This window comes from Opitutaceae bacterium, from assembly GCA_041395105.1.
Classification (GTDB): Bacteria; Verrucomicrobiota; Verrucomicrobiia; order Opitutales; family Opitutaceae; genus B12-G4.
Window position 1 is genome coordinate 1 of sequence record JAWLBB010000008.1, and the last position, 115,343, is coordinate 115,343.

General features: G+C 62.0%; 92 protein-coding genes, 1 tRNA gene and 1 pseudogene (1 of these 94 running past the window's edge). 47 read left to right on the forward strand and 47 right to left on the reverse strand.

Translation table 11 applies throughout. The features are described from left to right. The first annotated feature begins 202 nt into the window (after positions 1–202). The gene (locus R3F07_17890; GenBank protein MEZ5278259.1) at positions 203–1,510 is read left to right on the forward strand and encodes an integron integrase; all 1,308 of its coding nucleotides are present in this window, start codon (positions 203–205) and stop codon (positions 1,508–1,510) included. Between the two features lie 631 nt (positions 1,511–2,141). Here R3F07_17890 and R3F07_17895 read toward each other — a convergent pair. The 7 genes from R3F07_17895 to R3F07_17925 form a co-directional block, all read right to left on the reverse strand. Next, the gene (locus R3F07_17895; protein MEZ5278260.1) at positions 2,142–4,703 is read right to left on the reverse strand and encodes a BatD family protein; all 2,562 of its coding nucleotides are present in this window, start codon (positions 4,701–4,703) and stop codon (positions 2,142–2,144) included. A gap of 2 nt (positions 4,704–4,705) precedes the next feature. Further along, positions 4,706–5,881, reverse strand: a complete 1,176-nt coding sequence (locus R3F07_17900; protein ID MEZ5278261.1) for a hypothetical protein — start codon at positions 5,879–5,881, stop codon at positions 4,706–4,708. Further along, positions 5,878–6,477 carry a VWA domain-containing protein gene (locus R3F07_17905; protein MEZ5278262.1) on the reverse strand — a complete coding sequence of 200 codons (600 nt, stop codon included), beginning with the start codon at positions 6,475–6,477 and terminating at the stop codon, positions 5,878–5,880. Before R3F07_17905 ends, R3F07_17900 begins: the two co-directional genes overlap by 4 nt. Positions 6,478–6,605: 128 nt before the next feature. Beyond that, on the reverse strand, positions 6,606–7,628 hold the full coding sequence (locus R3F07_17910; protein ID MEZ5278263.1) for a VWA domain-containing protein: 1,023 nt from the start codon (positions 7,626–7,628) through the stop codon (positions 6,606–6,608). 7 nt (positions 7,629–7,635) lie between these two features. Then, the gene (locus R3F07_17915; GenBank protein ID MEZ5278264.1) at positions 7,636–8,556 is read right to left on the reverse strand and encodes a DUF58 domain-containing protein; all 921 of its coding nucleotides are present in this window, start codon (positions 8,554–8,556) and stop codon (positions 7,636–7,638) included. Positions 8,557–8,579: 23 nt separating this feature from the next. Then, the gene (locus R3F07_17920; GenBank protein ID MEZ5278265.1) at positions 8,580–9,560 is read right to left on the reverse strand and encodes a MoxR family ATPase; all 981 of its coding nucleotides are present in this window, start codon (positions 9,558–9,560) and stop codon (positions 8,580–8,582) included. A 126-nt stretch (positions 9,561–9,686) separates the two neighbouring features. Continuing rightward, a complete protein-coding gene (locus R3F07_17925; protein MEZ5278266.1) occupies positions 9,687–10,964 on the reverse strand; it encodes an enolase C-terminal domain-like protein in 1,278 nt (425 codons plus the stop codon). Positions 10,965–11,135: 171 nt separating this feature from the next. Between R3F07_17925 and R3F07_17930 the strand changes: the two genes are divergently transcribed. Further along, positions 11,136–11,585 (forward strand): response regulator, encoded by a 450-nt coding sequence (locus R3F07_17930; GenBank protein MEZ5278267.1) that lies wholly within the window; start codon positions 11,136–11,138, stop codon positions 11,583–11,585. A gap of 1,129 nt (positions 11,586–12,714) precedes the next feature. Here R3F07_17930 and dxs read toward each other — a convergent pair. Further along, positions 12,715–14,667 carry a 1-deoxy-D-xylulose-5-phosphate synthase gene (gene dxs / locus R3F07_17935; GenBank protein MEZ5278268.1) on the reverse strand — a complete coding sequence of 651 codons (1,953 nt, stop codon included), beginning with the start codon at positions 14,665–14,667 and terminating at the stop codon, positions 12,715–12,717. Positions 14,668–14,691: 24 nt separating this feature from the next. After that, positions 14,692–14,934, reverse strand: a complete 243-nt coding sequence (gene xseB / locus R3F07_17940; protein ID MEZ5278269.1) for an exodeoxyribonuclease VII small subunit — start codon at positions 14,932–14,934, stop codon at positions 14,692–14,694. A 260-nt stretch (positions 14,935–15,194) separates the two neighbouring features. Between xseB and R3F07_17945 the strand changes: the two are divergent. The 4 genes and pseudogenes from R3F07_17945 (at position 15,195) to R3F07_17960 (ending at position 17,367) form a co-directional block, all read left to right on the forward strand. Further along, positions 15,195–15,818, forward strand: a pseudogene (locus R3F07_17945) (M48 family peptidase). A gap of 77 nt (positions 15,819–15,895) precedes the next feature. Continuing rightward, positions 15,896–16,126, forward strand: a complete 231-nt coding sequence (locus tag R3F07_17950) for a hypothetical protein (GenBank protein MEZ5278270.1) — start codon at positions 15,896–15,898, stop codon at positions 16,124–16,126. 15 nt (positions 16,127–16,141) lie between these two features. Beyond that, a complete protein-coding gene (locus tag R3F07_17955; protein MEZ5278271.1) occupies positions 16,142–16,294 on the forward strand; it encodes a hypothetical protein in 153 nt (50 codons plus the stop codon). 35 nt (positions 16,295–16,329) lie between these two features. Then, on the forward strand, positions 16,330–17,367 hold the full coding sequence (locus R3F07_17960) for an endonuclease/exonuclease/phosphatase family protein (protein MEZ5278272.1): 1,038 nt from the start codon (positions 16,330–16,332) through the stop codon (positions 17,365–17,367). Here R3F07_17960 and R3F07_17965 read toward each other — a convergent pair. Next, positions 17,313–17,861: an IPT/TIG domain-containing protein gene (locus R3F07_17965; GenBank protein ID MEZ5278273.1), complete on the reverse strand. Its 549-nt coding sequence runs from the start codon at positions 17,859–17,861 to the stop codon at positions 17,313–17,315. The two genes, R3F07_17960 and R3F07_17965, sit on opposite strands and share 55 nt — an antisense overlap. 67 nt (positions 17,862–17,928) lie before the next feature. On the opposite strand from R3F07_17965, the gene R3F07_17970 reads away from it, so the two are divergent. The 6 genes from R3F07_17970 to R3F07_17995 all read left to right on the forward strand — a co-directional run bounded on the left by R3F07_17970 (position 17,929) and on the right by R3F07_17995 (position 22,675). Beyond that, entirely contained in the window at positions 17,929–18,231 is a 303-nt protein-coding gene (locus R3F07_17970; GenBank protein MEZ5278274.1) for a hypothetical protein, read from the forward strand. A 248-nt stretch (positions 18,232–18,479) separates the two neighbouring features. Further along, the gene (locus tag R3F07_17975) at positions 18,480–19,433 is read left to right on the forward strand and encodes a coproporphyrinogen-III oxidase family protein (GenBank protein ID MEZ5278275.1); all 954 of its coding nucleotides are present in this window, start codon (positions 18,480–18,482) and stop codon (positions 19,431–19,433) included. A 28-nt stretch (positions 19,434–19,461) separates the two neighbouring features. Continuing rightward, complete coding sequence (locus tag R3F07_17980; protein MEZ5278276.1) at positions 19,462–19,956, forward strand: hypothetical protein; 495 nt, start codon at positions 19,462–19,464, stop codon at positions 19,954–19,956. A gap of 12 nt (positions 19,957–19,968) precedes the next feature. Beyond that, positions 19,969–20,979 carry a M23 family metallopeptidase gene (locus R3F07_17985; GenBank protein ID MEZ5278277.1) on the forward strand — a complete coding sequence of 337 codons (1,011 nt, stop codon included), beginning with the start codon at positions 19,969–19,971 and terminating at the stop codon, positions 20,977–20,979. 60 nt (positions 20,980–21,039) lie between these two features. Then, entirely contained in the window at positions 21,040–21,684 is a 645-nt protein-coding gene (locus R3F07_17990; GenBank protein ID MEZ5278278.1) for a riboflavin synthase, read from the forward strand. A gap of 16 nt (positions 21,685–21,700) precedes the next feature. After that, entirely contained in the window at positions 21,701–22,675 is a 975-nt protein-coding gene (locus tag R3F07_17995) for a uracil-DNA glycosylase (GenBank protein ID MEZ5278279.1), read from the forward strand. Positions 22,676–22,684: 9 nt separating this feature from the next. Here the strand turns inward: R3F07_17995 and R3F07_18000 are convergent, their stop codons facing one another. From R3F07_18000 to R3F07_18030, 7 genes are all read right to left on the reverse strand, one after another. Beyond that, positions 22,685–23,377: a hypothetical protein gene (locus R3F07_18000; protein ID MEZ5278280.1), complete on the reverse strand. Its 693-nt coding sequence runs from the start codon at positions 23,375–23,377 to the stop codon at positions 22,685–22,687. A gap of 123 nt (positions 23,378–23,500) precedes the next feature. Continuing rightward, positions 23,501–24,757: a heterodisulfide reductase-related iron-sulfur binding cluster gene (locus R3F07_18005; GenBank protein MEZ5278281.1), complete on the reverse strand. Its 1,257-nt coding sequence runs from the start codon at positions 24,755–24,757 to the stop codon at positions 23,501–23,503. A 15-nt stretch (positions 24,758–24,772) separates the two neighbouring features. Next, on the reverse strand, positions 24,773–25,876 hold the full coding sequence (locus tag R3F07_18010) for an FAD-binding protein (protein MEZ5278282.1): 1,104 nt from the start codon (positions 25,874–25,876) through the stop codon (positions 24,773–24,775). Beyond that, positions 25,869–27,326 carry an FAD-linked oxidase C-terminal domain-containing protein gene (locus R3F07_18015; protein ID MEZ5278283.1) on the reverse strand — a complete coding sequence of 486 codons (1,458 nt, stop codon included), beginning with the start codon at positions 27,324–27,326 and terminating at the stop codon, positions 25,869–25,871. The genes R3F07_18010 and R3F07_18015 overlap by 8 nt, the downstream gene beginning before the upstream one ends. A 147-nt stretch (positions 27,327–27,473) precedes the next feature. Beyond that, a complete protein-coding gene (locus R3F07_18020; protein MEZ5278284.1) occupies positions 27,474–28,307 on the reverse strand; it encodes a PepSY domain-containing protein in 834 nt (277 codons plus the stop codon). Continuing rightward, positions 28,304–28,873, reverse strand: coding sequence for an FMN-binding protein (locus R3F07_18025; GenBank protein ID MEZ5278285.1), 570 nt, complete (start codon positions 28,871–28,873; stop codon positions 28,304–28,306). Before R3F07_18025 ends, R3F07_18020 begins: the two co-directional genes overlap by 4 nt. 14 nt (positions 28,874–28,887) lie before the next feature. Then, positions 28,888–30,129 carry a hypothetical protein gene (locus tag R3F07_18030; GenBank protein ID MEZ5278286.1) on the reverse strand — a complete coding sequence of 414 codons (1,242 nt, stop codon included), beginning with the start codon at positions 30,127–30,129 and terminating at the stop codon, positions 28,888–28,890. A 186-nt stretch (positions 30,130–30,315) separates the two neighbouring features. Here R3F07_18030 and R3F07_18035 point away from each other — a divergent pair, with 186 nt between their 5' ends. Beyond that, positions 30,316–32,076 carry an L-lactate permease gene (locus R3F07_18035; protein ID MEZ5278287.1) on the forward strand — a complete coding sequence of 587 codons (1,761 nt, stop codon included), beginning with the start codon at positions 30,316–30,318 and terminating at the stop codon, positions 32,074–32,076. Positions 32,077–32,092: 16 nt separating this feature from the next. Here the strand turns inward: R3F07_18035 and R3F07_18040 are convergent, their stop codons facing one another. The 4 genes from R3F07_18040 to R3F07_18055 all read right to left on the reverse strand — a co-directional run bounded on the left by R3F07_18040 (position 32,093) and on the right by R3F07_18055 (position 36,325). Further along, entirely contained in the window at positions 32,093–32,449 is a 357-nt protein-coding gene (locus R3F07_18040; protein ID MEZ5278288.1) for a VOC family protein, read from the reverse strand. 206 nt (positions 32,450–32,655) lie between these two features. Further along, complete coding sequence (locus R3F07_18045; protein ID MEZ5278289.1) at positions 32,656–34,512, reverse strand: glycoside hydrolase family 2 TIM barrel-domain containing protein; 1,857 nt, start codon at positions 34,510–34,512, stop codon at positions 32,656–32,658. An 82-nt stretch (positions 34,513–34,594) separates the two neighbouring features. Beyond that, the gene (locus tag R3F07_18050) at positions 34,595–35,095 is read right to left on the reverse strand and encodes an ASCH domain-containing protein (GenBank protein MEZ5278290.1); all 501 of its coding nucleotides are present in this window, start codon (positions 35,093–35,095) and stop codon (positions 34,595–34,597) included. A gap of 198 nt (positions 35,096–35,293) precedes the next feature. Further along, positions 35,294–36,325, reverse strand: a complete 1,032-nt coding sequence (locus R3F07_18055; GenBank protein ID MEZ5278291.1) for a trifunctional transcriptional activator/DNA repair protein Ada/methylated-DNA--[protein]-cysteine S-methyltransferase — start codon at positions 36,323–36,325, stop codon at positions 35,294–35,296. A gap of 165 nt (positions 36,326–36,490) precedes the next feature. On the opposite strand from R3F07_18055, the gene R3F07_18060 reads away from it, so the two are divergent. From R3F07_18060 to R3F07_18070, 3 genes are read left to right on the forward strand one after another with little or no spacing between them, the layout of a single operon-like run. After that, positions 36,491–37,765: a sialidase family protein gene (locus R3F07_18060; protein MEZ5278292.1), complete on the forward strand. Its 1,275-nt coding sequence runs from the start codon at positions 36,491–36,493 to the stop codon at positions 37,763–37,765. Positions 37,766–37,805: 40 nt separating this feature from the next. After that, a complete protein-coding gene (locus tag R3F07_18065) occupies positions 37,806–38,198 on the forward strand; it encodes a VOC family protein (GenBank protein MEZ5278293.1) in 393 nt (130 codons plus the stop codon). A 22-nt stretch (positions 38,199–38,220) separates the two neighbouring features. Further along, on the forward strand, positions 38,221–39,822 hold the full coding sequence (locus R3F07_18070; GenBank protein ID MEZ5278294.1) for a DUF4091 domain-containing protein: 1,602 nt from the start codon (positions 38,221–38,223) through the stop codon (positions 39,820–39,822). A 125-nt stretch (positions 39,823–39,947) separates the two neighbouring features. Here R3F07_18070 and eno read toward each other — a convergent pair whose 3' ends face one another. Further along, a complete protein-coding gene (gene eno / locus R3F07_18075; GenBank protein ID MEZ5278295.1) occupies positions 39,948–41,267 on the reverse strand; it encodes a phosphopyruvate hydratase in 1,320 nt (439 codons plus the stop codon). A 253-nt stretch (positions 41,268–41,520) separates the two neighbouring features. Here eno and R3F07_18080 point away from each other — a divergent pair, with 253 nt between their 5' ends. The 3 genes from R3F07_18080 to R3F07_18090 all read left to right on the forward strand — a co-directional run bounded on the left by R3F07_18080 (position 41,521) and on the right by R3F07_18090 (position 45,250). Continuing rightward, a complete protein-coding gene (locus tag R3F07_18080; GenBank protein ID MEZ5278296.1) occupies positions 41,521–42,852 on the forward strand; it encodes a hypothetical protein in 1,332 nt (443 codons plus the stop codon). Between the two features lie 66 nt (positions 42,853–42,918). Then, positions 42,919–44,202: a Gfo/Idh/MocA family oxidoreductase gene (locus R3F07_18085; protein ID MEZ5278297.1), complete on the forward strand. Its 1,284-nt coding sequence runs from the start codon at positions 42,919–42,921 to the stop codon at positions 44,200–44,202. A gap of 49 nt (positions 44,203–44,251) precedes the next feature. After that, entirely contained in the window at positions 44,252–45,250 is a 999-nt protein-coding gene (locus R3F07_18090; protein MEZ5278298.1) for a uroporphyrinogen decarboxylase family protein, read from the forward strand. Between the two features lie 331 nt (positions 45,251–45,581). Here R3F07_18090 and uvrA read toward each other — a convergent pair whose 3' ends face one another. Both uvrA and R3F07_18100 read right to left on the reverse strand, forming a co-directional pair. Next, complete coding sequence (gene uvrA / locus R3F07_18095) at positions 45,582–51,281, reverse strand: excinuclease ABC subunit UvrA (GenBank protein MEZ5278299.1); 5,700 nt, start codon at positions 51,279–51,281, stop codon at positions 45,582–45,584. 89 nt (positions 51,282–51,370) lie between these two features. Beyond that, positions 51,371–52,462, reverse strand: coding sequence for a glycosyltransferase (locus R3F07_18100; GenBank protein ID MEZ5278300.1), 1,092 nt, complete (start codon positions 52,460–52,462; stop codon positions 51,371–51,373). Between the two features lie 51 nt (positions 52,463–52,513). Between R3F07_18100 and R3F07_18105 the strand changes: the two genes are divergently transcribed. The 4 genes from R3F07_18105 (at position 52,514) to R3F07_18120 (ending at position 55,526) form a co-directional block, all read left to right on the forward strand. Further along, positions 52,514–52,933 carry a phage holin family protein gene (locus R3F07_18105; GenBank protein MEZ5278301.1) on the forward strand — a complete coding sequence of 140 codons (420 nt, stop codon included), beginning with the start codon at positions 52,514–52,516 and terminating at the stop codon, positions 52,931–52,933. Positions 52,934–52,995: 62 nt separating this feature from the next. Further along, entirely contained in the window at positions 52,996–54,393 is a 1,398-nt protein-coding gene (lpdA, locus tag R3F07_18110; protein MEZ5278302.1) for a dihydrolipoyl dehydrogenase, read from the forward strand. Between the two features lie 100 nt (positions 54,394–54,493). Next, positions 54,494–54,568: transfer RNA gene (locus tag R3F07_18115), tRNA-Arg, on the forward strand. A 430-nt stretch (positions 54,569–54,998) separates the two neighbouring features. Continuing rightward, positions 54,999–55,526 (forward strand): hypothetical protein, encoded by a 528-nt coding sequence (locus tag R3F07_18120; protein MEZ5278303.1) that lies wholly within the window; start codon positions 54,999–55,001, stop codon positions 55,524–55,526. Positions 55,527–55,636: 110 nt separating this feature from the next. Here the strand turns inward: R3F07_18120 and R3F07_18125 are convergent, their stop codons facing one another. Further along, positions 55,637–56,854 carry a DUF1015 family protein gene (locus R3F07_18125; protein ID MEZ5278304.1) on the reverse strand — a complete coding sequence of 406 codons (1,218 nt, stop codon included), beginning with the start codon at positions 56,852–56,854 and terminating at the stop codon, positions 55,637–55,639. A gap of 46 nt (positions 56,855–56,900) precedes the next feature. After that, entirely contained in the window at positions 56,901–58,184 is a 1,284-nt protein-coding gene (locus R3F07_18130) for a Glu/Leu/Phe/Val dehydrogenase (GenBank protein MEZ5278305.1), read from the reverse strand. Between the two features lie 136 nt (positions 58,185–58,320). Here R3F07_18130 and R3F07_18135 point away from each other — a divergent pair, with 136 nt between their 5' ends. From R3F07_18135 to uvrB, 4 genes are all read left to right on the forward strand, one after another. Next, positions 58,321–59,730 (forward strand): hypothetical protein, encoded by a 1,410-nt coding sequence (locus R3F07_18135; GenBank protein ID MEZ5278306.1) that lies wholly within the window; start codon positions 58,321–58,323, stop codon positions 59,728–59,730. Between the two features lie 60 nt (positions 59,731–59,790). Beyond that, positions 59,791–60,456, forward strand: a complete 666-nt coding sequence (locus R3F07_18140) for an HAD family phosphatase (GenBank protein MEZ5278307.1) — start codon at positions 59,791–59,793, stop codon at positions 60,454–60,456. A gap of 104 nt (positions 60,457–60,560) precedes the next feature. Then, complete coding sequence (locus R3F07_18145) at positions 60,561–61,820, forward strand: dicarboxylate/amino acid:cation symporter (GenBank protein ID MEZ5278308.1); 1,260 nt, start codon at positions 60,561–60,563, stop codon at positions 61,818–61,820. A 187-nt stretch (positions 61,821–62,007) separates the two neighbouring features. Then, positions 62,008–64,032 carry an excinuclease ABC subunit UvrB gene (uvrB, locus tag R3F07_18150; protein ID MEZ5278309.1) on the forward strand — a complete coding sequence of 675 codons (2,025 nt, stop codon included), beginning with the start codon at positions 62,008–62,010 and terminating at the stop codon, positions 64,030–64,032. Positions 64,033–64,137: 105 nt separating this feature from the next. Here uvrB and R3F07_18155 read toward each other — a convergent pair whose 3' ends face one another. Continuing rightward, positions 64,138–65,640, reverse strand: a complete 1,503-nt coding sequence (locus R3F07_18155) for a hypothetical protein (GenBank protein ID MEZ5278310.1) — start codon at positions 65,638–65,640, stop codon at positions 64,138–64,140. Positions 65,641–65,779: 139 nt separating this feature from the next. On the opposite strand from R3F07_18155, the gene R3F07_18160 reads away from it, so the two are divergent. Continuing rightward, positions 65,780–67,351 carry a glycoside hydrolase family 32 protein gene (locus tag R3F07_18160; GenBank protein MEZ5278311.1) on the forward strand — a complete coding sequence of 524 codons (1,572 nt, stop codon included), beginning with the start codon at positions 65,780–65,782 and terminating at the stop codon, positions 67,349–67,351. Positions 67,352–67,358: 7 nt separating this feature from the next. On the opposite strand, the gene R3F07_18165 is transcribed toward R3F07_18160, so the two are convergent. The 5 genes from R3F07_18165 to R3F07_18185 all read right to left on the reverse strand — a co-directional run bounded on the left by R3F07_18165 (position 67,359) and on the right by R3F07_18185 (position 74,649). Continuing rightward, the gene (locus R3F07_18165) at positions 67,359–71,804 is read right to left on the reverse strand and encodes a DEAD/DEAH box helicase (GenBank protein MEZ5278312.1); all 4,446 of its coding nucleotides are present in this window, start codon (positions 71,802–71,804) and stop codon (positions 67,359–67,361) included. Between the two features lie 251 nt (positions 71,805–72,055). Further along, positions 72,056–73,330: a sialidase family protein gene (locus R3F07_18170; GenBank protein ID MEZ5278313.1), complete on the reverse strand. Its 1,275-nt coding sequence runs from the start codon at positions 73,328–73,330 to the stop codon at positions 72,056–72,058. Beyond that, a complete protein-coding gene (locus tag R3F07_18175) occupies positions 73,327–73,776 on the reverse strand; it encodes a GNAT family N-acetyltransferase (GenBank protein ID MEZ5278314.1) in 450 nt (149 codons plus the stop codon). The genes R3F07_18170 and R3F07_18175 overlap by 4 nt, the downstream gene beginning before the upstream one ends. A gap of 47 nt (positions 73,777–73,823) precedes the next feature. Beyond that, positions 73,824–74,138 (reverse strand): pyrimidine/purine nucleoside phosphorylase, encoded by a 315-nt coding sequence (locus tag R3F07_18180; protein MEZ5278315.1) that lies wholly within the window; start codon positions 74,136–74,138, stop codon positions 73,824–73,826. Positions 74,139–74,238: 100 nt separating this feature from the next. Next, the gene (locus R3F07_18185) at positions 74,239–74,649 is read right to left on the reverse strand and encodes a UPF0158 family protein (GenBank protein MEZ5278316.1); all 411 of its coding nucleotides are present in this window, start codon (positions 74,647–74,649) and stop codon (positions 74,239–74,241) included. Positions 74,650–74,917: 268 nt separating this feature from the next. On the opposite strand from R3F07_18185, the gene R3F07_18190 reads away from it, so the two are divergent. After that, positions 74,918–76,939 (forward strand): PQQ-dependent sugar dehydrogenase, encoded by a 2,022-nt coding sequence (locus tag R3F07_18190; GenBank protein MEZ5278317.1) that lies wholly within the window; start codon positions 74,918–74,920, stop codon positions 76,937–76,939. A 72-nt stretch (positions 76,940–77,011) separates the two neighbouring features. Here the strand turns inward: R3F07_18190 and R3F07_18195 are convergent, their stop codons facing one another. After that, a complete protein-coding gene (locus R3F07_18195; protein ID MEZ5278318.1) occupies positions 77,012–78,109 on the reverse strand; it encodes a site-2 protease family protein in 1,098 nt (365 codons plus the stop codon). Positions 78,110–78,435: 326 nt separating this feature from the next. Between R3F07_18195 and R3F07_18200 the strand changes: the two genes are divergently transcribed. From R3F07_18200 to R3F07_18225, 6 genes are all read left to right on the forward strand, one after another. Beyond that, the gene (locus R3F07_18200; GenBank protein MEZ5278319.1) at positions 78,436–80,235 is read left to right on the forward strand and encodes a hypothetical protein; all 1,800 of its coding nucleotides are present in this window, start codon (positions 78,436–78,438) and stop codon (positions 80,233–80,235) included. Positions 80,236–80,497: 262 nt separating this feature from the next. Further along, a complete protein-coding gene (locus R3F07_18205) occupies positions 80,498–81,493 on the forward strand; it encodes a cellulase family glycosylhydrolase (GenBank protein MEZ5278320.1) in 996 nt (331 codons plus the stop codon). A 172-nt stretch (positions 81,494–81,665) separates the two neighbouring features. Next, positions 81,666–83,237, forward strand: coding sequence for an extracellular solute-binding protein (locus R3F07_18210; protein ID MEZ5278321.1), 1,572 nt, complete (start codon positions 81,666–81,668; stop codon positions 83,235–83,237). After that, a complete protein-coding gene (locus R3F07_18215; protein ID MEZ5278322.1) occupies positions 83,234–83,677 on the forward strand; it encodes a hypothetical protein in 444 nt (147 codons plus the stop codon). The genes R3F07_18210 and R3F07_18215 overlap by 4 nt, the downstream gene beginning before the upstream one ends. An 11-nt stretch (positions 83,678–83,688) precedes the next feature. Then, entirely contained in the window at positions 83,689–84,132 is a 444-nt protein-coding gene (locus tag R3F07_18220; GenBank protein ID MEZ5278323.1) for a sugar ABC transporter permease, read from the forward strand. Beyond that, positions 84,132–85,082, forward strand: a complete 951-nt coding sequence (locus tag R3F07_18225) for a carbohydrate ABC transporter permease (GenBank protein MEZ5278324.1) — start codon at positions 84,132–84,134, stop codon at positions 85,080–85,082. The genes R3F07_18220 and R3F07_18225 overlap by 1 nt, the downstream gene beginning before the upstream one ends. A gap of 72 nt (positions 85,083–85,154) precedes the next feature. Here R3F07_18225 and R3F07_18230 read toward each other — a convergent pair whose 3' ends face one another. Both R3F07_18230 and R3F07_18235 read right to left on the reverse strand, forming a co-directional pair. Further along, entirely contained in the window at positions 85,155–85,460 is a 306-nt protein-coding gene (locus tag R3F07_18230) for a hypothetical protein (GenBank protein ID MEZ5278325.1), read from the reverse strand. Beyond that, positions 85,457–86,353 (reverse strand): VOC family protein, encoded by an 897-nt coding sequence (locus R3F07_18235; protein ID MEZ5278326.1) that lies wholly within the window; start codon positions 86,351–86,353, stop codon positions 85,457–85,459. Before R3F07_18235 ends, R3F07_18230 begins: the two co-directional genes overlap by 4 nt. A gap of 178 nt (positions 86,354–86,531) precedes the next feature. Between R3F07_18235 and R3F07_18240 the strand changes: the two genes are divergently transcribed. The 5 genes from R3F07_18240 (at position 86,532) to R3F07_18260 (ending at position 91,195) form a co-directional block, all read left to right on the forward strand. Continuing rightward, positions 86,532–87,308, forward strand: coding sequence for an SDR family oxidoreductase (locus tag R3F07_18240; protein ID MEZ5278327.1), 777 nt, complete (start codon positions 86,532–86,534; stop codon positions 87,306–87,308). Next, the gene (locus R3F07_18245; protein ID MEZ5278328.1) at positions 87,305–88,345 is read left to right on the forward strand and encodes a sugar phosphate isomerase/epimerase family protein; all 1,041 of its coding nucleotides are present in this window, start codon (positions 87,305–87,307) and stop codon (positions 88,343–88,345) included. Before R3F07_18240 ends, R3F07_18245 begins: the two co-directional genes overlap by 4 nt. A 6-nt stretch (positions 88,346–88,351) precedes the next feature. Continuing rightward, positions 88,352–89,152: an SDR family oxidoreductase gene (locus R3F07_18250; GenBank protein ID MEZ5278329.1), complete on the forward strand. Its 801-nt coding sequence runs from the start codon at positions 88,352–88,354 to the stop codon at positions 89,150–89,152. Beyond that, positions 89,149–89,949: an SDR family oxidoreductase gene (locus R3F07_18255; protein MEZ5278330.1), complete on the forward strand. Its 801-nt coding sequence runs from the start codon at positions 89,149–89,151 to the stop codon at positions 89,947–89,949. Before R3F07_18250 ends, R3F07_18255 begins: the two co-directional genes overlap by 4 nt. Before the next feature lie 79 nt (positions 89,950–90,028). Next, on the forward strand, positions 90,029–91,195 hold the full coding sequence (locus R3F07_18260) for a sialidase family protein (GenBank protein ID MEZ5278331.1): 1,167 nt from the start codon (positions 90,029–90,031) through the stop codon (positions 91,193–91,195). A gap of 316 nt (positions 91,196–91,511) precedes the next feature. Here R3F07_18260 and R3F07_18265 read toward each other — a convergent pair whose 3' ends face one another. The 3 genes from R3F07_18265 to R3F07_18275 all read right to left on the reverse strand — a co-directional run bounded on the left by R3F07_18265 (position 91,512) and on the right by R3F07_18275 (position 98,683). Further along, positions 91,512–93,131, reverse strand: a complete 1,620-nt coding sequence (locus R3F07_18265; GenBank protein MEZ5278332.1) for a peptide ABC transporter substrate-binding protein — start codon at positions 93,129–93,131, stop codon at positions 91,512–91,514. A gap of 279 nt (positions 93,132–93,410) precedes the next feature. Beyond that, positions 93,411–96,041, reverse strand: a complete 2,631-nt coding sequence (locus R3F07_18270; GenBank protein ID MEZ5278333.1) for a carbohydrate binding domain-containing protein — start codon at positions 96,039–96,041, stop codon at positions 93,411–93,413. 104 nt (positions 96,042–96,145) lie between these two features. Next, complete coding sequence (locus R3F07_18275; protein ID MEZ5278334.1) at positions 96,146–98,683, reverse strand: mechanosensitive ion channel; 2,538 nt, start codon at positions 98,681–98,683, stop codon at positions 96,146–96,148. Positions 98,684–99,005: 322 nt separating this feature from the next. Between R3F07_18275 and R3F07_18280 the strand changes: the two genes are divergently transcribed. Then, complete coding sequence (locus R3F07_18280; protein ID MEZ5278335.1) at positions 99,006–100,025, forward strand: nuclease-related domain-containing protein; 1,020 nt, start codon at positions 99,006–99,008, stop codon at positions 100,023–100,025. Positions 100,026–100,246: 221 nt separating this feature from the next. Here R3F07_18280 and hemH read toward each other — a convergent pair whose 3' ends face one another. Further along, positions 100,247–101,269, reverse strand: coding sequence for a ferrochelatase (gene hemH / locus R3F07_18285; protein MEZ5278336.1), 1,023 nt, complete (start codon positions 101,267–101,269; stop codon positions 100,247–100,249). 98 nt (positions 101,270–101,367) lie between these two features. On the opposite strand from hemH, the gene R3F07_18290 reads away from it, so the two are divergent. Continuing rightward, positions 101,368–102,099, forward strand: coding sequence for a hypothetical protein (locus R3F07_18290; GenBank protein MEZ5278337.1), 732 nt, complete (start codon positions 101,368–101,370; stop codon positions 102,097–102,099). Between the two features lie 30 nt (positions 102,100–102,129). Here the strand turns inward: R3F07_18290 and hemG are convergent, their stop codons facing one another. The 7 genes from hemG to R3F07_18325 form a co-directional block, all read right to left on the reverse strand. Continuing rightward, complete coding sequence (hemG, locus tag R3F07_18295; GenBank protein MEZ5278338.1) at positions 102,130–103,494, reverse strand: protoporphyrinogen oxidase; 1,365 nt, start codon at positions 103,492–103,494, stop codon at positions 102,130–102,132. Between the two features lie 16 nt (positions 103,495–103,510). After that, the gene (gene hemN / locus R3F07_18300; protein ID MEZ5278339.1) at positions 103,511–104,875 is read right to left on the reverse strand and encodes an oxygen-independent coproporphyrinogen III oxidase; all 1,365 of its coding nucleotides are present in this window, start codon (positions 104,873–104,875) and stop codon (positions 103,511–103,513) included. Then, positions 104,872–105,897 carry a uroporphyrinogen decarboxylase gene (gene hemE, locus R3F07_18305; GenBank protein MEZ5278340.1) on the reverse strand — a complete coding sequence of 342 codons (1,026 nt, stop codon included), beginning with the start codon at positions 105,895–105,897 and terminating at the stop codon, positions 104,872–104,874. Before hemE ends, hemN begins: the two co-directional genes overlap by 4 nt. Positions 105,898–105,966: 69 nt before the next feature. Next, positions 105,967–106,857, reverse strand: coding sequence for a metal ABC transporter permease (locus R3F07_18310; protein MEZ5278341.1), 891 nt, complete (start codon positions 106,855–106,857; stop codon positions 105,967–105,969). Beyond that, a complete protein-coding gene (locus tag R3F07_18315) occupies positions 106,854–107,588 on the reverse strand; it encodes a metal ABC transporter ATP-binding protein (protein ID MEZ5278342.1) in 735 nt (244 codons plus the stop codon). The genes R3F07_18310 and R3F07_18315 overlap by 4 nt, the downstream gene beginning before the upstream one ends. Continuing rightward, positions 107,585–108,058 (reverse strand): hypothetical protein, encoded by a 474-nt coding sequence (locus R3F07_18320; GenBank protein ID MEZ5278343.1) that lies wholly within the window; start codon positions 108,056–108,058, stop codon positions 107,585–107,587. The genes R3F07_18315 and R3F07_18320 overlap by 4 nt, the downstream gene beginning before the upstream one ends. Continuing rightward, the gene (locus R3F07_18325) at positions 108,055–109,023 is read right to left on the reverse strand and encodes a zinc ABC transporter substrate-binding protein (GenBank protein ID MEZ5278344.1); all 969 of its coding nucleotides are present in this window, start codon (positions 109,021–109,023) and stop codon (positions 108,055–108,057) included. Before R3F07_18325 ends, R3F07_18320 begins: the two co-directional genes overlap by 4 nt. A 185-nt stretch (positions 109,024–109,208) precedes the next feature. Here R3F07_18325 and R3F07_18330 point away from each other — a divergent pair, with 185 nt between their 5' ends. Then, on the forward strand, positions 109,209–110,627 hold the full coding sequence (locus R3F07_18330; protein MEZ5278345.1) for an ATP-dependent Clp protease proteolytic subunit: 1,419 nt from the start codon (positions 109,209–109,211) through the stop codon (positions 110,625–110,627). A gap of 165 nt (positions 110,628–110,792) precedes the next feature. On the opposite strand, the gene R3F07_18335 is transcribed toward R3F07_18330, so the two are convergent. Continuing rightward, positions 110,793–111,569, reverse strand: coding sequence for a response regulator transcription factor (locus R3F07_18335; GenBank protein MEZ5278346.1), 777 nt, complete (start codon positions 111,567–111,569; stop codon positions 110,793–110,795). 206 nt (positions 111,570–111,775) lie between these two features. Between R3F07_18335 and hisG the strand changes: the two genes are divergently transcribed. From hisG to rpsA, 4 genes are all read left to right on the forward strand, one after another. Next, positions 111,776–112,660 carry an ATP phosphoribosyltransferase gene (gene hisG / locus R3F07_18340; protein ID MEZ5278347.1) on the forward strand — a complete coding sequence of 295 codons (885 nt, stop codon included), beginning with the start codon at positions 111,776–111,778 and terminating at the stop codon, positions 112,658–112,660. Between the two features lies 1 nt (position 112,661). Continuing rightward, positions 112,662–113,522, forward strand: a complete 861-nt coding sequence (locus R3F07_18345) for a carbon-nitrogen hydrolase (GenBank protein ID MEZ5278348.1) — start codon at positions 112,662–112,664, stop codon at positions 113,520–113,522. Further along, on the forward strand, positions 113,522–114,586 hold the full coding sequence (locus R3F07_18350; GenBank protein ID MEZ5278349.1) for an agmatine deiminase family protein: 1,065 nt from the start codon (positions 113,522–113,524) through the stop codon (positions 114,584–114,586). Before R3F07_18345 ends, R3F07_18350 begins: the two co-directional genes overlap by 1 nt. A 251-nt stretch (positions 114,587–114,837) precedes the next feature. After that, positions 114,838–115,343: the 5' portion of a 30S ribosomal protein S1 gene (rpsA, locus tag R3F07_18355; protein MEZ5278350.1), read on the forward strand. It continues 1,153 nt past the right edge of the window; the window shows 506 of its 1,659 coding nt (coding positions 1–506); it begins with the start codon at positions 114,838–114,840; its stop codon lies off the right edge, out of view.

Sequence of the window (115,343 nt, forward strand, 5' to 3'; positions counted from 1 at the left end):
TTTCCTCGAACGTTGTTTAGGTTGAAAAAACTCGAGAATAACCGGGAAAAGAAGAAAAAACTCGACTTCTGCCGGAAAAAGGTGAACAAATGTGCACGTAATGGACGGTGTGACGAAAAGCGTGCGCACGCAGGGCCCGGAGGTGAAACCGTGGGTTCGGCGGCTTGTTGAGGGTCAGGGTCTTCGGCTGAACGAAAAGGCCATGGGTTGGTGGTCTGTCCACTTGGATGGGTTTCTCCGCTATGCGACCCAGAGAGGGGAGCCCCTGGACCTGATCGTCACCGGCAAGGGCTACTTGCGGATGTTGCAAGAGACGCTGCCGCCCTCGGCCAGTTTCCGCCTGGATCAGACCCGGCAGGCGTTGACCGCATTTTCTCGAGGGATTGAGAATTGGCATTGGGAGGAAACACCCGAAGGCCTCCTTCGTCCTCGATTCAGACTCAAGCAGGGATGTGAGTCAACGCAAAGCATTGGGGTCCAGAGCGAAAGCGCAGCGACCGGAGAGTCGGACCGGTTGGCTCCGAGGCAGGCGGATATCCCGGATCCGGGCGCGAGGGTCTGGCTCGGACAACTGCGAAAAGCGCTGCGGGTGAGGCATTATGCTCTCCGCACCGAGAAGACCTACATGGAATGGATGCAACGGTTTTTCGGGTTCTTTCCAGGGGAGGATCCGCGGTCGTGGTCGATCGATCAGGTGAAGCGGTTTCTGGAGGATCTGGCGGTTCGACGAAACGTGGTTGCGAGCACCCAGAATCAAGCGCTGTCGGCGATCCTCTTTTTCTTCACCCATGTCCTGGGGCGTGAGATGGGCGATCTGGGGCAGACAATCCGTGCCAAAAGGGGGAAGCGGCTTCCGGTCGTCCTGGGCCGGGATGAGGTCAGCCGTCTGCTGACTTCGGTGGAAGGAAACAGCGGTCTGATGTTGAAGCTGATGTATGGGGCGGGGATGCGGTTGATGGAAGTGGTTCGCCTGCGGGTGATGCATGTCGATTTTGAGCGGGAGACGATCCATGTGCGTGAGGCCAAGGGCAACAAGGACCGCTCGGTGCCATTGCCGACTTCGCTCAAGAATGAGCTGATGGCGCAGCGGGAACGTCTGGTTCTGCTTCATGCCGCGGACCGGAAGGAGGATTTGGCCGGAGTCTGGATGCCGCACGGTCTGAGTGTGAAGTATCCGAAGGCCGGGCTGGATTTCGGCTGGCAGTGGTTCTTTCCCGGGAAGACCCCGTCGCTTGATCCTCGGAGTGGATTGCGCCGCCGCCATCATGTCCACGACAGCACGCCGCACCTTGCGATCAAGAAAGCGGTCAGGATGGCCGGAATCGACAAGCATGTCAGTTGTCACACGCTGCGGCACTCCTATGCGACGCACCTGGTCGAGGATGGCGTGGATCTGCGGAGCATCCAGGAACTGCTTGGGCACAACAGTGTCGAGACAACCCAGATCTACACCCACGTCGCGGCTCCTGCGGTGCGGCGGGTCCACAGTCCGCTGGATCGGATGGGATGACACGATAGGGAAGAGGTCGGAGGTCGGGATAGGGAAGAGGTCAGAGGTCAGAGGTCGGAGGGCGGGATAGGTCAGAGGTCGGAGGTCACAGGACGGAGGGCGGATGACAGATGACGGGGGGCGGATAGGGAAGAGGTCGGAGGTCAGAGGTCAGGACGTGACTGTCGAGGTTTCCATGATGATGGTGAGTGGGAGCCTGAGAGACCTGGCAGACCTGAAGGCACATGGTGAACCCCTCGAAGGGGATCCTCCCTCATGCTAACCCGGATTTCGGAACGCGGGGTCCTGACATTGTTCCAAACAAACCGTAGGGCGCTACAGTTTGTTTGAAAACCTCAAACCATACGTAGGATAGTAGAATGGCGCTCGGTCAGCGAAAGAATCGGATCAGCCATCGAGGTGTTGACTGCTCTTCGACGGCGGGTCCGGAGGCCCCGCCCTACCAACTGAAATCGGAGCATCCGTGGTAGGGCTGGACGTCCCCGGCCAGCCGCAACGGTTGTCCGAGACAAAACAACGATCAACACTCTTAACCAAGCGCCATTCCAGGGCGCTACGGTTTGTTTGAAAACCGCAAACCAAACGTAGGATACTACGGTTGGTTTCGGATCGCAAAAGAATACGTAGCCGACTACGGTTGGTTTGGGTCCGGGGCGGCGTAGACGGGGACGAGGACGGATTTGCGGACCCAACCGGTTTCGCCGTTGTCGAGTCGCAACCGGCGCCAACTGAGGAAGGCGGCGTCGACCCGGCCGATCTCACCGGCGGGCAAGGCTCGGGACTGCTGTTCGTCGGCCACGTCGGTCGGGATGGAGCGGAGCACGGAATCGCCGCTCACGACGACGGCGTCGGGATGGGCGAGGACTCCGTATTGCAGGACGCCGACGGTGCCGAGGCCGAGGCCGAGCGTGCCTGCGAGCAGGGCGATCGGCGCGATGATGAGGGCGAGGCGGCGGCGTCGGAAGAGGCCGGATACGGTCAGGCTGAGTCCGAGGGCGGCGAGAACGGCACCCGCCCCCTGGACCCGGTTCCAGGCGCCGGGCGAAAGAAGAGTGGCGAGTCGGTCAAGGCCCCGGGAGTCGAGCAGCGCGGCCAGGCGGGGCGGCATCCCGGCGGCCCGGGAGAGGCCGGTGCGGAGGTTCCAGCGGATGTCCGGATCGGAAGGATCGAGGACAAAGGCGGTCGTCCACCAGGCATTGGCCTCGGACCAGCGTTTCTCCTGGGAACGGGCGAGGGCGAGATTGTTGCGCAGGGCGGGGCTCCGGGGGGTCGCCTCGAGCTGCTTTTGCCAGGCGGTGGCGGCTTCGGTGTAGTCTCCTTCCCGATAGTGATCGATAGGGGCGGTGGCGGCCTCGCCTCGGGGAAGCGGCAGGAGGGGAACGAAAAGGAGAAGGGGGATCCAGTAGCGGCGTCGGAAGAAGGCGGTCGGGGGCCGCCGGCGCATCCGGATACGGGATACGAGTCGGCGGGCCTTCGATGGCCAGTCTTCGCTGAGGGTCGTGTTGGGACCGTAGAGGGCTTCTTCGGCTTCAGTCCAGAGGGAGCGCCACTCACCCCGTTCGGATTCGGAGGCCCGTCCGGCGAGCAGGGCGTCGATGGCAGGGGCGGAGGGCGCGGCCAACGGGAGGCCTAGAGCGCGGGAGGCGAGTCCCATCCATTGCGGAAGAAGCGCGCGGCGCTCGGAAGGACCGGGGGCCTTCTCAAGGGTGATGGTAAGCGCGGTCAATTCCCCGAGGGCTTGCCTGGCCTGGAGATTGGGATTGTCGGCATTGAACCGCCGGAGCATCTGGCGGATCCAGGTCCCGAGGGCCGGGACGAAAATGAGGAAGGCCCACCAGAGATTTGGAATGACGAACGGGGCGGCGCTCGGGGAACGAACGGCGAGGGGATCGCGCGGCAGGGCGGGTCCGGTGGACTCGATCAGTGGAGGGCTGGCGGGCAGTTCGGCGGATGGGGTCGCTGTCTCCGGGGATGCCGGTGAAACCGGGGGCAGCGACGGACTGGTGCGCGCCATCGGTTGGATCGCGACGTTGACCGCGTCGCCGGAGAGGGTTTCGTAACGCCCGGAAGCGGTGTTGAAGAAGGTGAAGTCGACGGCACCCAGTTGGTAATTCCCCGGACGGGTGGGGACGAGGACGACGTCTTCGGACAGGGTCCCGGTGAAGATTTTGCCCTCGGCCAGTTCCTTGCGGCTTTGCGGCTGGATGACCTTGAAGTCGACGTTGGCCTTGCGTTCGGGGAGGCCGATGCCCTCGGGCCAGTTGCCGGTGCCTTCGAGTTTGAGGGTCCAGGTGACGGGATCGCCGACGTTGGTCTCGGTCGGGACCACGTTGGACTCCATCGTGAAGCTGCCGACGGCGCCCTTGAATCCTGCGGGAGCGGGCGAGGGCAGGGGCTGGACCTGAATGACGGGATCGTCGCTGGAAATGAGGAATTCCTCAACCTGGGGCCGGGAGAAGAAGAAGCCGGACCGGTCCCCGGTCTGGACATTGATGCGCTGCTGGACGGCGGCGATCTGGAGAGGACCGGATTTGCGGACAAGGGCCCGGGTGCGGTAGCGCAGGCCCACCCGTTCCTCGCCGGCCACGGTCGCCGAAACCTGTTCGGGCTCTCCAAACGGTTCGATGAGCAGGCCGTTGGGCGACCACTGGGGTTCGCTGGACAGGCTGACCTGGAAGCGTCGGGAGACCAGGAGCACATAGGTGATGTCGATCACCTGGCCCTCCCAGACCGGGCCGGCAGGGACCTGAAGAAGCGAGGTCACCAGCGAGTCGATGTTGAGATCGGTGCCGCCTACGGTGGCGTCGACCACCTCGAAGCGGACCTCGTCGACCCGCAAACGTCCTTCGTTGGTCAGGATATTGAGTGACGGGATGACGATCTCTCCTTTGCGGGTGGGTTGGACGGCATAGGAGAGCTCGACCCGGCGGCTGACCTTGAAGTTGATGATATTGGTCTGCTCGGAACGGGCGGGCTGGCCGACATTGAGGCCGTCGATGGGGGGCAGTTCGAAATTCTCGGCCGGCTGACAGCCGTCGAAGACAAGGGAAAGCCGGTTTGTCTTGCCGAAACCGAGCTGTCCGCCTGCCGGTTCCCAACTGACCGATTGGGCGAATCCGCAGCTGGCTGCGAAAAGGCCGGCCAGGACCGGGCAAAGGAGGAAATGGAAAAGGATTCTCACAAGGCGCGGCATCGCTACCAGTCTTTCTTCGTTTTGGATTCGGTGGGTGGTTCTCCTTCGAGCATCTGAAAGAGGCGGGCCGGGGAATCCTGATTGCGAACCTGTTCAAGTTCCTGAAGGGCGGCGGCCAGTTTCGGATCGTCGGGAAGCTCCGCCTGCGAGGAATCGCCCCCGATCGACTGCATCCGGCTATCGTCCTCTTTGTTGGGGTCGGACGGCTGTTCCTCCTCGCCCGTCCTGTCTTCTTCTTCGCCGGGTTTGGGTTGGTTCTCCGCCTGCTGTTCCTCGTTCTGGTCTTTTTCCTCAGGGGAGGGTTTGTTCTGATCCTGCTGATCCCTGTTCTGCTTTGAGTCTCCGGATTGGCCCTGATCGCCGCTTTCCTGATTCTGGTCGTTGTCCTGATTCTCCTGGTCGTTCTGAGACTGCTGGGAATCCTGGGACTGCTGCTTGTCCTGGTTTTCCTGATCCTGCTCCTGATCGTCCTTCTTCTGGTCGTCCTTGTCCTGCTGCTGGTCCTGGGGTGGAGGCTCTTCCAGCAATTTCAGCAGATCGCTGCGCAGTTGCTCCCAGTCGGCGGTTTCGGGGTCCATCGCCGCACCCCGGTCGACCGCCTCGATCGCGTCTTCAACCGCGCCTTTCGGGATGGGTTGCCCGGCCTGCTGCACCGCCTGACCAAAGGCGAGTGTTTCCCTGGCCAGGGTTGACCAATCGGCGGCGGTGGCGGCGGGTTGTTCGATCAGACGGGTGACCAGTTCCTTGATCGCATCCGGGCTCGGCGGTTCGGGCGCAACGAGGGATTGCGCCGGCAGACGGGGGGCGAGGGCCAGACCGGCTATGAGCAGCGGCGCGAGGAACGCGGCCGATGTGGCGGACGCCTGCCGTTTGCGTTGCCGGTCGCTGGCCCGCTGGAGGCGACGGAAGCGTGGCAGTGAGGGGAGTTCGCGCCAGAGCGACAGAAAGGCCAGGATGATGGCCGGGAGGAGAAACAGCTGGAATCGCTCGATGCGCCGGATGGTTCTCTCTTCGAGGAATTGTCCGGCCCGGCCCTTTTCGATCGTTGCGGAGATGAGGTCGGCCAGATCGATCCACCCGGAAGCGGGCCGGTAGACTCCCCGGGTCATCTCGGTGAGTTCGCGGAGGGTGGTGTCGTTGAGCCGGGAGAGCACGACGGCTCCTCCGGCATCCTTCATGAAGCCGCCCGTCCATCGGGCACGAGTCCGCCCTCAGCCGTGCCGATCCCGAGTCCGAGGACCTGGATGGAGCGCTCGCGAAGAATCTCGGCTTGGGGCTTCCAGTCGCCGTCGAGGCTCTCGCCATCGCTCAGGACGATGAGGAAACGGTCGGCGGGACCTTCTTCCTGCCCGAAGGAATTGAGCGCCGTCTTCAACATGGCTTCATAATCAGTGCCGCCCTGGGGCAGGTAATCGGGATCGAGCTCTGCCAGGAAGCCCCGCAACACCTGGTAATCGGAACTGAGGGGGCTCTGCAGAAATGCGGTCCCGGCAAAGACGATGAGCCCGACCCGCTCGCCTTCGAGTTGGTCGAGCAGGCTCTGGATCATGAGTTTGCTGCGTTCCAGCCGGGACGGGGCGACGTCGTCGACGAGCATGCTGCGGGAAAGGTCAAGGGCGATGAGAACCTCCCGGGCCCGCTCATAGACCTGCTCCTCGGTTTCACCCCACTGGGGCCGGGCCAGGGCGGTGATGACGAGCACGAGGGCCAGCCAGATGAGGACCGGCCCAACGCGGACGGCGGCGCGGACCGGTGCCGGCTTGAGTCCGCCCATACCGGATTTCAACCGTTGGATTTTGGGCCACCGGGCTTCTCCGGCGTTTCGTTCCGGTCGGAAAAGGATCCAGAGAAGACCGGCAACCGGTAGGATGAGGAACCAGAGCAAGGCGGGATGTTCCCAACTCACAGACGGCCTCCTTTCGGATTCGGGTTGCGGGTGCGGCCGAGTCCCGAGAAAGCGAGGAAACACGCCCCGGGTACGGCGAACCAGGCGAAGATCTCGGACGTGACGACGAAGGTCTGGGCGGAAAACTCGATCTTTTCGGTCCGGTCGATTTCGGCAAAGGCCGACTCGGTGGTCTCGGGCTTGTCGGCCCGGAAATAACGTCCCCCGGTTTCCGCTGCCATCTCGCGAAGTGTGGGCTCGTCGAGATCGGACACAACCTGCCGGTAGGCGATGGTGCGGCCGGATTCGTCACTGACCGGCATCCGGGTGATGCCGTCCTTGCCGGCCCCGATCGTGTAGATGGGGATCCCTCGATCCTTGGCCAGGCGGGCGGCGTCGAGAGGATCGAGCTTGCCCTGGTTGTTGGCGCCGTCGGTCATGAGGATGATGAAGGCGCCCTGGCGGGGGCCGGACCGCTCCTTGCGGCCCTGTTCGAGGCGGGTCAGGGCGACGCCGACGCCGTCTCCGATGGCGGTGCCCTCCTCGAGCAGGCCCACCTCCAGGCGATCGGTCTGGCGCTGGAGCCAGTCGTGATCGAAGGTAAGGGGGGAAAGGGTATAGGCCCGGCCGGCAAAGACGACGAGTCCGATCCGGTCGCTGGAGCGTTCCCGGATGAAGGCCTCGATGACCGGCTTGACCGCCTGCCAGCGGTTGATGTAGGTGCTGCCACGGCGGTAGTCCTCGGCCCTCATGCTGCCGGAAAGGTCCATCGCCAGGATGATGTCGTATCCACTTTGTTGAGACTCCCGCTTGTCGTCGATCTGCTGGGGACGGGCGAGGGCGACGATGAGAAGGATCGAGCCGAGGTAGGCCATGACGGCCGAGCCGAACGGTGCCCGCCCGATGCCGGGCCGGTGCCAGGCGGAGGCGAACGGAATCATCAGGAGGATCGGGGTGCGGCGGCTCCTAAGCCAGGCCACCAGAGGCAGGGCGAGCAGAAGCAGCAGCCAGAAGGGATCCTCAAGTGTCCAGCGGGTCATGACGGAATCAGCGGCGGGCCGGCTGTTTCAACCGGCGCTGGAAGAAGGAGATCATGGCATCGATCGGCTCGTCCCGGGTTGAAACGGTCAATCGGTTGGCGGGATCCGGGAAGAGGGCATGGAAGGCGTCGTCGCGTTGGGCCACCCACTCGGCATGGGCGGTGCGGTGGGAGGAGGTGCGCGTGTCGATGACGGCGAGAGAACCGGTGACCGGATCGAACACCGGCAGGGCGCCGGCTTTGGGCAGTTCGCGTTCCCAGGGGTCCTCGATGCGGAAGCCCATCGCCTCGTAGCGTCGGCGGATGACGGTCCAGCCCTCCGGTTCGCCGGCCGGCGGGAAATCTCCGAACCAGATGAAGATGCTGTGCCGCGGTGCCGCCTTGGCCAGAAAACGCCAGGGGATCCGGGCCTCATTGGGTCCGTCGGTCGACGGCACCGGCCTTCCGATCAGGGTCGAGGCGGAGTGGAGGATGGCCTGGCGTCCGGGAACGGGGCGCCGGAAGGCGTAGCCACCGGGCGAAGCGTAGACCAGGCCGACCCGGTCGCGGTTGACCGCGCCGAGGAGCATGACGAGGGCGGCCAGTTCGAGAAGACCTTCGCGCTTGCTCCGGTTTTCCGAACCGAACTGCAGGGAAGGGGTGTCGGCAAAGAGGAGGAAGAGGCAGACTTCGCGCTCCTCGACGAATTTCTTGCGGTAGGGTTCGCCGAGCCGGGCGGTCACATTCCAGTCGATGTCCCGGACGTCGTCGCCGAACTCATACTTGACCACCTGGTCGAACTCCATGCCCCGTCCGCGGAACGACGAACGGTATTCGCCGCTGAGGACATTCTCCACCGCGTGCCGGACCCGCCACTCCATGCGCCGGAGCAGGCCGAGGGGAGTGGATCCGTCGGGGCGAACGCCGATGAGGGGAGCCTGATTTGCCATGGGAACGGGCGGGCGGTGCAGTCTCAGGCGCGGGTGGACGTGCGGATTCCGGGAACGGGGGTCTCCTCAACGATGGTCTGAAGGATGGCATCGGGAGAGACTTCCTCGGCCTCGGCTTCGTAGGTCAGGCCGATCCGGTGGCGCATGGTGTCGAGAAAGATGTCCTGGATGATGCCGGGGGTCACGTGGTCTGAACCCCGGAGCCAGGCGAGGGCCCGCCCGGCCTGGAAGAGTCCGAGGGAGGCACGCGGCGACGCCCCGTAGGCGAGATACTTGTTCCGGTGGGCCGCGTTGTCTTTCTCGCCGCGGGTGGCACGGACGAGGTTCAGGATATACGCCTTGAGTTCCTCGGCGACGTGAACCCGGTCGACCTCGCTGCGCAGATCGAGAAGTTCCTCTCCGTTGGAAACGCCTTCGAGGGCGGGTTGGGCGGTGACCATGCCCCACCGGGCCATCATTTCGCTTTCCTCGGATTCGGAAGGATAATCGACGATGAGCTTGAAGAGGAAACGATCGCGCTGGGCCTCGGGGAGGGGATAGGTGCCTTCCTGCTCGACCGGATTCTGGGTGGCCATGACGAAGAAGGGCCTGGGCAGGAGGTGGGATTCTCCTCCGATGGTGACCTGGCGCTCCTGCATGGCCTCCAGCAGGGCGCTCTGGACCTTGGCCGGGGCGCGGTTGATCTCGTCGGCCAGGACGAGATTGGCGAAAACGGGACCCAGATGCGGGATGAACCGTCCATCCTTCGGCTGGAAGACCATGGTGCCGACGACATCGCTGGGCAAGAGATCCGGGGTGAACTGGATGCGCTCGAACTGCAGGCCGAGAGCGGTGCCGAGGCTCTTGATCAGGAGTGTCTTGGCCAGACCCGGCATGCCTTCGAGAAGAACGTGGCCATTGGCCAGGAGTGAGACGAGGAGTCGCTCGATGACTTTTTCCTGGCCGAGGACAGCCTTGCCGACCTCGGTTCGAATGGCCTGGGGCCAGGGATGTGTCTGGGTCATTTCAATTGATGGAATCGATTGGGAACACGTTTGTTGCGCAGCGGCAGCAGAGAATGGACCGGAACCTGGTGGTGAGGGTTCCGGAGAAACTGGAATCGGAAACCGGCGGGAACTCAAGCCGGTGGATCAAGGCGGGTTGAGGGTACCGTCGGGAAGGCGGGCCTGGGTCCAATCGGTGACGGCATCCACCTCGGGAAAGCGGGCGGCGGCGGTTTCGTCGAAGCCGACTCCGATGCCGGGGAGGTCGGAAGCGTAGAGAACCCCCCGATAGAGCTGCGGGCAACCGGGGAAAACCTCCCGGGTGTTGGCGCCGAAACCGCAAAACTCCTGAATGCCGAAGTTGGGGGCGACCAGATCCAGGTGGAGGGCGACGGCGTGTCCGATCGGAGATTGATCGGGGGGGCCATGCCAGGCCGTGCGGACCCCGAAGGTCTCTCCGAGAACAGCCGCCTTCCGGGCCGGGGTGAGACCGCCGATATCGCTGATGTGCATCCGCAGGTAGTTAATCTGGCGGTTGATCACGAGCGGGGTCCATTCGAGCGGATTGGTGAAGAGTTCACCCATGGCCAACGGAGTGGTCGAGGTGGCTCGCACATTTGCGAACCAGTCCCTGTCCTCGGGAGAGAGGAGGTCCTCGAGGAAAAAGAGTCGGAAGGGCTCGACCTCGCGGGCGAAGCGGACGGCTTCCGCCGGGCTGAGGCGTTCATGAACATCGTGAAGGAGATGGATCTCGTCGCCGAAAGTCTCCCGGACCGTCTCGAGGGCGGCGAGGGCGCTGCGCCGGTAGACGGCGGGATCGTAGTAATGGCCGGGCGGGAAGCCGGGGCCGGGCGGGACGGCCGATTTCGATCCGCCGTAGCCCTGCGATTGAATCCGGATATGAGTGACGCCCTCGTCGATAAACTTCCGGACGTTGTCCTTGAGCTCGGCGGGATCGCGTCCGTCGGCGTGCCGATAGACGGTGGCACCCACCCGGCAGCGCCCGCCGAGCAGCTGGTAGAGGGGCATGCCGGCTTCGCGGGCCTTGATATCCCAGAGGGCCATGTCGATGCCGGAGATGGCATTGTTGATGACCGGTCCGTTGCGCCAATAGGCATTGAGCCGCATGAGCTGGTGGAGATCCTCGATCTGGCGGGCATCCCGGCCGATGAGAAGTGGCTTGAGGTGCCCGTCGACCAGCGCACGCACGGCATGATGCCGGTAGCAGAAGGTGGCGCAGCCGAGTCCGAAAAGGTCCGGTTCGTCGGTCTCGACCTTGACCACGATGAGGTTGCAGCCTTCCGGCGCGGTCACGAAAGTCCGGATATTGCGGATCTTCAGCGGCTTCTCGCCTGTTGTTGGTCGCGAATCTGCTGCGGCCGAGGTCGGATTCAGGTAATCAGTGGGCTGGCTTTGCGATTTCATGGGCGTGCAATCAGTCGAATCGACCAGATACCGCGGCCGGACTCAAGGGCACTTTGAATAATTCGAGATGGGCAGCCCCGGCATACGGCAGCTGTAATCCAGTTGTAAATTCGCAAAGATGTCACCTGGGAGGTTTGACCGCAGGCGTCACGGTCGATTTCGATGAGACCCATGCCCCTACCGATTCTCATCGCGGCCCACGATCCCGAACTCAGGGAACTGCTCGCCTATGCGTTTGTCCGATCGGGTTGGACGACCGAGTCCGCCGGCAGTGGAGGTGAGGCGCTGGCCCGGATCTGCGGGTCGCGACCTGCGGGTGTGGTTCTGGATCTCGACCTGCCGGACATTCACGGAGTGGGTGTGATGGAGGTGATCCGGCATCTCTGGCCTGAGGAGCCGGTTCCGGTGATTGTCCTGTGTTCCGCGGAGTCGGAGGTCCACCGCGGCGAGGTGCTGCGGATGGGCGCCGATGCCGTCGTGAGCCGACCGTTCATCGTTGAGGAGATCGTCGAGGCCCTGGGTCGGTTGGTCGGGAAAGCACCGGGGGTCGCGGGGACAAAGCCCGCGCGGGCCCGCCGACCGCGACGACCACGGGGTCGAAAGCGGTTGATCGAGGCGTAAAGCCTCTCCTACCGATTCGGATGTTGTGGAAGCTCGAGGCATAAAGCCTCTCCTACTGATTTGGATGTCGTGGGAGCTCGAGGCATAAAGCCTCTCCTACTGACTTGGATGCCGTGGAGGTTCGAGGCATAAAGCCTCTCCTGCAAGTGAGGAGAACGCTGGATGAGATGTAGGAGAGGCTTTATGCCTCGATTTCAGAGCCACTCTGGTGGAGGAATGTCCTTATCGGACACCATCCATAGACGAGCCTCTGAGGAGCAATGCCAATAGGGCCAGACTTCATCGATCCTGAGCAGACTCTTGCGATACGGATTCATCTGCATGTATCGGAGAACTGCGGCAACCGAGTCGGATATTCTCAGTCTCCGGTCGAAAAAGGATCCTCTTTGCCACTGCAGATTCAGTGATCGGAGAGTTGGGCTCAGGCGTCCCTTGAACGACCTGACGATCTCTGCCAGAGTGCACGGTTCCAAGAGCCTGAAGAGAACGTGAAGATGATCCGGCATTATGACCAAGGCGAGGAATCCGACCGCACCCGAGGCTTCATACTGTTTCAAGATCGACAGGGCTTTTCCGTACACAACCGGATGGTCGAGGCCGGAGGACCCTTTCATCAGGCAGATTGTGACGAAGTAGAGGCTTCCGGATGAAGAAACGCGTCCAAGCCGAAGCGATTGGTGACCTTTTCTCGCATCGACCATGCAGGTCGACGATAGGAAGATGGATCGAGGCGTAAAGCCTCTCCTACCGATTCGGATGTCGTGGGAGTTCGAGGCGTAAAGCCTCTCCTACTGACTTGGATGTCGTGGGAGTTCGAGGCGTAAAGCCTCTCCTACTGACTTGGATGCCGTGGAGGTTCGAGGCGTAAAGCCTCTCCTACTGATTCGGATGCCGTGGAAGCTCGAGGCGTAAAGCCTCTCCTACTGATTCGGATGTTGTGGGAGTTCGAGGCGTAAAGCCTCTCCTACCGAATCGGATGTTGTGGGAGTTCGAGGCGTAAAGCCTCTCCTACTGACTTGGATGTGGTGGAAGTTCGAGGCGTAAAGCCTCTCCACCAAGTGAGGAGGACTATGGATGAGATGTAGGAGAGGCTTTATGCCTCGATTTCAGAGCCACCTATCCCGGGTTTTCAGACCATTGCTTCCACCGGGTCCTGATCGAGGCGGCGGAAATGGTCGGTGACCCGGCGGATGTGGTCTTCGAAAGAGAGGCCGTGGGCTGCGCGCAGGATCTCCGGACTGCTGCCATGGTCGACGAAAGTGTCGGGCCAGCCGATCCGTTCGACCGGGATCAACCGGTGGGCATCCTGGAGTGTCTCGAGAACCGCGCTGCCGAATCCCCCGGCGAGGGCATGATCTTCCATCGTGACGATCAGGCTGACCTCACCGGCGTGGGCGATCAGCCGTTCCCGGTCGATTGGTTTGGCAAAGCGGGCATTGACCACGCCGACCGAGAAACCTTCGTGCAGCAGGAGGTGGTCGCTGATGCGGACGGCATCGGCCACCATCGGGCCGAGGGCCCAGATCATGATGTCCGTCCCGGGTCGGATCAGTTCGGATTCGCCGATCGCAAGAGGGGCCGGCCTGGACTTCCTCTTCACCCCGACGGACGCCCCGCGCGGGTAGCGGATGAAGGTGGGTGACGGGGTCTTGATACCCGTATGCAGCATGTCGATCAGCTCGTCCTCGTCCTTCGGCTGCATGATGATGGTGTTCGGGCTGCCGCGAAGGTAGGCGATGTCGAACAGTCCGTGGTGAGTGGGTCCGTCGTTGGGACTCAGTCCGGCACGGTCCATGCAGAAGGTGACGGGCAGATTCTGCAGGCAGATATCGTGGATGATCGGATCGACGGCTCGCTGCAGGAAGGTTGAATAGATGGCACAGACCGGATGGAAACCCTTGGTGGCGAGGCCTGCGGCGAAGAGAACGGCGTGTTCCTCGGCGATGCCGACATCGAAGAACTGCTTGGGCAGAGCCTCCGCCAGATGGCTGAGACCGGTCCCGCTCGGCATCGCCGCGGTGATCCCGACAACCTTGGGGTCGTTCCGGGCGAAAGCGGTCAGGGTCTCACCGAAGACGTCCTGGTAGGTCGGAGGGGCGGCCGAGGTGCTGGCCTTGGGCTGTCCGTTGTCCGGATCGAAAGGGCTGGTCCCGTGGAAGCGCTCCGGCTGCTTGAGGGCGACCGGGTACCCCTTGCCCTTCTTGGTGATGAGGTGGATGACGATGGGCTGATCGGAGTGTTTGGCGAATTCCAGATTCCGGATGACCTGTTCGAGGTCATGGCCATCAATCGGGCCGAGGTAGCGCAGGCCGTATTTCTCGAAAAGCGACGAGGGAACCATCATGCTTTTGGCCCCGACCTTGGCCCGGCCTCCGATCCGGATGAGGGAATTGCCACCGGGGACCCGCTTGAGGAAAGATTCAAGATCGTCGTGCATCCGGTTGTAGACCGGATTGGTGATCATCTCGGTCAGGTACTTGGAAAGGGCGCCGACGTTGCGGGCGATCGACCATTCGTTGTCATTGAGAATGACAATGAGCCGCTTGGTCGAGGTGGCGATATTGTTGAGCGCCTCCATGGTGATCCCGCAGGTGAGGGCGGCGTCGCCGAGAACGGCGATGACGTGTTCATCGGTCCCACGGAGATCCCGGGCGGTCGCCATCCCGAGGGCGGCTGAAAGGGCGGTGCCGGCGTGTCCGGCCCCGTAGCAGTCGTGCTGGCTTTCGGTGCGGGTCAGAAATCCGCTGTAGCCGCCGGACCTGCGGATGGCGCTGAATTTCTCGTCATTCCGTCCGGTCAGCAATTTGTGGACATAGCCCTGATGGGCCACGTCGAAGATCAGATTGTCGCGGGGGGAATCGAATACCCGGTGCAGACCGATGGTCAGCTCGACCACTCCCAGATTGGGCCCGAGGTGGCCGCCGTTGACCGATGTGACCGCGATGAGGCGGTCGCGGATTTCCTGGGCGAGCCTCGGAAGGTCACTCTCGGGGAGTTTCCTCAGGTCGCCCGGGTTCCGGATCAGCCCGAGAACGGGAGTTTTGGCCGGGGCCGGGTCTGGGGAACGCTTCGAATCGCTCATGAGGGCGGGCAGAGTAGGTGAGGGTCAGGACTTGTCGGTTTCAAACGCGGTCAATCCAACACCTTCAGCCGAGGCGCGGAGTTGCTCAATCTTCAGTTCGGCTTCCTTGAGTCGGGTTTCACAGACACGCAGCAGTGCCGTGCCCGATTCGTACTTCTCCAGAAGGTCGGCGAGAGCGATGTCGCCGTCCTCCATCTGGGCAATCAGCTGCTCCAGCTTCTCAAGTGCTTGTTCGAAAGATAGTTTTGCGCGGTCGTTTGATGCCACGCCATGAGGATGACCCGGTGAACGACGATTTCAATCCATTCTTGAAATTCCCTCGGGAGGGGGGCTGAAGCCCCGCCCCTACAAAGGCTTGCCGCCCGGGCGGCTGGCGGTTCTGCTTTTGCGCAATCATGCCCGCCGTTCTTTCCGTGGTTCTTCTACTCCTTCTGGTTCGCCTCGTCGCCCAGATCTGGCTCGACCGACTCAACCTGTCGGAAGTGCGTCGGCACATCTCCGGGCCTCCGCCGGCGATCGCCGACGTCATGACCGAGGAGAATTACCGGAAGTCGGTGGAATACACGACAGCCAAGCTGAAGTTCAGCATGGTGGACTCCGCCTACGACGCGATCGTTCTGGGGGCGATCCTGCTCTCCGGTTTCCTGCCGGCTCTGCATGGGTGGGTGACCGGGGCGCTGGGACCGGCGGCCTGGGCAGAGGTGGTTTTCTTTTTCATCGCCATTTTCGCCGTCGGTCTGCCGGGATTGCCGATGGAGTGGTGGTCGCAGTTCCGCCTGGAGGAGCGGTTCGGCTTCAATCGGAGCACCTTCGGACTCTGGGTGATCGACAACCTGAAGGGGTGGCTGATCGGCCTGGTCGTCGGTTTTCCCCTGCTCTGGCTCCTGCTCAAGCTCGTTGAGTGGTTGGGTGAGTCGTGGTGGCTCTGGGGCTTCGGGGTCTTCGCCGGCTTCCAGATGCTGATGATTGTCTTCTACCCGGCCCTGGTCATGCCGCTCTTCAACAAGTTCACCCCGCTGAAGGAAGGGCACCTACGGGATCGTCTGCTCGCCTTGGCGGAGCGCACCCGGTTCCGCGCTTCCAGCATCCAGGTGATGGATGGCAGCCGCCGTTCGGCCCACTCCAACGCGTTCTTCACCGGTTTCGGGGGCTTTCGGCGGATCGTGCTGTTTGACACCCTGATCGAGCAATTGAGTGAAGAGGAACTCGAGGCCGTCCTGGCCATGAGATCGGCCACTACAAGGAACACCATAATCCGCCGGATGCTCGGGCTTTCCTTGCTCATGGTGCTGCTTGGGTTGTCATCGACTACCTGGCGGGCAGTTCGTGGTTCCTCGCGGGCTTCGGTTTCGAGGGCCTGGAGAAGGCGGCGGTCTTTCTGCTGGTCGCCCTGATCGGCGGCGTGGTCACCTTCGCCTTCCCCTTCATCAATCTTCTGTCGCGCAAACATGAATATTGAAGTGATGCCTATGTGGTGAAGGCTATGACCGGCAGTCGGCCGTCGATGATCGGGGCCCTGCGGCAACCGACCGAGAAGAATCTCGGCAACCTGACCCCGCATCCCATCTACAGCCGTTTCTATTATTCTCATCCGACCCTGGTGGAACGGGTCGGCTCGATCAACTGACGGCGTCGCGGAGGCGCGGGGAGCGGGGCGGCGGGATGAGGGGCCGGTGGCGGCCGGGCCTTCTCCGATGGTCCCTCCTCCTGCTGGGCGGTCTTGCGTCGGCCGAAGGCGGCGATGGCTCCGTCCGGGTGGCGACCTACAACCTGCAGAATTACCTGGCCATGGACCGGCGGGTCGACGGAACCTTCCGGCCGGATTACCCCAAACCCGAGTCGGAGAAAACGGCCCTTCGCCGGGTGATCCGGTCCGTCGAACCCGATATCCTTGCACTTCAGGAGATGGGCCCGCGCCCCTACCTGGAGGAATTGTGGCGGGATCTGGAGACCGAGGGTCTGGTTTATCCTTATCGGGTTCTCCTTGAGGCGGCCGATGAGGAACGCCACACGGCGGTGCTTTCCCGCATCCCGTTCGTGGAGAACCGCTCGATCGATTTGCTGCACTTCCGGTATTTCGACGGAAAGGAGGCGGTCAAGCGGGGCCTGATCGAGCTGGTTTTCGAATGCGAAGGCGAAAGGTGGAGCCTCTTTGTCGTTCACCTGAAGAGCCGCTATACGGATCGCGAGGACGATCCGGAGTCCGGGATCCGAAGGGTCGGGGAGGCCCGGGCGATCCGGGATGTCATCCTCGAACGGTATCCGGATCCTTCCGCCGGTGCTTTCATGATTGCCGGCGACTTGAACGATACGAAGGGGTCACGATCGCTGAACGCCCTGCTCAAGCGGGGTGGAACGGAGATTTCGCGCGCGGTTCCCGCCATCAACCAGTGGGGCCAGACCTGGACCCATTATTATGGCAAAGAGGAGGTCTACAGCCGGGCGGATTACCTTCCGGTTTCAGCCGCATCTTCCTCCCGGGTGGTCGGAGGCCGGGGCGCGGTCAGAACTGACGTCGCGGCCCGGGCCAGTGATCATCGGTTGGTCTGGCTGATCTCGATTTCGCGGATTGAGATCCCCGGGTCAACGGCGGCGGGCTATTGCCGCTACGACAACCGACCCGTGGGCGGGGACGACCCACCTTCTCAGCGCACGGTGATCGGAACGATGATCTCGCTCTGGCCGGGGGCGGAAACGTAGATCGAGCCCGAGCCGGGCGTTCCGCCGCGGATGGAGACATTGACCGAACGGTCGCCGGCAGGGACGATCACCTCGGGCATGATCACACTGTCGGGAACGTCAGTCGTCACCTGGATGGCCATACCGCCGGCGGGAGCCGGAGACGGGATGGAGAAGATCAGCATGGAGCTGGCACCGCTGGCCAGGTCGAGCGACGAGGGCACCACCCGGACGGTGGCCGGGTCGACCCGCAAGGTGCCGACGCTCAGACCGCTGGAAAGGCTGACCGGGTGGTTCTGGCCGGGAGCAACCGCGGGGACGTAAAAGCTGATCGAGGTCGGCGACTGGAACTCCGTCCTGGCCGGCATGCCGCCCACGAGGACGGCATCGGCCTGGGTGAAACCGCGGCCGAGAATGCTGACCTTGGCCCCGACCGGCGCCCGATTGACGTCGAGGGTCAGGGCATAGCGGTTGACCACGGTGAACTTCGTGATGTCCGTGTATTCCTCGAGCACCTTGGAACCGGTGGCAGTCTTGACCTCGTAGTTGACGAGGAAGCAGTAGGCCTATCCTGCCGTCCGGATGGAAGCGGTAATCGGAATTCGTAATGTCCTCACCCAGGGGGCTTTTCGCCATCGGAAAGATCTGGCCGTCAATGACAATCTTCGGTTCGATGGTCCCCTCGACGACTACTCCGCTGCGCTTGTTGATCTGGAGCGTGATGCTGTAGGTTTGCGATGGATTCTCGGAAAGTCGGCGGCGTCAGGTTCTGATGGTAAGGTCACATCCGCTGAGAAGCATGAGGACAGCGCCGAAGCAGGCCGAGAACCGGCCACCGACGGTTTGAAAAGAGCAGGATTTTCCATGGAAAAGATGAGATTGTAGAAGGCAGACTGTTCGGTATTGCAAACAAATTCCCATGAGCGAGAACCCGTGTGGAAATCAAAGCCCCGTCACAACGTGACCGACTTTATGTCCATGTCCCGTTCTGCGCGCGGTCCTGCGATTTCTGTGCCTTCTATCAGATTCAACCGCGGCGCTGACGATGTGCAGCGTTACCTTGACGGTGTGGCCCGTGAAGCCCCTCCGGTTGGGGTGGGACGGCCCGCTTCCACCTGCTTCATCGGCGGGGAATGCCCTCGGTCCTGCACGAACGCGACCTGGACTGCTCTGCAGGCATCCTCCTGGACAATTTCGGCGGCGGATTCGACGAGTGGACGGTGGAGGTGGCGCCCGGCTCGGTGCGTCCGGAGAAACTCCGGCGTCTGCGCGAACGCGGGGTGACCCGCATTTCCATGGGGGTGCAGACCTTTCAGCCCGGGCTGCTCGAGGCACTTGGGCGCCCGCATTCGACCGAACAGGTCCTGCGCGCTTACGAGTGGATACGCGAGGCGGATTTCCCCAGCGTCAGCCTCGATCTCATATTCGCCGTTCCGGGTCAGGACGCGGAGGGCCTGCGGGCGGATCTGGATGAAGCCGTCCGGCTGGCCCCGGACCACCTCTCCACCTATTGCCTGACCTTCGAGGAGGACACCGCACTCTATGTGCGCCTGGGCGAGGGGAAGGTGGTCCGGAGCGAAGAGACGGAGCGCGAACTCTACCGCGAGACCTGGCATCGTCTGGCGGCGGCGGGCTACCACCAGTACGAAGTATCCAATTTCGCGCGCCCGGGTCACCAATGTAATCACAATTTGAATACGTGGAGGATGGGGGAGTGGATCGGCCTGGGTCCGGCGGCGGCCAGTCAGCAGGACGGCTGGCGTGGCGGGAATCCGCCGGACCTCGACGCCTGGCTGGGCGATCTTTCCGGAGGGATCCGCGGCCGGGCCGGCCGGGAGGATCTCCAGCCGGTCCGGTTGGCCGAGGATGCGCTCATCTTCGGACTGCGCCTGCGCGAAGGGGTGAGTCTGCCCGCCCTGGCCCGGCGCTTCCCCCGGGTTGCCTTCGATCCGCTGAACTCTCTTTTGACATCGCTGGAGGAAGAGGGTCTGCTGGAAAGACCGGGCGACGGTGTCATCCGCCTGACCGAGGAAGGCTTGCTGGTTTGCGACGCGGTCGGGGTCGAATTGATGGGATTGCCGGTGTGACCGAAAGGAGAATGAAAGATATGCCCTTATGAACAGACGATGGACAGCAACAGCCAGGATCATCCTGGCGGGGATGCTTGTGGGTGTGGCGGGCTGTGCCACAACCCCCGATTACGAACCGAAGGTCACCCGCGTCTTTGTCGAGGCCAATCCCCTCGAGGGTTACAGTCAGGTGCTGGTCCTTCCGTTGAGCAAGGTCTCCATTCCGATCGATCCCAAGCCGGTCCTGAGCGAGTTGGACATTGTGGGGGTGGATCTCGTCCGGGTCGACCTGGGTCTCTGCCTCGACTTCAGGTTGACGCCAGCGGCGGGTCGGGATCTCTACCGGTTGAGTGTGAACCGCATGGGCCGGCGCCTTGTCCTGACCATCAATGGAGTGCCCGTGGGTGTCCGGTTGATGGATCGTCCCTTCTCCTATGGAAGCATCATGTTTTTCGTCGAGATTCCCAACGATGAATTGGACAAGCTGGTGGCCGACCTCCAGGCCACGGCCATCGATGTGCAGAAGGCAATCGACGAGTAGCTGACTGACGTGATGTATCGAACGATATTCTGGATGACCGTCGGTCTCGCCTGGGCATTGTCTCCGTCGGGAGCAGGGGCCGGGCCCGCCTTTGTCTGGCCGACGCCGAATGAGGCCTACAGCCGGGGCGCCCCTTTCGAAGACTATGTCCAGCCGACGGTTTCGGGGTTGGTTGTGTCCGGGCTCTTCGGGTGTGTCCGCACCGACGGGAACCAGTTTCACGAGGGATTGGATCTGAAAGCGACCCAACGTGATCGCAAGGGCGAACCGACCGACGAAGTCCGTGCGATTCAGAACGGCGTGGTCGCGTATGTCAGCCGTCGGTCGGGCAACAGCAGTTTCGGCATCTACGTCGTGATCGAGCATCGCGGGCTCGACCTGCCGGTGATCAGCCTGTATGCGCACCTGCGGAAAGTGGAGGGGACCCTGAATGTGGGCGATCAGGTGATGGCCGGACAGGTCATCGGCACAATGGGTCGGACCGCGGCGGGTTACCCGATTCCCAAGGAGCGGGCCCATCTCCACCTCGAGACCGGCCTCTGGCTGAGCCGGGAGTTTCAGTCCTGGTACGACAGGCAGGGATACGGAAGCAGGAATCTGCACGGCGTCTTCAACGGAATGAACACCGTGGGGTTTGATTTCCATGATCTTGTCGACCGTCTGGCCTCGGGGCAGGTCACCGGGATCACGGATTATCTTGTGCGTCAACCGACGGCGGTGACGGTGGAATGGGGGGGGAGCCGGATTCCCGACTTTGTCGAGCGCTACCCGCAGCTCCTGACCATGCCGCTTCCCGAGAGCGTCACGGGCTTCAGGGTGGATGTGACCTGGTACGGCCTTCCGGTCCGCTGGACACCCCTCGTGCAACCGGTCAGGGGGCCGGCAGGTCAGGTGAATATCGTGTTTCACGACCGGGATTTGCTGGAACGTTATCCCTGCCTGGATCTGGTGAAGGAGAGTGGCGCCCAAGTGCGGGCGGGCGGTCGGCTGGATCGTCTATTCGGAATTCTCTTTGCCGATTGAGGACGTTTTTTGGACCGTTGCCCGGACGAAACCCTTGCTCCGTCCGGCTGATCCCGCAGGATGACCCTCATGTTTACGGGTATCGTGGAGTCCTGCGGTGAGGTGGTGTCGATCCGGGAATTGCCGGGTTCCTGGCGGCTGGGTGTCCGGGCGCCGGAGATCACCGATGGTGTGGGCATGGGCGACAGTGTCGCGGTCAACGGCTGCTGCCTGACCGTGGTCGGGTGTGGCGGCGGCCTGCTCGAGTTTGATCTGTTGGCTGAAACACGCCGGGTAACCAATCTCGGGGATATCGAGGTCGGCTCGGGGGTGAATCTGGAGAGGAGTCTGAAGTGGGATGGAAGGATCGGAGGTCATTTCGTCAGCGGCCATATCGATTCGACCGGCCGGATTCTCGCGATCGAGCCGAGAGGGAAGGATGTCTACCTGCGCGTTGTGCCCGACGGTGACCATCGTCAGTTGCTGGTCGGCAAGGGCTGTATCGCGGTGGACGGGATTTCGCTCACCCTGGCCGAGGTGGATGATGTAGGTTTTGCCATCTGGTTGATTCCCCACACCCTCGAGGTGACCAACCTGGGACGTCGAAAGAGCGGTGAGGCGGTCAACCTGGAATTCGACCTTCTCGGGAAGTATGTGCAGCGCTTCCTCACCTTGAAGCAGTCGGAGAGTCCCTACAATTCACCGAAGGCGGAAGCGACAGATTAGGAGGGAACGGATTGCCATGCGCTGCCAGATGGAGGCCCTGATCGCCGAACTCAATCGGCTCAAGCAGGAAGGCGTGACCCATGTCGCCGTCAGCGACGACGCTCTTGAGCATCTCCGAGCGGTGGTGGCATTGCGCTCAGGCGGCCAAAGGGCGCTCGTGGAGGACCGGGCAACCAAGTCCGGACGGGTCAGCCTGCCCGAGAATCATATCCGCACCGAGGACGCCGCGAAGACCCTGGCCGAGATTTTCACGGCGGCGAACGCGAATGCCCGGAATGCGCCGGAGCCGGTGGCGTCGCCGTCGAAGGGAGCAGCCGGCGACAGTGCTCCGGGGAAAATCCCGCTCCCGTCGCCGATCGTCCTGCCGGTGGGGACCAAGCAGCATCGATGGGAGGCGTTGAGGGACCGGGTTCTGAATTGTCCGGAGTGCAACGCTCATGTTCAGCCCGGAAAAAAGGTCGTTTTCGGGATCGGCAATCTGGATGCCGACATTTTTTTCTGTGGTGAAGCGCCCGGAGCGGAGGAGGAGATCAAGGGCGAGCCGTTTGTCGGTCCGGCCGGAGAGGTCCTGACCAAGATCATCAAGGCAATGGGCCTGACTCGTGAGGACGTCTATATCGGCAATATCATGAATTGGCGTCCGGAGATGCCGACGGCGCATGGCAACCGTCCACCGACTCCCGAGGAAACCGCTTTCTGCCTTCCCTACCTGAGGGCCCAGATCGAAGTGGTGAATCCCAAGGTGGTGGTGGCGCTGGGGGCTACCGCGGCCAAGGGATTGCTCGGGGCGGAGCAGTTCTCGACCTTGGGCCGTGCCCGTGGCCAGGTCCACACCTTCGAGAATCGTCCGCTCGTGGTCACCTATCACCCGTCCTATCTGCTGCGGAGCCAGCCGCTCCGGACCCGCCGAATGGTCTGGGAGGACATGCTCCAGGTCATGGAACTGGTCGGCCTTCCCATCTCGGAAAAGCAGCGCGGCTTCTTCCTCTGACTGCACCCGTCAGCGGGCGCCTTTGACCGTGACTTCCTCGACTTCCGTGGTGGGAGCGCCGAGCTGGCGGCCGGTGGCCATGGCGAGGACCGGCAGGTAAGGCTCCAATTCGGGGCGTTCGTCGCCGCTGACAACTTCAACGTTGGCCAGCTCTTTGCGGGAGCCCTTCCCGGGATCGATTTTGCCCTCAACCGCAGAGAGAATCATGTACTTTTCGAAGATGGTGACAGGGCGGACTTCCTCGGAGAACCCGGTGTTGCCGGTGGCTCCGGTGGTGCCGAGTGTGCTCGTGCGTCTCGGGGCTCCGGTGATCGGGTCGATGCCCGCCACTCCTATCCCGATCGGGTTCGGCACCGTCACCACCCGGTATTCGATTCTGGGCGGGCGTATCCCGTAGTCGACGAGGACAATCAGATCGGGCTCTTTGCCGGGGAGCGCAGGGATCAGTCCCTTGCCTTCGAGTTCCTCCCCGATGATCGTGGCGACGCCGCCGAAGAAAGGATCCGTGTCGGCAGGCGACCCCGGCAATGGCCGCACCTCATAGGTGGGGCCCCACCGTTGACCGACCGCGGCCACGCTGTCGATTTCGAGGTCGTAATTGTAGGTGGCGGTTTGGCAGCCACCAAGGCCCAGACAGGTGACCAGTGGCAACGCCCGGACGGCGAAACGGCGAAGGGACGATATGCTTGTGGGTGGGAACATCGTGTTCTTTCTCGGGGAATCATACCGAAGCCGCCCTCCGGGTCAAATCGGTAACACTCATCTTGGAGGAGACGGTTTTCCGCTCCCCGAACGATCGGTTGAGACTCTGTCCGCCCGAGGAAGTCAGGTGCGCGCATCGAGAAGCTGCACGGTGTGCAACACCTCGAGGTCCGTGCCCGACTCAAGGAGGTGGCGGCGCAACTGCATGAGGCAGCCGATATTGCCGGTGACCACGACGTCGGCCCGGGTCCCGGCGAGATGGCGGGCTTTCCGCCGCCCAAGCTCCCCGGCAGTTGCCGGATGTTCGATGTTGTAGCTGCCTGCCGAACCACAGCAGATGTCCGCCTCGGGAATATCCCGCACCTGGAGCCCGGGGATTGACCGGAGCAGGTTGCGCGGCGCCTGCCGCACGCCCTGGGCGTGGGCGAGGTGGCAGGCGTCGTGGTAGGCGACGATCCGGTTCTCACCGACCGGGTCGGGCGGTGGAATGAATCCGACTTCCTCAAGGAATACACAGATGTCACGGGTCCGGGCCGCAAAGGATCTGGCCCTGGACTCTTCGGGATGGCCCTTGAAGAGCAGTCCGTATTCGTGAATGCCCGATCCGCAACCGGCGGCGGTGGTCAGGACGGCATCAAGATCGTCGGGAAAGGCCAGGAGATTGCGGCGGGCGACGGTCCGGGCGGCCTCCCCGGCTCCGGTATGCAGGGCAAGTGCGCCACAGCAGGCTTGACCTCGGGGCACGACCACCTCGATTCCGTTTCGATTCAGAACGCGGATGGCGGAGCGGTTGATGGCGGGTGAGAGGACCTGCTGGGCGCAACCGGCGAGCAGACCCACCCGGGCCCGGCGGGCGCCGAGGGCCGGATAACACTCCAGGAGATCGTCGCGCGGCGGAGGGGGATCCGCAGGGACCATCTCGAGCATGCCGGAGAGGAACCCCGGGAGGATCCCGCGGATCGGTCGGGCCATTCGGCCAAGCGCGATGGAGACGCGGAATCGACTGGGGAAGGGCAGGGTCGAGAGAAGGATGCCGCGGCGGATCCGATCGATCACGCCTCGCCGCCGATCGGGCTCGGACCACGCGCGGTAGGGGGTGACCAACTCGCCGTATTTCACACCGGACGGACAGGCCGTGACACAGGCCAGACAGCCGAGACAATTGTCGATGTGAGGCTCGGCTTTGGAAGGATCCAATCGACCCTCGAGGACTTCCTTCATCAGAAAGATCCGTCCGCGGGGGGAGTCGATCTCCTGGCCCATCGTCAGGTAGGTCGGACAGGTCGGCAGGCAGAATCCACAATGCACGCAGGCCTCGATCGCCCGTGCCATTTCCGGTCCGTTCGGACCTCGCTTCTCGATGGGGATGGAGTGTTGCACGGTGTCGGGTCCGGTTCAGAGGCTGCCCGGAAGACCGGGAAAACGGTCATCCGGGTCGAGGGCGTGGCGTATTCTATCGGCCATGACAGCGCCGGGAAAACCACCGGCCAGATGGGGTGCTCCGTCTCCCCGGAAAACCATGCCGGTGAGTTGGTGCCTGTTCAGGATGGAAATCAGGGAAGAGGCGTTTCCGGGCCAGGCGACCCAGCCGGTGGCTCCGCCGAAGGTGTAAAGCGTGCGTGCGCCGGCCGCCCGGAAATCGCGGTCGATCGCCGGGATGGCGGACGGTGTGAGCGCGAGCTTGACCCGGCAGCCTTCGCCATCCCCAGCCGGCGGCGCGGCCATCCTCCGGTTCAGCAGATCCGGTTCGCCGTTCGAGACCTCGCGGTCGAGAAAGGCTCCCAGCCGGTCGACACGCTCAACCAGAGAATCGGCCTGACCCGCGAGAGTGAGGTGGAGGGTGCCCGGAGGTTCCAGATCAAGTGCGTCGAGAACGAGGTGTGATCGATTCAACCGGATGATCCGGGCCACCGCGTCGTTGAGGTCCGGGCAGTGAACGCGCAGGTGGCGGACAGCGGCGGGAGCGGGAAAGACCTTGAAGGTGATCTCGGTCAGGATACCGAAACGGCCGAGGCTTCCGACCACCAGTTTCGGAAGGTCGAAACCGGCCGAGTTCTTGACCACCCTGGCCCCGCCCCGGATGAGGCTGCCGTTGCCGGTCATCAGCTGAACGGCAAGAATGAAATCGCGCATCTGGCCGTGGCGCTGGCTGCCGGAACCGCTCAGGCCCGTCGCGACGGCACCGCCCAGGGTGGCGCCGTCCGCGGCAAAGGGAGGATCGAAGGGCAGGAACTGGCCGTGTTCCTGCAGGGCCGCCTCGACCTCGCGCAACGGGGTTCCCGAACGGGCGGAGATCGTGTATTCATCAGGCTGATACTCCGTGATCCCGCGGAAGGCCGCGGTCGAGATCGGCACGATGCCGTCCGCCGTCCGACGCCGGGTCCACTTGCTGCCGCCGCCCAGGGCGAGGATCCGGGGGTGGGCGAGCAGCGCGTCGCGCAGTTCCCCGATCGAAGCCGGGGCCGGCGGATCTCCATCGTTCCCTTGCGGCTTATTCACGCGAGAGATGCCCGGATTTCTCAAGGGGGTGGAGCCCCACCTGGGCGAGAGCGGGCGCCACGCCATCGGGGAACATCTTCCCGCGGTTGGAGATGCCCTTCGGGTCGATGGCGCAGTGAAGGGAATGAAAGGCCGCGATGTCGTCGGGACCGAACATCTCAGGCAGATACGCTTTCTTTTCCATGCCGATGCCGTGTTCGCCGGTGATGGATCCGCCGAGCCTGAGACAGAGCCGCAGGATCTGTCCGGCGAGTTCCTCCGCCCGCTCCAGCGCCCCGGCTTCCTTGCCGTCGAAGAGGATGAGCGGATGAAGGTTGCCGTCGCCGGCATGGAAGACATTGGCCACCTTCAGGCCATGAATGGTGCTCAGGCGGTGGATTTCCTTGAGGGCTTCACCCAGTCGGCTGCGTGGAACGACCCCGTCCTGAACGATGAAATCGGGTGATAGGCGTCCGACCGCGGAAAAGGCGCTCTTGCGCCCCTTCCAGATGAGGGCCCGCTGGGCGGCGTCTTTCGCGATCTCAATGGTGGTGGCCCCGGAGTCCCGGATCGACCTCATGATCACTTCGAACTCCGAGGCGACGGCAGTTTCCTCCCCGTCGAGTTCGACAATGAGGACGGCGGCGGCTCCTTCGGGGTAGCGGGCGCCGACCGCGGCCTCGGCGGCATCCAGGGCGAGACGGTCCATGATCTCCATCGCGCCCGGCAGGATTCCGGTGGCAACCACGCGGCTGACCGCGTTTCCGGCGGATTCAAGGTCGGGATAGGCGGCGAGCACCGTCCGGGTCGTCTCGGGCAGCGGAAGGAGCCGGAGGGTGATTTCCAGGGCGATGCCGAAAAGTCCTTCGCTGCCGACATAGAAACCGGCGAGGTCCGGACCGACCGTATCCCAGGATTCACAGCCGAGAGTGACCACCTCGCCGTCGGGCAGGACCGCCTTGATCCGGACGACGTGGCTGCCGGTCATGCCGTACTTGAGACAGTGTGCCCCTCCCGAATTGAATGCGACATTGCCGCCGATCGTGCAGACACTCTGGCTCGAAGGATCCGGCGCGAAATAGAGACCGTACGGACGGGCGGCCTCACTTACCTTGAGATTGATCACGCCCGGTTCCACCACGGCGGTTCGACTGTCGGGATTGATCGAGAGAATCCGGTCGAGCCGGTTGAGGGCGATGACGATGCCGTCCTGAATCGGGAGGGAACCGCCGGACAGACTGGTTCCGCTGCCTCGTGCGACGAAGGGAACGCCATGGGCGTGACAGAGCCGGACTGCGGCGATAACCTCTTCCCGGTTGGCGGGCAGGACGACCGCTTGCGGACGATTCCGGAAGACGGTCAGACCATCGGACTCATAGGGCGCCAGACGGACCTCATCCTGGAAGAGACGGTCGGCCGGGAAGACGGACTCGAGTTCCGCCAGAAAGGCCGTTGCGGGTGGGGTGCTCACGGAATTGGACCACCAGCATTCAGTGAAACGGCCGGGCGTCAATCGGGAGTCGTCGGGGTCACCGAAGAGGACGCAGAGAAGGGGTGAATCTCAGGAAGACGGTGGGAGACTCAGTAAAGGGCAGTTTGTGGCGATGGGCCCCGGCCTTCAGGACGCCGGGTCGGGTGCGTTGCCCCGGGAACTGCGGTCAGGGTATTTCCGTCTTTGCCTTCGCAGCGCATAGGCCGTTCCGGTCAGAGTGAGGAAGACCATGGCCGCGGCGGATAGGGTGACGGCGACCACACCGATGGAGCCGATAAAACGTCCCGAGTGAAGGTCGAGAAGGATGCGATAGACGCTGAGTCCGTCTCCCCGGTAGCTGCGAATGATCCGATCCTCAAGATCGGCCGACAGGGGCGCAGGAACGGTCACCTCGACCGTCACCGATGGGTCAAGGGTGGTCCAGTCGACGAGGTCACGGTCGAATCGGTAACGTCCGGAACTCATCAGGAGAGCGAGACGGGGATCGGCGGGTTCTCCGGTCAAACCGAGCGATCGCAGTTCACCCGGAGGAAGGGAGGCGGAATCGAACCGCTCAACTCTTTCTCCGGTCCGGGTGAAGAGAAACATTTCGCGTGGTCCAGCGGCCACCCAGACCTCGCCCAGGCCGACCGCGCCGCGCAGTTCGCCCAAACCGGCGATTGCCTGATCGTCGAGATAGAGTGAACCGGAAAGTCCGACAGCGACCTGGCCGGCCCCCAGGCTGAAGGCAATCGGATCGTCCTCCGGCTGCATGCCATACCAGCGGTAGAGCCAGTCGGCCTCGATGGGGCGATTGTGCAGATCGAGACGGAGTGAGTGGTTGAGGGCGATCCCGGAAATTGCGACCAGCAGGAAAATCCCGCCGAATGACAAACCGACGCGACGGTGCCAGGCCATGCGGATCCGCCGTGCCGGCCGGCGCTCGGGTCCGTCGCCGGCCTTTGAAGTGGCCGGGTTCATGGAGCCGCCAATCCTTCCTGCATGGTGACCCTGTCATGGAGAACGAGTGCGAGGCGCCCCAGCCGGGTCAGGGCATCGACCGACAGGGTGGCCCCGGCGATGCCGTCGATTTGTTGGGTAAGCCGGCCGCTTTTGTCCAGTGCGGCGCCCCTGAACTGGTTGGTGAAGAAAGGATGCTTTACCTCCCAACCATGGCTCTCGCGGTAGATGAGCACCTTGACCTCTTCGAGCGCTCCGTCACGGACCACCAGTCCCGCGGTGATGGGCTTGACCTTGCCGATCTCTTCCAGAATCCAGGCCGTACGTGTGCCTGCTCCATCAACTGATTCGGCCCTCCAGTAGCGGATACGCAGGGCCGGATAGTCGTGTCCGAGGATATCGTGCACTGCGGATCGGATGTCCCTGCTCAGCCAAAGCAGCGACGGCGTGGGAGGGCCGTTCGGACTTGTGGCGAAGGTCTCGTTGAGGAAGGCTTCGGGTTTCAGATAGACGTCGTCGCCCTCTGTTTGACCGTGGGAACGCAACACGGTGAGGATCAGCAGGACTGCCAGAACGACTTGCCGCATGGAATCGGTTTGGGTCAGAATTGAAAACCCACTCCGAGGTTGAGGGTTTCGTCGCTGGAGGAGGGAAGATCGGCGAATTGGACATCGGCCTTGAACACCACCTGCGGGTGAGGCCAATAGTTCATTCCAACATCGGTGTAGCTTTGCCGGGAGTCGATCGAGTCGCCCGCGCTGTTGTCGACCACGCTGTAGCGGGCAAAGAAACCGAGATCCCCGAGCGTGGTTGTGAACCGGTAGGAAGGTTCGAGGTAATAGCCGACCTGGACATCACGGCCGAGGGCTTCGGCGGTGGCGCCACTGATGTCCCATCGGGCATAGAGGGCCCGCAGACCAAAGCCGTCTCTTCGCCAATCGGCGTGAACCTCGGCCAGCGTGGCGCCGGCGCTCTCGTTGGGAAGCGCCCCTTGTGCGATATCCTGCTGGACCTGCAGGGAGGCGGCCAGTTCGAGGCCGGGGACGCCGGTGTACTTGATCCGGGTGGTGGCCGCACCATCCTCGGCCGTCGCTTTGGCCACCTTCTGACGCCCGGCACGGATATTGGCGGTGGCGGTGTTGAGGCCGGAATGCAGGGCCAGATCCCAACTCAGGCCGTTCTCAAATTGCCGGGTGTAGCCGAGTCCGCCCTCCCACCAGGTAGTCGGGATGATCGAGGTCTCCACCCGGTTGCGCTCCACTCCATAGAAGGTATTGGGTTCATGGATCTCGTTCAGAATGCCGATCGGCAGAAGAAACAATCCGGCCCGGGCCCGGGATTGGTCGCTCAGGTCGAACTCGATGAATGCCTGCTCGAGTTCGACCTCTCCGGGAGCATCATCGCCGGCCAGGGCATGCTCAACTTCAAGCTCGGAGAAGAGGCGGATTTCATCGGAGAACTCGTGGTTGACGAACAGCACGAACCGGTGGAAATCGATCTCATCCCGGTCCCCAGTGTTGTAGTGAAGTTCGCCGTAACCGCCCAGCGAGGTTCGTCGATACCAAGCGTTCTCGCCGGGTCCGATTGAGTCGGCCATGGTTTCCACATAGGTCGAGGTGGCCTCGATCTGCTCCTCGAATAGAGAAGCCTGCCGGTCGGCGGCGGCGCTTCGAGTCTCCGCCTCGTCAAGACGCCGGCTGAGCGTCTCGATCTGTTGTTGCTGCTGCTGGATCAACGCCCACATTTCCTCGGGCGAGGGCAGGGTCCCATTGGCCGGCAGGACGGCTGCTCCGCCGAAGGCGGATACGACAATCGAAAGGGTGAGTCGGGTCAGTCGGTTCATTGGCAAAAAGGTGCGGGTGCGAAATAAGATTGAGACTCATCCTCAATGCAAGGTTTTTTTGAGATTGAATCGCAATCGCATTAAGATTGATTTGCGCCGCCGCGGATTTTCGGGTTTCCAAGCCGCCAGAGCCCGGTAGATTGCCCGGTGGGTGGTCGATCGGACCATTCCAACCCCGGTCACTTCATGCAGGATCTACCCCTTTCAGTCTTGTCCCTTCTGGCATTGTCCCCGATCGCGGTGGTCATGCTGTTGCTGGTCATTCTCCGCTGGCCGGCCAAACATGCCATGCCCGTCGCCTACCTCTTCACCGTGGCCATCGCCATGGTCTTCTGGAAGACGCCGGGGGCCCAGATTGCCGGCGCAACGGTTCACGGAGTCGTCACGGCGGCGAATATCCTCTTCATCGTTTTTGGCGCGATTCTGCTGGTCAACACCTTGAAGGAATCCGGCGGGATTCAGATCATCCGCCAGGGTTTCATCAACATCTCACCGGACCGTCGGGTCCAGGCCATCATCATCGCCTGGATGTTTGGTGCCTTCATCGAAGGCGCCGCGGGATTCGGGACCCCGGCCGCGATCGCGGCGCCACTGTTGGTCGCCGTCGGATTTCCGGCGATGGCGGCGGTCATGGTCTCCCTGATCATCCAGAGCACGCCGGTTTCCTTCGGAGCGGCCGGCACGCCGATTCTCGTCGGAGTCAATACCGGTCTGTCCGGTCAGCCCCAGGTCCTGGCCCTGCTGGAACAGATGGGGATCAGCCATGAAGCCTACCTCCACACCATCGGGGTGTCGGTGGCTCTGATCCACGGCACGATCGGCACCTTCGTCCCCCTCATCATGATCAGCCTGATGACGGCTTTTTTCGGCAAGAACCGCTCGTTCCGGGAAGGGCTGGCTCTCTGGAAGTTCGCCCTCTTCTCCGGTTTTGCCTTCACCGTCCCGTATGTCGCCTTCGCCTGGTTCCTCGGCCCCGAATTCCCGACCCTGCTTGGCTCGCTGATCGGACTGGCCACCGTTATTGTCGCCACCAAGCTGGGACTCTTTCAGCCGGCGAAGCCGTGGGACTTTCCCCCGAAGGAGGAATGGCAGGAGGAATGGACGGGAGAACTCCGGATCGATGATCATGTGGAACACGCGGACCTGACCCGGAGCACCCTGTTCAAGGCGTGGTCGCCCTACCTGGTCGTGGCCGGCCTGCTGGTGCTGACCCGGACGGTCGGGCCGATCAAAGGGCTGGTGACATCGGCCGCCGTCACCCTGGAGTGGACGGATATCTTCGGAAGCGGCATCTCGACGAAGTCCCAGCCGCTTTATCTTCCGGGATTCCTCTTTCTCGTCACCGTGGTCCTCACCTACGCGGTCTTGCGGATGAACCGTGCCCAGATCCGGCGGTCGTGGGCGGCTTCCGCCCACACCCTGATCGGCGCAGCCTCCGCCCTGATTTTTTCGGTGCCGATGGTCCAGGTTTTCATCAATTCGCAGTCGGATTCCCTCAGTCAGATGCCACTGGTTCTGGCGGACGGCGTGTCGGCCCTCTTCGGATCGCTCTGGCCCCTGATCGCTCCGACAATCGGCGCGCTCGGAGCCTTTGTCGCCGGCAGCAACACGATCAGCAATATGATGTTCTCGCTCTTCCAGTTCGGGATGGCGGAAAAAATCGGGGTGACCGCGTCGGTGGTGGTGGCGCTGCAGGCGGTGGGCGGGGCGGCCGGCAACATGATCTGTGTCCACAACGTGGTGGCGGCATCGGCCACGGTCGGTCTTCTCGGACGGGAGGGCAGCATGATCCGCATGACCCTGATCCCGATGGCCTGGTACGTGCTCTTTGCGGGCAGTCTCGGGCTGTTCCTGCTCTACGGTCCCGGACTCAACCTCGGCACCGTTCTGCTGGCGGCGATGGCGGTCTTTCTCCTCTCCCTCGTCATGAAGAGCGCGCGGCAGTGACAGGAGCTCCGTGTAGTCAGGTGTTCACGGGCAGGTCCTTGCGGGTCTCGGTCCCGAGCCAGAGGATGTTTCCGTCGGGATCTTCGAACTTCATCTCGTAGGCCCAGACTTCGTTCCTCGGTTCCTGGTGGACCTTGACGCCGCGCGAGCGGTATTCGTCGAAAAGCGAGTGGTCCCGCAGGCCGATCCAGACCCGGGTGGGGGTGGGCGGGTGAGACTCCTCCCAGAGCATGATGGCATGGCCGTCCCTTGATACGCCGCAGACGATCACGCCGCTCCAGTCGAGGGTGAACCCGAGGGTCCCGGTATAGAAACGGATGCTGCGCTTGAGGTTCGAGACCGGCAGCACGGGAATGGTGTTTTCTATCGTCATGGGGAAACGGTACTAAGGTAGGGGGTGTTCAGGAGGTATCGGGAGTCGTCGTCGCGGCAGTCTCTTGGTGGGAATCCGCATCGATACGCCCCGGGAGGTCGTGGCGACTGCACCAGAGAGTTGCACCAACCAAAAAGTCCGTTCTGAGCTGAAGATTCCGCATGCCTCTTCGCCCGTTCTCTCATGGCTGCAATGGCGCTCCGGGTTCATTCGGTCCCGGCGTCGGGCGTGCCCAGAAGGCGTGCCGACTGTCCGCGCAACCAATCTGGATCAACTTTCTGGATACGGTCATAGGTGAGGAGGCCGTTGATCTCGACCTCGACATCGGTCGTCTGGGTGTAGACGCCGGCGGCGACGCCCTTGCGGCGGAGTGCGCAGAGGATGTCGATCGACCGGGCGTAGCGGTCCTTCCACTCACCGATGGTTTCCGGAAGTCCGCCGTAGCCCCAGTTTTCCCGGGCGGCATCCCAGAGGTGCCCGTCGACCGGCCAACCATGTCCGCCGAACTCGCCGACCACCTTGATGAAGTCCGTGAAGCGCAGATCGTCCAGGGGGAAGTCGGGATCCGGATAGGAATGGTGGTCGGCAATGTCGCCGACCGGCCAGAAATTGCCCCCGGAGGAGATATTGACCGGACGGGACGGGTCGAGGGAGACCGCCAGGGCGCCGACTTCCATGCTCCGGTGCTGTCCCCAGGCTTCATTGAAGGGCACCCAGACGGCGACGCAGGGGTTGTTGCGGAGGTGATCCACCATCCGCCTGTATTCGAGAACCCATTGCGCATGGGCCTCGTCGGGCCAGTTGGCGTCGACCGGATCGGGCTCCATCCGGGTCCAGGGTGGGCTGGAGCCGTCCGGGTTCTGCCTGCCCCCACCGTAGCCGCTGCTGACCTGGTCCTGCCAGACGAGCATGCCGATCCGGTCGCAATGGGTGTAGTAGCGTCTCGGCCTGACCTTGATGTGGGTGCGGATCATGTTGAAGCCGGCGGCCTTGAGAAACTCGATGTCCGAGCGCATGGCCCGGTCGGTCGGCGGCGTAAGAAGACCGTCCGGCCACCAGCCCTGATCGAGCGGTCCCCAGTGAAAGATGGGTTCGCCGTTCAGGGTGAAACGCCAGTGACCCCGGGCATCCTGGTTGCGGCCGAATTCGCGCAGCGCGGCATAGGAGGCCACCGAGTCGACGACTCGGCCCGTCCGGTCGATCAGCTCGATTGTCAGGTCGTAAAGATGAGGTTCGTCGGGTGACCAGAGCCTGGGGGTGGGAATCTGCAGGGTGAGGGTGCCTTCACCGACGGCGGAGGCGACGACTTCGCTGTTCATCGAGGCGGTTGCACGAAGGGTTTCACCGTCCCCGACCGGTCCGGCCAGTCGGGGAGTCACCACGATCCGGCCGGAGGCGATGTCGCACCCGATGGCCAGGTCGGCTACGGACCGTTCGGGCACCGATTCCATCCAGACGGTCTGCCAGATGCCGGTCACTCTTGTGTACCAGATGCCTCCGTTGTGGAGTCTCTGTTTCCCATGGAGCTGATAGGCCCCGGTCGCATCATAGACCCGGACGATCAGTTCATTGGCACCGTCCCGCAGCGCCTCGGTCAGGTCGAAGGAGAACGGGGTATGTCCCCCGCGGTGTGAGCCGATTTCCTGTCCGTTGACCCAGACTGTCGTCTCGTAGTCAACCGCTTCAAAATGAATCAGGGACCGCTTCCCGGGGATCGGGCCGGGCAGGTCGCGTCGGTACCAGAGGGCTTCGGTCGGTTCGATCAGTCGGCCCACACCGGAGAGGGCCGACTCCGGGCAGAAAGGGACGAGTATGGATCCCGCCCATGTCTCGACCCGGGTGGCGTTCCGGGGCGTGACGGCGTAGTCCCAGAGGCCGTTGAGATTGGTCCATTCGGGTCGCTCGAGCAAGGGTCGTGGGTATTCCTGCCAGGTGCTCTCCGGCGTGACGTCACCGGCCCACCGGGTGAGCATGGCACCTTCGATCGGTTTCCAGTCAGCGTGAGCGGCGGGTGATGTGACGGCAGTCATGATGGCGAGAACGGCGAGGGAGGATCCTTTCATGAGATCCACCAGAATCCACCACCTGTCGCAATCCGTAAAGCGACGATTTCCGGAGACGATAACGGCCGAAGGCGAGGCGGGTTCAGGTCCCGCCAGCCAGGCCCGTCCGGCCCGGGACATAGACCACTTTGAATCGCTCGCAGACGACCGGCATGGTCCGGGATTTTTCGCGGCCGAGCCTGGCGCAGACCCGGCCGAAATAGGCCCAATGATCCTCGCGCCACTGTCTGAGAGTTGAGTCGCCTTCTCCTTCGGCCGCCGCAAAGGCTTCGTCCACCTCCTCGAAGGGACGTATCCGGATCCGGGTGGTCTCGATCACGCAGAGGGGTTTCCTCGCCCAATTGGTCACGATGCTGAGGTCGCCAACCAGAGGTGGACGTTTATCCGGGAAATCGTATTCCCAGAGGAGGGATGCAGTCGCCGATTTCTTGCCTTCAAGGACCAGGGCGGCCAGGTGATCGGACGACTCTTCGTTGTCGTCAAAGGCGAAGATCTCAAACGGTCGGGTCTCGATCGGTCTCCCGGATTGCAGCAGAAAGGCGGACCAGAAAGACAGGGCTTCGGGTGGGAGTTCCTTGATCATGTTCGGGTGATCGGAGTCATCTGACGTGACGACGGTTTTGAGATGGGCAAAGCGGAAAAGGTCGATCGGCGGTCTGGGTTTTAATCGACGGCATAGACCGGAAGATGAGAGTAATCGCGGGTATCCGATTCGTCTCCTTCGGTCAAGTCGGCCGGATCTCGCGTCGATCCGCTCGACTGGTTCAATCCACCTTGCGCCTCAACGCTGCTCAAGGTTGAGCAGATGGCGTTTTCTCCAGAGACCGCCGCCGTAACCGGTCAGTTGACCATCATGTCCGACCACCCGGTGGCAGGGGATGATGATGGCGAGGCGATTCTCGCCGACGGCGCGGGCCACCGGGCGGGTGCTGGCGGGGCGCCCGATTGAGGCGGCCAATTGGCTGTAGGAGACCGTCTGACCGTAGGGGATCTCCATGAGTGCCTGCCAGACCTGCTGCTGATGGTCCGAACCGTGAGAGCGAACCGGCGTTCGGAACCGTTTCAGCTTCCCCCCAAAATAGAGTGCGATCTCTCTCTCGAGTTGCCGGATCGGGTCGCTGGTTCCCGGGAAAAAGACCGCCCCGATGCGCTTCTCGAGAATGGAAAACTGGGTTTCCAGCATCCGACGGTCCCAGAACTCGAGCAGGTAGACGGCCTCGTCGTCGGCTGCGGCCACCAGGGGGCCCATAGGGGATGGAAACTGAGCCACCTTCAAGGGGTGCAGGGTGACCGATCGGGTGGGGGTTTGGCCGGTGGAGCGGCGGAAGGCATCGCAGAAACCGCTCAGTGAATCGAAGCCGGTCTCCAGCGCAGCCTCGGTGACCCCTGATCCGTTCTTGAGTCGCGAGAATGCCTGACCCATCCGACGGGATCGCAGGTAGGCGAGAAAGGTCATCCCATGGTGGGCCTGAAACCAGCGGCGGGCTCGGGCGGGTTCCACCCCGGCCTCGCGCAGGTCCTGGCTGGTCCAGCGCTTCATCGGATCGGCATCGATTGCCCGGAGGACCGGACGGAGCCAGTCGGGGGCCTCGCCATTGGCTTCCATCGGACGGCAGCGCAGGCAGGGTCGGTATCCAGCGGCGAGGGCATCGCCGGCCCGTGGGAAAAACTCGACGTTTTCCGGTCTGGGCTTGCGGGCGGAACAGGAGGGCCGGCAGAAGATCCCGGTCGTGCGGATCCCGGCCACGAAGATTCCTTCAAACGAGGAATCCTTCGCGACCAGGGCCTGAAACATGGTCTCCGCGTCGGGCATGAGTTCGGGTTGTCTGATCACTGGGCGCATTCTAGCAGATCTGTGAGGCCGGATGCGACCGATTTTGCGACAGGGAATTCCCGAAACCGGTAGGTTCGAACGGATTCTCAGCGGCATGGACCAAATGTGCTGACGTTCACGAAAGGAACTGCATGATGGTTCCGGATGGCGCTTTGCTTGGAAACCGAAATCAAACGGACTTCGCCGGACCGTGTCGTCTATGCTCCGGGGAGTGCGGATCGGTCATCCGGGGACACGGGCAATGAACACTTCCTCGTCTTTCATGGTCCGTCGGGTGGTTTGATGGCCGTCTGGACCCAGAGCACGTATGAAGGGAGCGGCGACCAGCGGATCGTTTTTGCGACCGGTGCGGATGAGGGAAGGGCTTGGACCCGTCCGCGGATCCTGGCCGGTCCGGGCGAAGGTCAGGGCACGGCCAGCTGGGGGTTCCCCCTGTTATCGCGCTCGGGAAGGATCTTCGTCATCTACAACCGCTATGCCGGGAAACACGATCTTTTCGCGGCGACCTGCGGTGCGATGGCGGCGGTCTACAGCGATGATGAAGGCGCGACCTGGTCGGCCGAGCAACGGATCAAGATGCCGCGGACCTGCTGGGACAGCCGTGACCCGACCATCCCGGCCAACTGGATTGTCTGGCAGAAGCCCCTCCGGTTCTTTGACGGGCCCTGTTTTTCGGGTTTCACCCGCTGGGTCAGCCCCGAGGTGACTCCGCCCCGGCCGATTGATGCCTGGTGGGCCAATGCGGCAGTGGTGGAGTTCATGCGTTTTGAGAATCTCGACGATGATCCTGAACCCCGTGACCTCCGGATCAGTTATCACATGACCGGGGAGAAGGCCCTTCAGGTCGGACTGATCGGCCATCCCGAGGTTCCGGTTCTCCAGGAGCCGGCCATTGTTCCGCTGCCGGATGGGCGGCTCTTCTGTGTCATGCGAACCACGGTCGGGCATCCCTTTTTTTCGATATCCACGGACCGTGGCGATACCTGGACACGGCCCGAACCGCTTCGCCAGACCGACGGTTCGCTTCCCTTGCTCCACCCCTGCAGCCCCTGTCCGATCTATGAGGTCGCCCCGGGGGAGTATGTTTTCCTCTACCACAACCACGACGGGCATTTCGGGGGATGGGGGCCGCTCGATGCCAACAGCCATCGACGCCCGATCTACCTGATGCGCGGACTCTTCCGACCGGGCGCGGTTCAGCCGATCTGGTTCTCCGAACCGCAGTTTTTCATGGACAACGGCGGCGTGCCGATACTGCGGCCCGATCTCGCGATGTACAGCAGCCTGACGGCCACCCGGGACGGGGTCATGCTCTGGTATCCCGACCGCAAATTCTTCCTCCTCGGTCGCGAAATCCGTCACGATTACCTCGCGACGCTCCCTGTCCCGACCATGGAAAATCTCATCCGGGCGCGGTGAGCGGGCGCCGGATCTCCCCCCATCAATCCTGACAAATGCCATGAATGAAAAAAACCTCGCCTCCCTTATCCGGGATTTTGCCTTCTGCGTTCTTTCCGTCAGCGATATGGCGCGAAGCCGTGCCTTCTACACCGGAGTCCTCGGATTGAAGGAGACTGCGAACTGGAGCGACCGCTGGGTGGAATACGACATCGGCCACGGTACTCTCGCGGTGACCGTTGAGAGCACCGAAATGCCGGTCGGAGGAAGCGGCGTCATGGTGGCTCTCGAGATGGCCGATCTCCAGGAGGCTCAAGCCATTCTGAAAACAAAAGGCGTGGCGCCGATCGGTGATCCCTGGGACAGCCCGGCTTGTCTGGGTCTGCTCCTCCGTGACCCGGACGGCTACTCCATCCTCCTGCACCAGATCAAGCCTGCCCGGCCGGCGAATTGATTCCGGCATGTCCGATTCGACCATGAAATCCTGGATCACCAGCTCCCTTCAACGGATCTTTCCGTCCACCCCGCCAGGCCGGTCCGCATCCGCGCTCGGCGATGTCGCCCTGAACGAACGATTCAGTTTTCAATCGGGCGTTCGCCACGAAGGTTCGTCACCCCTTCAGGTCCGGGTCGAGGCCAGGGGTCCCCGGGGCTGGCAGGTGCGGGTGCGGCGGGTCGGCTACGTACCCCTGCGTCATCTGAATACGGATACACCGGAAACCGATCTCGATTCGGGCGGAACCGTCCCGGGCTACGTGCCCGATCCGCTCTTTGACGAGTGTGAAATGCTCCTGCCTTCGAGGGAAACCCATGCCTTCTGGTTCAGCGTCCTGCCCGGACGGGGAGCGACCGCCGGCGATCACTCGATCACGGTCACGGTGACGGCCGGGGGAGACCGGCCGCGGGAACACCAGGTCCGTTTCCGGGCTCATCCGGTCCGGATCCGTGCCCGTCGCGGGTTCCGGGTCACCTTCTGGTTTTATCTGGATGCCCTGATCGACTGGTACCGCACCGGTCTCTTCGACGATCGATTCTGGACCATTCTTCCGGCTTACCTGCGCAATCTTGCAGAACACGGGCAGGACACCCTCTATGTGCCGGTGTTTACGCCGCCGCTCGACGGGATCAAGCGGCCGACGCAATTGCTCAAGGTCCGGCGCAGGCCGGACGGGGGTCATGCCTTCGATTGGTCGGACGTGCGACGCTACCTCAAGGTGGCCCGAGAGTGCGGGATCAAGCACTTCGAGTGGTGTCATCTCTTCACCCAATGGGGCGCGAAGCAGGCGATTCGGGTTTATGAGGGCCAGGGCGCGGACGAGCGCCTGCTCTGGCCGGCGGGGACGGCGGCCACCTCCGCCGTCTACCGCAGATTCCTGGCCGACTATCTGCCGTCCCTTCACCGGTTCCTGCGACGGGAGGCCGTGCTCGATCATTCTTTTTTTCATGTCTCCGACGAGCCCCATGGCGAGCAGATCACCGACTACCGGAAAGCCCGCGAACTGCTCAGGGACCTCGCGCCCTGGATGCCGGTCGTGGATGCCCTTTCAGACATCGAATTCGGCCGCTCGGGCCTGACCGACCTGCCGATCCCGAGTATTCAGTCGGCCCTGGCTTTCCACCAGGAAGGCATCCGAAGTTGGTGCTACTACTGCTGTGGTCCCCGGGGGCGCTACCTGAATCACCTGATGGACACGCCGCTGGCGAAGATCGGGATGCATGGGTTTGTCTTCTATCGCTGGCCCTTTGAGGGATTCCTGCATTGGGGCGCCAACTATTGGTACCGGCAGTGGAGCCGTGAGTTGATCGACCCGTTTGCCAAACAGGACGCCGGGGCCTGGCCGGGGTGGGCCTTCGGGGATCCCTTCGTCATTTATCCGGGATCGGACGGGCCGATCGACTCGATCCGGTGGGAAGTCTTCGGTGAAAGTCTGCAGAACCATGCCCTGCTGCAGACCCTAGGGGTGGATCGGGATGACCCCATCCTTCGCCCGATCAAGTCGTTTGAGGATTTTCCGAAATCCGAAGTGTGGATACGCCGGACGAAACGCCGGCTGTTCCAACGCGAGACGCGGGATTGAGCACCGGAGAGGCTTCGCGTCTCACCGGCCGCTGCGAAAGAGTGCTTCCGCGAAGAAAAAGAGCCCGGCCATTTCGGGCCGGGCTCCGGTGGAGACGTTCTTGAGCCGTGGGGGCGCCGTCCGGGTCAACCGCGCATCTTGCCGCCGTAGACCGCCGTGCTGCCCAGCTCCTCCTCGATGCGGAGAAGCTGGTTGTACTTGGCCACGCGGTCGGTCCGGCAGAGGGAACCGGTCTTGATCTGGCCGGCGTTGGTGGCCACGGCGATGTCCGAGATCGTGGTGTCCTCGGTCTCGCCCGAGCGGTGGGAGATGACCGCGGTGTAGTTGGCCTCCTTGGCCATCTCGACCGCGTCGAGGGTCTCGGTCAGGGTGCCGATCTGGTTGACCTTGACGAGGATCGAATTGGCGGTGCCGGTATCGATGCCCTTCTTGAGGAAGCTGGTATTGGTCACGAAAAGATCGTCACCGACCAATTGGGTCGTGCTGCCGATCGCGTCGGTCAGGAGTTTCCAGCCGGCCCAGTCGTTCTCGCCGCAGCCGTCCTCAATCGAGATGATCGGGTACTTCTTCTGGAGGTCGCGGTAGAAATCGACCATCTGCGCGGCGGTGCGCTTGGAACCGTCCGATTTCTTGAAGACATAGGTCTTCGATTTGGCGTCGTAGAATTCGGAGGAGGCCACGTCGAGAGCGAGGGCGATCTCGTTGCCGATCTTGTAGCCGGCATCCTTGATCGCCTTGGCGATGACCTCGAGTGCGTCCGCGTTGGAGTCGAGCTTGGGCGCAAAACCGCCTTCGTCTCCGATCGAAGTAGAAAGACCGCGTCCCTTCAGGACGGCCTTGAGGGCGTGGAAAACCTCCGCACCCATGCGGAGCGCCTCGCGGAAGGACGAGGCGCCGATCGGCATGATCATGAACTCCTGGATGTCGATCGGGGCGTCCGAGTGGGAGCCGCCGTTCATGATGTTCATCATGGGAACCGGCAGGACCTTGGCGTTGGGGCCGCCGAGGTACTTGTAAAGCGGTTGACCGCAGGCCTGGGCGGCCGCATGCGCGGTGGCGAGCGAGACCCCCAACATGGCGTTGGCGCCGAGATTCTTCTTGGTCGAGCTGCCGTCCAGCTTGATCATGGTCTGGTCGATCAGGACCTGGTCGACCGCGTCGAGGCCTTCAATTTCCGGGAAGATCAGGTTGTGGACGTTTTCCACCGCCTTGAGGACCCCCTTCCCGAGGTAACGCTTCTTCCAGTTGGACCCCTTGGGCAGGGCGCTGGCGGGAAGGGTGCCGTCGCGGAGCTCGAGGGCTTCGTGTTCTCCGGTGCTGGCGCCCGACGGAACGGCCGCGCGGCCGACGATGCCGGAGGCGAGTTCGACGTCGACTTCGACGGTCGGGTTTCCCCGGGAGTCGAGGATCTCTCTTGCTTTGATGTCTACGATATAGGTGCTCATTGGAAAAGGGCCGACTCTAGCGGCGGATCGGTCGGAATGGACAGTCAAAACTTGACGAATCCCGCGCGGATCTTGGCGGGGCGGCGAGGAGACCGGCGAGGCGAAGAAATACGGTGCCGTGGATTTGTAACGTAATGCGTTACAAATCCACGGTCAGCCGGGGCGTCCCGACCGGATGGCGTGGGATCGAACGTTACCATCTTGCGAAAACTGGCCGGGGAGGCGGATTTTCGGTCAGAGTCCCTGGGAGAACATGAAGATTTCGGGCCAGTCAAAAGCGGGTTGGGCCCGGGTGGAGATCACGCCTCCGCTGGGCCTGCCGATGGGGGGGCGGGGTGCGCAGATTGCGTTGGGCAGGGAGGTGCGGGATCCGCTCGAAGCGGGTGTGCTCCTGCTGGAAGACGGTCGCGGGGTGCGCCAGCTCTGGGTATCCCTCGATCTGGTCGGACTGGGGTTCCGCTCGAGTGTCGAACTGAGGCGCAACCTGTCCATGTTGACGGGTGTCGCACCCGATGCCGTCGTCCTGAATTTCGCCCATGTGCACAGCGGTCCGATGGCCAATGCGGAGAAGTACGCCGCGAAGCTGGAGAAGCCTCCGGGCCTGCAGGCCTATGAGGAGGTCCTGATCGAAAGGGTATCGGGTGCTGCCGTGCAGGCGGAGCGGAATCTCTCCCGGGTGTCTGTATCCGTCCATCGGGGGCGCTCAACCATCGGGGTGAATCGTAGGAATCGGGATGATACGGGAAAGATGGATATGCGTCCGAGTGCGCACGGCTGCTGCAACCCGGACCTGTGGGTCATGGACCTGCAGTCGGAATCCGGCCGCGCGATCATCTACAGTTGCGGTTGTCATCCGGTGCTCGTTTACGGATTTGCCTGGAACAGTCTTTCGGCCGATTTCGTGGGTGTCAGTCGACGCCGTCTGGCCACGGAATTCGGGCAAACCACTCATTGTCAGTTTATGCAAGGTCTGGCGGGCAATGTCCGGCCCCGGATTGTCGCCGATTTTGAGGCCAACGTTTTCCGAAAGCCGACCTCCGCGGATGTCGAACAGACCGGTGAGGATCTGGCGAACGATGTCCTTGAGGCGCTTGCGGCTTCGGGAGATCCGATTGACCTGGAACTGGCCTCTGGTTCCAGCCGGGTGCTCCTGAGGCAGGATCCTGCCGGGATGCCGGATCGGGAACATTGGCGCGATTTGAGCCGCTCCGACGACGAATTGCGCCGGAATCTCGGGCGGTATTGGGGGGAGCGGCTTGACAGCGGTCTGCCCCCGGTTCGGGGGGTCGTCTTTGAGGTGGGTTTGCTGCGCCTGGCGAAGGGTCACGGGATCGCCTGGTTGGGGGGTGAGCCGGTTGCGGAGTGGCTGGCCGTGCTCCGTCGTGCGCTCAAGGACGAAGACCTCACGGTGTGGGGCTATTGTCAGGACGTGCCCTGCTATCTGCCGACCGACAGCCTGCTGCCGGAGGGCGGATACGAAGTGGTGACGTCTCGCTGGTACAACAAGGATGGTCCGGCCCCGTTCCTATCGGGGATCGATCAGGTATTCGTGGAGGAACTCCAATCCCTAAGTTGTCGGATTTGAGCGATAGCGCTATTCCGGCTTTGCCGCATTGCCGATCTTTCCGGAGTTCCCCATGATGCCGGTTCAATGAAGAAGCGATATGCCATAGTCGGGGTCAGCGGACGCTCGAAATCCTATACCGACCGGATCCTGGGGGATTTCCGGGACCGGGCTGAAATTGTGGCGCTCCTTGATCGAAATGAAGCACGGATTGCGGATTTCAACGAAACCAATCGTCTGTCCCTGCCGGGATACTCGGAGAACGAGTTTTCCCGGATGATCGAGGAGACCCGGCCGGATGCGGTGATCATTTCGACGACGGACGGCACGCACGCCACCTACCTGGTTGCGGCGATGGAGCACCACATCGATGCGATCTGTGAGAAGCCGATGGCAATTGACGCCGACCAGGTGAGGGCGGTGCTCGCCGCCGAGGCGGCGAGCCGGGCGTCCATCACAGTCACCCTCAATTACCGCTACGCACCGGTCACCACCCGGATCCGGGAGTTGATTCTGGATGAAGCGATCGGACGTCCCACCCAGGTCGATTTCAACTACTATCTCGATACCTTCCACGGCGCCTCCTATTTCAAGCGGTGGAATCGCTATGCGGCGCAATCGGGCTCCCTGCTGGTGACGAAGGCCAGCCACCATTTTGACCTCGTCAACTGGATGATCGATCAGGATCCGGTCGAGGTCTTTGCCTACGGTGCCCTGAACTACTATGGTCCGGACGGTCCGGAGAATCCGGAGAGGATCGACGGGCGCCGCTGTTCGACCTGCGGCGACAAGTGCGCCTACTACCGGCGGCACGCCTCCGGTGATGGCTCCCAGGATGAGCACCTGATCAACTTCAACAACCCGGGAAAGAACGAGTTGTTTGCGAGGTCTGACGGCTACTATGCCGATCGTTGCATCTTTGATTCGGACATCGATACCTGGGATACCTTCAGCCTGAGTGTCCGCTACGCCGGCGGAGTCATGATGAGCTATTCCCTGAATGCCTCGCTTCCCTATGAGGGCTATCGCCTGGCCATCAACGGGACGGGGGGAAGGATAGAGAGCGATGCCGTTCACGGTGGCCCGGCCCGGCTTCCTTTCCCGGAGCCCCCGGCTCAGAATATCCGCCTTTTCCCCTTGTTCGGGCGCATGCAGACCATCGATGTCGTCGATCGGGAAGGGGGGCATGGAGGCGCGGATCCGTTGATCATGCACGAGATCTTCAACGGGCGGGACGAATCGGATCGCACCGGAGGGTTCGCCGGAGCGCGGGCGGGGGCGATGTCGTCGCTCGTCGGGATCGCGGCCCGCGAATCCCTGAGAAGCGGCCGTCCTGTCAGAATTGCGGACCTGCTGGCAGACATCGCCTGACCGAGTTCGAGATGGACTGTGCCGATATCCCGGTCAGTCTGAATCCAGGATGATGACAGGAAAGCAACGTTATCTGGCCACGCTCAACGGGGAAGCGGTCGATCACCTGGCGCGGATTCCGATTCTGATGCGGTATGCGGCGGAATACATCGGATCGAATTATGGAGCGTTTGCCTCGGATTATCGGGTTCTGGTCGAAGCGAATCTGCGTTGTGCGGCCGACTTCGGTTACGATCAATGGAGCGCGATTTCGGACCCCTATCGGGAAACCACCGGTTTCGGGGGGCGGGTCGTCTACTCGAAAAACGAGGTGCCGGAATGCACCTACCGGCCCCTCAAGGATTCGATGGACCTGGCGCGGCTCGAGAGTCCCGACCCTGAGTCCTCGCCGAGGATGCGTGACCGGTTGATGGCGGTCGAAGCGCTCGCCCGGCAGGGTCCCGACTACAGCATACTCGGCTGGATTGAGGGACCCGCCGCGGAAGCGGCGACTCTCCGGGATACGGAAAATCTCTTCATGGATCTGATGGAGGAACCCGGGTTCGTGGCCGACCTGATGGACGTCTGTGTGGAGGCCGGCCTCGCCTTTGCCCGGGCTCAAATGGACCGGGGCGCCGATACGATCGGGATCGGCGACGCAGTGGTCAGCCAGGTGTCGCCGGAGAATTACCGCGACCTCATCCGGCCGCGACAGCTTCGCCTGATGGAGGGTATCCGGCAGATGGGAGGGAGGGTCCGTCTCCACATCTGCGGCAACACGACCCATCTGCTCGACCAGTTCGCGGGTCTGCCGATCGACATCCTTGATGTGGATCATCTGGTCGACCTCAAGGCCGCCCGCAGAGCGATGGGATCGCAGGTGGTCCTGGCGGGCAACCTTGATCCGGTGGGGGGAGTCATGAAGGGGACGCCCGATTCGATCCGGACAGCGCTGGTGCGCATGTTCGGGGAAGCCGGACAGCCTTATTGTGTCAATGCCGGCTGTGAAATCCCGTCGGGCACCCCGGTGGAGAACCTGAAGGCCCTCTGTGCGCCGTTCAAGGGTTGAGCGATCCCTTTTGTATCCACAAATAGGTCACAAATAAACCAACCGTAGGGTGCTACGTTTGGTTTTCAGTCCGAGAACCCTACGTTGCATGCTGGAACGGCGCCTAGTTAGCGAAAGAGTCGGATCAGCCAACGAGGTGTTGACTGCTCTTCGACGGCGGGTCCGGAGGCCCTCGCCCTACCAACTGAAATCAGAGCATCCGTGGTAGCGCTGGACGTCCCCGGCCAGCCGCAACGGTTGTCCGGCACAAAACAACGACAGGCATCCTCAACCAATTGCCATTCGTGGATACTACGGTTGGTTTGGCGGGGCAAACGCCTTCGGCCTGTGTTCAGCCGGAGCCGCCCAACCGTGTCTGCAGATAGGGAGCGGTCGCGCTGTTTTTCGCCTTGCCGAGATCCTTGAGCGGTCCCTGGAAGGTGATCTTTCCGCCGGCGGGTCCGCCTCCGGGACCGACCTCGATCAGGTAATCCGCCTCGGCGAGAAGGTCGAGGTGGTGCTCGATCACGATGACGGTATGTCCCTGCTCGACCAACCGATGGAGGACCTGGATGAGCTTTTCGCAGTCGCTGAGGTGGAGCCCGATGGTGGGTTCCTCGAGGATGTAGAGGTTGCGGGGCTGGATGCCGCGTTTGCGTTCGGTCACTGTCTGCAGGCCACGGGTCAATTCAGTGACCAGTTTCAGGCGCTGGGCTTCACCGCCTGAGAGGGTCGGACTGCTCTGCCCGAGCGTCAGGTAGCCGAGCCCGGTATCGACCATCAGTTGCATGGTCTCCTTGAGAACGGCATGGAAGTCGAAGAAGACGGCGGCTTCGTCGAAGGTCAGGGCGAGCACTTCCGAAACGGTCTTCCCTTTCCAGGTGATGTCCTGGAGTTCGGGACCGTAGCGGGATCCATCGCAGTCCTCGCAGGGCAGGTAGGTGTCGGGAAGGAAGTTCATCTCGAGCTTGACCCGCCCGGCGCCCTTGCAGGTCTCGCAGCGCCCGCCGGGCGTGTTGAAGGAAAATCGCCCGGGCTGGAATCCTCGCATCCTGGACTCGGGCAGTTCGGCAAAGAACTTGCGGATCAGGTCGAAAGCTCCGAGGTAGGTGGCCGGGGTCGAGCGCGGAGTCTTCCCGATCGGGGCCTGGTCGACCTCGATGACCGACTTGAAAAGGTGCCCGTTGCGCAGATCGCGGAAAGGAGGCCCGCCCGTCCCACCACCGTCATCCCCGTCGTCGAGGGAATCGGTCGCCTTGAGGAACGCGGTGCCGGTCAGGCGTGCGGTCTGGGCGTGAATCGCCATGGCGACCGCGGGTTTGAGGAGATCCCGGATCAGGGTGGATTTGCCCGCTCCGGAGACGCCCCCGACCATGGTGAGGCGGCCGATCGGAATCCGGATGTCCATCCCGCCGAGGTTGCGCAGACGGGCGCCGGAAAGGGTGAGCCAACCCGGCGGCCGCCCGCGGCCGTCCTTTGGGGGAAGGGGGCGCCAGATCCCGTTGAAAGGGTGAGGGATCTGGGCTTTGAGGTATTTCCCGGTCAGGCTTTTTTTGTTGCGGAGAAGCTGTTTGAGGGTGCCGTTGGCGAGGATGGCTCCACCGTGGATGCCGGCGCCGGGTCCAAGATCTATGATGGTGTCGGCCTGCTCCATCATGGCGTCGTCGTGCTCGACCACCAGCAGGGTGTTTCCCTTGTCGCGCAGCTCGAGCAGGGTGGCGATCAGTCGGTCATTGTCGCGCGCGTGCAGTCCGATGCTGGGCTCGTCGAGGACATAGAGGACGCCGGCGAGATTCGTGCCGAGCTGGGAGGCGAGGCGGATCCGTTGGGCCTCTCCCCCGGAGAGCGTGGTGGCCGGTCGATCGAGGGTCAGGTAGGCGAGGCCCACTTCGTCCATGAAGCGGAGGCGTTCCTCAATCTGTGGGATGATATCGGATACAATGAGCCGGCTTCGGTGGTCGAGCCGGAGCTTGCGCAGGGCCTTGATCAGGGCGGCCGGCTCGAGCGCGAGCATCTCAGGGAGGGAGAGGTTGCGGCCATCGGTCAGGGCCACCCGGACGGCCCGACTGATCCGGTTGAGGCGGGTCCCGCGGCATTCCGGGCAGATCGAGCCCTTCAGTGATTCGAGCTCGTCGGGATCAAGGTCGTGGGCGAGGTCGGCCAGTTCCGGCGGCAGGTCTTCATCGTCCCGGCTCTCGAGCATCCAGGGCAGGATGCGCCCGTGGCCCCGGCAGGCCGGGCACCAGCCTTTGGGGGAGTTGAAGGAAAAATGCTTGGGGTCGAGTTCGGGAAAGGCTTCGCCGGTCTCGGTATCGGTCCGGCTGGTCGAATACCAGCTGATTTCGTGACCCTCCGGACCGGCGAGGAAGCAGGATCCCTTGCCGAGGCGCAGGGCTTCAGATACGACCGTGGCCACTTCGGACCGCTTGCGGGTGGCCGCTTTGTCCGAGGATGCGAGGTCGGCCACGACCACGTCGATGGTGTGCTCGCGGTAGCGGTCCAGCTTCTGGAAATCCTCGGTCAGCATGATGACGCCGTCGGTTCGCATCCGTTCGTGTCCGTGGTCTTCGATCCAGTTGGCGATGGGCTGGTGGTGTCCCTTGCGCCCGCGGATGAGCGGTGCGCAGAGGAAGAGGTGACGGGCGATTCGCAGGGGCTTGGAGCGAAGGTCCCTTTCGATTCGCCCGATCACCTCGGACTCGGTCTGGGTCTCGACCGGTTTTCCGGTCGCCGGATTGTGCTGGAGGCCGATCCGGGCGTAGAGCAGCCGAAGGTATTGGGCGACCTCGGTCACGGTGGCAACGGTAGACTTGCGGCTGCCGCGGGTGATCCGCTGCTCGATCGCAACAGTGGGGGGGATCCCGGAAAGGCGGTCAATCGCGGGACGGGGCATCTGCTCGACGAATTGCCGGGCGTAAGGCGACATCGACTCCATGAAACGCCTTTGGCCCTCGCCGAAAATGATATCGAACGCCAGGGTGGATTTGCCCGATCCCGAGATGCCGGTCACTACCGAGAGCTGTCGGTGTGGAATCCGGACGGAGATGTTCTTGAGGTTGTGCTCGCGGGCACCGATGACCTCAATGACCTGGCCGGTTCGTCTTCCCCGCGTCTTCGACGCCGCCCGGTAACCCGACCGGCCTGCGCTCTCCGCCACCGCGGGGGTCTTGGCGGACCGGGCCCGATCCTCGAGCGCGTCCCTGAGGTAGGGGGAGGAGAGTGTCCCGGCCCGGGCCACCGTCTCCGGGGTGCCCGTGGCGACGATTCGGCCGCCCCCGTCGCCCGCTTCCGGGCCGAGCTCGATCACCCAGTCCGCCGACTTGAGGACATCAAGATTGTGTTCGATGATGACAACGCTGTGACCGTGATCGACGAGCCTTTGCAGCACTCCGATGAGCCGGCGGACATCGTGGCGATGCAGGCCGGTGGTGGGTTCATCGAGCAAGAGAAGAGCCCGGTTGGTCGGGTCTGTCCGGGAGACTTCGCCGAGGTAGCGGACAAGCTTGAGCCGTTGGGATTCTCCGCCGGACAGCGTGTTGAGCGGCTGACCGAGGGTGAGATAGCCGAGGCCCACGTCGTCGAGTGCCTGGAGCCTTTTACGGATCCTGGCCTGATCGGAGAAAACCGTGATGGCTTCACCAATGGTCAGGTCGAGGATATCGCTGATCGAATGGCCATTCCATTCAATCTCGAGGATTTCCGGACGGAAGCGCTTTCCCTCGCAGATGGGGCAGGGAATGAAGACATCGGAGAGAAATTGCATCTCAACCTTCTCGTAGCCCAGGCCCTGGCAGTGATCACAGCGCCCGCTGCCGCTGTTGAAGGAGAAACTGGATGCGGTCAGGCCCAGCCGGGCCGCTTCGGGCGTGCGGGCGAAGAGGTCGCGGATGGTATCCCAGGCCTCGGAGTAGAGGGCGGGATTGGATCGGGGGGTCCGGCTGATCGGCGACTGGTCGACCAGAAGAATGTCTGCGAATCCCGGATGGGCGGAGAGACTTTCGATTTCGGCTGGATCCTCCGCGACCTGCCCGGTCTGCCCGATCAATCCCTGGTAAATCACATTGTCGAGGAGGGTGGATTTCCCGGAGCCCGATACCCCGCTCAGGCAGACGAGGCGCCCGAGGGGCAGGTCCAGGTCAAGTTTCCTGAGGTTGTGCTTGCTGACGCCTCTGAACCGGAGCCATTCAACGCCATCGGCGGGTAGGCCGACCGGCCGGCGCGTGTCGGGCAGAGAAACCCTTTCCCGACCGGAGAGATAGCCGCCGGTCAGGCTGAACGGCGCGCGTTTCATGCCGCCGACCGATCCTTCGAAGACGACGTTGCCGCCGTCGCGACCCGGACCGGGTCCGATCTCGATCACATGATCGGCGGCACGAATCATGGAATCGTCGTGTTCGACCACGATGACCGTGTTTCCGTTTCGGGTCAGTCCCCGGATAATCCCGATGAGGCGGTCGATGTCGCGCGAGTGCAGGCCGACCGAGGGTTCATCGAGAACGAACAGCGTGTCGACAAGGGATGTGCCGAGGCACGAGGTCAGATTGACCCGCTCGACCTCGCCGCCGCTGAGGGTTCGCGAAGTCCGATCGAGCGTGAGGTAGCCGAGCCCGACCTGATCGAGGTAGCGCAGGCGGGTGACGATGGAGTCGAGGGCGATTTCCGCCTGATGATCGGTTCCCTTCAGCTCGGGGAGTTCCTTTTCCATCAGGGGAGTCAGGCTGGAAACCGACATCTGGTAGAGTTCGGGCAGCGCGTGCCCCTGCCACTTCCAGAAGAGCGATTCGGGCTGGAGGCGGGAGCCGCCGCATGTGCCGCAGGTCCGGTAGCTGCGGAAGCGCGAAAGAAACACCCGGACGTGCATCTTGTAGGTGTTGGTCTCCAGCCAATCAAAGAATCCTCCCAGACCGTACCAGAGCCCGGATTCATAATCGTAGTCGGCACCGGATTCCTTCTGCTTCCGGTAGGCGGGCTCGCCGTTCATGACCAGGTCGAGCTGTTCCGGGGTCAGGTCGGCAAAGGGGATATCGACGGGAATGCCCAGTCGCCTGGAGGCCCGGATCAGATCCTTTTTCGACTCGCCGTAGACTTCGCCTTCGAAGGCCTTGATCGCACCGTCGCGGATGCTCCTGCTTGTATCCGGAATCACCAGACGATAATCGATCTCGATGACACGACCGAATCCCCGACAACGGGGACAGGCGCCGAGCGGCGAATTGAAGGAAAAGAGTCCGGGGGAGGCCGGCCGAAAGCGACGACCGGTGGTCGGGGAGTGAAGTCCACGGGAATAACGTCCGAGAATGCTCCCCTCCGGACTCATCAGGACCATTTCGCCCTGGCCGAAATGCAGGGCGGTTTCGGCGGCTTCAAGAAACCGGCCGGCATCGGCCTTCCGGACGCGGACCCGATCCTGGATGACCTGGATGGCAGGTGCCTTCACGAGCGAGGGATCCGTATCGGGATGGATCTCGTCGATGCGGGCCGGCCCCGTCTCCGGTAGAAGAATCCGGGTATAGCCTTGTCCCTCCAGGCTGGTGAGGATCTCCGCCCAGCTCATGTTCTGCGGCCGGCTGACCTCGAATCCGACCAGAACGGTCTGATCGGCAAAAAGGGCGAGTGCCTTCGACCAGATGCTGCTCGGATTGTCGTCGTGGATGGCCTCGCCCGTCTCGGGATCATGCAGGGTGGCGGCGTGGGAGAACCAGACTTTAAAAAAATCGGTCAGCTCGGTCATGGTCCCGACCGTCGAACGGGACGTCTTGACCGTGTTTGTCTGTTCAATCGCGATCGAAGGGCGGATATTCTCAATCCGGTCGACCTTGGGTTTTTGCAGCAGGTCGAGGAATTGCCGGGTATAGGCGCTGAAGGTCTCGACGTAGCGGCGCTGGCCCTCGGCGTGGATCGTGTCAAAGACGAGGGAGGATTTTCCGGAACCGCTGAGGCCGGTCACGACCACGTACCGGCCGAGAGGGATCGTCAGATCGAAGCCCTTCAGGTTGTTCTGACGGGCCCCGAAGATGCGGATGGTTTCCTGGGAGGGATGGGATGTCGGCACAGAGATCAACTGAAGATCGGAACCCCGGCCTTTTCAAGGCGATTGTGATCAAATGTTCACGCTTGAGGGCCCCCTCCGGATGCTGCCGCCTACATTCCTGTCATCCGCTTCAGGAAGTCGGTCTGCTTCCGGAACTGGGCTTCCGGTTCGAAATGCTGATGGGCAAAAACCTGCCCGGCCTTCCCCGCTTTTTCCCGAAGACCGGGATCGACGATCAATCGCCGGACAGCGTGACCGAACGCCTCCAGGTCGTCGATCGGCGTGATCCAGCCCGATTCCCCCTGAACCATGCATTCACCGGCACCGCCGACGTCGGTCGTCACGACCGGGAGTCCCAGCCATTGAGCCTCGATCAGAAAATTGGACAGAGAATCGGAACGCGACGCGCGGACACCGATATCCGCTGCGTTGATCCAGGGGGAGGGGTCCATCTGGAAGCCGGGAAAACGGATCCTTGCTTCGAGTCCGAGGGCCTGAACTCTTGCACGCACCGCCTTTTCGGTTTTTCCCGTTCCCATCAGCCAGAGCTGCCAGTCCGGCTCGGCCGGAAGGCGGGCAACCATCTCCACCAGGCCGATCTGGTTTTTTTCCGGCCGGAACTGGGCACAGGAGATCAGGACCACGGTTTCATCCCCGGCTCCGGCCTGTTCCCGCAGCGATTGCCGCATCATCCCGATCGGACGTCGGGAATGGTTCAGCAGGACCGGATTGGGGACGAGGGCGATTCGATCGGACGGGACGCGGGCTTCGCGGATGACCCGCTCCAGGGCATACCGGCTGTTGACGATGATGCCGGTGGCGTTCTTGAGGGACCAGCGGTAGAAGGGAGACATCCATTTCCCGGTGCGGAAGGTGGCCACGAGGGGCACCTCGCGGATACTCCGGGCCAGGGACCAGCCGTGGCTGTTGGCCATTCGTCCCATACATACGATGCAATCGGGGTCGGCCCGGTGAAGGGTATCGACAAGGTCCGGGGCATACCAGTCGAGACGGCGGTCCGTTGACTGAAGGCTGATCCGGCCGATACCGGGATCCCAGTCGTCGGGTTCGAGGGCACCGCCCGGACGAAAGGTGATCAGGACCACCTCATGGCCGTTGGCAGCCAGCCAACGGGCCCAGGCGACGGTCTGGCGTTCGGTGCCTCCGGCTCGGAGGTAATCCTGGATCAGGGCTATCCTCATGGCATGGGAAAAAGGCTGTGCGTGGCGGGAGAGGTCTGGTAAGGGTGGGCCATGAAATACGGTTCGGTGGCACAGCTCTTCATCCGCTGGGCGGTTTGCGCCCTCGGCGTGTTGATCGCGTCATCTGTCATTCCCGGGATCAGCTACGAAAACGGCAGCGACCTGATCGTCGTGGTCCTGTTGCTGAGTTTTCTGAATGCGGTTCTTCGGCCCATCCTTGTCCTCTTCGCCCTGCCGTTCGTGATCCTGACGATGGGTATCGGGATTCTCGTCATCAATGCGCTGCTCTTCATGCTGGTCGCCCACTGGGTGGATGGTTTCCACGTCGCGAGCTTCCTGTCAGCCTTTTTCGGCTCTCTCATCGTCAGTTTGACCTCCCTTTTTCTCCTCGGCTCGCGGCGGATTCAGGTGCATGGTCCTCGCCGGAATCCGCCTGGCAGGCGCAAAGACGATGATGTCATTGATATCTGATCGCGAACGCAGCTTTGGGGATGGCACCCTTCATTTGTCCTTCAACTCCACCTTACACCAACATGGCAGAATCAGCAGAATTTGATTTAGTGGTCATCGGCGGCGGTCCGGCCGGTTACGCAGCGGCCATCCGGGCCGGGCAACTCGGCCGGAAAGTGGCTTGCGTCGAAATGGAACGGGCCGGCGGAACCTGTTTGAACTGGGGATGCATCCCCAGCAAGGCCCTCCTCAAGAGCGCCGAAATGTTCCAGTCCTTCAAGAAGGCCGACTCGATGGGCTTCACCGTCGGCGAGGTCGGTTACGATTTTGCCAAGATCATCGCCCGTTCCCGTCAGGTTTCCGACCAGATGGCCAAGGGAATCGAGTTCCTCTTCAAGAAGAACAAGGTGGATTACGTGGTGGGCAAGGGACGGGTCATGTCTCCCGGTCTGGTCGAGGTCACCGACGGGCAGGGAAAAATCAGCCAGCTGAAGGCGAAGGCCATCCTCATCGCCACCGGCGCCCGGGCGCGCCGGCTGCCGGGTCTGGAAGTCGACGGGACCCGGATCATGACGTCGAGGGAAGCTCTCGTCATGCCGGCTCAACCCAAGTCGATCATTATTGTCGGAGCCAGTGCCATCGGGATGGAATTCGCCTATTTTCTCAATGCGTTCGGGACCGAGGTGACCTTGGTGGAGATCATGCCTTCGGTTCTGCCGGTTGAAGACGAGGAAGTCTCGAAACTGGTCGCCCGTTCCTTCAAGAAGTCCGGGGTCAAGATCCATACCGGTACCAAAATCGAAAATCTGAAAGCAACCAAGACGGGTGTGACAGCAGAGCTGGTCGTTGATGAGAAGCGCACACCGATCGAAGCCGAAGCCGCCCTGATCGCGATCGGAATCGAAGCCAACCTCGAGGGCACCCTGGCCGAATCGGTCAAACCGGAGAAAGATCGGGGTTACCTCAGGGTGGATGATTGCTATGAGACCACGGTCAAGGGCATCTATGCCGCCGGTGACATCATCGGCCCCCCCTGGCTGGCCCACGTGGCCACCTATGAGGCGATCCAGGCGGTCAACGGCATCTTCGGGGTCGGCAAGCCCCGTCGGGTCACCGCTTTTCCCGGATGCACCTATTGCCAGCCCCAGGTGGCCAGCATCGGGTCGACGGAAAAGAAACTGAAGGAAGACGGGATCGATTACCTGGTGGGCAAGTTCCCCTTCACCGCCTCGGGCAAGGCAGTGGCCGGCAACGCGTCGGAGGGATTCGTCAAGGTCCTCAGCGCCAGGGACTCCGGAGAAATCCTCGGCGTCCACATCGTGGGTGCGGAGGCGACCGAACTGATTGCCGAATACGGTCTGGCCATCACCCTTGAGGCGACCATTGCGGAAATCCACGAGACCATTCACGCCCATCCGACCTTGAGTGAGGCCCTGGCCGAAGCCGCCGCAGCCACCCACAACGAGGCGATCCATATCTGATCGGGCTCGAGGTGCGGCCGGTTATGGCAGTCACGGTGGCCGTTCGTTCTTTTTCACTGGACAGTCTCTCTTCGCTTAGGACACTGAACGGTTCTTTCCTGCGCCTGTAGTTCAATGGATAGAACTCTGGCCTCCGAAGCCAGCGATTCGGGTTCGACTCCCGACGGGCGTACCACCTGAGCCACGCAACAAGCCGATTGGTTCAGTGGGCCGGCGGCGCAGGGTGCCGGAGTCTCACCTTCGGTGTTCCGGTTTCTGCGCGTTCGCGCGAACCGGTCTTGTCGCTTCGCTCGGAACGACTCCCGACGGGCGTACCACCTGAGCCACGCAACAAAGCAATTGGTTCAGTGGGTCGGCGGCGCAGGATGGCGGAGTCTCACCTTCGGTGTTCCGGTTTCTGCGCGTTCGCGCGACCCGGTCTTGTCGCTTCGCTCGGAACGACTCCCGACGGGCGTACCACCTGAGCCACGCAACAAGCCGATTGGTTCAGTGGGCCGGCGGCGCAGGTAACGTCCGTCGCCGGCAATCCGGTTGACATCGGACCCAAAGATACCGTCCGGGGTTGGGGGGCTTGACTTCCTGTTGGTCGGGTCGAAAATCGGCGCATGAAAGTGACGTTGATTTCGGTTCTGGCTCTTGGGCTGGCGGGATGTGCGACCGTTCCCTCCGACGTCTATTATGGGCCCCTCGTGGACGATGTGGGTTACTCTGCACTGAACACCGGCCCCAATGAGTGGTCGGTTCGCTATACCGGGGACACCCACATGACGGGCAGTACGGTGCGTGACCTGACGCTCCTCGCCTGTGCGGATCTCGCGGCGGGGTCCGGTTGTGGTTGGTTCGTCGTTAACGAGAAGGTCGACGAGAGCGGCAGTATCCTTCACGGGACTTCGTTCAGCGGTCCGGCCAGGGAGCAGACCAGCACCGGCTACAGCGGTGGTGTCGACAAGCTCAGCGGGACAATGTCGTCCGAAACCAGCTTCATATCCCAGTATCGGTATGAGATCCGGTGTTATCGTGAACAGCCGGCGGATCCGGGAGCGTTCGAGTCCGCACGAGTGGCAAGCGAGCTTCGTGCGAAGTATGGTATCTCCGGGCTGAACACCACCGGGAGCCAGGTTCCGAAAGAATAAGGACGGTCCGATTGACGGCGTCGGCCTCCGCGCCCGTTGCCCGCCTGTCCAGGCGGCAGCCGGCCGGGTCGGGCGTGGATCCCACCCCGACGCGGTCCCCGGTGGCTTGATCAGAAGGTGTGGACGAACAGGCCCGAGCGGAGCTTGGGTTCGAACCAGGTGCTTTTCGGGGGCATGATCTGCCCGGCGTCGGCGATGTCCATGAGCTGGGTGACGGTGACCGGATGGAGGGAAAAGGCGATGGAGGCGTGGCCGCTTTCGATGGCCCCCGTCAGGGCGTCGACTCCGCGGATACCGCCGACAAACTCAATCCGGGTGTCGGTCCTGGGATCCTGGATACCGAGAAGCGGGGCCAGAACCTGATCCTGCAGCAGGGATACATCGAGACGCTCGGCGGGACCGGCCTGGGGATCGGCCTCCAGGTTCAACCGATGCCAGCGGCCGCCAAGGTGGACGCGGACATCACCCGGTCCGGAAGAGATTCCATCGGGGGCCTCGGCGATCCGGTGGGTCTCCTTCAGTGTGTTCAGAAGATCTTCCGGGGTCTGTCCGCGGAGATCGGTGACCAGCCGGTTGTAAGGGAGCACCTTGAGAGAGGAATCCGGAAAAAGGACTGTCAGGAACCAGTTGTAGTCCTCATCTCCGGTATGGCCGGAATTGGCGTCCCGGCGTTCGCGGGCCACCCGGGCAGCGCTGGCGGCACGGTGATGACCGTCGGCGACATAGACGGCGGGGATCGCCTGGAAAGCCTCGAGCAGGCCCGTTGGATCGGAGATGCGCCAGACGGTGTGCCGGATGCCATCGACCGCGGTGAAATCGTAAAGAGGGGACTCTTCGGCCTGCCGGGGGACCAACTGGTCGATGGACTTCACTTGCCGGTAGGTCAGAAAAACGGGGCCGGTATTGGCGGAAAGGTCGTTGGTCAGGCGGGTTCGGTCGTTTTCCTTGTCGGGACGGGTCTTCTCGTGGCGTTTGATCAGACCCTGGTCGTAGTCGTCGACATGGCAGAGGGCGACGACTCCGGTCTGTTGATGAGTCCCCATCTCCTGTCGGTAGAGGAAGAGGGAGGGCGTTTCTTCCCGGATAAAGGCCCCGTCGGCGATGAAACGGGCGAAATTGAGTCTGGCGCGGGCATAGACAGGGTCGGAGTAGGGATTGGTCCCTTCGGGGAGGTCGATCTCCGCCCGAACAATATGCAGCATGCTCAGTGGATTGCCCCGGGCGAGTTCGCGGGCCTCGGCGGTGGTGACGACATCGTAGGGAAGCGAGGCGATTTTCGGTGCGAGCTCGGGAGCCGGACGGAAGGGTTTGAACGCTCGGATACGCATGAAGGCGGAGGGGATCAAATGCCCCCCGGCATGGCAAGCCGCCAGATCAGGGGAAGATACCGCGGGTGTGCTTGGCATCGGCCACCCGGCCGATCCCGAGGGTGAGGGCGGCGAGACGGCGGGTTACCCCGCGCCGGACACGCTCCCGTTCGACGTTCGCCTTGGCCCGATCGAGAATCTCGAAGAGCTTCTTGAGGACCTCGTCGCGGGTCCAGTAGGTGCTCTGCAGATCCTGGACCCACTCAAAGTAGGAGACGACGACACCACCGCTGTTGCAGAGGACATCGGGGATGATTTCGATGTCCCCGCGTTCTTCAATGATGGCGTCGGCGGCATTGGTGGTCGGGCCGTTGGCGGCCTCGGCAATCAGGCGGCACTTGATGCGGGAGGCGTTCTTTTCGTCGATGACGCGCTCGAGCGCGGCCGGGATCAGGACGGTGCATTCAAGCTCGAGCAATGCCGCATTATCAATCGATTCCGCTTCGGTGAATCCCTTGAGTGACCGGTGCCTGGCCACGTGATCGAGGGCTTTCCGGATATCGATGCCCTTTGGGTTGAAAAACGAGGCGCTGTGGTCGCCGATGCCGATGACCCTGGCGCCGTATTCGACCATTCCGAGGGCGGCTTCCGAACCGACGTTGCCGAATCCCTGTATGACGACGGTGGTGTCTTTTAACGCGATCCCCATCTCGAGCAGGTAGGTCTTGGCAAAGTAGGCCACCCCGCGGCCGGTCGCTTCACGACGGCCTTCCGAGCCGCCGACGGAAATGGGTTTGCCGGTTACAATGGCCGGGACGGTATAGCCGATGTGGTTGGAGTAGGTGTCCATCATCCAGGCCATGACCTGCTCGTTCGTACCCATGTCCGGTGCCATCACGTCGGTATTGGTTCCCACAAAAGGGATCATCTCCTGCATGTAGCGGCGCGCGAGACGTTCCAACTCGTGACTGGAAAGATCGCCGGGGGCCACCCTGACGCCGCCCTTGGCACCGCCGTAGGGCAGGCCGACGAGGGCGCACTTCCAGCTCATCCACATGGCAAGGGCCGCGACCTCGCCGATATTGACCGATTGGTGGAAGCGGACTCCGCCTTTGGTCGGCCCGAGAGAGAGGTGATGCTGGACCCGGTAGCCTTCGTACATCATGACGGATCCATCATCGAGTCGGATCGGGAAAATCACCGTCAGGCAACGCTTGGGATACTTGGTCCTCTCCCGGGATTCCTCCGGGATGCTGATGAGATCGGCGGCGAGATCGAACTGGCGGCAGGCCATCCGGAATACATCGGAGTCGTAGAGGGTCGAGAGAGTCGTGTTATTTGGATGAGACATGGATGGGTTTGATCTGGATTTTTCCGAAGGGTGCCGGAAAGCCCCGTCCGAAGCAATGGTCTTCCGCATGATAGCGGTGCAAGCTTGCTCGCCGGGCATCCTGCGGTTGCACTGATCGCGTTCGATCAAACGTCCCATGACCGTGGTCCTGATTCAACTTGGTCTCTGGTTGTCCCGCAAATTGCTGGTCGGAATCCTGATTGTCGCGGTCGGGCTGGGAGCCTATGGGCTCTACCTCTATCTGTCGGAGAATGTCCGGGTCGAATTGGAGCGTCAGCACCTGGTCGACCGATTGGAGGCCGAGATGGAATCGGCGCAACTGGCAATTGGCGTTCTCGAAAATGAACTGGAGGGCGTGCAGCGGAAAATCGAAGCGGCCAGGACCTCGGCCACTGCGGCTGACCGGATTCTCAGTGGACTGGAATCCCTGCAATCCTATTGGGATTGGATCCTTTCCTCCCCGGCCGAGCGGGCGGAACTGAAGAAACGCAAGGAGCAGGCCCGCAAACGTCGGGATGACAATCTGAAACTGGTCGAAGTCCTCAATGGGCGGCTCGATTCCATCTCGATGGAACAAGCCGGGCTTCAGGCCCAGATGGAGGTGGTCACGGAGCGGATTGCCGCGCTCGAGGCCAGTCCGTCGAAAGTGGTCTACTACGCAAAGCGCGCCTGGGAGGCGGTGCGCGGCCCGCTGCTCCTCGCGCTCTTCTTCTTTTTCTTCGGGCCTACCCTCTGGAGTGTATTCTGCTATTTTGGACTGGGGAGTCTCCTGGGTCTTGCCCGGGCGATTGTCCTCGATGCCGAGGCGCGGGAGGCGATCGCGGCGACGGAAAGCAAGGTCTCATTGGCCCTGCCGCTCGGACCGGGGGAAGTGCTCTGGATGAAGGAGGAATTCCTGCAGGCATCGGACGAGGCGCTGAAAAAGAAAACCCGTTTCATATTCGATTGGCGGTTTCCGTTCACCTGCCTTGCCTGTGGACTCTATGAACTGATCGAGTTCCGCAACGGGACCGATCGGAGCCATTCCGTGACCGCGTCCACTCAGGATCAGCCGACGATTGAAGTCGCGGTGGTCGCGGTTCCCCGCCGATCCAGCGTGGTGTTGCGGCCGCAGTTCCTGGCCGGTGTGGTGGCCCGGGCGGACGATCGCCTGCAGATCCGTCGGCACTGGAGGATCTTCAGCCTCCAGGCGTGGATCACGCTGCAGTTTCGCTTCTTTGAGTTCGTTGGACCCTGCCGGTTGGTCGTCGCCGGAAGTCGCGGAGTCCGCACGGAGTTTCTCGACGGATCCGGAACGGAACATCCCCCGGGGCGGCGGACCAACCAGGACTCCACCATCGGCTTCACCCCGGGACTGCGCTACCGTTCGGTTCGGGCGGAGACGTTCTGGTCGTACTACCGGGGAAAGAATCCGTTGTTTGACGACCTCTTTCAGGGGACCGGAGCGTTTCTTTGTCAGGAAATCTCCGTCAGGGGACGGGCCGCGGGAGTCCGTGCTTTCTGGAGTCACCTTTGGAATGCATTGACGAAGGTGTTCGGGATCTGAAACCGCTGAACGACGATTTCCATTTGCCGTTGGCGGGTCGAGTCCGTCATTTCATGCGTCATGGATACAGGCGCGGTTTTTGACTGGGATGGCGTGATCGTCGATTCTTCCGTCCAACATGAAAAGAGTTGGGAGCGGCTGGCGGAGGAGGAGAACCGGCCACTTCCCGCCGGGCATTTCCAGAAGAGCTTCGGGATGAAGAATGAGCGGATCATTCCGGGAATCCTCGGCTGGACGGATGACCCCGCCGAGGTCCACCGGCTTTCCCTTCGCAAGGAGGAACTCTTCCGCGTCATTGTGGTGGAGTCGGGACTTGCTCCTCTTCCGGGGGTGAAAACCTTCCTTTCCCGTCTGGCCGATGCCGGGATCCCCTGCGTGGTCGGTTCGTCAACCCATCGCCTGAATATCGAGACGGCCCTGGAGATGATGGGACTGCGTCCCTACTTCCGTGACCTGGTGACAGCGGAGGATGTTTCCCACGGGAAGCCGGATCCGGAAGTCTTTCTGACCGCGGCGGGCCGAATCGATCGCAAGCCGGGGCGGTGCATCGTCTTTGAAGATGCCCACGTTGGGATTGCGGCGGGCCTGGCCGGCGGTTTTCGGGTCATCGGGGTGGCGGGAACCCATCCTCGCGAATCGTTGATCGGTGCCCACCGGGTCGTCGATCGACTGGATGAACTCATGGTCGAGGATCTGACTCGACTCATCGGGCCGGCCGGCGGTTAATGGAATCGCCACATCCGGGGTGTTTCTCGAACAGTCCTCTCCGGCCGGCAGAGAACGCCGACCGTTTCGCCCCCTGAACTCCCACCCTCAATGCCGCTGATCCCATGACGACCCCCCGGACCAACACCCTAACGCGCAATATCATCATCGGCATGGTCCTTGGTCTGGTGGTCGGAGGGAGCCTCAACGCCATCGGGACCGAGGGGATGGTCGGAGATTACCTGGTGGACGGACTCTTTCACGTGGTCGGCGCCATCTTCATCGCGTCGCTCAAGCTGCTGGTCGTTCCGCTCGTCTTTGTCTCCCTGATTTGCGGTACCGCCGCCCTCGACGATATCCGCAAGCTGGGGCGGGTCGGACTGAAGACGATGATCCTCTACCTCGCGACCACCGCGATCGCCATTTCACTGGCCCTGATGGCCGGGATCCTCGTCAAGCCCGGCAAAGGTTTTGCGCTGACCACGGATGCGACGTTTGCGGCCCAGGCTCCGCCGGCCCTCACCGAGGTCATCATCAATCTCTTCCCGACCAATCCCGTTCAGGCCATGGCCGAAGGGAATATGCTGCAGATCATCGTCTTCGCCATCCTCTTCGGACTCGCGATGGTCCTTGCCGGGGCTCCGGGTCAACGGATTCTGAGCCTGTTTCAGGACGCCAATGAGGTCATCATGAAACTGGTGCTCATCCTCATGCAGTTCGCGCCCTACGGCGTCTTTGCCCTGCTGGCCCGGACGTTCTCGGCTGAAGGGTTCTCCGCCATCCTGCCCCTCGCCAAGTACTTCTTTCTCGTCCTTCTTGTCCTGCTCATCCACGGGACCGGGACCTACATGATCCTTCTGCAGGTGTTGACCCGGTTGAATCCGATCCGCTTCTTCAAGAACATGCGGGCTGTCCATGTCTTTGCCTTCAGCACGGCGAGCAGCAACGCGACGCTTCCGGTCAGCATGGAGACGGTGGAGCACAAGATGGGCGTCAGCAATTCCATCGCTTCCTTCACCATCCCGCTGGGTGCGACCATCAACATGGACGGCACCGCCATCATGCAGGGAGTGGCCACGGTCTTTATTGCCCAGGCCTATTCCATGGGTCTGGGGCTGACCGATTACCTGACCGTGGTGGCGACGGCGACCCTCGCCTCGATCGGCACGGCCGGTGTTCCCGGAGTGGGTCTGATCATGCTGGCCATGGTTCTCAACCAGGTGGGCCTTCCGGTGGAGGGAATCGCCCTGATCATCGGGGTTGACCGGCTCCTCGACATGGTCCGCACTGCGGTCAATGTGACCGGCGATGCTGTCGTGACCTGCATCGTGGCCAAAAGTGAAGGTCAGATTGACGAGGTCGTCTTCAACCAGGAGAATGTCTGAAGGACGGGCTTGACCCGCGGAGATGGGAGCTTGAAGGAGGCGGATTTGAGTTCGGTGAAGCCAGCCAGTATCCATTTTTCCATAAGTCGTGGCAGGCAATGCGGCACGCTGCGATTTGCCCGGCCCCGTCTTCCGTCTTGCCTCTTCCATCTTCGTTTCGCTCGCCCGGGCGAGCGTGACTTTTCCCATGGATTTCAAACTCTGCGCGGACTATAAGCCGACCGGCGATCAGCCGGAGGCGATCCGCGCCCTGCGCGAGTCGCTGCTGGCCGGGAACCGTTACCAGACCCTCCTCGGGGTCACCGGGTCGGGCAAGACCTTCACCATGGCGAACCTGATCGCCGATCTGAATCGTCCGACCCTGATCATCTCCCACAACAAGACCCTGGCGGCCCAGCTCTATTCGGAGTTCAAGGCCTTCTTCCCGGAAAACGCGGTCGAGTACTTCGTCAGCTACTACGACTACTACCAGCCGGAGGCCTATATCCCCCAGACGGATACGTTCATCGAGAAGGACTCGTCGATCAACGAGGAGATCGACCGTCTGCGGATCGCGGCCAGCAGCGCGCTGATCAGTCGAAGGGATGTCATCGTGGTCGCCAGTGTATCCTGCATCTATGGACTGGGATCGCCGGAGGACTTTCTGGCCATGATGATTTCCCTGAAGGTGGGGGGTGAACTGGGACGCGATGTTTTCCTCAACCGCCTGGTTGAGAATCTCTATGAACGCAATGACGTGGCCCTGGCCCGGGGACGTTTCCGGGTGCGCGGCGACGTGGTCGATGTCATGCCGGCATACCTGGAGAACGGCCTCCGGGTGGAGTTCTGGGGCGATGAAGTCGAGCGGCTCTCCGAGTTCGATCCGCTGACCGGCCAGGTGACAGGCGAGTTCGAGACGTTCAGCCTCTATCCGGCCACCCAGTTTGTCACGCCCCGGGACAAGGTGGAAAAGGCGATCCGGGCGATCCGGGCGGAACTGGCCGAGCGGGTGGCCGAGTTTGAAAGCAAAGGACTGCTGCTCGAAGCCCAGCGGATCTCGATGCGGACGAATTACGATCTGGAGATGCTTCAGGAGGTGGGTTTCTGCAGCGGGATCGAGAACTACTCACGTCACATGTCGGGACGCCCGCCCGGCGAGCGTCCGTTCTGCCTGATTGATTTCTTTCCCAAGGATTTCCTCCTCATGATCGACGAGAGCCACGCCACGGTGCCCCAGATCGGTGGCATGTATGCCGGCGACCGCTCAAGAAAGGAGAATCTGGTCAATTTCGGATTCCGGCTTCCCTCGGCTCTCGACAATCGGCCGATGAATTTCCAGGAATTCACCGAAGTGACCGGACAGACGCTCTTTGTCTCCGCCACCCCGGCCGCTTTCGAGCTTGAGCGTTCGGCGGTGGTGGCCGAGCAGGTCATCCGCCCGACCGGGCTGTTGGATCCGGAGATCGACCTGAGGCCGACCAAGGGCCAGGTCGAGGACCTGATGGGCGAGATAAGCAAGGCCGTGGCCGAAGGCGAACGGGTGCTGGTGACCACGCTGACCAAACGGTTGTCCGAGGATCTTTCCACCTACCTCCGGGAGGCGGGGGTCCGGGTCGAGTACCTGCACTCGGATATCGATGCGATTGAACGGATCGAGATCCTGCGCAACCTCAGGCAAGGCGATTTCGACGTACTCGTCGGCATCAACCTGCTCCGGGAAGGATTGGACCTTCCGGAAGTCGCGCTCGTGGCCATTCTTGACGCCGACAAGGAGGGCTTCCTGCGCAGTCAGACCAGCCTGACCCAGACGGCTGGGCGGGCCGCCCGTCACGAAAAGGGACGGGTCATCTTCTATGCGGACAAGATCACCGATTCCATCCGGCGGACGACGGAATTGACCAATGCGCGGAGGGAGAAGCAGAAGGCCTACAATGAGGCTCACGGGATCACGCCGACGAGTGTGCGCCGCGGCATCCAGGCGAGTCTGCACGCAGTGGGCGCGGATCGGGAGAGGGACCGGGGCCTGGTAGCGGAAATCGGTGATTCCGATGTCGAGGCAGTCATCGCCGAACTGGAGATCGAGATGGAAGAAGCCGCGGCCGCCCTGGAGTTTGAACGGGCCGCCCTCCTGCGCGATCAGGTGAAGGCGCTGCGCAGCGGTGAGGCGCTCAAGCCATCCGGGAGCAGGCGCGGATCCTACCGCCAGAAAACCGGGAAGAAGCGGCGCAAGTAGACGCGCCCCGCCTTGGGTTGGGCGGATCCCGGAGAGGCGCGCCCGGCGGTCATGTCCCCCGGTCCTTTCAACTGAATCGGACGGGTTGTGATGGTCGGTTGAGGCTCAGCCTCCCTGACAGAAGCGATAGGCGTAGAGGTCGGCATCCTTCAGGACAAATCGCAGCCGAACGGGACGGCCGGAGAGGGTGCGGACATCCGGTCCGTTCTTCCAGGTCACCGGCCGATCGATGGCATCGCCGAAGACCGGGTCACACTCATCGAGCCTGAATCCCTCGAGTGCCCGGCCGGTCTCGTCCTGAATTTCCACCCGGACGTCGCCCGCGATGGAGGAGGCGAAATTGAGCCGCAATTCACTCCCGTTGAAAACGATCGGCCGGGTGAGGCATTCGCCGCCGGCCGCCGGAGCGTTCAGGGAGACGAAACCGTCGAGTCGGAGAGTGTAGCGGCGCAGGGCACTGCCCGTTTCCATCCAGTAGTTCTCGACCGCATACAGGGAGAGTTCATTGGGCCCATCGACTCCCAGTGAGGAAGCGGTCTCGACCAGATGCCAGGCCAGGTACTGATGACCGTAGTTCCAGGTCCCCGATCGTTCCGGGCCCGGACGCAGGAAGCCCTCCGGCCAGCGGGCGAATTCGACGCCGTCGCGGCTGCTCATGAGGAGGGATTCGGAGAGGGCGGTCCCGTAGCGAAGCTGGGCCGATGACCTGAATTCCCGGAATTCGCGATCGGGGAGGGCGCGCATCGAACTGCCCCAAGGGCGCTCGAGGTAGCGGGCGGGGAAACCGATCAGTAGGTGGGGGGCGCGGTGGTAGGGTTTGACCTGGTTGACATAGAGTTCCTCGGCCGGGGGCGAACCGGTGTAGGTCAGGTCCGCCTGATTGTCCCAGTGAACGAAGTCTTTCGAGGTGGCCGTGCGGATCGAACGGGGCCCCTTCGGTTCCCACACTCCCTTGGCCACCATGCCCTCGGGGAAACAACGCCAGTAGGCTCGGTACTCACCGCGCACCGCATCCCAGAACGCCAGGTTCTGTGAATCGAAGGCACCTTCCGTGATGACCGGTTCATCGGACATCGCCGACCACCGGATGCCGTCGGTCGATTCAACGGCGTAAAGCCCATGGGGGCCGCGCGACCGGATGAATCCCTTGTAGGGAGTGGTGGCGTCCGGGTTGTCGTCCCTGAAAAGAGCGGGATGACCGGGATCGGCCTCGATCCGGTTCAAGGTTTCGCGGTCGAGGATGATATTGTTGGCGGTGGATCCGTGACGCTCGACGATTCCCAGGTCCGGTTTTGTCCAGTTGATCCCGTCGGTGCTCTCCGCGTAGCAGGTGTAGATGTCGGGCCTGGTTTCGGACGCGATCTTCCCCGCGGAGAGGCGGATCTTCCAGGCTTTGTAGTAGAGTCGGTAGAGGTCACCGTCCCGAAAGAGGCTGTGATAACCGCAACCGTTGCCTTCCCAGGGCGCATCATGGCGCAGAACGATTTCCCGTGGCTGGGGGTGGTGCAACCGGCGGGTCGCCATGCCCTCGACTCTTTCAATGAGACAATCATCGAGAAAGAGCTCGCGGCGGTTTCCAATCGGGCAGGGGCTGGGGTGGCGCTTCACGCTGCCCTGAAGATGGGACGGATCGGAGTGCGGAAGAAGCGTCGCTTCCGTGAATCCGTTCGACCGAAGGGCGGTCGCTGACGCCAGATCAGGGTTTTCGCTCGCCGATCAGGGCCTGCAGGTCCTCTAATCGGTTTGCATGAATCCGGCCCCATCACCTGATCGAACCTCTCGGGTTCCGTTCTTTTCTTTCGCCTCGAACCTGGAGGACCAGACCGCGCAGCTGGCCGAAAACCCCCTCGTCCGGCGCTTCGCCGATTCGCGCAAGATCCTCTCTTCCGATCGCTTTCGTCCGGCTTATCACTTTGTCAATCCGGAAGGGACGTTGAATGACCCGAACGGGCTCTGTTTCTGGCAGGGGCGCTGGCACCTCTTCTACCAGGCCTATCCTCCGGAAGACACCCGCCAGCATTGGGGCCATGCCGTCAGCGAGGATCTCATCCATTGGCGGGACCTTCCCTATGCCATCTACCCGAATCCCGAGAACTGCTGCTATTCCGGATCCACCCTGGTCGAAGAGGATCGGGTCATCGCAATGTATCATGGGACGGAAGTGGGCAATATGGTGGCCGTATCGAGCGATCCCCTGCTCCTGAATTGGGAGAAGGTGACGGGTCGGGCGGTCATTCCTCTCCTCAAGGCCGACGGCTCAAAGCCACCCTACAAGATTTTTGATCCCTGCCTATGGAAGAAAGGCGGCGCCTACTACGCACTCTCCGGCGGGACCCGCCTGATCGGCGCCGGTCCCCGTTTTCGTCCGGTCGAATCCCTCTTCCGTTCCAGTGACCTGGTTCATTGGGAATACCTGCACCCGTTTGTCACGGGCGATGTTTTCACCCGGGTTGGGGATGACGGCGCCTGCCCGTATTTCTGGCCGATCGGCGATCGGCACATCCTGCACTTTTTCTCCCACATGAGCGGAGGACAGTATCTGATCGGGGACTACGACATGGACCGGGATCTTTTTGAGGCGACAGGCCATGGTTTGGCCAATTTCGGACCGTATGGACCATCCGGCGTTCACGCCCCTTCGGCCTGTCCGGACGGAAAGGGCGGAGTGGTCGTGATCTACAACATGAATGCCGGGCGTCCGGCCGAGGGATGGAATCATCTCATGACTCTGCCACGGCGCATGACGCTGAAAGGGCATGACGAGGTCGGGGTCGAGCCGATCGAATCGGTTGAAAGCCTTCGATCGGAACCGCGGCAATTCGCCAATCTGACCGTGCCGGCCAACCAGGAAATCATCCTCGAGGAAATCGCGGGCGATTCGCTCGAAATCGGCCTGGAAGTCTTCCCGGGACCGGAGGCGGTTTTTGAATTGAATGTCTTTCGCTCACCCGGCTCGGAGGAGGTCACCCGGATCCAGTTCTTCCGGGATCGCGGCTTTGTCAACCGCGGCTACCGCACGGGACCACAACAGAGTCTGGTCTCGATCGACACGTCGCGCTCATCGATCCTTCCCGACTCGCGGCCCCGAGCCCCGGAGACCGCGCCGGTGACGATCGCACCGGACGAGCCGCTCTCACTCCGGGTGTTCCTCGATCGCAGCGTGGTGGAGGTCTTTGTCAACGGGCGGACCTGCCTGGCGGTCCGGGTGTATCCGGGGCGCGATGACAGCCGGGGCGTGTCGCTCCATTCCCGGGGGACAGCCAGTCGCATCAGGTCCATTGATGCGTGGACGATGAAGAGCATCTGGTCGCAACCTTGAGGACAGGTCAGCGGTATTTCCGATAGAGGGTGACCTGTCTGTGGTCGGGCACCACGTCGAAGCGCGCCCGGAAGGCGTCAAGGGTGACGCTGCGGGCGGCCGGTTCGCCGTTGATCGTTTCAACGAGTATCCTGGCCAGCGGATTGAACTGTCGGGTCAGCAGATGCTCGAAGACTTCGAGGACGGCGACCAGATCCGGATCATCAAATGGAAGATGGAAGGTGATGTCGCGACCGAGTCGCTGCGAAGTCAGGACAAGCTCGCTCCCGCGAAAGACGAGATGGTTGCCCGGAACTCGTCGGGGGTAGTTCCCTTTCGTTCCCTCCAGCTCCAGTCCGCAGGGGGAGATCGGGTCGGTCGCGTTGAGCCAGAAGATGGCTGCGTCCGCTTGGCCGAGATTCTGCAGACGGCGGAAGCCGGCAGGGGTTGTGAATTGGGGGCCGGGCAGTTCCTGGAAGAAGTAGCCCGAGAGCAGTTCGCCGGACAACTCCATCAGGCGCAGGGTCCGGAAGAGGGAACGCCACTGGAAGGCCTCCGATTCCCGCAGGAGGATTTCCCGGAAGAGGAGCCCGTATCGGTCGAGGAGGAGGCGGACCCGGTCCTTGCGGATTTCCTCCTCATCGATGACGCTTTCGGCCTCCTCGATCTGCGGAAGCGGGCTCCATCGGCCGGCCAGAGGCAGTGCTCCCTGCATCCGCTTGAGCTGGGTCCGCCTGGAGTGGATCGGACGGGTGTGACGCGCCCGGCGGGCACCATCGGCGCCGACCTTGGGGAGCTTGAACTGGTTGAGAATCCCTTTTCGGAGAGCGGAATAGCCATCGTTGTGGATCTGCGAACTCCAGACATCGGCCCAGATCTGCCGGTTGAGGGCGGCGGCCCCCAGAGCGGTCGCTTCCTGGAGGGCGGCGAAGTCCAGTCCGTGAGGTTTTCCGCTGATGGTCGCTTCCAGTGAGGCCGGCTCGGAGGTTGTCGACGGGGTGGCTTGGGCCCTCAGGTCCATATCCTGATGGTAGGCGAAACAGATCTTTCGCTCGCCCTGGCCGAACCAGAGGAGTTCGCCCTCGGCCAGGATCGAGTCGAGAAAAGCCGGCTGGTAGCGCTGCATGCGTGCGGGAAGGATTTCCTCTTCCCAGGTTTCGACCGCGGCGGGAAGAAAGAGCAGACGATCCAGGCAGGCCGCCAATCCATCCAGGTCTTCACTGCGATCGAGCAGACCCTGCTGGCGGGCGAGGAAGACGGGCAGTTGGCTGAGGGCCAGCGGCTCAAACGGCGGGGTGGCCTGCGCGCGCCGCAGGCGAAGAAGAAACTCGTAGTTGGCGGAGTCGCAGAAAACGACATCCTCAGATCCTTCGATCAGGCACCCTTCGATCAGGAGATCTGCATCGATCAGCTCGGTCAGGGATGCTTCAAGGAGGGAATCAGAGAGACCCAGTGTCGTCCGGATTTCCTCGCGGGTGATCGGACCGAAAAAGGAAAGCCACTCACCCAGCCAGCGGGTGCGGAGTCCTTCCTGGCCATTGGCTGTGGTCGACCCCGGGGGAGCGATTGCCGGTTCATCCCCCTCACTCATGCCGACCAGCCGGAAGGGAATTCCACCATAGAATTCACCGAGCCGGGCTGCGTTCTCGGCGGCCACCCAGAGACATGCTCCGGCGCCTTCGGGGAGAACCCGAAAGACCTTCTGCTCAAGCGCGGTGTCTTCGAGAGCGGGCGCAGCGCAGCGCAGGGCTTTCCATTCGGAATCCGGCAGCAGGATCCGCTCCTTCAACCAGTCAACCAGCTCCATCCCGTCATCGGGACCGTAGCCGGGCACGAGGCGTTGGCGCTTGGCTTCAAATGCTTGAATGATGGCCTCCGGGATGGGTGGTCGGCTCTGAGGATCAAAGACCAGCTCCTTGAGCAATTCGGTGCTCAGGCTGGACTTGCGGTCACCCTTCGGGTTGTCCCGGGAATACATGTATTGATTGACCTGGCGCCAGGCCGCACTCTGACCGAAGGGCGAGGCCGAGGCGGTTCGCGTCTCGGAGCAGGTGATCGCCCCCGTCTCAAGCTCAACCAGAACCTGCCGGAGCGACCCCAGATCGAATTCGTCGCGGAAGCAGGTCCGCCAGGTTTCCAGGAGCACCGGAAAATCATCGAATCGGCGGATCGATTCCATCAACTTCTGCGAGCGCAAACGGGTCATCCAGAGCGGGACCCTTTGATTGGGTCGCGAACGGTTGATCAACATGGCACGGCCGGCGCACTCGCGGAACCGGGCGCCGAAGAAACCGGAATCTTCGAGTCTTCTGCGGATGAGCTCTTCCAGGCGGGACGAGGTGACGAGGGAGAGGATCTCCTCGGCCGTCACGTCGATCGGCACCATGACCGCGATGCAGTCGTTGTTGACGAAGATCTCGGGTCGGTGATGAAAGCGTTCCTCCCAGGCGGCATCGAGTGCCAGGGCAAAGGGACGGTTCAGTTTTCCCCCCCAGAGGGTGTGCAGGATGATCTGGTTCCCCTCCTTCGTCGCCGGACCGGTGGCCGTGTGTTCGACCAGAAGGTGATGGCGGTGCGGGAGCGGCTGGCGGGTGGTCTTCCGCTGCAGTCTCAGGGTCTCGATCAACTGATCGGCGGAGACGCCGTTCATGGAATGCTCCGTTTGTAGCCGCTCCCGGAAGGCAGGGCTTTCCAGTTCGGTCTCCGCCTCTTCGAGAAACCGGCCGATTGCATCGGAAAAGTGGAAATCACGGAAATTGTCCTCTGAGATCCAGAATGGGATGGAGGCGGCGTTGGGTGGAGCCGGCAGGACATAGACGTCGTTGTTGGTGATCCGGCGGATCTTCCAGGACTGGGCCCCGAGGGTGAAGACCTGGCCGACCCGCGCCTCCCAGACGAACTCCTCATCGAGTTCGCCCAGCCGGGAGTCGGTCTGGTCATGGCGGAGGTGGAAATAGCCGCGGTCCGGGATGACTCCGCCCGAAAAATAGAGGGCCTGGAGTGCGCCCTTGCGGGCCCGGATGGTCCCCTCCATCCGATCGATGGATACACGTGGGTTCAATTCGCGCAGACGGGTATCCGCATACCGCCCGGCCAGCATGTTGATCACGAGATCGAATTCCCGGCGGCTGAGGTCACGGTAGGGATAACTGGTCCGCAGGAAGGCGTGGAGCGAATCCATTTTCCACGGCTCCATTGCGACCATCGACAGGATGATCTGCGCCAGAACGTCGAGCGGCTTTTCGATCGGAACCCGCGGCTCGATGTCGCGGCGGGCGATCTGCCGGGCGAGCACCGCGGCTTCAAGGAAATCGCGGGCATGAGTGGGAAAGAGGGTGCCCCGGCTGGGCTGGCCCACCTGGTGACCGGCCCGGCCGATGCGCTGGATGGCCGAGGATATGGCCGGCGGGGACTGGACCAGCACGACCTCGTCGAGAGCCCCGATGTCGATGCCCATTTCCAGCGAATTGGTCGCGACAATGGCCCGGAGGTCGCCGGACTTCAGGCGTGATTCCACCTCTTCCCGGATCTCCCGGGAGAGGGAGCCGTGGTGGGCGTAGGCGAGTGGACTGGCCTGGCCGGAGTTGATCTTCAGGGCGAGCTTTTCGCAGAGCCGGCGGTTGTTGACGAAGAAAAGGGTGGAGCGATTCCGTTCGATGATTCCTTTGAATTCTTCGACCAGCGGCTCCCAGATCGAGTCGTCCGGCTCGTCACGCTCGGGAAGCTCGGGAAAGTAAACGGACAGCCGGTATTCCTTCCGAATGCCGGACTCGATGCAGACGACGGGACGGGGTAGGGTCTCGGTTCCCCGGCGGACAACCCCCCCGGCAAACGCGGCCACCGTCCCGAGAGGATTGATCGTGGCGGATAGGGCGATACGCTGGAATTCTCCGGACAGAGGCACCAGTCGGTCCACCGCGGTAATCAGGAAGGTGCCACGGCGATTGTCGAGGACGCCATGGATTTCGTCCAAAATGACGGTCTTGAGATCGGTCAGCAGATTTCGTCCGCCCAGAGACGAGAGCATCAGGTTCAGGCTCTCCGGGGTGGTGATGAGGATTTCGGGTGGATGCCGAAGCATGCTGCGGCGCTCCGACTGGCTGGTGTCGCCGCTCCGGGTCTGGACCCGGATTTTGGGAAAAGGTCTTCCGGACCCCTCAAAGACTTCACGGATGGCGGCCAGCGGGGCGATCAGATTGCGCTGGATGTCATTGTTCAGGGCCTTGAGCGGCGAGATGTAGAGCACCCGCGTCGTGCCCGTCTCCCACGACCCTGAAACAAACTGATTCAGGGCCCAGAGAAAAGCCGTCAGCGTCTTGCCGCTTCCGGTCGGTGCAGTCACCAGAACATGCTCACCCCGGGCGATGACCGGCCAAGCCTGTTCCTGGACGTCGGTCGGTCGACCCACCTGCTCCTCAAACCACTTTCTGATCAGTGGATGAAAGAGATCTATAGACTCCCTGGGCCCCGTCATGATGACAGGAAAACCGGACTCCTCCTTCCCGGCAAGACAACCCCACAGGGGGGGGCCGTGACACCTCATGGGGCCCCGGCCAATTTGTAACATAATACGTTACAAATCCCGATTCCCCGGGAAGGAACGACCGTTTTGGGCAGGGCGGATTTGTAACGTATTATGTTACAAATTGGCTGTTTCACCTCGGTCGAGGGATGCGACGGGGAGACGGGGCGATTGGGGAGACGCGGCGGGACGGGGTGGGGTGGTCAGTAGATGAGGGAGCGGAAATCCTGGATCCGGTGAAAGGTGATCAGGTTGGTGTCGTGGGCGTTGCGGGCCTTGCGGTCGCCGGATCGGGAGAGCACGACGAGGTCGTCACCGTCGATGGCCATCGAGGCGTAGTGCCGGGCGCAATTGGCGGTCTCACCGATTGCAACCATCCCGGCAAAGACCCAATCCACCAGATTGGTGGAGAAGTGGAGTTGGAGGCGCGAGCGCTGGTTGTCGGCCAGTCCGTAGCGGTCGGACGGCAGGGTCTCGAGTCGGCGCATGCTGTCGGTGGCCTGTGAACTGAGCAGCCAATAGGTTGCCGTCGTCCCGTCGTGGAGAAGGTGGAACTTCATCTGGCCGCCGGGAGTTGGCAGGTAGCAAAGCCTGACACCCGAGGGTGCGGCCTCAAACCCGAAGGTCATGGCGCCTTCGCCGGGATTGGGACCGGCTTCTCGGACGCGTGCAACGAGGGCGTAATTGGTCAATCCGGTATGGGCCCGCATCCAGAGGTGGAAGGTGCGTCCGGTTGGATCGTACCAGACATGATTCCGGTCAAGGATCTGGACGATGTTCGTCTCCAGCCATCCGATCGGTGCTGCTCCGCGTTTGCCATCGGGGGTCATCCAGATCGCGGGAAAACGGCTCGGATAGAACGGTATGCCGAAGCCGTCGAATCCGGTGTCGTCGATGACCTCGTGAAAGGCCGGGGCGTCTGCCAGGGTCCATGCTTCGGGCAGGGTGAGGTCTTCGTCTGCTTTCGCCCGCATGACGACGGGCTGAAGCTCGCTGGGATACCACCCGTTGACCCGGTCTGTCTTGCGACGTTCCATTACCAGGTAAACGCATCCGTGGGCATGCCAGACATTGGCGGGGGCCTGATGCCAGAATTCGCCGTCGGTCAGCAGGTGCGCCCCGCTCCAGGAGATGCCGTTGTCGTTTGATCGGGCGATTTTCAGATCGCCCCGGTGACCGAGGACATAGAGCCGTCCACCCGCGGCAAGGGGCCGTCCATGGTAGAGATCGAGGTCGGCCCGGTGGGTCCAGGATTGGCCGCCGTCATCCGAAGTCATGACCTGGCAGACCAGACCTTCGTGGGCCGGTTTGGGTGATCCGTCGGGATTCGGTTTTTCATTCTGGCGGAGGCTTCCGACGTCCATTGTCGCGACGATGCGGCCGTTTGGGCACCGCCAGATTCCGGGACTGTAGGCGCAGATGTTCTCCGGATCCCCGGACTGGAAGAGGACCCGGTGGTCCTGGGCGAGTGGTTTCATGTGAGCCGGAGGATGATGTCGCCGTCGTCGAGCAGGCCGGATTCTTTGAAGCCGGATTGCGCATACATACGGGCGGCGACCTGGTTGTCTGGCTTGTGCATGGTCAGGATGACTCTGGCGCCGAGTGCCCGCATCTCGGCGATGGCGAGTTTGAGGGCGACGGTTCCATACCCTTTCCCCTGATGTTGGCGGTCGATCATGAATCGGAACAGCCAATAGGTTTCCGGATCCTCGGGATCGTTTTCAGGGCAGAAGGCGAGGAATCCGACGGGCCGTCCGGCTGCGCAGATGGCTCGCAAGTGGTAATGGGGCTCAAACCTAGACTCGGCGATCGTGTCGACATTGGAAGCCACGAAGGAGGCCTGCTCCGGGTGGAGCGACAGGCGGACGCAATCGACCCAGTTGTCCCGGGTGACCTCACGGAGGGAGATCTCGGCCCCGTTCATCGGGCTAGCCACGCGAATCCGGGGGACTCCTCATGCCGGTGGTTCGGTCAAACGACGAAGGAGCAGCAGTAGTCGGTGAGTTGCCGGATCTTGAGGTTGAATTTCGACTGGCCGGGAACGTCAAAGGTATCGCCCGTCTGAAAAGTCTTCCACCCGTCTGCTCCAGGCAGAAGCACGTCCAGATTGCCCGAGATGATCTCGATGACCTCCTTCTCGTTCGTATTGAATTCGTATTCTCCCGGGAGCATGATCCCCAGCGTCTTCTTCGAGCCATCGGGAAAGATCACCGAGCGGCTGGTGACCTTTCCGTCGAAATAGACGTTCGCTTTCCTGACCACGGAGACATTGTTGAATTCTGTCATACGCACTCATTCCTAATCGGGATCGGGCTCCGGGGTCCAGTCCGTTCGACGGCGAAAGGAGGGTGGCGGGTGCGGCCGGCCCTTCCGGGTGTTCCGCGCGTCACTCGAAGGTGATTTCTCTGGACCTCAGGAACTCGCGGGCGCTCTCCAGCAGGAAACCCTCCTCGAAGTGGAACCAGGCCTTCCGCTCATCCGGGAAGTCGTGCAGGGCCTGCTTGAAGGAGGCGAAGGGTCTGGGACCATTGACGGCCCGGGCGAGACTTCGACGGGCTTCGCCCTCAGGAAGCGTTTCGATATAATCCTCCATGATGACGAACTCGTCCCGCGAATCGAGCGGGTCGATGGTGAGGAAGCGGTCCGGCTCGCTTTCCACCAGGTCGATCGCTTCCTGTTGGGTGTCACCCGGGTCCTGAGGGATGGCAAAAACATCCCCGTTTGTCCTGTCCAGATACCACATTTTCCCGGAGCGGTCATCCAGGGCTTGAGCCACAAGCCCGACATCGACTTTCATGGCATCACCATAGCGGAAAGACGGCGGTTGTGAAGTCAAAGCAGCCCTCAGGTGAGGCTTTCCGAAGGCACGGGCCTTGACTTGCTCTGCCTGGAGAAATCATTTGTGTGAACGCCTGATGGATGGGATTCTATCGCGGTCAAGGTGGGAGAAAATCGATCCCGTCCCGTTGCGATATGGGAATTCACCACTATCTAGGTGAAATCCAAGAATAATGGACCCGATAATCAGAGCTTCTTTCCTTCTTCTTTTCCCTGCCCTGGCCTCGATGGCGTGCGCCCAGGTTCGGATCGGCACGGGCACAGTTGACACGCTTTACAAGGCCAATTGTGCGACCTGTCACGGGCAGAATCTGGAGGGCGGCCAGGGCTCTTCGCTCGTCGATGCGTATTGGACGCACGGTGATTCGGATGAGGCGATCGCGCAGTCGATTGCGGAAGGTTTTCCGGACATGGGCATGATCCCGTGGAAGAATGCGCTGACGGAGGAACAGATCCGGTCACTCGTCATCTACATCCGTGAACAGGGCCAATTGGCCCAAGCGGGGCGGACAAAGGCGCGGGTCGAGCCGCTCGGCGGAGTTTTCGCCTCGGACCTCCATCACTTCACCCTCGAGAAGATCGTCGAGATCGACGACATCCTCTGGTCGATGGCCTTCATGCCGGACGGCGCGATTCTCCTGGCCGAGCGCGATGGCCCCCTCTGGCGCTACGCGGATGGTGTGAAGCACCGGGTTGAGGAAACGCCTGCAGTCTGGCAGCACGGACAGGGCGGATTGATGGAGGTCGCGCTTCACCCGGATTATACTCAGAACGGCTGGATCTATCTCGGTTTCAGCGAGAATACCGGTGCGATGGACGACGGCAAGGAGGCCGGGATGACCGCGGTGGTCCGGGGACGGATCAAAGATGACAGATGGGTGGATCAGGAAGAGATTTTTCGTGTGCCCGAGGAATTCCACATCGCTTCCGGCGTTCACTTCGGCACCCGTTTTGTCTTCAGGGATGGTTATCTCTTTTTCTCGATCGGCGAACGGGGTCGGCAGGAAATGGCCCAGGATCTCACACGACCCAATGGCAAAATCCATCGCATTCACGACGATGGCCGGATTCCTTCGGACAATCCGTTCGTGAATGAGCCGGGCGCCTTCAAGAGCATCTGGAGTTACGGGCACCGCAACCCCCAGGGCCTCGACCTGGATCCGCGGACGGGCGAGCTCTGGGAAACGGAGCATGGTCCCCGTGGTGGGGATGAGACCAATTTGATCCGGCCCGGTCTGAACTACGGGTGGCCGGTCATCACCTACGGGATGAATTACGACGGTACTCCGATAACCGACCTGACGGCGAAGAAAGGGATGGAACAGCCCATGCACCATTGGACCCCGTCGATTGCCGTCTGCGGGATCGATTTTTATGAGGGCGATCTCTTTCCACGCTGGAAGAACAACCTGCTGGTTACCGGTCTCGCGTCCGAAGAACTGCATCGCCTGGTCATCGAGGACAACAAGGTGGTGAAGGACGAGGTCATCCTGAAGGGCCAGGGACGGGTGCGCGATGTCCTGAGCGGGCCGGACGGACACATCTACCTGGCGCTGAATTCGCGGGGACCCAACCGTGGCGGGCTCTTCCGGTTGAATCCTGTAGCCGAATCAAACAACTGGCGGAGCCTGTTTGACGGAGAGACCCTCGACGGCTGGACGGTCCGGGACGGGACCTCAACCGTGTTGGTCGATGATGGCATGATGGTTGCGGTGCATCAGGGGACAACCGGGCACACCTACCTGGTCACGGAGGAACGCTTCTCCGACTTCATTCTCGAACTCGACGTCAAGGTGATCGGGGATCTAAATTCCGGAATCCTTCTTCGAGGGATCGCGGATCCGGCCGTCAAGGGGGGCAAGGTACACGGCTACCAGATGGAGATTGATCAATCGCCGCGGCAATGGACCGGAGGCATTTTTGAGGAGATGGGCCGGGGGTGGCTCTACTCGCTCGACGGCCGGGACGAGGCAAGGGCCGCCTACCGGCCGTCAGCCTGGAACCACTACCGGATCGAGGCGATCGGCGACATTCTCCGCATCTGGGTCAACGGAGTTCCGACGCTCAACCTGAAGGACGACCGGACAGCTGAAGGGGTGATCGGTTTCCAGATCCACAACCTGCCCAAGGAGGGCGGCGGCGGGGCGGTCTTCATCCGCAATGTCCGGATCCTGACCGAGAATCCAGTCAATCAATACCGGGCGATCGGGATTCCGGTGGAGACAGCGCAGGTGGATGCGGTGAACTGATTCCGGCCGTCACGGGCGACGGTTGGTGAGTCCGGAGGGCCGGACCTTTGGGGGAGCGGATCGTCTCCCGGTTCAGGAGTGTTCCTGTTGCCTCGAGATGGCTGAATTGACCATGATGAGTTCCCCGAGGTTTTCCGGGGTGATCAGGCCGACCAACTGGCCGGAGGAGTCGAGAACGGGCAGGGCCGGGCAATTGCAGGCATTCATGGTCTGAAAGGCTTTTTCGAATGAATCGTGGAGATGCACGGTCGGGATGTCCCGGTGCATGTGGGTCACGACGAGTTCGTTGGGTCCCCCCTGCTTGAGTCCGTTGATCATGTCTTCCCGGGTGAGGATACCCGCCACCGAACCATCGCCGGCGACGACCGGGAATTCGTGCTGGGTGCCGCTGAGGAGCAGGTCCACCGCGTCCTGCAGGACGGCACCACGGGTGAGTTTCTCAAACCGCTTGACCATGACGTCCGAAACGGAGAGCCCCCGGGTCATCGCCTGCATCCGGGTCATGGTGGCTTCCTGGGCGGCGCCAAAATAGACAAAGACGGCGATCAGTACCAGGATGAAGTTGTAGTTGAACAGGCCGACGATACCGAGAAAGACGGCGAAGGCCTGGCCGACCGAGGCGGCGATTTGGGTCGCCCGTGCCCGGTCCATGCGAAAACTGAGGATGGCGCGCAACATCCGGCCGCCGTCCATCGGGAAGGCGGGCAGCAGGTTGAAGGCGACCAGAATCAGGTTCACGGCGAGGAGGGCATCGAGGAGGGCGATGCCGGTCGCCTGTTCGGGGGTGACGGATGCGACGCTGCCGATTCGGGCACCGAAGGCGAAGAGGATCAGGGCGATGACCACGTTGACGGCGGGCCCGGCTGCCGCGACGACCAGTTCCTGACCGGGGCGCTCGGGCATCCGTTCCAGTCGGGCGAGGCCGCCGATCGGGAGCAGGGTGATATCCGGGGTCCTGATCCCGTAGCGTCGGGCGGCGAAGGCATGCCCGAATTCGTGCAGAAGCACGCAGGCAAAGAGTATGAGTATGAAGATGACACCGGCGAGGGCGGCGACGGGTCCGGCATGCCGATAGGAGGCGAAGCCATAGAAGGCGAGGAGGATGAGGAAGGTCGCGTGGACCCTGACTTCAATCCCGGAGACGGTGGCGATGCGGAATGACCATTTCATGAATGAGCGCAAGTCTCGGTCTGAATCGCTCCGGGGTCAATCGGTCAGAAACGGGAGGCCGCATTCTGTCTCGGTGAGGCGGACCGATTCTCTGGATTGGATCCGGCGTTTTCCGCTCAATCGCGCCTGGAGTGCAGTCGCTTCACCACAGGCGCCGGGTCCGCTTCTCGCGATCCATCCCATCTTTTTTCCCGAAGCATTGCGCGTTTCGGACCCGAAAAAACGTATTTGGGGATAGAGGAAGGCGTTGCGTGGCCCTTCTGCGCGTGACGGTCCGGTAGTTCACCAGAAACGGGAATGATTATTTATGGGCAAGGAGGAAATTCATGTCACGGATACCAACATACGGGGCGGCCCTGCTGGGGCTGTGCCTGTCCGCGGCTTCGGCAGTGCGGACATTCGGGGACGGAGGCGAACTCTGGGGAATGGGCGACAACTCGGGGGGCCAACTGGGTCTGGCCGTTGATTCGAGCACGGTCCCCGTCCTGATCGACACCGAGGTGACCGCGGTGGCGGCGAGCCTCCATCACACACTCTATATCACCGATGACGGCTGTCTATGGGGAATGGGGCGCAATACCTATGGCCAGCTGGGAACTGGGGACACGGACGGCCGCACCGAGCCCGCCTTCATTGATGATGGCGTCCGGGACGTGCTCACCTCCTGGTATCACACTTTCTACATCAAATATGACGGCACGTTATGGGGAATGGGCCGGAACCAGGTCGGCCAGCTTGGTCTGGGTGATGTGAAGGATCGTCCGGCCCCCGTGATGATCAAGACCGATGTGATTCAGGCCGTCCCCAGCTATGGTCACAGTCTGTTGATCCAGTCCGACGGATCGCTTTGGGGAATGGGGCCGGGCCGATACGGTCGCCTGGGGACGGGCAATGAGTCGGATCACTTTACCCCGTATCGAATCTGTGGTGACGTCATGGCGGCGGCGGCCGGCTCCTTACATTCGCTTATCCTGAAGGCCGATGGGAATCTCTACGGGATGGGGAAGAGCATACCGGGTGCTCTCGGTCATGGGGACAGCCTGAGCCATCTCTCGCCGGACTGGATCGCCTCCGGGGTCAGGGATCTGGATGGATCGATGAATTCGACCTACTTCATCAGGACCGATGCCACCCTTTGGGGAATGGGCGCAAATAGCTACGGACAATTGGGGACTGGAGACGAGGTAAAGCGGGTGCGGCCAATCCTGATTGAAAGTGGGGTGAAATCGGTCGTGGCGGGTGACTACCATGCGCTCTTTATCAGGGACGACGACACGCTTTGGGGGATGGGCGGGAATTCCGCCGGTCAGTTGGGGGTCGGGGACGAGACCGATCGAGCAATTCCCGTTGAGGTAGCCGTGGACGTCCATACCGCCGCCGTCGGAGCATCGCACAGCCTGTTTATCGTGGGCTGGCGGGCGCCGGTTCCCGAGATCCTGCAACCCCCGCAGAGCGTGACGGTTGCTCCGGGTGGCTCGGCCTGTTTTGAAGTCGTGACAACGCGAAAACCGGGTGAGCACTACATCTGGAAAAAGGACGGTGAGACGATTGGAGAGGATCGTGCGGTCCTGAATCTGGTCGATGTGGGTCCGGCGGATGCCGGCTTCTACTGTGTCTGTGTTCGGACGGAAGGCGGCGAAGTCACCTGTCGGACGGTGATGCTGGGTATCAGCGAAACGCTCAATGACGGGGTTCATCTGGAGAATATGTCATCGCGCGGGCTGGTGGAGCCCGGCGGTCGGATGCTCATCCTCGGGTTTGTGATTGGCGGGGAAGTTCCTCGTCGGGTGCTGGTCCGGGCGATCGGTCCCGGGCTGACCGGCTTCGGGGTTGAGGGGGTCCTTGAGAATCCGGCACTCAGGATCATGAAGAGCGTCGATGGGGCACCTGTCTGGGTCGCCTCAAATGATGATTGGGTGGACAGTGCAGAATTGGCCGCGGCCAGCCGGGAGGTGGGGGCGTTCGCTCTGCCGGAGGGCAGTTGCGATGCGGCGATCCTGACCTGGCTCGAACCGGGTGCCTATACGGCCCAGGTATTCGGAGCGGATGGAGAGACGGGCGTGGCCTTGGCGGAAGTCTACGAGGTGAGACCGACCAATCCCGGCGGGCTGACTCAATCAGATTGAGATCGATACTGTGGGGGAGATCACTTGAGGGGTGCCTCACTCTGATTGCGGTGGACGAGTGGGAAAGTCACCGCAGACCCGCAGTGTCCGAGGCCGAGGAGCCGACGTTCCAATATGGGGGTCTTCGGAGCTGAGGGGTTTACTGGACGTTGCCACGAGCGTTCCGGGGCGAAAGTCGGATTCGGTTGTCGGACTGCACCGGTCCGTTGTGAGAGCGCTATGGGAATTGGCAGGCGGTGGGTGGTTTCGTATTCATCCGGGTATGCCACGCTACGGATTCAATTTCCTCTGGATGTTCATCTGCCCGGAAGACCGTGTGCCGGGTCCGGTCGATGAGAAAGCCCTGGATTTCATGGTCGCGCACGGGTTTGATTTCGTCCGCCTGCCCACGGATTATCGCTTCTGGATATCGGATCATCGCTATGAGGAGCCGGAGGAGGCGCCTCTCAAGGCGATCGACGGCTATATCGCCGCCTGCCGGCAGCGGAGGCTCCACGCCAACCTGAATCTGCACCGGGCGCCGGGGTATTGCATCAATCGTCCCGACTTGGAGATTCACAATCTCTGGACAGACGAAATCGCGCAGGATGCCTTTGTTTTTCAGTGGGAGATGTTTGCCCGGCGCTACAAGGGCATTTCCGGTGACGAGCTGAGTTTTGACCTGGTCAACGAGGCACCCCACGTGGGCCGTGATCATTTCACGCGCGAGGTCTACGAGAAAATCATGCGCCGGACAACGGCGGCCATCCGCGCGATCGATCCGCAACGACCGGTCACGGTGGACGGGATCAACGGCGGAGGCGGGGCCATTCCCGAGTTGGCGGACCTCGGGGTGGTTCACAGCACGCGGGGGTATGCCCCCATGACGGTATCCCATCACCGGGCCGGTTGGTGGAATTTCGAAGGGGAATGGCCGGAGCCGGTTTACCCGCATCGCGATGCGGACGGCAAGTATTGGGACAAGGAGGCTTTGCGGTTATTCTACCAACCGTGGCTCGATGTTCAGGCGAAAGGGGTCGACGTTCATGTGGGCGAATTCGGGTGCTATAAATATACGCCGAATGTGTCGGCCATCGCCTGGCTGGGGGATCTCCTTTCCCTCTTCAAGGAGTTCGGCTGGGGTTATTCTCCATGGAACTTCAAGGGCGACTTCGGGTTCATCGGACATGACCGGCCCGGGGTGCGTTACGAGACCTACGGCGGATATGAGAAAGTCGACCGGCAGTATCTGGATCTGTTGATGGCGAATCGTATTTGAGCGTGGGCCGAATGCGGTCGTTTGGTTGATGGCGGAAGGCACCGGCCAAACGGATCCCGGATGACCTCGATTCTGCGGAATCCGGGTTTTCAGATTGCGGATTCGGGTGGGTCGGGAATTCTGAATCCGACCCCGTATGCAGCTCCCCGGCATTCTCAGGCTGTTTTCACTCATGACCATCATCGTCATCGGCGTGGTCCTGCTGTGGCCGCCTGCGGACGAGGAAGGCAAGTCGAGATCGGAACGGGCGGCCAGTGGGGCGGTCCGCTACGTCCTGAAGATCGATCCCGGGGTGTCCTATATGCCCGGATCTCGACCGTTCGGAGTGGGCCAACCCCTTCTCGGCCTTGCGGAAGTGATTGATGCATTCGAGGACCGGCATCCGGATACGCGAATCGAGGTCATCCGGACTCCCAACAGCCGTGATTACCTGGTGACGCAATTGAGCAGCGGGGCGGCCCCGGACATCGTGGCGGTGAATGTCGAGGAAGTGTGGGTCGACGTGCAGAAGAACTGGTATGTGCCGCTCGATCGGTTTCTCGAGGCGCCGAATCCGTATGTGGTGGAGAAAGGAGATCCGGACCTGCCGGGTGCGCGGGAATGGTGGGACATGTTCCGATTCCAGGCCCTGAGTCGCGGCAAGGCTGGACCGGACGGGCGCAACTACTGCCTTACCCTGAGCGCGGTCGAGACCGGCCTGTTTTACAACAAGACGTTCTTTGAGGCGCATGACCTTCAGATCCCGGCGACGTGGGAGGAATTCATGGCGCTGATGGCGGAGATCAAGGGTTTCGGGAAGATCCCGCTCCTGGTCCCGCTGGCTGCGTTGGCCGACTGGGGCACCGACCTGTTGTTTGATCAGGTTTATTACAATATCCTGCCGGGCATCGACCTGGTGAAGGATCCGATCCGCGAGGATTATATGCAGGGGTATCTCGATGGAGATGAACTCGCTTTTCTCTTCACAAAGGGATTCTTCACCCGGCAGGATCCCCGCTATGTGGAGGTAGCCCGGATGTTGAAGAGCCTGCGCCCCTACATGCCGCAGAGCATCGCCAATGCGGATTACCGAAGGGAGTTTCAGAACCAGCAGGGGATCATGTTCTGGGCATCGAGCGCGATGACCTACCCGTTCTGGGCGGACAGAAACCTCGGTTTTGAATGGGGCGTGTTCTACCTGCCGGAAGTGACCACGAAGACGACGTCTTTTGCTTCGGGGACACCGATGTGCGTGATTGGCGGGGCGGCCCAGCAGTTCGAGGTGACCGCGACGGCGGTCAAGGATACCGACGAGACGCTTCCCTTTCCGGAGCGGATCGAGAGTTCGGAGCGACTGAAGCGAGCGATCGGATTTCTTCAGTTTCTCAGCCTGCCCGAGAATACGGATCGGGTGGTCAACGAGTATCCCTGCTTTATTCCGAACATTGTCGGGGTGAGGAGTCTTCCGGTACTCGATCCCTTTGAGAAGATCCTGGAGCGCCGCTACACGACGACGAAGTGGGTGTTTTCCTTTGATCTGCGTTTTTCCGACATTTACCAGCGGATGCTCGGCCTCTTTCTTGAGGACGGGATCGATCTCGACGGCTTTCTCCGCTGGCAGGAGGACAATATCCGAACCGCCGGGGCGAACCTGATCCGGCGCCAGAATGTGGATGTGAACCGGCTGGAGGCGTCCTGGGAAAAGCTGGCGCCGCAGCGGGCGGGGACGCCGGGGCTGCCCGTTGAAAGTGAGGCGGGACGATGAGGCACCGATACGGGTTTGTCCTGGGGTGCTACGGGATCATTCTGCCGGGGCTGGCCCTGTTGCTGACCTTTGTTTACCTGCCGGTGGTCTGGGCCTTTTCGAAGTCGCTCTACGAGTTCGAAGTCGGCTGGGTTTCCACCTTTGTCGGGCTGCACAACTACCGCGAATTTCTGACTGCCGATCCGACCATGGTGCCCTCGATGCTGCACATGGTGGCGTTGACCTTCTTCGCGGTCTGTGTGCGTCTGAGCATCCCGCTGCTGGTGGCCAAGCTCATCCATACGTTGCCGCTTGAACGGACCCGCTACATTTATCGGATCATCTTCCTGATCCCGATCGTGGTGCCGGGTGTGGCGGTGCAGTTGATCTGGCTCGACATGATTTACTCGGACTACGGCCTGCTCAATGAAACGTTTCGCCTTTCGGCCTGGAGACCCTGACCCGCGGCTGGCTGAACGATCCGGGCACGGCCCTGGTCGCCATCATGTTCATCGGATTTCCCTTCGTGAGCGGCTTCGATGTCCTCATCTACTATGCCGGCCTTTCGTCCATACCGGAGGAAGTGGTCGAGGCGGCATCGATGGAAGGGTGTGTGGGGCTGCGGCGGTTCCTCCTGATCGATCTGCCCCTGGTCATGAGCCAGCTCAAGCTGATTCTGATCCTGACGGTGATCGCGGGCGTGCAGGGCTTCGAGGGTCTCTTCGTCCTGACCCGCGGCGGACCCGGCTTCGAGACGATGGTACCCGGACTCTGGATGTACTTCAACGCCTTCAGTTTCCAGCGGATGGGGTATGCCTGCGCGATCGGGGTATTGTTGTTCCTGATGATATTCGGCCTGACCGTGGTCAACCTGCGGTATTTCCGGTCGGCCGAGGAAATGAAGGGAGGTGCGTGATGCGGCGCAACCGACTGCAGGTCTGTGCGACGCACGCCGTCCTGATCGTCCTGGCGGCGTTGACCCTGCTGCCCTTTGCCTTCGCGGTGAACAACATCTTCCGGACCAATTCGGAGTTCTACCGTCATTTTTTCTCGGTGCCTGAGGCCCTGACGGGTGTGATTGATGCGACTGCGCGGATGGTGGCGGGCCATGAAGAGCCGATCCTGGTGCATGATGAATTGGGGGAACCCCTGACGGTTTCTCCGCGGGAGGCCGTCACCCATTTCGTGGCGATGGGAAAGAAGGGACCCACCCTGGCCTGGACGGTTCTGCGTCCCTATATGCTCAACTCCTTCATGGTGTCGGCGCTGACCGCTCTGGGGGTCTGCTGCCTGGGTTCATCCACCGCCTATATCCTGGCGAGGTACCGGTTCCTGGGGTCGAAGGCGGTCTTCATGCTTTTCCTCGCGACGATGATGGTCCCGGGGGTGCTGACGCTTGTTCCCAGCTTCCTGCTGGTCAAACAGCTGGGGCTCTTGAATACCTATTGGGCCATGATCCTGCCGTACATGGCGGGTGGTCAGGTCTTTGCGGTCTTCATCTTCAAGAGTTTCTTTGAGGGTCTGCCGGAGGATCTGTTTGAGAGTGCGCGAATGGATGGGGCCGGCCACCTGGCGATCTACTTCAACATCGTGCTTCCGCTGGCCAAACCGGCTTTTTCAATCGTGATCATCATGAACGTGCTGGGAACCTGGAACAATTTCCTCTGGCCCTTCATCACCAACACCGATGGAAGCCACCATGTGGTCGCGTCGGGGCTTTACGTGATGGCGAAGTCTTCGGATGGGCAGAATTTCAGCACGCTTTTTGCGGCCTACGCGATGAGCAGCATCCCGCTCCTGGTCATGTTTGTCTACGCCACGAAACCCTTTATCCGCGGCATCACATCGGGCGCGTTGAAGGCGTGAGCGGCCGACTGGATTGCCCGACGGGGATCATTGGGGGTCGAGTCCGAACTTGAGCCGGAATGTGCGAAGTCTTCAGCGGCGCATGGGCCGGGGTGAGGGCATAGCCGGACGCGTCGACGGCATCGGCTGTATGGTTGGGGGGCGGGCTATGGGTCTATCCGGCCGAGGTGGTATATTTGCTGGTGGCCGGTAGACCGGAGGCGGGTAGGGACGGCCGTAGTAGCCGCCGCCATACCAGGGGTTGCCGTAGGCGCCCCCGTAATAGCCGGAGGAAATATAGGTGGATGAACTGCCGGAGCCGGACGATTCGCAGCCGAGGTTGCCAAAGAGAAGAGGGCTCAGGCAGGCAGTGGCCAGGAGAAGCTTGCGGGTGTTCATGGCTGATCCTCGGTTTCCGGTTCGTATTCCATCAGGACAATGGCGGCTCCAGCTGGATCCTCAATCACGGCGACACGACCTTGTTGCACCTCGGGATTGGGCTTGAAGTAGACGGTTCCGCCAAGCGCGACAGCCCGGGAAACGGCGGCCTCGACGTCCTTGACCCGGACGAATCCAAGCCAATTGGGGCGGGCCTCCGGCATCGATTCGGGGATGGTGCCGAGGCTGGCCCTCAGAATCCCGTTGTTCGACCAGAGGTGATCGTAGATCTCGTCCTTCTCAGGATCATAATCGGTTGTGACAAATCCGAGGATTTCCCGGTAAAAACCGATCGAAGCGTCGGAATCCCGAACCCAGAGCTGCGCCCAGATCAGGTCGCCGTAGTCGCCGAGAAAATCGTCGGGATCGCCTTGGGAGGTCTGCATGAGTCCAAGGAGGGCTCCCTGGTTGTCACGGATGATGGCCTGACTCCCGCGCTTGGGGAAGTCCCTGGCCGGCACTTCCACCTGCCCGTCGAGTCCCGGAAGCTTCCCGAGGGTGTCATCAAGTCCACTCACGGAGAAGTAAGGGATCCAGATACCCTTGGTGGTTTCGCCCTTACCGGCCGGGCGGTAGATCACGCCGGCAACGGGCCTGCCATTGTTGCGGAATAGGGTATAGGCGTCTTTCTTTTTGCCGAGAGTCTCGGCGGTCCAGTCGAAGAGGCCGGTATAAAACCGGGTGCAGGCGCTGACGTCTTCTGTAAAGAGGTCAGCCCAGATGAGTTGACCGGGGTGGTGGTCATTGGTGGGTGGATCCTGGAATGCGGGCAATTCGGGGAAGCCTGCCGCTGGCAGGGATCCCAGAATTCCGACAAAGCAGATAACACTGACTTTGGGTAGGCGTGTAATCATGTGACGAACGGTTTTAGCGGAATGCGGTCGAAGTTGGGAAGCGAATAAGTGAAGACCGATTGGAAAGCGGCTCGGCCTGAGGTCGCGGAGTTCTGACGGCGGGAAAAGTTGATCGAATGGGAAGGGATCCTGCGAATCCTTGCCAAGTGGGTCGATGGTCGCTACTCACAGTGCCCTAATGGCGGAATCGAACGGGCGATTGGCGGGGAAGGTTGCGGTGGTCGTCGGATCGACCAGTGGGATTGGCGCGGCGATCGCCCGACGGTTTGCGGCGGAGGGGGCCTCGGTCGTGCTGAGTGGCCGGCGGTCTGAGCAGGGAGAAGCGGTGGTCCGGGAGATCGTGGAGAAGGGCGGCCGGGCGGTTTTTCAGCGAACCGATGTGAAACAGCCGGAGGATTGTGCGGCGCTGGTGAAGCGTGCGAAGGAGGCCTATGGCGGTCTTGATTCGCTGGTCTACAACACGGGAATCTTCAACCGGGCCACTTTCGATGAAATCACGCCTGAGTTCTGGGACGGGATGCAGGCGGTCAATGTCCGTGGTGCGTTTCTGGTTTCCCAGGCGGCTGCGCCGCTCATGCGGCAGCGCGGTGGCGGAAGCATCACGATGATGGGTTCCATTCACGCATTTGTGAGCAGCGAAAAGCTGATTCCCTATGGGGTGAGCAAGGGGGCACTCCTCGCCCTGACCCGGGAGTTGTCGGGTTACCTCAAACGGGATCGGATCCGCGTGAACTGGATCACGGTGGGGTGGGTCCTGACGGATAAGGAAAAGGAGACCCAGATGGCGGAACACGGGGATCTGAAGCGGGTGATGGAATTCGGAGCCAGGGCTCCCTGGGGGCTGAATACGGAGGAGGAGATGGCCTCGGGATGCGTCTACCTGGCCAGTGACGAGGCCATGCGGGTCACCGGCACGAATCTGAATATCTCGGGCGGCATCCACCTTTCCCTGTGAGCGTTTTCGGAGAGAGCCGGAAGAACGCGGGCGGCAGGCGGGGTGCCGGTCTCTGCCTCTACGGAATGACCTACAGCATCGGGTTCCAGGGAGCGGGAACGGCGCGGGCCAATTCCGATCCCATGACGCCGGAGGGATTTGTCGACCTGGCGCGGGAGCTGCGATTGGGCTTTGTCGAAGTTGAGCCTCGGTTCATCTCTTCGGACGATCTGGAGGCGGACTACGCGGCTTTCGGGAACCTGGCCGAGGAGTCAGGCCTGGGCGTGGTTTGTTCGACGTCGGTGGTCACGGATCGCGGGCAGCTGGAGGCGGACCTGGGGCGTGCATCGGCGATGGGCGCGAAGACGATGCGTGTCCTGATCAGTCGGATACTGGAGGGCGACCGGGCGGCGATCGGCGGGCGAGCGGCCTGGCAGGACCGGCTCGAGGCATTTGGCGATGTCGTGATGAGCGCACTGCGGTTGGCTGAAGAATTGGGGCTGACCCTGGCGGTGGAGAATCATCAGGATGCGGATTCCGACGACCTGGCTGCGCTCTGTGAACGAATCGGGAGCAATCGATTCGGTATTGCCCTGGACACGGCCAACCCACTCGCGGTGGCCGAGGAGCCCCTGGTCTTTGCCCGCCGGGTTCTGCCGTGGATCAAGCATGTCCATCTGAAGGACTACCGGGTTTTCCCGAGTGAATCCGGATACCGCTTGATCCGGTGCGCCCTGGGAGAGGGCGTCATTGATTTCCCGAGCCTGCTCGGACTCTTTCGGGATCGTCCGGAGGTGACCCTGAGCATCGAGATGGCAGCCCTGCAGGCCCGTCACATCCGGATCCATGAAGAGGGGTATTGGGATGGATTCCGTCCGAGGACGGCGCGGAGCCTGGCCCCTGTGCTTCGGCTGGTGGCCGGTCACGCCGAGTCGGGCGATTGGCGCACCCCCTGGGAGCTTGAACAGGATGATCGGTTGGCGGATTGGGAGATGGACCAGGTCCGGCGCAGCGCCGACTATATTGCCTCGGTTTTGACGGGTGGCCCTGGTCATTGAAGCTTTATGAAGAACGAAGATACCAAGTCAGGAGATGTGAATGTGATTGATCTTTTCCGGTTGAACGGAAAGACGGCCTACGTGGTCGGTGGTTCCCAGGGATTGGGTGCCTCGATGGCGCTGGGCTTGGCCCAGGCGGGTGCCCGGGTGGCCATCGGATCGAGAAATGAAGAGACGTGTGCACGGGTGGCCCGGGAGATCGGCGCGGCAACCGGGGGGGCGTGTCTTTCGATCCCGATCGATGTTTCGAGTGAGTCGAGCGTGCAGAGCGCATTCGCGCGGGTGGCTGACGAGCTCGGGGGGCTCGATATCCTGATCAACAGCGCGGGAATCAACATCCGGGCGCCGATCGACGACTGTTCACTCGAGACGTTTGAATCGGTGACCGATACCAATCTCAAGGGGACCTGGCTCTGTTGTCGCGAGGCGGCGAGGATGATGAAGCCCCGGCGCTCCGGCTCGATCATCAATCTCGGTTCGGCTCTCAGTTCGGTCGCCCTGCCGGAACGAACGCCCTATTGTTCGTCGAAGTTCGGGGTGATCGGCTTGACCCAGGCCCTTGCGCTCGAGCTGGCGCCGCACAATGTCCGCTGCAATGCGATCTGTCCCGGAGCCTTCCTGACCGAGATCAACAAGCCGTTGCTCAAGGAACCGGAGAAGGTGAAAATGCTGGTCGGCCTGATGGCGTTGAATCGCTGGGGAGAACTTCATGAAATCCGTGGGGCCGCGCTCTTTCTCGCCAGTGATGCTTCAACCTTCGTGACCGGATCCTCGCTCTACGTGGACGCAGGCTGGACGGCAAAATGAACGCACTTGATCAGAAGCTTGCCGGCAAGACGGCGATCGTGACCGGGGCGGGTCGGGGACTGGGGCGGGCTTACGCGGTCCGGCTGGCCCGGCTGGGCGCCAACGTGGCGGTGGTGGATCTGAACCTGAACTCGGCCGAGGAATTTGGTGAGATCGTTCCGGATGGCGGGGTGGCCGCGGAGTGCGCCTCATTCGGCGTTCGGGCCATCGGGATCCAGGCGGATATGACCAGGCGCGATGCGGTCGACGCGATGGTCAGTCGGGTGAATGACGAACTGGGTTCGGTCGATATCCTGGTCAACAACGCGGGAGGCATGTTGCGGCCGGCCGAGGTGAGCTCGGCCATGGATTCGTCGGAGGAGGATTTCCGCTTCATCATGGACGTGAATCTGATGAGCACGGTATTCTGCTGCCAGGCCGCGGGACGCCTGATGAAGGCGCAGGGAGGCGGACGGATCGTCAACGTCGCATCGGTGGCCGCGGTCAAGGCCGGTCTCCGTTTGGTCAGTTACGGGACGGCCAAGGCGGCGATCATCCGCTATACCCGGTCGCTGGCCCGGGAGCTGGGTCCGCATGGCATCAACGTCAACTGCATCGCGCCGGCCATCATCGCCTCGAGTCGGGCCATGGCCGAGTATCCGGAAAGGCGGGCGATGGCGGCGGACATCCCGCTGCGCCGTCTGGGTGAGCTGGAGGATTGCGCCAAGGTGATCGAGTTTCTCTGCACCGATCTCTCGGATTATGTGACCGGCCAATGCATCGCGATCTGCGGCGGTCTGTATGCGGGTGCGGTTTAGGAGAAACGGGGATCGAACGCGTTGAGCGCGTTCGGGCTGGCGGTTGGATCGGATTGATTGTCGGATCGGATCCATGCCGATGAGAACTCCCGATGTTGACCTTTCCGATCCTGTGGTGGTGGCGGTTTCGGCGCCGAACGAAACGCGCTGGGGCTTCACCCAGTTTCCCGCGGTGTCGCGGCTTCCGGACGGGCGGATCATGGTCTGCTATGCCGATGCCGAGGACGCCAGTGAGACTCATGGGAATCCTGCTCCGGCCTTTGTCTCGGCGGATGAGGGAAAGACGTGGGTTCCGTTCTCGGACGACCCCGACCCGATCCGGCCCCACTACGCCATCACCGAGGCCTATGACGGCGAATTCTTCGCGGTTCCCTCCATTCATTATTTCAACGTGAAGACGGCCGGCATCACCATGCCGAAGCCGGCGGCCGAAGCATTCGTCTACGGGACGCTCTACACCTATCGAGCCTCGGATCTGCCTTCGGAGGTCCTCGAGCATTTCCGGTGGCTGGACGCGGTGCGCTGGACGCCGAAGACCGGGCGCTGGCTTCCGGAAAAAGTTGAATACGATGTGCGGGATCTCCTGGTCTGGAAGCGAGAGGGCAGCGATCTGCTGCCCCGTGCGTTCTTTGAGCGACCGGCCCTCAGGTATCGTGGTGAAATCCTCTACGCGGACTATCGGGTGCGTTATGCGTTGCCGGACGGGTTCGTGGCGCAGAAGGGCGGCACCGACCTGATGGCTTCGAAGGACAACGGTCACTCCTTTGAACACCGGTCTGTGGTGGGGGTGGACCGGACGGGGCGCGACCTGATGGGCGAGCCGACCCTGGCGGAGACGGCGGAGGGTTCGCTGGTCTGCGTCATGCGCAAGACGGATCAGGATCAGAAGCCGATGGCCATCACCTGGTCGGACGATGCAGGTCGGACCTGGACGCCACCGAGGGAATTCTGTGAATTTGGCGTCTTTCCGTGTCTGCTCAAGATGAAGGCCGGACCGCTCGTCCTGAGCTACGGACGCCCGGGGGTGCATCTGCGGTTCAGTCCCGACGGCAATGGCCGGGACTGGTCGGATCCGGTCACCCTGATCCCGGGTGATCCGAAAGAGACGGGTCGGTACTCCTGCGGCTACACCAGTCTCCTGGCGCTTTCCGACCACGAGTTGCTCATCGCGTATTCAGATTTCGAACACCGTGATGCCGACGGGACCCGTCGCAAGGCGATCCTGGTCAGGCGGGTGAAGGTTTGAGGGCGGGCTTCGCCCGCGGAGATGGGAGATGGAAGATCGGAGGTCGTGGGGGAGCGGATTGAGCGGTCAAGAACCGAAGAACTGAAGGGCGCTACTTCCGAGAGGGGAGGAACTACCAAGGTGAGAAAGGCGATGAAGGTGGAAGGGAAGGGTTTTGGAATGAGCGGCTTACGAGTGGATTGAACCGCCGGGAACCGAAGAATGAACGGGCGCTGGTTCCGAGAGGAGGATGAGTCTTTTGGAAGTATCGAAGAGGTGATTCTGCGCGAACTTCGAACTGAGCTCTCCGATCTTCGACTGATCCGGCCCGGCCGCATCAGTCCGCTTTCAGCCAGATCTGTTTCCAGGGGCGGGTATCCAGTCGGTTCATGGTCCAGCCCTGGACGGAGGGATGGACGAGGTAGACCGTGCTGTAGTGATAGAGCGGGATGATGGGCAGGTCGCGCAGGATAATGGACTCCATCTTTTGGTAGTTGCGGAATCGCTCGTCCGGATCCGCTGCGGCGCGGGCCTGGCGGAAGGCCGCCTCGAATTCCGGGTCCGACCAACCGGTGCTGTTGTCGGGGCTGGCGGCGGACACAAGCTGGTAGTAGTCGATGGGGTCGTCGGCGAAGGGCAGCCAGGCGGCGCGGGCGAGGTTGTACTGGCCCATGGTCCGGTTATCGAGGAAGACTTTCCATTCCTGGTTGGTCAGCCGGACATCGGCGCCGATGGTGCGCCGCCACATCTCCTGGAGGGTTTCGGCGATGTTTCGGTTTCCCTCGTTGGTATTGTAGAGGTATTCAATTTGCGGGAACCCCTGGCCATCCGGAAAGCCTGCCGCGGCGAGGAGTCCGGGGATATCGGATGGGTCACCTTCCATCTTGACCCCGGAGGTGAATCCGCCCATCCCGGGCTGGCTGAAGGTCAGGGCGGGCCGTTGTCCACCCTGAAGAACCTTCTCCACGAGAAGCTGCCGGTTGATCGCGAGGGAGAAGGCTTGCCGGACTTCCCGTCGGTCGAATGGTGGCCGGGTCGTATTGCACATGACGTAGGCCACTCCGAGCCGCGGTTCGATCCGGAGAGACTCCGGATGATCGCGCCGGTAGACGGCAATCTTGCTGACGGGCAGGGACGCGGTAGTGTGCAATTGCCCGGCGCGAAAGGCGCGTTCCTCCGTTTCCTGGCTTTCGATCGGATGGAAGTGGATCGCGTTCAGTTTGACCGAGGTCGCATCCCAGTAGTCGGGATTCTTCTCGACGACAACCACCTGGTTCGGGATCCATTCCTTGAGGACAAACGGACCATTGCCGACGAGGTTGCCGGGGCGGGTCCAGTCGGTTCCTTTGCGGGCCAGTCCGCCGAAGCGCTCGATGACATGGATGGGGACGGGGACCCAGGGGTAATTGGCGAGGAGATTGAGCAGGTAGGGCAGCGGTTCGCGTAGGGTGATCACGACGGTTCGGTCGTCCGGCGCCTTGTAGCCCACGGTGGAGAAATCCTGCGTCCGCCCGGAATGAAAGTCCTCCGCACCGACCACGGGATAGGTCATGTAGGCGAATTCGGCGGCCAGTTCCGGTGTGAGCAGGCGGTGAAATGAGGCGACAAAGTCATGGGCCGTGAGGGGGGTGCCGTCCGACCAACGGGCGTTTTCGCGGAGGTGGAAGGTGTAGGTGAGGCCGTCGGGGGAGATTTCCCAGGATTTGGCGACGCCGGGGGCGGGTTGAAGGGTTTCACCGTCCTGCTCGACCAGACCCTCAAAAATGGCGCTGAGAATCCGTGATTCGGGCGACCCGGTATTGGTGTGCGGGTCAAGGTCCTGAGGCTCGACCCCGTTGCCGACATGGAGGATGCCGTCACGGTTGCCGGCCTCGACCCGGGATTCCGGACGACCGCATCCCGAAACGATGAGGGCCAGGGAAAGGAGAAGGGTCGCAGAAAGAACCCGGATCAGCATGGGGGGAGGTGTTTTAAACCAAACGTAGCATGCTACGTAGGGTTTCATTGGGAAAAGAATACGTAGGTTGCTACGTTTGGTTTTGTGTTCGAAAACAATACGTAGTGTGGAGGAGTGGGGGTCGGTGACGCTTCGATGGACGGCCCGGCGGTCCGTCCCTATCTGAAGGTCCATTGAGCGCCGGCTTGTGGTTCTTGAGGCGAATCATTGATCAGGCCCCTTGACCAGACAGGATTCCAGTGTGCCGCGGTTGGTTTGATCCGGGAAGGGCGGCCGCAGCTAATCCCGGGCGATCTCGTACCAGAGGGTCTGGTGGGAATGATCGACCTCGAAGCTGAGGGTGCCGTTGGCCCAGGTGGAGGGGACGATGTGGTTGCGGGTGCCGGTTGGATCGAGGGCGTAAACCAGGCAGGGGTGGGCGACCGCCAGTTGCACGGTGGCGGGGATGCCCTCGGCCATGACGGGGCCGTGTCCCCATTGGTTGCCGACGCTGGTGCGGTCTTCATTCCAACCCATGTCCTGGTTTTCCACCCGTCCGACGAGGGTGAGGAGAGCGCGATCGAAGTCACGCAGGTTCCGGCCCGCGTGATCGACCAGGGTGACGGCGGCAAAGCCTTCGTTGAAAAGACCGAACTCGGGGAAGGTCAGGGTCAGTCCGTCGAGGGCGACCGTCTGACCGCCGACGAAGCCGACGGCGACCTTGGCGGCCATGGCATCGGCGGTGTAGATGACTCCCTTCGGGTGTCGTGTGGTCCGGACCGAGGGCTCGGTGGTTCCGGCGATGGATTCCCGGCCGGCTTCCGTCGTCGTGGAGCGGTAGAGGCTCAAACGGGCCTGCAGGGGATCCGGGCGTCCGCCCGTTTTGTCCCAGGCCGCTCCGGCCGTCATGGCGAAGTCCCACGGGACGGCGGGGAGGACGAGGGTCTCCTGCCGAGAGATCGGAGCGATCAGGCCTTCGCGGAAAATCAATGAAGTCGAGGGATAGAGGGCGACCTTGGCCGGGTTGGTCCCGGTGTCAAAATAGGCATCCATCATCGAATTGTCTTCCTTCGAGCCGGTGGCGGAGTAGGCAAAGGTGTAGAAGCCATCCCAGTCCTGAAGACCGCCGAAGGTGGAAATGAGAGGCATCATCTCGGCCTGGAAATCATTGGGCGCAGGATGGTTGTATTCGGATACGGTGAACGGCTTGCCGTGCACCCTCAATTCGGCCTTCTCGCCGAGAAGCCCGGAGTCGGAGTCCATGCGGTTGACGAGAGCCTCGCGGCCGACCGTCCAATTGATCGGATCCCAATCCGACCCGCGGAATTGCGGGTGCTGCCAATAGCCGTGGGCGTCGGCGTATTCCATGGAATCTTCCCGCACGAGGGAGGTCAGTCCGCCCCATTCGATCTGGGTATCGATGATGGCGGCGCGCATCCCGAGGTCTTCGCGGAGGAAGGCCCGCATGCCCTCAGAGAAGGCGGTCTCGGTATCGACGAGGAATTGAATCCAGTCGGCCCGCTGGGGCCCCATGCCGACGTTGACGCCCAAGGCGATGTTCTGGCGAAGAAGGGATTGGCCGGCGGGTAGGGTGAAGGGGACGGATCCGAGGCGGAGGGAGACCTGATCGAGTTCCACGGTGGCGGGTGCGCCGGCGAGGAGGAAGGCGATCTGGCCGCGTGCGGGTTCCGCGGAATGAGCCTTGAAGGAGAAGGAGAAATCCTGCCATTCGGGTTTCAGGATGAGCTTGGAGCGGAGGCCGTAGTCGCGCCAGTCGGGGTAATCGCGATGAATCTTCATCCCGATAATCCGCTCACGATCGGCCCGGGCGCGAAATTGGAGAGTGTAGGCCTGACCATTTTCTAGGGTGAGGTTGGGCAGGCGGGCCTGAACCAGCCACTCGGCGGCGAGGTCGGTCAGGAGTTCCACTTTGATCCCGTCGGTGGCTTGATCAGAACCGGTGCCGGGCAGGGCGGTGAAACGGGCGTTTTCGGGTCCAGCCTGTGTCTCGTCGGACCAGGCGGTTTCTTGATTGACGAGGCTTTGGCCGAGCGGGGCGGCCTCGATCGACCAGGCCTCGGCCAGGGCTTTGTCGGATCCGTAGCGGCCATGAAGCCAGGAATTCCAGAGGGCGACCAATTCGGAGCGAAACGGCTCGGGAAGGGTATCGAGGCCTTCGCCGGGGGTTTCCCCGGGCCAGCCGACGAGGGAGTTCTCGTTGTTGATTTCGATAAAGGCGAGGGCGGCTTCATCGCGGTAGGCCAGGCCGGTGTAGGGATTGACCCGATCGAGGAGTTTGGCGGCATACTCCTGTTGGAGCTGGATCATCCGTCGATTGAATTTGTCCACTTTCTTGTGATGCCTGAACGGGATGTCGTTCACGCTTTCGGGAAAGCCGACCTCGGGAATATAGTCCCGGGTGGTGGACAGGTTGAGATTGGTGTAGATGCCGTTGCGTTTGAGGGCGGCGATCAGGTAATCGAGCTTGTCGACCTGGACGGGATCCACATCGAGGTAGGGTTTGCCGGGAAGCCAGATGGTGCCGTCGTCGGTCTCCCAGTTGTTCTGAAGGTGGTGGAGGCGGACGAGATTGATGCCGAGCTTGGCCATGCGGGCGGCGATTTTGTCGGCATCCTCACGGGAGGGGAAGGCGGCCCGGGCGCCGAGATTGGTGGCGAAGAAACGGACCCGCTTTCCGGTGGTGGCTTCGACGAAGTGTCCGTCCCGGCTTTCGATGAAACCACCGGAACCGGCGGACCCGGCGTTGAGGTGGCTCACATTGGTGACGGTATCGGCGGTCGCGTCGTCCCAGGGGATGACGAAGGGGAAGAGCGTCGACTCATCGGCTAGGGCCGGGAGGGAGATGGTGGCCAGGGAGACGGAGAGGGTCATCCGTCGAATCCGGCGGCTCAGGGTTTGGGTGCGGTTCATAGGGTGAATGTGTGGTGATCCGGATTGAGCGCAACCAATCGGGTGCTCGATGCATAGAGCGAGAGAGGAAATGACGCCCGGGGGAGATGGATTTGCGGCGAGTGTCAGTCCGGACGGCTCCTGCCGTCCAGAGCACGGGCGGCGGGCGCATCGACGCTGCGGATATGGAGGTCGCGTTGCGGGAAGGGGATTTCGATCCCGGCCTCGCCGAGGGCCTTGTTGATTGCGGTCAGGATGGCGCTCTTCAGACGAAGACCGATTGAGAAATCGTCGATCCAGAAGCGGACGGTGAAATCGAGGGAGCTTTCCCCGAAGGCGTCGAAGGAGATGAAGGGCGCGGGATCCTTGAGGACGGCGTCAAATTGGCCGACGACATCGGTGAGAAGCGCGATGACTTTCTCCGGATCGTTGCCGTAAGCGACGCCCACAGAGATATCGATGCGGCGTTGTTGATCGGAGAGTGTCCAGTTGGTGACCTCGTTTGAAATGAGATTCCCGTTGGGGACGATGATTTCGGCTCCGTCGAATGAACGCACCGTACTGGCCCGAATGCCGATGCTGCGCACTTCACCGAAGGTTGTTCCGAACTGGATCTTGTCGCCGATCTTGATCGGTCGCTCGAAGATGAGGATGAGGCCGGAGACGAAATTGTTGACCAGGTTCTGAAGTCCGAAACCGATGCCGACCCCGAGGGCGCCGATGATGATGCTCATCTGGCTGAGATGGATCCCGGCCGCCGCCATTGCGATGATGATGCCGATGGAAATGATCCCGTAATGGATGATCATGGAGATCGTACTCGGAATGCCCCGGGGCAAGTCGAGGCGCGGCAGGATCTCCGCATCGGCGACGAAGCGGATCGATCTGGAGATGAGGATGGACAGCCAGATGGTGAAGAAGAAGGCAAGGATCGACCCGACGGAAAGGCTGAGCGCGCCCACCTGCCAGCCGAACCCGAGGATGGCGGACACCGCGTCCCTGACCGGTGTGTAGATACCGAATATCAGGAGGGTGACCAGGACCCAGACAAAGAGGGTGGTGAGGCGGAGGATTCGCGAGATGGTTTGATCGACCGTGGCGTAATGAAGGCGCACGGCCGCAGTATGCCTGAGAGGGCCGACCACCATGGCGATACGGAGGAATTCCCGAATGGCGTTGCTTCCGGCGATCAGAATCAGGGCGAGGGTGACGACGCCTACGAATCCGGAAAGAAGCTGACTGGAAAGGGCGAAGAGACCGAGGATATTGGTGATTCCGGCGATCGGGTAGACGAAGATTCCAATTCGGCCGGCCCACCGGGCGAAAGGGAAACTTCCGGATTCCCGGGTTGTCCCTGGCTCCGGGAAAATGCGCCATTGACGGACAACGGAGATCGTTCCCAGCACTGCGACGATCAGAGCGGTGAAGCGCTGGGCGAACGAAAACTCAGGCATGTGCTCGCTGAATCGGATCAGGACATAGAGCAGGATGGTCGTCTGGGCCGAACGCTTGAATGACTCCTCCAGGGTGGATTTGAGCAGGATCAGAACGGGGACCAGGACGAGATAGACAATGTAGCGGTAGACGACGAACGGGGGCGAAACCAGAAAGACGGGGGTGAGAACAAGGGCGATGACGATTCCGTTGGCGAGAGGGTGCTTGAGCAGTTTTGCGGCGGACTTGGTGCGGGGATCGCTTTCGAGGGTGGCCTGATGCTTCCGGCCAACGCGTATCAGGAAGACCGCGGTCAGGACCATGACCAGCAGCTGGATGACGAGGTTGACCGGATGGGAGAGAAAATAGGCGCGCAGCGTGCCCAGGTCGGATGCGGACATGGTGCTGAGCTCCTCGGAAAATCCGGATTCGTCGGCCTTGATGTTGGCGATGCTCCAGATGAACGGGCTGTCTGGTTTGAAGATATCCTTGCGGGTGATCTCACTCAGTTTGTTCTTTTCCTTCAGGAGGGCGGTCAATCGGTTCGATCCATTGGATACCTCGGCCTGGATACTGAGGGCCTCGTCACGCACCCCGAGGACGGTTGCCTTGGACTCGGCGGTTTGGGCGAGAACCGCATCAATCTGTTCGAGAAGCAGGGCGGCTCCCTCTTCGCCGGCGATCGCTTCGCGGGTTGATGTCCAGAGCTTTTCAATCCGAGCCAGTTGAGCGAGACTGTCCTGAAGGTCCCGTGTCAGATCAACGAGGTCGGTCTGCCAATCATCCACCTGCTTTCTTGCCGTGCCGAGCTGGTCGTCGATCTGTCGGAGACGGCGTCCGACTCTTCCCGACTGGACAATCGATTCGATTTCGAGCGAAACCTGCTCGAGGGTCTTCTGGAGTTCGGGAAGATCCTGGCGGACTGATTCGAGCAGAGGGGCGCGCTCGTCATCCGATCCGAGCTTGAGAACGTCCTGAACGGCGGCCTGGGAGCGGACGGCGATCTCTTCGATGGGGATGGTCTTCTCGGGCGCCTGTTCCGGATTGGCCAGCGCATCCGACTCCTGGTCCCGGACGGCGGCCTGGGCATCGGTCGTGGTGGACCCGGCCGGATCCGCTTTGGGAGGGTCGGGCTGTTGAGCGACGACCGGAAGGAGAACCGCCAGCGCGAGGAAGGCGAACAAGAGGGTTAATCGAGCGCGGATTGCCGGGAGAAACGACGGGATCATGATCAGGCCCGGACAGTATGGTCCGAGGTCTGATTGTAAAGGGTTCAGCGCGGGCGGTTTCCTCGTTTCCGTGATGTGCTGGATCCAGCCAGCATGCGTCCTGACCACGATGGGGCGGGATGTTCCTGCGAAGGTTGATGGGGAACCTGAGCGGATCCCGGCCCGGCTTTGGTGGAAACACCGAAGTTTCGATGAAGGGGATGTAAATGAGTGATGCGGCGGTGGGTACGGGAGGGAATCCGGGTCCAGATGCCGGATACCCATCCGATCCAACGTAAACGGGCGCATGGGCTTTGACGCGCACGACTCGACTCTACACGTGATGACATCGAATTCTGGTTTTGCCTTTCTTCCCTATTCCGGACTCTCACTGCTGGCTCTGGCAGTGTTGCTGGTGGCTGCGGTTGTCCTGAGGCGCCAGTTGCCGATTTTCCAGCGACTGGGGCCGGATCTGGCGATCATTTCGAGACCGATGGGCGGGCTGCAGGAATGGCGAGAGGCCACCCGTTTCGGCGGACTGGCGGTGGAACGCGGTATTCTGGCCGTGGCCCTGGGCTCGGCCATGGGCGTTTTCTGTCTGAACGCCGCGGCCTGGTCCATGCCCACCTGGGTCTATGTCCTGACCTGCATGGCCGCAGTGGCCCTGGTGGGTCTGACCGGGTTTTTCGCGGGACAGGCCCTTCACTTCGGCCGACGGGCCCTGGCCAGCCGGCAGCGTTTTCTCGGCAAGCGGATGGTCCATGATGCCCTCAATGGGCTGGTGGCGGCGAAGTATATCGCCGTTCACGACCTGAGTCTGGATGGTCTGGGTCTGGATCACGTGGTCATCGGACCGAGCGGGGTCTTTCTGCTGGAAACCCAGACGGTGATGCAACACCGGAGCCGGTTCGAGACTGGTGATTCCTATCAGGCGACTTATGACGGGCGCAGCATGGTCTTCCGCCGTCGCCGTCTGAACGGTCCGCTCGACGCGGTCCGCAAAAAGTCCATTCGTCTGGCCGAGTGGCTTTTCGACAAGGTGGGCGAGAAGATCGTGGTCAAGCCGGTCCTGGTCGTGCCGGGGTGGCGGGTCGAACGTTTCGGGCAGGGTCTGGTGCGGGTCGCCAATCAGGTTGAACTGCCGGAAGTCCTCGAAGCAGCAGCCGATGAAGAGCTCTTCCGGGAGAATCTGGCGGTCCGGATCGAGAGCGGCTTGAAGGAAATTCAGGTGAATCTCGATCAGCCGGACCTGGAGCCTGAATTGGACGAGGTTGCCGAGGACGGCGAGCCGGCCCGTTCGAAGCGCTGGTGGTCGCTCAGGCCCAGGCTGAAGAAGCGGGCGAAGACCAAGAGGCTATCCTGAGTCAAGGGGTTTCAGGAGGGATCACGAGATGTGGCCGCGGCAGTCTCTTGCCGCGTATCCAGGTTGACACGCCCCAAGTGACTGGGGCGACTACACATGACGATTTCACGAACAGGAAATGCCTGTTCTGAGCCAAAGAGTTGCTTACTTTAGTGCCATTCGGGACAGCCGTTGAGGGTTGAGGCGATTCCGGTCGGTCACCCGCGGGACTGTCAGTCAGGTCAGGGCTGCGCGTTCCACTCGTTGACCCGGTCGGTCAGGAATTGAATCCAGGCCGGATGGTCATTCAGGCAGGGAATATGCTCGAACTCGCGTCCACCGGCTTCGAGGAAGGTATCGCGTCCGGCCATGGCGATCTCCTCGAGTGTCTCGAGGCAATCGGAGACGAAAGCGGGGGTGATGACCAGAAGCCGGCCGATCCCTTGCTTGCCGAACCGTTCGAGTTCGAAATCGGTGTAGGGCTGGAGCCAGGGTTCTCCCGCGAGGCGGGATTGAAAGGAGACGGAGTAGCGATCGGGCGCGATTCCGGCGCGGGCGACGAGGGCGGCGGTGGTATTGAGGCATTGGGCCTTGTAGCAGGTAGCGTGGGCCGGACTGCAGGTTTCGCAACAGTTGGCCACGATCGTGCAATGGCTCCGGGAGGAGTCGGCCTTCCGCAGATGACGTACCGGGATACCGTGGTAGCTGAAGAGGAGATGATCGTAACCTTTTTCGAGATGGGGTCGGGTCGATTGAAAGAGGGCCTCGATATAGTCCGGGTGGTCGAAGAACGGTTGTTGGGAGGTGACCCGGATCCCGGGGTGGCGTTCGCGGATCACTTCATGCACGCGTGCCACCACGGTCTCGTAGCTGGACATGGCGTAATGCGGGTAAAGGGGCACGAGAAAGATCTCCTCCGTACCGTCGTCGGCCATTGTCCGGATGACGTCGGGGATCGAGGGCGAACCGTAGCGCATGGCGAGGTGGACGGGTTGATCGACCCGGTCGGAAAGGAGGTCGCGAACCTGCCGGCTGATGAGCGTGAGCGGCGAGCCCTCGGGCCGCCAGACCTTGGCGTAGGCATGGGCCGATTGTTTCGGTCGTCTGGGCAGGATGAAGCACTTGAGCACGAATTGCTGCACCGGCTTCGGGATATCGAGGACCCGGTCGTCCGAGAGGAACTCGTCCAGGTAGCGTCGGACATCCCGGGTCGAGGTCGAATCAGGGGAACCAAGGTTGACGAGGAGTACTGCCCGTTTGGCCATATGCGGGTATTGCTTGGTTCTTTCCGGGCGGTTGTCAAACGACCGCGGTGGCCGCGGGGAGTTGCGAGGGGACTGAAATCGGCTTATGGGTGAAGGACATGCGTTTGATCACGATTTCCCTCCACGTCCTTCTTCTTCTGCTGCCGGTGCGTTTTGCTCTTGCTGATGAGCAGGCGGATCTGGCCTTCCTGCAGGCCTCGGCCGCTCTTGATGGTGCCCTGATCCCGGCATTGATTGCCGTCAGAGAGGGAGAGGCCTCCGGTGTCGGGGTGCAATTGGATAAGGTGACCGAAGCCTGGCAGGCCTACCGGTCGGATCAGCTCGCCATCCTCAAGACGGCTCCGGGTTGGGCGATGACCCGGGGCGGCATGGAACGTCGACTGGAGATGGCGAAGCGCTTTGTCGGAAACGGAGATGTTTCCATGGCCCGGCTCGTCCTCGACCAGATGCAGGTTGACCTGTTTCGTCTGCGTCAGTCGCTCGGTCGGGAAACGTTCGTCGACCGGTTGGTGGGCTTCCACGAAGAAATGGAGTCGATCCTCGCCGAAACGGAAACCGGCCGGAAGACGAATGATCCGGAGTCGTTGAGGAAAGGGATCGAAGCGCTGGAGAATTCTTGGGAGGCGATTGAAGCCGAAGGGGTGGACAGCGCCGTCTACGGTCTGCTCTGGGAGGACGCCACGAAGGTAAAGGGCCTGATCGCGGCGGAGAGCGTGGCGATACGCCAGTTGGGCGAGGCCGTGGATCGTGGTCGGGATGATGATCTTGGCGATCTGGCCGAGGCGGTCAGAACTGCGTTTCGGGACGTCGTGCTCTTTTTTGGGGAATAGTGGCGGAGACTGCTCCTTCGTTCGGACTGCTCAACGTTTCGCCAGGAAATCCAGGGTGGCTCCGGCGAGTCGCCTGCCGCCCTCGATGCAATAGGAGAGGGAGATCCCGTCACGGGCATTGCCACCGATCTGGAGTCCGGGGTTTTCCCTTTCGACCCTGAGGGTGGCTTGAAGGAAGCGACCGTGCCCGACTTCGTATTGTGGAATGGCCCGGGGCCAGAGGCGCCGGTGTTCGAAGACGGGCGCGCCGTGGAGGCCAAGGAGCTTCTCCAGATCGCGGAGAATGAGGGCCCGCAGTTCGTCGATGGGAAGACCGGCCAGTTCCGGGGCACGGGTGCCACCGACAAAGGTTGTCAGGAGAACGTGGTCTTCCGGTGCCCGACCCGGAAACAGGGATGAACTGAAAAGGGTTCCGAGGATCCTGAACGGTTCGAGGGCGGGGATGAGGGCTCCGAATCCGTCGAGGGGGTGGGCGATCTGGTCCCGTCGAAAGCCCATGGCGTAGCTGACGACCGGGGGATGTTTGATTTCGCCCATGGTCCTGAGCACCTCGCTTCCCCGGATCCGGAGGGACGCCAGGGCGGTGGCCGGCAGGGCAAGAACCACGGCGTCGGCTTGGATTGTTTCGGTGGAGGAGGGCTGGCCGACGCGGATTCGCCATTGGCCGTCGAAGTCCAGTCCGGCGACCGGGGTGGAGAGGCGAACCGGTTCCCGGAGTGAGTCCGCCAGCTGTCTGGGCAACGCCTGCAGGCCGTCGGGGAAGGAGACCAGACGGGTGCGGTAGAGGGTGCCGGCCCGCCGCCGTTCCCGGCGGCGGGCGACAGACCCGAGGATCAGGGAGCGGTGGTCCTGTTCGAGGTTGAAGAGCTTGGGGAAACCGTAGCGGACTGAGAGTTGATCGGGATTGCCGGCATACACCCCGCCGACAAAGGGGGTGATGGCGTAGTCGAGCATTTCCCGACCCAATCGGCGCAGGACGAAGGAGGAAAGGGATTCGTCGGTATCGGGTGGGGGTTTGCGGGCAAAGAGCTCTCCGATCAGCCGCAGTTTGGCTTTGAAGGAAAAGAGAGGCGTCCCGAGGAAGCCGACGGGTGAGCCGGGAACCGCGATGGCGCGGCCGTGGCGGACAAGGTAGCGTTTGGAGGCGGCGGGATCGGCCTCGATCAGGTTCAGCCGCGGAGCTGCCTCCCGGAGCCAGTTCTCGTGCTCGGCCGAAGACAGCTGGATGGTATTGGGACCCTCTTCCACGAGGTAACCGGAGTTCTGGATCGAGCGGATGTTTCCGCCGACCTGAGAACCCGCTTCAAAGACGGTCACCCGGTGGCCGGCCCTCTCGATTCGTGAAGCCGCGCCCAATCCCGTAAGACCGGCTCCGATGACTGCGACGTTGGCCATGGCGGACGGGAGTGGGTCAGATTGTCTTGGAAAAGCGATTGGGCGCTTTGCCGAGATAGGCGTCGAAGAGCATCGCGAGATTCCTCAGGAGGAGGCGTCCCATATCGGTCACCTGGAATCCGGTCGGGGTCGACTCGATCAGGCCGTCGACTTCGAACTGGCCGAGCGCCTCGACAGCCGAGGCGAAGTAGTCGCGGAAGTCGATCTCGAGTTCGCGGCCGATCTGGTCGAAATCGAGTTCGAGGTCGCACATCAGGCGCATGATGACCGTCCGGCGGATGACGTCATCGCGGTTGAGGCGGACCGCCCGGGAAATGGGCAGGCGGCCGGAATCCACCGCCTTGTAGTATTCAGGCAGGGTTTTTTCGTTCTGCCGGTAATGCGCGTCGATCTGGGAAATCGAGGACATTCCAAAACTGTAGATGTCGGCGCCGGCCAGGGTGCTGTAGCCCTGGAAATTGCGCTGCAGGGTCTTGGATTGCTGGGCGAGCGAGAGTTCGTCCCCGGCCCGGGCGAAGTGATCCATCCCGATATAGCGGTAACCCCTGGAGGTGAGCTTCTCCGTGACCAGCTTGAGCATGCCCAGTTTCGTGTCGGCTCCCGGCAGGACCTTGAGCAGCTTCTGGGCCGGTTTCATCCAGGGGACATGGGCGTAATTGAAGACGGCGAAGCGGTCGGGGCCGATCTCGAGGGCGATCTCAAGGGTCTGGTCGAAGGTGGTCTCGTTCTGATGGGGCAGCCCGTAGATGAGATCAAAATTCACCGAGCGAAATCCGGCTTCGCGGATCCACTCGACCGTTTGTTCGGTCACGGCGCGAGGCTGGATCCGGTTGACCGCCTCCTGAACTTCCGAATTGAAATCCTGGATACCAATGGAGGCGCGATTGATCCCGATCCGGGCAAAGGCCTCGACGTGTTCCCGGGTCAGCCGCCTCGGGTCGAGCTCGACGCTGCATTCCGCGCCGTTTTCGAAATTGAAGGCGCGATGGATGATGGATCCCAGGCGGTCGATTTCGACCGGTTCGAGAAAACTCGGGGTACCGCCGCCGAAGTGCATCTGGACCACCTTCCGATCCGGGTGCAGAAGGTGCCGGGTCAGTTCGATTTCCTTTTCGAGGTGGTCGAGGTAGACGGGGGTTCGGCCGTGATCACCACCGATCACGGTGGTGCATCCGCAGAACCAGCAGAGGGTCTCGCAGAAAGGCAGATGAAAATAGAGGGAAAGGGGGCGGGGCTCGCGGTTGTTTTCCCGGATGTCGTCGATCAGGGGCTGCGGATCGTCGACCTCGGCGAACTGGACGGCGGTCGGGTAGGAGGTGTAGCGGGGCCCCGGCAGGTCGTACTTCCGGACTAGGTCGAGGTTTACGGAAAGGTGCTTCATCGGAATCTCTCCACGGTTTCAACAAGGGCGGCCATGCATTCGATTTTCGCCTGGGGATGGATGCCGTGTCCGAGATTGACGATGTACCCGGGCCTGCCCCGCATGGACTCGAGGAGGCGGTTGGTTTCGCGGACGACGGTCGTGGGTGTGGTTTCCATCAGGATCGGATCAAGGTTTCCCTGGAGGGCGAGCGAATCAGGCAGTCTGGCACGGGCTTCGGCCATGTCGACTGTCCAGTCGAGGCTGAGCACCTGAATGCCGGATTCGGCCTGGAGCCCGGCACTGGCGTAGGTATTGCGTGCGTAAAGAATGACCGGGACCCGGCCATTGACGATCCGGACGAGCCGACGGATCCATTGGAGGGACCCGCGGTCGTAGTCGACCCCGGGAAGGGCGCCTCCCCATGAGTCGAAGATCTGGACGGCATCGACACCGGCCGCAATCTGGCCATCGAGGTATTGACCAACCGCTTCGGTCAGCCGTTCCATGAGTCTTTCGAAGAGCCCGGGCTGTGAGTGAAAGAGATTCTTGGCGGCAGTGAATTCCTTGGAACTGCCTCCCTCGATCATGTAGGTCGCGAGTGTCCAGGGGGATCCGGCAAAGCCGAGGAGGGCCTTGTCCGGGGAGAGAGCCTTCCGGACCTGCCGGATGGCCCGGTAGACGTAATCGAGGCGGGGGCGGACGTCGCCGGTCAGGAGTCGGTCGAAGTCGCCGTCCGACCGGATGGCGAAATCCATCGCGATACCGCCTCCGTCGCGGAAGGAATAGGGCAGACCCATCGCCTCGGGCACGACGAGGATATCGGAAAAGAGAATGGCGGCGTCGAGGTCGAAGCGGCGGAGGGGCTGAAGAGTGACTTCGGTGGCCAGGTCCGGGGTCGTCACCAGGGTCACGAAATCGTGTTTGGCCCGCAGATCGCGGTACTCCGGGAGATAGCGGCCGGCCTGACGCATGACCCAGACGGGCGGTCGGTCCACCGGCTGGTTGTGGCAGGCATTGAGAAAGCGTTCCCTGGAAGTCATTCCAGGTATGAAAACAACTACTGGACCGGATCGGGCAACACCAAACGGTTGACGCCCGGGTTTGACCGGTCAGTTCGGCGAGCGCAGAACACCGCGTCCCTCGAGGCGGGAGCGGACAAGACGGCCGATCATGCCGTAGCGTGGACTGGCGAGGGCGGAGGCCAGAAAGAGGAAGCCGAGTGCCATGACGATGCAGGCTCCGCTGGCGAGTCCAAAGTGGTAGCTGGTGAGGAGACCGGCGACCGAACTGACCATGGCAGCGGCGATTGCCAGGCCGAATAGGACCGTCAGGCGGTCGGTCCAGAGGTAAGCGGTGACGGCGGGGAGGATGAAGAGTCCGAGGGCAAGAACGATGCCCATGGCCTGAAGGGCGGCCAGGAGGTTGATTGAGGTGAGAGCGAGGATCGAGAGGTGTATGAATCCGCCGTGTCCTCCGGTGGCGCGGAAAAAGATCGGGTCGAATGTCTCCAGAATGAGGCTGCGTTGAAAAAGGACCACGACGGCGACGGCGAGGGTTGAGGCGCCCGCGGCCAGGTAGAGATCCGCCTGGGTCACTCCGAGGATATTCCCAAAAAGCATGGGCAGGAGTTTGACCTGTGGCCCGATTGCGGTGAGCAGGGCGACGCCCAGTCCGAAGAGGACGATGAAGATGGCGGCGAAGGCGGCTTCCTCCTTGACCCGGGTCAGGCGGCTGATGAGGGCGCTGCCGAGAGTCGTCAGAAGGCCGGCGGCGAGGGCGCCGGCGAAAAGTCCGATCGGACTGGGGCCGAAAAAGAGATAAGAGAGGCCGATGCCCGGCAGGAGGGAATGGGCGAGGGCATCGCCCATCAGGGCGAGGCGGCGGAGGACGAGAAGGGATCCGAGAAGGCCGCCGCTCACGCTCAGAAAGAGAGCCGAGGCCAATCCCCGCTGCATGAACTCGAATCGGAACGGGTCAAGAAATATGGTTTCGAGACTCATGGCGTGGGTGGAACGGGAGCGTCATTGCCGTAGGCGGTACGGATATTTTCGGCGCTCAGAACGGTGTCGGGGTCGCCGGTCGCGATGACGCGGGTCCGGAGAAGGATTGCCTGGTCGAAGTAACGTCGGGCGAGTTCCAGGTCATGGACGACGGCCAGCAGGGTGCGGCCCTGGCTTTTCCATTTCCGGAAGAGCGTGAGGAGATCGGCGGTCGCCCGCATGTCCAGATTGCTGAACGGTTCGTCGAGGAGGAAGATGTCTGCCCCCTGGGCGAGCGCGCGGGCGAGAAAGACCCGTTGTTGCTGTCCGCCCGAGAGCTTCCGGATCTGGCGGTCGATGATGTTTTCGAGTCCCATCTCCTGGATGGCTGAGCGGACAGCCTCGTGATCGTCGGGACCGAATCCGCGAAAGGGACCGAGGTGCGGGTAGCGTCCCTGCTTGACCACGGAGCCGACGGTGATGGGAAAATCCCAGTCGATTTCCGCCCGCTGGGGCAGATAAGCCAGGCGGGGGAGGGCGTGATGGGCGTGAGAGTCGCCGATCCGGATTTCGCCGGAGCTGAGCGGATGCCAGCCGAGGATTGATCGAAGAAGGGTGGTCTTGCCGGCGCCGTTGGGACCGACCACCGCGGTCAGGGAGTTGCAGAGGAATTGGGCGTCGACCGCCTCGAGGGCGGGTCGCCGTCCAAAGTGGACGGATACGTCATGGAACCGAAGGATGTAGGGGTTCACGGGTTGTTTCCTTCCGGTGCGCAGAACTGCTCGAGGGATATCGCTTCCACCAGATCGGAGTCCGACCAGAAGGTGCGGTCAATCTGCGCGTTTTCCCCCCGGATCCGCAGGCGGACGGCAATAGGGATGGGGTCGACGGCCGGTGTCGGCTCGATGTCGAGAACGAGGCGGGAATCCCCGGTGAGAGGTCCGGCGTAATCACCGGACCAGGACAGGTCCGAAGTCGCGCGAGGTGCAAGAGGGACCCCTTCGAGGCGCATGCCCCAGGCGGTAACCGGCCGGCTCGCGATCACGTCGATGTTCAGATGCGAGGTTTCCATCCCTGACGGTTCGCCGACCTTCGGGTCGGCTGGAGTCGGGCGGGTTGTGTTCTCCGCGAAGCGACCCGCCACCAGGAAAGCGACGATTCCGTAGAGGGCGACGACCGCGATTCGTCCGGTGAAGCCGAGTGCCCGTCGGGGCGTCGTCATGGCAGTGTCGCTGCCTCCGGATCGAGGATGCGCAGGATGCGGATCACGTTGAGGGCGAACATACCGGTGAAGGTCGCCGAGAGCTCGCCCGGGGATCCGAGTGTGCCGGTGTAGAGGGTTTCGCCGACCGGAATGCCGCTTTCCCGGGCGATTTGCCGGATGACGCCCTGGTTGGAACCGTACTCGACAAAGATTCCCTGAATTCGGCGAGCCCTCAGGTCGTCGATGATGGCACTGATCTGGCGGGCGTCCGGGTCCTGGTAGGGGGACAAGCCGACCACGGAGACGATTTTCAGGCCGTAGGCCCGTCCGAAGTATTCGAGGCCCTGGTGGGAAACGAGGATGGAGCGGGATCCGGCCGGCAGATTGAGCAACTGGCGGCGGGTCCAACTGTCGAGGGCAAGTAGTTCGCGGGTGTAGAGTTCCGTCAGCCGCAGGTAGGTGTCGCGTTCGAGGGGATTGATGTCGATGAGCGCATCACGGATGACCTCGGCGTAGGTGACGGCATTCCTGAGGTCCTGCCAGGCGTGGGGATCGACGGGACCGTGGTGATGGTCATGGTCATCGAGCGGATCGTGATCGGTCGGGTCGATTGAGATGAGCCGGGAACGCACCGCGGCCTCGACCAATCGTCCCTTGAAGTCGGCATTCTCGAGAATCGGATCGAGCGTGGTCTCCAAGCCGAAACCATTGATGACGAGAAGATCCGCATCGGTCAGGTCGCGGATAGTGGCCGGCGTCGGATCGAAGGAATGGATGTCGAGGCCGGGGGGCAGCAGGCAGATGGCCTCCACCCGATCACCGCCGACATGGAGCACCATATCGTGCAGGATGGGATTGGTCGTGACCACTCTCGGATTGGGGGATTCCGACGTCTTCTGTCCGGCGGCGGCAAGGAAGCTGCCGCTCAGAAGCAGGACGATGGCAAGACGGGCCGCGGAATGGACGGACAGGATGGAGGTCACGGGTTCTGGATGAATCGGACAAATGCGGCATTCGTCAACCCATCAGTCGGCCTGGATACGGCCGAACCGGCGGTGGTGACAGGTCCATCTCCGTGCGGTTCGGGAACCAGGCGGGCGAACGGCTGTCCGGGAGAGGGCATCAGTTCTTGTTGCGAAACGGAAAAATGCGATCACCTTCTTGAATCATGCGGTTCACTCAAATATCCCCAATCATCGCGCTTTCGGCAATTCTCGTCAATGGGTTGCCCGTGTCTGCGCAGGAGACCGGCAGTCTTGAGCCCATGGTGGTGGAGACGGATGCCGACGACCTTGAGGGCGTCACCGTCCAGGTGGTGATGGAGTCGGGTGACTCCGGGGCGAGTGCCGTCGCCGACGATCAATCCGAATCCGAGGACCGCGAGATGAAGGCGTTGCGGGAAAAGCGCGACCGGCTTTCCATCCTCAATCAGATTGCGGCGGAGGAGCAGAAGCAGCAGCTCAACGAATTGAAAGCGGAGCGGGAGCGGATCGCTCTTGAGAACGGACTGGCTCGGGAGAAGCTGGCTCTGGAAATGGCCGAGGCCAAGGCGGCCCTGGATCGACTGAGCCTGGAGGTGGAGCAGGTGAACAAACAGCTCTCGCTGGAAGGGGCGATGCGCAAGAAGGCGCTTGAGACAGAACTGGCGGATATGCGGGCGGAGGAGGAGCGCCTGAAGCTGGCCAATTCGCTGGCGGGACAATCGATCGAGGCACGGATGATCGACTACCGCCTGAAGGAAGCCGAATTCAAGAACGAGAAGACCGGGCTGGAGAACGAAGTCGCCCGACTGCAGGCGGAATTGATCAAACGGGAGAAGACTGAGATACTTGAAGACCAGGTGGTTGCGGAAAGGGACTATCGGATCGATCCGTTTCTTGACGGCCAGTTGGTGGTGAGCGATCGACGGATTGCCCTGAATGGCCCGATCTTCCAGGAGACGGCCGATTACGTGGCGGAGCGGATTGCCTTCTTCAACAACCAGAATGACGAGTTTCCGATCTTCATCGTGATCGATTATTCGCCGGGCGGCTCGGCCATGGCGGGGTTCAAGATCCTGCGATCAATGCAGGGAAGCGAGGCGCCCGTTTACGTGGTGGTGAAATCGTATGCGGCGAGCATGGCGGCAGCCATCGCGACGCTGGCCGAGCGGTCGTTTGCCTATCCCAACGCCATCATGCTTCATCACCAGGCCGCGACCATCGTCTGGGGCAACCTGACCCAGCAGCGCGAGGCGCTCGAGCAGGCCCAGAAATGGTGGACAAGGCTGGCCGAACCGATCGCGGCCAAGATGGGTATCACCCTCGATGAATTCATCGAGAGGATGTATCAGAAGAACTCGGACGGCAACTGGAGCGAGTTTGCCGATGAGGCGGTCAAACTCGGATGGATCGACGAGATTGCCACCAATGTCCGGGAGACCTCCTATGTGAAGAATCCCGACCGGTTTGGCTCGTCCGTTCCCGTCACGGTCCGCCTGGAAGAACGCATCGATGACAAGGGCAAGCCCTATGCGATGCTTCCCCGGCTGGTCCCGTTCGACCACTATTACCTCTACAATCCGGACAAGTACTACCGGCTGCCCTGAGGGGGTGGCGGCTCAATCCATTACTTCGAGAGTCGGTAGGAGAGGCTTTATGCCTCGAGACGACAGTTGATCGAGGCGTAAAGCCTCTCCTGCAAACGCAACCTGCATGCGAGGGACGGCCCGGCGGCCCGTCCCTACCACGGATTCCCTTCGGGTCCTACGGGTTCAGGCTTTGGAGCTTGCGGCGACTGACGAGGCGTCAGGTGCGGCGGCATCATCGGGATCGAACTCGTAGCCGATTCCGTGGATGGTGCGCAGGCAATCGAGCGGGCGATCGTTGCGGTTGAAGATGTCCCTGATCTTCACGATGTACTGATCGAGCGAGCGGCTCCTGACGTCGGCGTGCAGGCCCCAGACCGAATGGATCAGGTTTTTCCGGGTGATGATGGACCGCGGATTGGCATTGAGGTAGGCAAGGATACCCAGTTCCTTCCGGCCGATCTTTTCGGATTCGCCGTTTTCAAAGTTGATCGACATGGTGCCGGGATCAACAGTCCCGCCGGCAAAACCGAAAGGTTCATCCGTAACCCGGACGTTCTTGGTCACGTTATGGTCGCCGGCTGATTCGGCCCGTCGAAGCACGGCGTGGATCCGCGCCACCAATTCGGCGGCGCTGAACGGTTTGGTCACGTAATCGTCAGCACCGATTTCCAGGCCTTTGACCTTGGAGACTTCAGAGTCGTTCCCGGTGAGAAAGATGGTCGGCACGGCCGTCTCCTTGCGTCGGAGTTCCTCAAGGAAGGTGAACCCGTCCTGGTCGGGAAGGGTCACGTCGAGCAGCATCAGGTTGGCGAAGTTGTTCTCCAGGAAGCGCTTGGCGTGAGCAGTCCGGTGGTAGACCTGGGTCAGCATCCCGGCGTGTTCGAGATGCTCCTGGATCGCTGAGGCAAGGGCCTCGTCGTCTTCGACGATTAGGATGAGCGGTTTGGGACGGGCTACCATGTTCGTTTGAGTGGATCGTTAATATTCTTTGAAATCGTCAAGACAAGAGCCGGATTAAGGGATTTTATCGGCATTTGCGGGAATGTGACGAACGCAATCGGGCTGAGGCTTGGAATGGGTGATGTTCGGGCAGTGCCGAGTTGGATTTGGTCGGGGTTCTCCTAAATTGGCTTGAGTGTTGGATCGGGGCGGTTCTGGTTTCTTTTGTGTCAGACAGCAAGCCACTCCTCATGATCGGATTGCCCAAGGGAAGTCTCGAAGAGGCAACCCGGGCGCTCTTCGCGAAAGCGGGATTTCGCATCTCGGTCAGCTCCCGTTCTTATCGACCGGTTTTCGACGATCCTGAGCTCGACGGGCGGCTTGTCCGGGCCCAGGAAATCAGCCGTTACGTCGACCATGGGTATTTTGATTGCGGTCTGACCGGGCAGGATTGGATCCTCGAGAACGAATCCGATGTGGTTGAGGTCTGCGATCTGATCTACAGCCGGGCCTCCAATGCCAGGTCTCGCTGGGTGATCGCGGTCCCGGAAGAGTCGCCGATCCGCCGGGTGGAGGACCTGGAGGGCAGGCGGGTCGCCACCGAACTGGTTGGCACGACCCGCCGGTTCCTGGAATCGAAGGGGGTAAAGGCCGAGGTGGAGTTTTCCTGGGGTGCGACGGAGGTGAAGGTCCCGGACCTGGTCGATGCCATCGTGGATATCACGGAGACGGGCAGTTCGCTGCGGGCGAACAAGCTGCGGATCGTCGATACCCTCATGTTGACCAACACGAAGTTCATCGCCAATCGAGTCAGCTGGGCGAATCCGGAAAAGCGCCGCAAGATCGAGACGATCGCGCTGCTGCTGAAAGCGGCCCTGGAGGCCGAAAGCAAGGTCGGGCTCAAGCTGAACACGCCCAAGGCCGGACTGGAGGAACTCCTCAAATCGCTCCCGGCCCTGCGCAATCCGACGGTTTCTCCCCTGACCAGCCCGGACTGGGTGGCGCTGGAGACGGTCATCGATGAAAGCGTGGTGCGCGAAATCATTCCCCGGCTGAAGGAATTGGGGGCCGAAGGGATTATTGAATACCCGCTGAACAAGGTGGTCTACTGACATGACGGTCAGAGTCGGATTGATCCAGACCTCCGCTTCGGAGGATGCGGCGGCAAATCTTGAAAAGACAATTGCGCTGGTGCACCGGGCGGCGGATGCGGGGGCGCAGATCATCTGCCTGCAGGAACTCTTCCTGACCCCGTATTTCTGCAAGCGTGAGGATGTGGGTCTCTTTGCCCTGGCCGAGCCGGTGCCGGGGCCGACGACCGACCGGATGGTCGAGGTGGCACGGGAGCGGGCCGTGGTCCTGGTGGTGTCACTCTTTGAGAAGAGGGCATCGGGATTGTATCACAATACTGCGGCGGTCATCGATGCGGACGGGAGGTACCTGGGCAAGTACCGGAAGATGCATATCCCGGACGATCCCCTCTACTACGAGAAATTCTATTTCACGCCCGGAGACCTCGGTTACCGCTCCTGGAAGACCCGCTACGGGACGATCGGCGTGCTCATCTGCTGGGACCAATGGTATCCCGAGGCGGCCCGGCTGACCGCGCTTTCCGGGGCGCAGATTCTCTTCTATCCGACCGCGATCGGCTGGCATCTACACGAAAAAGAGACTCACGGCGCCGCTCACCACACCGCCTGGGAAACCGTCCAGCGGGGCCATGCCGTGGCCAACGGCTGTTACGTGGTCGCGGTCAACCGCATCGGGTTGGAGGAGTCGATCGAGTTCTTCGGCGGCTCATTTGTCGCCGATCCCCACGGACAACTCCTGCACAAATCCCCTCATGACCGGGAGGAAGTCGCGGTTGTCGATGTTGACCTGGAGAGCATCGACGACGTCCGTTGCAACTGGCCCTTCCTGCGTGACCGGAGGATCGATACCTACGGCGATCTGCAGAAGCGCTACATCGACTGATGGATGCGTCCGGACCGACCCCTTCCGCCCTCGGGTTCCGGATGCCGGCGGAGTGGTCGCGGCAGCGTGCGGTCTGGTTGTCCTGGCCGCATAAACTGGATACATGGCCGGGGAAGTTCGGCCCGATTCCGGCCAAGTTTGCCGAGATCGCGGCCGTCATCAGCCGCCATGAGGAGGTGGGCATCAATTGTGCGGCCGCACTGCAGGCCGGCGCCCTCACTCTGCTCCGTGATGCGGGCGCGGAGGTGGCTCGCATCCATCTTTACGATCATCCGACCAATGACACCTGGTGTCGGGATCACGGGCCGATCTTTGTCCGTCACCCGGAGACCGGGGAGGTCGCGGCGACCGACTGGCGTTACAATGCGTGGGGAGGCAAGTACCCACCCTTTGATCTCGACAACCGGATACCGGAGCGGATTGCCGCGGTTCGCGGTTACCGCCGTTTCGCCTTTGACCTGATCCTCGAGGGCGGCTCGCTGGACGTGAACGGGGTGGGGGACCTCCTGACCACGGAGGCCTGCCTGCTCAACCCGAACCGCAATCCGACGCGTTCGCGTGGAGAGATCGAAACGGCCCTGCGGGAGGGGCTTGGGGTTGAGCGGATCCATTGGTTGGCGGACGGCATCATCGGAGACGACACGGACGGTCATGTGGATGACCTGTCGCGTTTCTTCTCACCAACCGGTATCGTCACCTGTCTTGAGCCCAATACGGCAGATGCCAATCACCCGATCCTGCAGGATAACTTCGAGCGTCTCCATGGACTCAGGGACGGTTCCGGGCAACCCTTCGAAATCCGCACTCTTCCGATGCCGGAACCGTGTTTCCATGAGGACCAGCAGATGCCGGCCAGCTATGCGAATTTCCTGATCATCAACGACGCGGTCCTGATGCCGACCTTCCGACAGGCTGACCGGGACACCGAGGCGGCCGCTGTTCTGGCGGGTTGTTTTCCGGGCCGTAAGGTCATCCCGGTCGACTGCCTGGACCTGGTCTGGGGCCTGGGCACCCTCCATTGCATTTCGCAACAGGAGCCGGAGGGCCGGGTTGGGGGTGGGTAGGGATTGAGATTTGCGACTTGAGATCCGGCGGCAGGGATCCGAAATCCCTGATTGGCTTCGCTTTTCCCTTGCAGGGGGAGGCGGGGTTTGAGAGATTTCACGGTTTGCGGCGAAAAATATGACCGGCAGCCGCCTGCTCCAGGCCGGTCACTCTGTAGTTCAACCCTTAATCACGGTCAGCGTCAGTCGCTGGCATCGCCTTTCAGGTCACCGGCAGACGGAGCGGATCCGGCAGACGGAAGGTTTCAGTCATGAGTTCAGTAATGCAAGACCTGCTCGCCCAGAGCACCTTTGAGACCCTCAGGGAGGGTTCGATTGTTCCGGGCACGATCACCGAAATCCGACAGAACGAAGTTGTCGTCGATATCGGTGGAAAGTCCGAAGGTGTCATTCCGGCTGTCGAGTTCCCTGATCTTGGTGAACTCCAGGTCGGCTCGCAGATCGATATTTTTCTCGAACGGCTGGAGAACCGGGACGGCAATCCGATCCTTTCGTTCGACAAGGCCGAGCAGAAGAAGAACTGGGAAAACATCCTGACCAAGTGCGAGGAGGGTTCGATTGTTTCCGGTCGGGTCCGCTCCAAGGTCAAGGGAGGCCTTATCGTCGGCATCGGTGTGGATGCCTTCCTGCCGGCTTCGCACATCGATGTGCAGCCGCCCAAGAATCTCGATCAGTACATTGGTCAGACCTACGATTTCAAGGTCCTCAAGATCATCCTCGACCGGAAGAATATCGTTCTTTCGCGTCGTGAGCTGAT

Bases quoted from the DNA above. Each gene is read 5' to 3' on its own strand.
- R3F07_18100 (MEZ5278300.1), bottom strand. From the start codon at position 52,462: ATGAGGATAGCCCTGATCCAGGATTACCTCCGAGCCGGAGGCACCGAA.
- R3F07_18090 (MEZ5278298.1), top strand. From the start codon at position 44,252: ATGATGACAGGAAAGCAACGTTATCTGGCCACGCTCAACGGGGAAGCG.
- R3F07_18290 (MEZ5278337.1), top strand. From the start codon at position 101,368: ATGCGTTTGATCACGATTTCCCTCCACGTCCTTCTTCTTCTGCTGCCG.
- R3F07_18180 (MEZ5278315.1), bottom strand. From the start codon at position 74,138: ATGACAGAATTCAACAATGTCTCCGTGGTCAGGAAAGCGAACGTCTAT.
- R3F07_18345 (MEZ5278348.1), top strand. From the start codon at position 112,662: ATGACGGTCAGAGTCGGATTGATCCAGACCTCCGCTTCGGAGGATGCG.
- R3F07_18330 (MEZ5278345.1), top strand. From the start codon at position 109,209: ATGCGGTTCACTCAAATATCCCCAATCATCGCGCTTTCGGCAATTCTC.
- R3F07_18175 (MEZ5278314.1), bottom strand. From the start codon at position 73,776: ATGAACGGGGCCGAGATCTCCCTCCGTGAGGTCACCCGGGACAACTGG.
- R3F07_17980 (MEZ5278276.1), top strand. From the start codon at position 19,462: ATGAACAGACGATGGACAGCAACAGCCAGGATCATCCTGGCGGGGATG.
- R3F07_17910 (MEZ5278263.1), bottom strand. From the start codon at position 7,628: ATGACCCGCTGGACACTTGAGGATCCCTTCTGGCTGCTGCTTCTGCTC.
- R3F07_17990 (MEZ5278278.1), top strand. From the start codon at position 21,040: ATGACCCTCATGTTTACGGGTATCGTGGAGTCCTGCGGTGAGGTGGTG.
- R3F07_18125 (MEZ5278304.1), bottom strand. From the start codon at position 56,854: ATGCGTATCCGAGCGTTCAAACCCTTCCGTCCGGCTCCCGAGCTCGCA.
- lpdA (MEZ5278302.1), top strand. From the start codon at position 52,996: ATGGCAGAATCAGCAGAATTTGATTTAGTGGTCATCGGCGGCGGTCCG.
- R3F07_18050 (MEZ5278290.1), bottom strand. From the start codon at position 35,095: ATGATCAAGGAACTCCCACCCGAAGCCCTGTCTTTCTGGTCCGCCTTT.
- R3F07_18055 (MEZ5278291.1), bottom strand. From the start codon at position 36,325: ATGCCCGACGCGGAGACCATGTTTCAGGCCCTGGTCGCGAAGGATTCC.
- R3F07_18040 (MEZ5278288.1), bottom strand. From the start codon at position 32,449: ATGACGATAGAAAACACCATTCCCGTGCTGCCGGTCTCGAACCTCAAG.
- R3F07_17985 (MEZ5278277.1), top strand. From the start codon at position 19,969: ATGTATCGAACGATATTCTGGATGACCGTCGGTCTCGCCTGGGCATTG.
- R3F07_18230 (MEZ5278325.1), bottom strand. From the start codon at position 85,460: ATGAACACCCGCAAGCTTCTCCTGGCCACTGCCTGCCTGAGCCCTCTT.
- R3F07_18165 (MEZ5278312.1), bottom strand. From the start codon at position 71,804: ATGACGGGGCCCAGGGAGTCTATAGATCTCTTTCATCCACTGATCAGA.
- R3F07_18105 (MEZ5278301.1), top strand. From the start codon at position 52,514: ATGAAATACGGTTCGGTGGCACAGCTCTTCATCCGCTGGGCGGTTTGC.
- R3F07_18160 (MEZ5278311.1), top strand. From the start codon at position 65,780: ATGAATCCGGCCCCATCACCTGATCGAACCTCTCGGGTTCCGTTCTTT.
- R3F07_18145 (MEZ5278308.1), top strand. From the start codon at position 60,561: ATGACGACCCCCCGGACCAACACCCTAACGCGCAATATCATCATCGGC.
- R3F07_17930 (MEZ5278267.1), top strand. From the start codon at position 11,136: ATGCCCCTACCGATTCTCATCGCGGCCCACGATCCCGAACTCAGGGAA.
- R3F07_18280 (MEZ5278335.1), top strand. From the start codon at position 99,006: ATGACATCGAATTCTGGTTTTGCCTTTCTTCCCTATTCCGGACTCTCA.
- R3F07_18030 (MEZ5278286.1), bottom strand. From the start codon at position 30,129: ATGAACCGACTGACCCGACTCACCCTTTCGATTGTCGTATCCGCCTTC.
- R3F07_18240 (MEZ5278327.1), top strand. From the start codon at position 86,532: ATGGCGGAATCGAACGGGCGATTGGCGGGGAAGGTTGCGGTGGTCGTC.
- R3F07_17900 (MEZ5278261.1), bottom strand. From the start codon at position 5,881: ATGAAGGATGCCGGAGGAGCCGTCGTGCTCTCCCGGCTCAACGACACC.
- R3F07_18130 (MEZ5278305.1), bottom strand. From the start codon at position 58,184: ATGTCTCATCCAAATAACACGACTCTCTCGACCCTCTACGACTCCGAT.
- hemN (MEZ5278339.1), bottom strand. From the start codon at position 104,875: ATGAAGCACCTTTCCGTAAACCTCGACCTAGTCCGGAAGTACGACCTG.
- R3F07_17970 (MEZ5278274.1), top strand. From the start codon at position 17,929: ATGGAAGCGGTAATCGGAATTCGTAATGTCCTCACCCAGGGGGCTTTT.
- R3F07_18080 (MEZ5278296.1), top strand. From the start codon at position 41,521: ATGAAGATTTCGGGCCAGTCAAAAGCGGGTTGGGCCCGGGTGGAGATC.
- R3F07_17960 (MEZ5278272.1), top strand. From the start codon at position 16,330: ATGAGGGGCCGGTGGCGGCCGGGCCTTCTCCGATGGTCCCTCCTCCTG.
- R3F07_17920 (MEZ5278265.1), bottom strand. From the start codon at position 9,560: ATGACCCAGACACATCCCTGGCCCCAGGCCATTCGAACCGAGGTCGGC.
- eno (MEZ5278295.1), bottom strand. From the start codon at position 41,267: ATGAGCACCTATATCGTAGACATCAAAGCAAGAGAGATCCTCGACTCC.
- hemE (MEZ5278340.1), bottom strand. From the start codon at position 105,897: ATGACTTCCAGGGAACGCTTTCTCAATGCCTGCCACAACCAGCCGGTG.
- R3F07_17995 (MEZ5278279.1), top strand. From the start codon at position 21,701: ATGCGCTGCCAGATGGAGGCCCTGATCGCCGAACTCAATCGGCTCAAG.
- R3F07_18025 (MEZ5278285.1), bottom strand. From the start codon at position 28,873: ATGCGGCAAGTCGTTCTGGCAGTCCTGCTGATCCTCACCGTGTTGCGT.
- R3F07_18200 (MEZ5278319.1), top strand. From the start codon at position 78,436: ATGTCACGGATACCAACATACGGGGCGGCCCTGCTGGGGCTGTGCCTG.
- R3F07_18215 (MEZ5278322.1), top strand. From the start codon at position 83,234: ATGAGGCACCGATACGGGTTTGTCCTGGGGTGCTACGGGATCATTCTG.
- R3F07_17895 (MEZ5278260.1), bottom strand. From the start codon at position 4,703: ATGCCGCGCCTTGTGAGAATCCTTTTCCATTTCCTCCTTTGCCCGGTC.
- R3F07_18170 (MEZ5278313.1), bottom strand. From the start codon at position 73,330: ATGAAACCACTCGCCCAGGACCACCGGGTCCTCTTCCAGTCCGGGGAT.
- R3F07_18020 (MEZ5278284.1), bottom strand. From the start codon at position 28,307: ATGAACCCGGCCACTTCAAAGGCCGGCGACGGACCCGAGCGCCGGCCG.
- R3F07_18225 (MEZ5278324.1), top strand. From the start codon at position 84,132: ATGCGGCGCAACCGACTGCAGGTCTGTGCGACGCACGCCGTCCTGATC.
- R3F07_18205 (MEZ5278320.1), top strand. From the start codon at position 80,498: ATGCCACGCTACGGATTCAATTTCCTCTGGATGTTCATCTGCCCGGAA.
- R3F07_18000 (MEZ5278280.1), bottom strand. From the start codon at position 23,377: ATGTTCCCACCCACAAGCATATCGTCCCTTCGCCGTTTCGCCGTCCGG.
- R3F07_18320 (MEZ5278343.1), bottom strand. From the start codon at position 108,058: ATGACGACGCCCCGACGGGCACTCGGCTTCACCGGACGAATCGCGGTC.
- R3F07_18260 (MEZ5278331.1), top strand. From the start codon at position 90,029: ATGAGAACTCCCGATGTTGACCTTTCCGATCCTGTGGTGGTGGCGGTT.
- R3F07_18035 (MEZ5278287.1), top strand. From the start codon at position 30,316: ATGCAGGATCTACCCCTTTCAGTCTTGTCCCTTCTGGCATTGTCCCCG.
- R3F07_18085 (MEZ5278297.1), top strand. From the start codon at position 42,919: ATGAAGAAGCGATATGCCATAGTCGGGGTCAGCGGACGCTCGAAATCC.
- R3F07_18195 (MEZ5278318.1), bottom strand. From the start codon at position 78,109: ATGAAATGGTCATTCCGCATCGCCACCGTCTCCGGGATTGAAGTCAGG.
- R3F07_18070 (MEZ5278294.1), top strand. From the start codon at position 38,221: ATGAAATCCTGGATCACCAGCTCCCTTCAACGGATCTTTCCGTCCACC.
- R3F07_18350 (MEZ5278349.1), top strand. From the start codon at position 113,522: ATGGATGCGTCCGGACCGACCCCTTCCGCCCTCGGGTTCCGGATGCCG.
- R3F07_18065 (MEZ5278293.1), top strand. From the start codon at position 37,806: ATGAATGAAAAAAACCTCGCCTCCCTTATCCGGGATTTTGCCTTCTGC.
- R3F07_18140 (MEZ5278307.1), top strand. From the start codon at position 59,791: ATGGATACAGGCGCGGTTTTTGACTGGGATGGCGTGATCGTCGATTCT.
- R3F07_18310 (MEZ5278341.1), bottom strand. From the start codon at position 106,857: ATGAGTCTCGAAACCATATTTCTTGACCCGTTCCGATTCGAGTTCATG.
- R3F07_18190 (MEZ5278317.1), top strand. From the start codon at position 74,918: ATGGCGTGCGCCCAGGTTCGGATCGGCACGGGCACAGTTGACACGCTT.
- R3F07_18060 (MEZ5278292.1), top strand. From the start codon at position 36,491: ATGGCGCTTTGCTTGGAAACCGAAATCAAACGGACTTCGCCGGACCGT.
- R3F07_18210 (MEZ5278321.1), top strand. From the start codon at position 81,666: ATGACCATCATCGTCATCGGCGTGGTCCTGCTGTGGCCGCCTGCGGAC.
- uvrB (MEZ5278309.1), top strand. From the start codon at position 62,008: ATGGATTTCAAACTCTGCGCGGACTATAAGCCGACCGGCGATCAGCCG.
- R3F07_18265 (MEZ5278332.1), bottom strand. From the start codon at position 93,131: ATGCTGATCCGGGTTCTTTCTGCGACCCTTCTCCTTTCCCTGGCCCTC.
- R3F07_17915 (MEZ5278264.1), bottom strand. From the start codon at position 8,556: ATGGCAAATCAGGCTCCCCTCATCGGCGTTCGCCCCGACGGATCCACT.
- hemG (MEZ5278338.1), bottom strand. From the start codon at position 103,494: ATGGCCAACGTCGCAGTCATCGGAGCCGGTCTTACGGGATTGGGCGCG.
- R3F07_18120 (MEZ5278303.1), top strand. From the start codon at position 54,999: ATGAAAGTGACGTTGATTTCGGTTCTGGCTCTTGGGCTGGCGGGATGT.
- hemH (MEZ5278336.1), bottom strand. From the start codon at position 101,269: ATGGCCAAACGGGCAGTACTCCTCGTCAACCTTGGTTCCCCTGATTCG.
- R3F07_17890 (MEZ5278259.1), top strand. From the start codon at position 203: ATGGGTTGGTGGTCTGTCCACTTGGATGGGTTTCTCCGCTATGCGACC.
- R3F07_17975 (MEZ5278275.1), top strand. From the start codon at position 18,480: ATGCCCTCGGTCCTGCACGAACGCGACCTGGACTGCTCTGCAGGCATC.
- R3F07_18250 (MEZ5278329.1), top strand. From the start codon at position 88,352: ATGAAGAACGAAGATACCAAGTCAGGAGATGTGAATGTGATTGATCTT.
- R3F07_18045 (MEZ5278289.1), bottom strand. From the start codon at position 34,512: ATGAAAGGATCCTCCCTCGCCGTTCTCGCCATCATGACTGCCGTCACA.
- R3F07_18135 (MEZ5278306.1), top strand. From the start codon at position 58,321: ATGACCGTGGTCCTGATTCAACTTGGTCTCTGGTTGTCCCGCAAATTG.
- R3F07_17925 (MEZ5278266.1), bottom strand. From the start codon at position 10,964: ATGAAATCGCAAAGCCAGCCCACTGATTACCTGAATCCGACCTCGGCC.
- R3F07_18275 (MEZ5278334.1), bottom strand. From the start codon at position 98,683: ATGATCCCGTCGTTTCTCCCGGCAATCCGCGCTCGATTAACCCTCTTG.
- R3F07_18235 (MEZ5278326.1), bottom strand. From the start codon at position 86,353: ATGATTACACGCCTACCCAAAGTCAGTGTTATCTGCTTTGTCGGAATT.
- R3F07_18255 (MEZ5278330.1), top strand. From the start codon at position 89,149: ATGAACGCACTTGATCAGAAGCTTGCCGGCAAGACGGCGATCGTGACC.
- R3F07_18335 (MEZ5278346.1), bottom strand. From the start codon at position 111,569: ATGGTAGCCCGTCCCAAACCGCTCATCCTAATCGTCGAAGACGACGAG.
- R3F07_17905 (MEZ5278262.1), bottom strand. From the start codon at position 6,477: ATGGGCGGACTCAAGCCGGCACCGGTCCGCGCCGCCGTCCGCGTTGGG.
- dxs (MEZ5278268.1), bottom strand. From the start codon at position 14,667: ATGAGCGATTCGAAGCGTTCCCCAGACCCGGCCCCGGCCAAAACTCCC.
- R3F07_18270 (MEZ5278333.1), bottom strand. From the start codon at position 96,041: ATGAACCGCACCCAAACCCTGAGCCGCCGGATTCGACGGATGACCCTC.
- R3F07_18185 (MEZ5278316.1), bottom strand. From the start codon at position 74,649: ATGAAAGTCGATGTCGGGCTTGTGGCTCAAGCCCTGGATGACCGCTCC.